Origin of the sequence: Anaerotaenia torta, assembly GCF_050433395.1 — a bacterium.
Lineage (GTDB): Bacteria > Bacillota > Clostridia > Lachnospirales > Lachnospiraceae > Mobilitalea > Mobilitalea torta.
On sequence record NZ_JBNPXH010000005.1, the window covers coordinates 10950 to 126292 of the forward strand.

Annotated in this window: 84 protein-coding genes, 1 tRNA gene, 1 other RNA gene, 1 pseudogene and 1 riboswitch (1 of these 88 only partly in view); of the genes and pseudogenes, 22 read left to right on the top strand and 65 right to left on the bottom strand. The window is 48.3% G+C overall.

The window, feature by feature from the left end; all coding sequences use genetic code 11:
- From HNQ56_RS09595 to HNQ56_RS09625, 7 genes are all read left to right on the top strand, one after another.
- Positions 1–997 (top strand): hypothetical protein (locus tag HNQ56_RS09595; RefSeq protein WP_429145023.1); only part of this gene is annotated, 997 nt, incomplete at its 5' end.
- A gap of 95 nt (positions 998–1092) precedes the next feature.
- Positions 1093–2190, top strand: a complete 1098-nt coding sequence (locus HNQ56_RS09600; protein WP_429145025.1) for a pyridoxal phosphate-dependent aminotransferase — start codon at positions 1093–1095, stop codon at positions 2188–2190.
- 79 nt (positions 2191–2269) lie between these two features.
- Positions 2270–2395, top strand: a complete 126-nt coding sequence (locus HNQ56_RS09605; protein WP_429145026.1) for a hypothetical protein — start codon at positions 2270–2272, stop codon at positions 2393–2395.
- Positions 2396–2510: 115 nt separating this feature from the next.
- On the top strand, positions 2511–2936 hold the full coding sequence (locus tag HNQ56_RS09610; protein ID WP_429145028.1) for a MarR family winged helix-turn-helix transcriptional regulator: 426 nt from the start codon (positions 2511–2513) through the stop codon (positions 2934–2936).
- A 36-nt stretch (positions 2937–2972) separates the two neighbouring features.
- Positions 2973–5216, top strand: a complete 2244-nt coding sequence (locus tag HNQ56_RS09615) for an ABC transporter ATP-binding protein (protein ID WP_429145030.1) — start codon at positions 2973–2975, stop codon at positions 5214–5216.
- Positions 5209–7086, top strand: a complete 1878-nt coding sequence (locus tag HNQ56_RS09620; RefSeq protein ID WP_429145032.1) for an ABC transporter ATP-binding protein — start codon at positions 5209–5211, stop codon at positions 7084–7086. The genes HNQ56_RS09615 and HNQ56_RS09620 overlap by 8 nt, the downstream gene beginning before the upstream one ends.
- 17 nt (positions 7087–7103) lie before the next feature.
- The gene (locus HNQ56_RS09625; RefSeq protein WP_429145034.1) at positions 7104–7367 is read left to right on the top strand and encodes a DUF2164 domain-containing protein; all 264 of its coding nucleotides are present in this window, start codon (positions 7104–7106) and stop codon (positions 7365–7367) included.
- Positions 7368–7438: 71 nt separating this feature from the next.
- On the opposite strand, the gene HNQ56_RS09630 is transcribed toward HNQ56_RS09625, so the two are convergent.
- The gene (locus HNQ56_RS09630; RefSeq protein WP_429145036.1) at positions 7439–8593 is read right to left on the bottom strand and encodes a glycoside hydrolase family protein; all 1155 of its coding nucleotides are present in this window, start codon (positions 8591–8593) and stop codon (positions 7439–7441) included.
- Positions 8594–8779: 186 nt separating this feature from the next.
- Between HNQ56_RS09630 and HNQ56_RS09635 the strand changes: the two genes are divergently transcribed.
- Complete coding sequence (locus HNQ56_RS09635; protein ID WP_429145038.1) at positions 8780–9580, top strand: helix-turn-helix transcriptional regulator; 801 nt, start codon at positions 8780–8782, stop codon at positions 9578–9580.
- A 190-nt stretch (positions 9581–9770) separates the two neighbouring features.
- Here the strand turns inward: HNQ56_RS09635 and HNQ56_RS09640 are convergent, their stop codons facing one another.
- From HNQ56_RS09640 to HNQ56_RS09715, 16 genes are all read right to left on the bottom strand, one after another.
- Positions 9771–11603, bottom strand: coding sequence for an ABC-F family ATP-binding cassette domain-containing protein (locus HNQ56_RS09640; RefSeq protein WP_429145040.1), 1833 nt, complete (start codon positions 11601–11603; stop codon positions 9771–9773).
- 149 nt (positions 11604–11752) lie between these two features.
- On the bottom strand, positions 11753–13051 hold the full coding sequence (locus tag HNQ56_RS09645; protein WP_429145041.1) for an adenylosuccinate synthase: 1299 nt from the start codon (positions 13049–13051) through the stop codon (positions 11753–11755).
- Positions 13052–13181: 130 nt separating this feature from the next.
- Positions 13182–13880, bottom strand: coding sequence for a zinc dependent phospholipase C family protein (locus HNQ56_RS09650; RefSeq protein ID WP_429145043.1), 699 nt, complete (start codon positions 13878–13880; stop codon positions 13182–13184).
- Between the two features lie 12 nt (positions 13881–13892).
- Entirely contained in the window at positions 13893–14327 is a 435-nt protein-coding gene (locus HNQ56_RS09655; RefSeq protein ID WP_429145045.1) for a dUTP diphosphatase, read from the bottom strand.
- Positions 14321–15226 (bottom strand): LysR family transcriptional regulator, encoded by a 906-nt coding sequence (locus HNQ56_RS09660; protein WP_429145047.1) that lies wholly within the window; start codon positions 15224–15226, stop codon positions 14321–14323. Before HNQ56_RS09660 ends, HNQ56_RS09655 begins: the two co-directional genes overlap by 7 nt.
- A gap of 151 nt (positions 15227–15377) precedes the next feature.
- Positions 15378–16508 (bottom strand): aldo/keto reductase, encoded by a 1131-nt coding sequence (locus tag HNQ56_RS09665; RefSeq protein WP_429145049.1) that lies wholly within the window; start codon positions 16506–16508, stop codon positions 15378–15380.
- Positions 16509–16592: 84 nt separating this feature from the next.
- Complete coding sequence (locus HNQ56_RS09670; RefSeq protein ID WP_429145636.1) at positions 16593–17057, bottom strand: pyridoxamine 5'-phosphate oxidase family protein; 465 nt, start codon at positions 17055–17057, stop codon at positions 16593–16595.
- Positions 17058–17298: 241 nt separating this feature from the next.
- A complete protein-coding gene (locus tag HNQ56_RS09675; protein WP_429145050.1) occupies positions 17299–18894 on the bottom strand; it encodes an ABC transporter substrate-binding protein in 1596 nt (531 codons plus the stop codon).
- A gap of 28 nt (positions 18895–18922) precedes the next feature.
- Positions 18923–19822 carry a carbohydrate ABC transporter permease gene (locus HNQ56_RS09680; RefSeq protein ID WP_429145051.1) on the bottom strand — a complete coding sequence of 300 codons (900 nt, stop codon included), beginning with the start codon at positions 19820–19822 and terminating at the stop codon, positions 18923–18925.
- 18 nt (positions 19823–19840) lie between these two features.
- Positions 19841–20770, bottom strand: coding sequence for an ABC transporter permease (locus tag HNQ56_RS09685; protein WP_429145052.1), 930 nt, complete (start codon positions 20768–20770; stop codon positions 19841–19843).
- Between the two features lie 176 nt (positions 20771–20946).
- Positions 20947–22785 (bottom strand): cache domain-containing sensor histidine kinase, encoded by a 1839-nt coding sequence (locus HNQ56_RS09690; RefSeq protein ID WP_429145054.1) that lies wholly within the window; start codon positions 22783–22785, stop codon positions 20947–20949.
- 59 nt (positions 22786–22844) lie between these two features.
- On the bottom strand, positions 22845–23666 hold the full coding sequence (locus HNQ56_RS09695; RefSeq protein WP_429145056.1) for a response regulator transcription factor: 822 nt from the start codon (positions 23664–23666) through the stop codon (positions 22845–22847).
- 306 nt (positions 23667–23972) lie between these two features.
- Positions 23973–25409, bottom strand: a complete 1437-nt coding sequence (gene purB / locus HNQ56_RS09700) for an adenylosuccinate lyase (protein WP_429145638.1) — start codon at positions 25407–25409, stop codon at positions 23973–23975.
- A gap of 36 nt (positions 25410–25445) precedes the next feature.
- Complete coding sequence (gene purF / locus HNQ56_RS09705; RefSeq protein ID WP_429145058.1) at positions 25446–26885, bottom strand: amidophosphoribosyltransferase; 1440 nt, start codon at positions 26883–26885, stop codon at positions 25446–25448.
- A gap of 171 nt (positions 26886–27056) precedes the next feature.
- Entirely contained in the window at positions 27057–27764 is a 708-nt protein-coding gene (gene purC, locus HNQ56_RS09710) for a phosphoribosylaminoimidazolesuccinocarboxamide synthase (protein ID WP_429145060.1), read from the bottom strand.
- A 172-nt stretch (positions 27765–27936) separates the two neighbouring features.
- On the bottom strand, positions 27937–30330 hold the full coding sequence (locus tag HNQ56_RS09715; RefSeq protein ID WP_429145062.1) for a bifunctional glycosyltransferase/CDP-glycerol:glycerophosphate glycerophosphotransferase: 2394 nt from the start codon (positions 30328–30330) through the stop codon (positions 27937–27939).
- 220 nt (positions 30331–30550) lie between these two features.
- On the opposite strand from HNQ56_RS09715, the gene HNQ56_RS09720 reads away from it, so the two are divergent.
- A complete protein-coding gene (locus HNQ56_RS09720; protein WP_429145064.1) occupies positions 30551–31741 on the top strand; it encodes an SLC13 family permease in 1191 nt (396 codons plus the stop codon).
- Positions 31742–31768: 27 nt separating this feature from the next.
- On the opposite strand, the gene HNQ56_RS09725 is transcribed toward HNQ56_RS09720, so the two are convergent.
- Together HNQ56_RS09725 and HNQ56_RS09730 are read right to left on the bottom strand one after the other, a co-directional pair.
- Positions 31769–32593, bottom strand: a complete 825-nt coding sequence (locus HNQ56_RS09725; protein WP_429145065.1) for a hypothetical protein — start codon at positions 32591–32593, stop codon at positions 31769–31771.
- A 147-nt stretch (positions 32594–32740) separates the two neighbouring features.
- Entirely contained in the window at positions 32741–33970 is a 1230-nt protein-coding gene (locus HNQ56_RS09730; protein WP_429145067.1) for an LCP family protein, read from the bottom strand.
- 290 nt (positions 33971–34260) lie between these two features.
- Between HNQ56_RS09730 and HNQ56_RS09735 the strand changes: the two genes are divergently transcribed.
- Positions 34261–35406: a trans-sulfuration enzyme family protein gene (locus tag HNQ56_RS09735; RefSeq protein ID WP_429145069.1), complete on the top strand. Its 1146-nt coding sequence runs from the start codon at positions 34261–34263 to the stop codon at positions 35404–35406.
- A gap of 86 nt (positions 35407–35492) precedes the next feature.
- The gene (locus tag HNQ56_RS09740; protein ID WP_429145071.1) at positions 35493–36659 is read left to right on the top strand and encodes a MalY/PatB family protein; all 1167 of its coding nucleotides are present in this window, start codon (positions 35493–35495) and stop codon (positions 36657–36659) included.
- Positions 36660–36787: 128 nt separating this feature from the next.
- On the opposite strand, the gene HNQ56_RS09745 is transcribed toward HNQ56_RS09740, so the two are convergent.
- From HNQ56_RS09745 to HNQ56_RS09770, 6 genes are all read right to left on the bottom strand, one after another.
- On the bottom strand, positions 36788–39181 hold the full coding sequence (locus HNQ56_RS09745; RefSeq protein WP_429145073.1) for a glycoside hydrolase family 94 protein: 2394 nt from the start codon (positions 39179–39181) through the stop codon (positions 36788–36790).
- 204 nt (positions 39182–39385) lie between these two features.
- The gene (hslO, locus tag HNQ56_RS09750; protein WP_429145075.1) at positions 39386–40279 is read right to left on the bottom strand and encodes an Hsp33 family molecular chaperone HslO; all 894 of its coding nucleotides are present in this window, start codon (positions 40277–40279) and stop codon (positions 39386–39388) included.
- 105 nt (positions 40280–40384) lie between these two features.
- Positions 40385–41158 carry a class I SAM-dependent DNA methyltransferase gene (locus tag HNQ56_RS09755; protein ID WP_429145077.1) on the bottom strand — a complete coding sequence of 258 codons (774 nt, stop codon included), beginning with the start codon at positions 41156–41158 and terminating at the stop codon, positions 40385–40387.
- Between the two features lie 104 nt (positions 41159–41262).
- Entirely contained in the window at positions 41263–42981 is a 1719-nt protein-coding gene (gene ilvD / locus HNQ56_RS09760; protein ID WP_429145078.1) for a dihydroxy-acid dehydratase, read from the bottom strand.
- 107 nt (positions 42982–43088) lie between these two features.
- Positions 43089–44576, bottom strand: a complete 1488-nt coding sequence (gene xylB, locus HNQ56_RS09765) for a xylulokinase (protein WP_429145080.1) — start codon at positions 44574–44576, stop codon at positions 43089–43091.
- A gap of 125 nt (positions 44577–44701) precedes the next feature.
- Positions 44702–45601, bottom strand: a complete 900-nt coding sequence (locus tag HNQ56_RS09770; protein WP_429145082.1) for a LysR family transcriptional regulator — start codon at positions 45599–45601, stop codon at positions 44702–44704.
- 103 nt (positions 45602–45704) lie between these two features.
- On the opposite strand from HNQ56_RS09770, the gene HNQ56_RS09775 reads away from it, so the two are divergent.
- The 3 genes from HNQ56_RS09775 (at position 45705) to HNQ56_RS09785 (ending at position 48138) form a co-directional block, all read left to right on the top strand.
- Positions 45705–46247 (top strand): chromate transporter, encoded by a 543-nt coding sequence (locus HNQ56_RS09775; RefSeq protein WP_429145084.1) that lies wholly within the window; start codon positions 45705–45707, stop codon positions 46245–46247.
- Positions 46244–46798 (top strand): chromate transporter, encoded by a 555-nt coding sequence (locus HNQ56_RS09780; protein WP_429145086.1) that lies wholly within the window; start codon positions 46244–46246, stop codon positions 46796–46798. The genes HNQ56_RS09775 and HNQ56_RS09780 overlap by 4 nt, the downstream gene beginning before the upstream one ends.
- 179 nt (positions 46799–46977) lie before the next feature.
- The gene (locus HNQ56_RS09785) at positions 46978–48138 is read left to right on the top strand and encodes an ROK family protein (protein WP_429145088.1); all 1161 of its coding nucleotides are present in this window, start codon (positions 46978–46980) and stop codon (positions 48136–48138) included.
- Between the two features lie 112 nt (positions 48139–48250).
- Here HNQ56_RS09785 and HNQ56_RS09790 read toward each other — a convergent pair whose 3' ends face one another.
- From HNQ56_RS09790 to HNQ56_RS09810, 5 genes are all read right to left on the bottom strand, one after another.
- Positions 48251–48979: an HAD family hydrolase gene (locus tag HNQ56_RS09790; RefSeq protein ID WP_429145090.1), complete on the bottom strand. Its 729-nt coding sequence runs from the start codon at positions 48977–48979 to the stop codon at positions 48251–48253.
- 68 nt (positions 48980–49047) lie between these two features.
- Positions 49048–49257, bottom strand: a complete 210-nt coding sequence (locus HNQ56_RS09795; protein WP_429145091.1) for an alpha/beta-type small acid-soluble spore protein — start codon at positions 49255–49257, stop codon at positions 49048–49050.
- A gap of 75 nt (positions 49258–49332) precedes the next feature.
- Positions 49333–53268 (bottom strand): helicase-exonuclease AddAB subunit AddA, encoded by a 3936-nt coding sequence (addA, locus tag HNQ56_RS09800; RefSeq protein WP_429145093.1) that lies wholly within the window; start codon positions 53266–53268, stop codon positions 49333–49335.
- Between the two features lie 120 nt (positions 53269–53388).
- Entirely contained in the window at positions 53389–55173 is a 1785-nt protein-coding gene (locus HNQ56_RS09805; RefSeq protein WP_429145095.1) for a hypothetical protein, read from the bottom strand.
- Positions 55154–58708 (bottom strand): PD-(D/E)XK nuclease family protein, encoded by a 3555-nt coding sequence (locus tag HNQ56_RS09810; RefSeq protein WP_429145097.1) that lies wholly within the window; start codon positions 58706–58708, stop codon positions 55154–55156. The genes HNQ56_RS09805 and HNQ56_RS09810 overlap by 20 nt, the downstream gene beginning before the upstream one ends.
- Before the next feature lie 135 nt (positions 58709–58843).
- Here HNQ56_RS09810 and HNQ56_RS09815 point away from each other — a divergent pair, with 135 nt between their 5' ends.
- Positions 58844–59281, top strand: coding sequence for a hypothetical protein (locus HNQ56_RS09815; RefSeq protein ID WP_429145099.1), 438 nt, complete (start codon positions 58844–58846; stop codon positions 59279–59281).
- 88 nt (positions 59282–59369) lie between these two features.
- Here HNQ56_RS09815 and HNQ56_RS09820 read toward each other — a convergent pair whose 3' ends face one another.
- The 5 genes from HNQ56_RS09820 to HNQ56_RS09840 all read right to left on the bottom strand — a co-directional run bounded on the left by HNQ56_RS09820 (position 59370) and on the right by HNQ56_RS09840 (position 65021).
- Positions 59370–60257: a DegV family protein gene (locus HNQ56_RS09820; RefSeq protein ID WP_429145101.1), complete on the bottom strand. Its 888-nt coding sequence runs from the start codon at positions 60255–60257 to the stop codon at positions 59370–59372.
- 185 nt (positions 60258–60442) lie between these two features.
- Entirely contained in the window at positions 60443–62428 is a 1986-nt protein-coding gene (locus tag HNQ56_RS09825; protein ID WP_429145103.1) for an NAD(+) synthase, read from the bottom strand.
- Positions 62429–62575: 147 nt separating this feature from the next.
- A non-coding RNA gene (gene ssrS / locus HNQ56_RS09830) (6S RNA) lies at positions 62576–62754 on the bottom strand.
- A gap of 77 nt (positions 62755–62831) precedes the next feature.
- A complete protein-coding gene (locus HNQ56_RS09835; RefSeq protein ID WP_429145105.1) occupies positions 62832–64313 on the bottom strand; it encodes a sensor histidine kinase in 1482 nt (493 codons plus the stop codon).
- A 12-nt stretch (positions 64314–64325) separates the two neighbouring features.
- Positions 64326–65021 (bottom strand): response regulator transcription factor, encoded by a 696-nt coding sequence (locus HNQ56_RS09840; protein WP_429145107.1) that lies wholly within the window; start codon positions 65019–65021, stop codon positions 64326–64328.
- A 380-nt stretch (positions 65022–65401) separates the two neighbouring features.
- On the opposite strand from HNQ56_RS09840, the gene HNQ56_RS09845 reads away from it, so the two are divergent.
- A complete protein-coding gene (locus HNQ56_RS09845) occupies positions 65402–66322 on the top strand; it encodes an Ig-like domain-containing protein (RefSeq protein ID WP_429145109.1) in 921 nt (306 codons plus the stop codon).
- A gap of 126 nt (positions 66323–66448) precedes the next feature.
- Positions 66449–66817: a VOC family protein gene (locus tag HNQ56_RS09850; protein ID WP_429145112.1), complete on the top strand. Its 369-nt coding sequence runs from the start codon at positions 66449–66451 to the stop codon at positions 66815–66817.
- Positions 66818–66835: 18 nt separating this feature from the next.
- Here HNQ56_RS09850 and HNQ56_RS09855 read toward each other — a convergent pair whose 3' ends face one another.
- A complete protein-coding gene (locus tag HNQ56_RS09855) occupies positions 66836–67324 on the bottom strand; it encodes an NUDIX domain-containing protein (RefSeq protein ID WP_429145114.1) in 489 nt (162 codons plus the stop codon).
- A 203-nt stretch (positions 67325–67527) separates the two neighbouring features.
- Between HNQ56_RS09855 and HNQ56_RS09860 the strand changes: the two genes are divergently transcribed.
- Positions 67528–68751 carry a peptidoglycan-binding protein gene (locus HNQ56_RS09860; RefSeq protein ID WP_429145641.1) on the top strand — a complete coding sequence of 408 codons (1224 nt, stop codon included), beginning with the start codon at positions 67528–67530 and terminating at the stop codon, positions 68749–68751.
- Between the two features lie 28 nt (positions 68752–68779).
- Positions 68780–70072 carry a peptidoglycan-binding domain-containing protein gene (locus HNQ56_RS09865; RefSeq protein ID WP_429145117.1) on the top strand — a complete coding sequence of 431 codons (1293 nt, stop codon included), beginning with the start codon at positions 68780–68782 and terminating at the stop codon, positions 70070–70072.
- A gap of 156 nt (positions 70073–70228) precedes the next feature.
- On the opposite strand, the gene thiT is transcribed toward HNQ56_RS09865, so the two are convergent.
- Positions 70229–70900, bottom strand: coding sequence for an energy-coupled thiamine transporter ThiT (gene thiT / locus HNQ56_RS09870; protein ID WP_429145120.1), 672 nt, complete (start codon positions 70898–70900; stop codon positions 70229–70231).
- Positions 70901–70931: 31 nt separating this feature from the next.
- Positions 70932–71036, bottom strand: a riboswitch (TPP riboswitch).
- 168 nt (positions 71037–71204) lie between these two features.
- Between thiT and HNQ56_RS09875 the strand changes: the two genes are divergently transcribed.
- Positions 71205–72134: an N-acetylmuramoyl-L-alanine amidase family protein gene (locus tag HNQ56_RS09875; protein WP_429145123.1), complete on the top strand. Its 930-nt coding sequence runs from the start codon at positions 71205–71207 to the stop codon at positions 72132–72134.
- A 12-nt stretch (positions 72135–72146) separates the two neighbouring features.
- On the opposite strand, the gene HNQ56_RS09880 is transcribed toward HNQ56_RS09875, so the two are convergent.
- The 3 genes from HNQ56_RS09880 to HNQ56_RS09890 all read right to left on the bottom strand — a co-directional run bounded on the left by HNQ56_RS09880 (position 72147) and on the right by HNQ56_RS09890 (position 87245).
- Entirely contained in the window at positions 72147–73631 is a 1485-nt protein-coding gene (locus HNQ56_RS09880; RefSeq protein ID WP_429145126.1) for a glutamate synthase subunit beta, read from the bottom strand.
- 20 nt (positions 73632–73651) lie between these two features.
- Positions 73652–78214, bottom strand: coding sequence for a glutamate synthase large subunit (gene gltB / locus HNQ56_RS09885; protein WP_429145128.1), 4563 nt, complete (start codon positions 78212–78214; stop codon positions 73652–73654).
- Between the two features lie 193 nt (positions 78215–78407).
- Positions 78408–87245: an S-layer homology domain-containing protein gene (locus HNQ56_RS09890; RefSeq protein ID WP_429145131.1), complete on the bottom strand. Its 8838-nt coding sequence runs from the start codon at positions 87243–87245 to the stop codon at positions 78408–78410.
- 155 nt (positions 87246–87400) lie between these two features.
- Here HNQ56_RS09890 and HNQ56_RS09895 point away from each other — a divergent pair, with 155 nt between their 5' ends.
- A complete protein-coding gene (locus HNQ56_RS09895) occupies positions 87401–88030 on the top strand; it encodes a TetR/AcrR family transcriptional regulator (protein ID WP_429145133.1) in 630 nt (209 codons plus the stop codon).
- Between the two features lie 178 nt (positions 88031–88208).
- On the opposite strand, the gene rsiV is transcribed toward HNQ56_RS09895, so the two are convergent.
- The 8 genes and pseudogenes from rsiV to HNQ56_RS09935 form a co-directional block, all read right to left on the bottom strand.
- Complete coding sequence (rsiV, locus tag HNQ56_RS09900; protein WP_429145136.1) at positions 88209–89123, bottom strand: anti-sigma-V factor RsiV; 915 nt, start codon at positions 89121–89123, stop codon at positions 88209–88211.
- Position 89124: 1 nt separating this feature from the next.
- Complete coding sequence (gene sigV, locus HNQ56_RS09905) at positions 89125–89622, bottom strand: RNA polymerase sigma factor SigV (protein ID WP_429145139.1); 498 nt, start codon at positions 89620–89622, stop codon at positions 89125–89127.
- Positions 89623–89819: 197 nt separating this feature from the next.
- The gene (locus HNQ56_RS09910; protein WP_429145142.1) at positions 89820–91250 is read right to left on the bottom strand and encodes a DEAD/DEAH box helicase; all 1431 of its coding nucleotides are present in this window, start codon (positions 91248–91250) and stop codon (positions 89820–89822) included.
- 19 nt (positions 91251–91269) lie between these two features.
- Complete coding sequence (locus HNQ56_RS09915) at positions 91270–91797, bottom strand: YehS family protein (protein ID WP_429145145.1); 528 nt, start codon at positions 91795–91797, stop codon at positions 91270–91272.
- Positions 91798–92139: 342 nt separating this feature from the next.
- Positions 92140–92763, bottom strand: a complete 624-nt coding sequence (locus HNQ56_RS09920; RefSeq protein ID WP_429145147.1) for a CPBP family intramembrane glutamic endopeptidase — start codon at positions 92761–92763, stop codon at positions 92140–92142.
- A gap of 66 nt (positions 92764–92829) precedes the next feature.
- The gene (locus HNQ56_RS09925) at positions 92830–93024 is read right to left on the bottom strand and encodes a DUF1016 N-terminal domain-containing protein (RefSeq protein ID WP_429145150.1); all 195 of its coding nucleotides are present in this window, start codon (positions 93022–93024) and stop codon (positions 92830–92832) included.
- 83 nt (positions 93025–93107) lie between these two features.
- Positions 93108–93398: pseudogene (locus tag HNQ56_RS09930) on the bottom strand (aminoglycoside 6-adenylyltransferase); the annotation flags it as partial.
- Positions 93399–93536: 138 nt separating this feature from the next.
- Entirely contained in the window at positions 93537–94235 is a 699-nt protein-coding gene (locus HNQ56_RS09935; RefSeq protein WP_429145153.1) for a lantibiotic protection ABC transporter ATP-binding protein, read from the bottom strand.
- A gap of 790 nt (positions 94236–95025) precedes the next feature.
- Here HNQ56_RS09935 and HNQ56_RS09940 point away from each other — a divergent pair.
- Positions 95026–97524: a leucine-rich repeat protein gene (locus HNQ56_RS09940; protein ID WP_429145156.1), complete on the top strand. Its 2499-nt coding sequence runs from the start codon at positions 95026–95028 to the stop codon at positions 97522–97524.
- Positions 97525–97585: 61 nt separating this feature from the next.
- Here HNQ56_RS09940 and HNQ56_RS09945 read toward each other — a convergent pair.
- From HNQ56_RS09945 to HNQ56_RS10025, 17 genes are all read right to left on the bottom strand, one after another.
- Positions 97586–97658: transfer RNA gene (locus HNQ56_RS09945), tRNA-Trp, on the bottom strand.
- Between the two features lie 114 nt (positions 97659–97772).
- Positions 97773–98558, bottom strand: coding sequence for a sugar phosphate isomerase/epimerase family protein (locus HNQ56_RS09950; RefSeq protein ID WP_429145159.1), 786 nt, complete (start codon positions 98556–98558; stop codon positions 97773–97775).
- 21 nt (positions 98559–98579) lie between these two features.
- On the bottom strand, positions 98580–98960 hold the full coding sequence (locus HNQ56_RS09955; protein ID WP_429145162.1) for an MmcQ/YjbR family DNA-binding protein: 381 nt from the start codon (positions 98958–98960) through the stop codon (positions 98580–98582).
- Between the two features lie 100 nt (positions 98961–99060).
- Positions 99061–99528: a hypothetical protein gene (locus HNQ56_RS09960; protein WP_429145165.1), complete on the bottom strand. Its 468-nt coding sequence runs from the start codon at positions 99526–99528 to the stop codon at positions 99061–99063.
- A 40-nt stretch (positions 99529–99568) separates the two neighbouring features.
- Complete coding sequence (gene radA / locus HNQ56_RS09965) at positions 99569–100930, bottom strand: DNA repair protein RadA (protein WP_429145167.1); 1362 nt, start codon at positions 100928–100930, stop codon at positions 99569–99571.
- A gap of 1 nt (position 100931) precedes the next feature.
- Positions 100932–101345, bottom strand: coding sequence for an endosialidase (locus tag HNQ56_RS09970; RefSeq protein ID WP_429145170.1), 414 nt, complete (start codon positions 101343–101345; stop codon positions 100932–100934).
- A 120-nt stretch (positions 101346–101465) separates the two neighbouring features.
- Positions 101466–103916: an ATP-dependent Clp protease ATP-binding subunit gene (locus HNQ56_RS09975; protein ID WP_429145173.1), complete on the bottom strand. Its 2451-nt coding sequence runs from the start codon at positions 103914–103916 to the stop codon at positions 101466–101468.
- Between the two features lie 75 nt (positions 103917–103991).
- Positions 103992–105029, bottom strand: coding sequence for a protein arginine kinase (locus tag HNQ56_RS09980; RefSeq protein WP_429145175.1), 1038 nt, complete (start codon positions 105027–105029; stop codon positions 103992–103994).
- On the bottom strand, positions 105022–105573 hold the full coding sequence (locus HNQ56_RS09985) for a UvrB/UvrC motif-containing protein (protein WP_429145178.1): 552 nt from the start codon (positions 105571–105573) through the stop codon (positions 105022–105024). Before HNQ56_RS09985 ends, HNQ56_RS09980 begins: the two co-directional genes overlap by 8 nt.
- Before the next feature lie 81 nt (positions 105574–105654).
- On the bottom strand, positions 105655–106029 hold the full coding sequence (locus tag HNQ56_RS09990; RefSeq protein ID WP_429145180.1) for a GntR family transcriptional regulator: 375 nt from the start codon (positions 106027–106029) through the stop codon (positions 105655–105657).
- Positions 106030–106162: 133 nt separating this feature from the next.
- A complete protein-coding gene (locus HNQ56_RS09995) occupies positions 106163–107392 on the bottom strand; it encodes a cadherin-like beta sandwich domain-containing protein (protein ID WP_429145183.1) in 1230 nt (409 codons plus the stop codon).
- A gap of 134 nt (positions 107393–107526) precedes the next feature.
- Positions 107527–110232 (bottom strand): SH3 domain-containing protein, encoded by a 2706-nt coding sequence (locus HNQ56_RS10000; RefSeq protein WP_429145186.1) that lies wholly within the window; start codon positions 110230–110232, stop codon positions 107527–107529.
- A 118-nt stretch (positions 110233–110350) separates the two neighbouring features.
- Entirely contained in the window at positions 110351–111649 is a 1299-nt protein-coding gene (gene purD, locus HNQ56_RS10005) for a phosphoribosylamine--glycine ligase (protein ID WP_429145188.1), read from the bottom strand.
- A 72-nt stretch (positions 111650–111721) separates the two neighbouring features.
- On the bottom strand, positions 111722–112351 hold the full coding sequence (gene purN / locus HNQ56_RS10010) for a phosphoribosylglycinamide formyltransferase (protein WP_429145190.1): 630 nt from the start codon (positions 112349–112351) through the stop codon (positions 111722–111724).
- Positions 112345–113370, bottom strand: a complete 1026-nt coding sequence (gene purM / locus HNQ56_RS10015) for a phosphoribosylformylglycinamidine cyclo-ligase (protein WP_429145193.1) — start codon at positions 113368–113370, stop codon at positions 112345–112347. The genes purN and purM overlap by 7 nt, the downstream gene beginning before the upstream one ends.
- A gap of 148 nt (positions 113371–113518) precedes the next feature.
- The gene (locus tag HNQ56_RS10020; protein ID WP_429145196.1) at positions 113519–115093 is read right to left on the bottom strand and encodes a putative ABC transporter permease subunit; all 1575 of its coding nucleotides are present in this window, start codon (positions 115091–115093) and stop codon (positions 113519–113521) included.
- A gap of 123 nt (positions 115094–115216) precedes the next feature.
- Positions 115217–115343: the final stretch of an ABC transporter ATP-binding protein gene (locus HNQ56_RS10025; protein ID WP_429145643.1), read on the bottom strand. Its footprint extends 587 nt past the window's final position; the window shows 127 of its 714 coding nt (coding positions 588–714); its start codon lies off the right edge, out of view; the stop codon is at positions 115217–115219.

Here is a 115343-nt window from a genome sequence, read left to right on the forward strand (position 1 = left end):
GAGGAAAACTGAGACAACTCTCATTAATGAGATGGACAAACGCATCGATGCCAGAGCCGAGAAAACTGAGACAACTCTCATTAATGAGATGGACAAACGCATCGATGCCAGAGCCGAGAAAACTGAGACAACTCTCATTAATGAGATGGACAAACGTATCGATGCCAGAGCGGAGAAAACTGAGGCTACTCTCATTAATGAGATGGACAAACGCATTGATGCCAGAGCGGAGAAAACTGAGACAACTCTCATTAATGAGATGGACAAACGCATCGATGCCAGAGCGGAGAAAACTGAGGCTACTCTCATTAATGAGATGGACAAACGCATCGATACCAGTGCCAAAGAAACCAGAACAATTCTCATTAATGAGATGGACAAACGCATTGATGCCAGAGCGGAGAAAACTGAGGCTACTCTCATTAATGAGATGGACAAACGCATTGATACCAGTGCCAAAGAAACCAGAACAATTCTCATTAATGAGATGGACAAACGCATTGATACCAGTGCCAAAGAAACCAGAACAATTCTCATTAATGAGATGGACAAACGCATTGATACCAGTGCCAAAGAAACCAGAACAATTCTCATTAATGAGATGGACAAACGCATTGATGCCAGAGCGGAGAAAACTGAGGCTACTCTCATTAACGAGATGGACAAACGTATCGATACCAGTGCCAAAGAAACCAGAACAATTCTCATTAATGAGATGGACAAACGCATTGATGCCAGCGCAAAGAAAATCGAGTCAACTTTCACTACGAAGATGAACAAACGATTTGCACAATCAGAAAATCTGATACTTGATGAGCTGGACAGAACCAGAAATATAATAGAGGGTAAGATTGTGAACATCCAGAAGAATGTGGATGATCTGACTCAGTATTACCGGATTACCAAACTGGAGAATGATTCCTCTCTCTTCACACTCCATATGATCGATGAACTCAGAAAAGATTTTGAAGAGTTCAAGCAAAAAATCGCCCAATAGAGAACCGGAGCAATAACTATCTAGTCAAAAGTCAATCAAAGAGTAAAACAAAAAGCTCAGATGCATTGCAAAACGAGGACAAAGGAGATTTCATCATGATTAAGCATACGGATCATTTCCATGGCAGTGACCTGGAAACCATAGAAAAAATATATGGCATAAAGAAGGAGGAGATTATCAGCTTCTCCGCCAACGTAAACCCATTGGGCATTTCCCCCAAGCTCAAAGCCTCCCTGTCCCAGAAGATCGATGCCATCATGAGCTATCCTGACCGGGAATATGCTTCCCTGCGCCGAAGGATTGCGGAATACGTCCGCACAGATATGGAAAATATCATCGTGGGCAATGGCTCTACCGAGCTGATCTCTCTCTTCATCCAGATCAAACGCCCCAGAAAGGCCCTAATTATCGGCCCTACCTATTCCGAATATGAGCGTGAAATAGCCCTGGGCGGCGGAAGCACCCGCTATTACCGTTTGGAAGAGGATCGGGATTTTATTCTGGATATCTCCTCCCTGGAGCAGGAGCTGACCGAGGACATTGAGCTTCTGGTTATCTGTAACCCTAATAATCCCACCTCGTCTGCGATTACCAGGAATGATATGCGGAAGATCCTGGATATCTGCAAGCAAAAAGGCATCTTTGTCATGGTTGACGAGACCTATGTGGAGTTTGCCGAGGATGTTCATAAGATTACCTCCTCCCCTCTCACGGGATATTACAATAATATCATCATCCTGCGCGGCATTTCCAAATTCTTTGCCGCACCCGGATTGCGCTTGGGCTATGCGGTCTGCGGCAATGCCGATTTGTTAAAGGAGATGAACCAGAGAAAGAATCCCTGGACCATCAACAGTCTGGCCGCCATTGCCGGTGAGATCATGTTCACCGATGAGGGCTATATTAAGGACACCCGGCAGCTGATTGCCGGTGAGAGAATCCGGATCAGCAGAATTTTATCCTCCTGTCCAGCAATAAAACACTACCCTCCTACCGCTAATTTTGTGCTTGTTAAAATATTAAAAAATGAGATTACCTCCATGGATCTTTTTGAAGCGGCCATAGAAAAAGGCCTGATGATTCGTGACTGCTCCACCTTCCCTTTCCTTGACAACAAATTTATCCGTTTTTGTTTCATGAAGCCTGAGGACAACGACAAGCTGCTGGATATATTGCTGGATCGTCTGAACTAACCATGAGAGCCGCTCGTATCAAAGCTTCTGTAAACGTCATCTGCCATACACACAGCCTGCGGATCATACCGTCCTGTGTATGGCAGTTTTTCTTTTCCCGGTAACTCTGGTATTCTCTGTTGGCGTAGGAGAAAAATTAAATATATATAAATTAAGCGGCCTGCCGGTTATTAAAAACTTTACAAATGGAAATATTGACATATAGTCCTACCGTGCTATAATACATATTAATTAGGCTCCTAAGTAATTCTTGCTCTGCACAGAAAACATACGGCCTGATAGATATTGACACAATTTCTAAGGAGGAGATAGGAAAACTTATGAAACCCGAAATAAAGCAGCTGCTTCACAGCTTCACGGAGATTTTCAAATTATTTCGTCAGCATTCCTACCAGCGGATGAGCGAAACCAATCTCTATCCGGGTCAGCCTGAATTGCTGCTGTTAATTCGGGAGAAGGAGGGTCTTACCCAGAAGGAGCTTGCCAAAAAGCATTTTGTAAAGCCCTCATCCATCACCGGTATGCTGAACAAACTGGAAGCAAACCAATATGTATACCGTGTCCCGGATGATACCGACAAAAGAATAATGAGGGTATATCTTACCCCTGAGGGCAGGAATCTGGCTAAAAAAGGGGAGCTGTTCATGCGGAATGCGACAGAACGGCTGTTTGACGGCTTCAGCGATGAAGAGCTGCACACCCTTTTGCATCTTACGGATAAGATTAAGGCTAATCTAAACAGATAATTTTTAAAATCGATACGATCCAAGAAAGGAACTCCTATGCTAAAGCTTTTTAAATTTTTGAACAAATCAATTACCGCAATTTTGTTTGTTGTAATTTTGCTGGTAATCCAGGCTTTCAGTGACCTTTCCCTGCCCACCTACACTTCGGATATCATTAATGTAGGTATCGCTAAAGGCGGTGTGGAAGATACCGTGCCTGATGCCATTCGTGCTTCAGAGCTGGATAAACTGGTTCTGTTCCTGGATGAACCCGGCAAAGCTCTGGTACTCAGCCATTTTACCCTCCTTCAGCAGGAGGATTACAGCACTAAGGAATGGTCCGATTATGGGAAGAAGTACCCTGTCCTGAGCTCCGAGGCCGTTTACCTGTGGGATGGACAAGAGGAAGAGGCTCTCACAGACGCTTTGTCCATTCCCATGATGATGACACTCTCCCTCGAAGGAGACAGCGAAGCCTCCCAGGAGATGAAGCAGCAGTTTCTGGCAGGTTTCCCTGCCGAAATGACCCAGGGTAATCCGGATCTGTTCCAGCTGCTGGCCACGCTTCCTGCCGAAGCGAAAGCCGCCATACTGGCATCTGCCTCCGAGAAGCTGAAGGAGATGCCGGAGATGCTGCTTACTGCCGGCGCTAGTGCCTATGTCAAGGCCGAGTATCAGGCACTTGGGAGAAACACGGACCGGATGCAGATCAATTACATTCTGCTGGTCGGCCTGAAGATGATTGGTCTGGCACTGGTAGCGATGCTGGCTTCCATTCTTGTCACCTTTCTTTCCTCAAGAATTGCAGCCAGATTGGGCCGTGATCTGAGAAACGGGGTATTTAAGAAGGTTCTCTCCTTCTCCAGCCAGGAAATGGACCAGTTCTCCACCGCTTCCCTGATTACCCGCAGCACCAATGATATCCAGCAGGTGCAGTCCTTGATTGTGTTCCTGATCCGGATTGTAATCTACGCCCCCATCATGGCAGTCGGCGGCATTATCAAGGTAATGAATACCAATACCTCCATGTCCTGGATCTTAATCGTGGGCGTGGGAGCCATCTTTATCCTGATCGGCATATTGATGGTGGTCGCAATGCCCAAATTCAAGATAATGCAAAAACTAGTGGACCGGATCAACCTGGTTACCCGTGAGATCATCACCGGACTTCCCGTTATCCGCGCCTTTAGCACCGTTGATTATGAGGAAAAGCGTTTTGACCGTGCCAATCTGGATGTAACGAAGAACTCTCTTTTTGTCAACCGGGTTATGACCTTCATGATGCCGGTGCTGATGATGATTATGAATCTTATCTCCCTTCTGATCCTGTGGGTCAGCGCTAACCGGATTGACGCCGGAACCATGCAGGTGGGTGATATGATCGCCTTCATTCAGTACACCATGCAGATCATTATGTCCTTCCTGATGCTTACCATGGTCTCCATTATGCTTCCCAGAGCTGCCGTAGCGGCAAAGCGCATCGATGAGATCCTGCAGACAGATACTTCCATCAAAGACTCCGGACAGGATGAGCCGGCCAAGGCGGGCATGAAGGGACTCCTGGAATTTCGCGATGTATCCTTCCGTTATCCGGGCGCCGAGGAGGATGTTCTCTCCGGCATCAGCTTTACCGCCAGACCGGGGAAAACTACGGCGATCATCGGAAGCACCGGAAGCGGCAAGTCAACCCTGATCAACCTGATACCCCGATTCTACGATGTCACCGGAGGCTCCATCCTGCTGGACGGAACGGAGATCACAAGGATGAAACAGCATTCCCTGCGTGAGAAGCTGGGCTTCGTGCCCCAGAAGGGCGTACTGTTCACTGGAACCGTAGAATCCAATATTACTTTCGGCGCTCCCCATTCAACTGAAGAAGAGGTAAAGCGGGCTGCCCGAATTGCTCAGGCCACAGAATTTATTGAAGCAAAGCCGGAAGGCTATCAATCCCCCATCGCCCAGGGCGGAACGAATGTGTCCGGCGGACAGAAGCAGCGTCTGTCCATCGCCCGTGCCATTGCCAGGAATCCGGAGATCTATATCTTTGACGACAGCTTTTCCGCACTGGATTATAAAACGGATTCTGTTTTAAGAAAGACCCTGAAGGAAGAGCTTACGGACAGCACCGTTCTTATTGTGGCCCAGAGAATCAGCACCATTATGAATGCGGAACAGATTCTGGTTTTGGACGACGGACGTATTGTCGGCAAAGGAACCCACAGAGAACTGCTTAAGAATTGTGAAGTATATCAGCAGATAGCTTCTTCCCAATTATCAGAGGAGGAATTAAGTTATGAGTAGAGAAGAGAATAAGCAAGAGGCACCCCTTAACCAGGCGCCGACCGGCAGAAGACCCAGAGGCGGCCATATGGGGCCCCCCGGAATGATGCCCGGTGAAAAAGCCAAAGATTTTAAAGGTACCATGAAAAAGCTCTCCGCCAGCTTATCCAAATTCCGTTTCGGCCTCATCATGATGCTGATCTTTGCCGTGGGAAGTACTATCTTTTCCATCGTAGGCCCCACCATCATGGGTGATGCAACCACTGTCATCTACAATGGGCTGATTGATAAAATCAACGGAAAAGGCGGGATCGATCTCACCGCTCTGTCCAGAATTCTGATGATCCTGATCCTGCTCTATGGAGTGAGTGCTCTGCTGAACTTTGTCCAGGGCTGGATTATGACAGGAATCAGCCAGAAGGTATCCTACAAATTCCGCCGGGATATCTCGGAGAAGATTCACCGTATGCCCATGAATTACTTTGATACCACCTCCCATGGCGAGATTCTCTCCAGAGTGACTAACGATGTGGATACCCTCAGCAACAGCCTGAACCAGAGCCTGCAGCAGCTCATCACCTCTGCCGTTACCATCGTAGGTGTACTGATCATGATGCTGCGCATCAGTGTAACCATGACTCTCCTGGCTCTGCTGATTCTTCCTGTTTCAGTTATATTGGTAAGCCGGGTAGTGAAGAAATCCCAGAAATACTTTGCCCAGCAGCAGGAATATCTGGGTCATGTTAACGGCCAGGTGGAAGAGGTCTATGGCGGCCATAATATTATCAAGGTGTTTAATAAGGAGGAGGATTCCATCCGGGAATTCGACGAGAAGAATGAGAAGCTCTATGAGTCCGCCTGGAAATCCCAGTTCCTGTCCGGACTGATGATGCCGGTAATGCAGTTTGTAGGCAACGTAGGCTATGTGGGTGTTGCCATCCTGGGCGGTTACCTGGCAATTCACGGCAAGATCGAGGTCGGACAGATCCAGTCCTTCTTCCAGTATATTCGTCAGTTCACCCAGCCTATTAACCAGCTGATGCAGGTTGCCAATATGTTCCAGTCCACAGCTGCCGCCGCAGAGAGGGTGTTTGAATTCCTGGCTGTGGAAGAAGAGGTTCAGACTGTGGAAAATCCGGTTTCCATCGAGGGGCTGAAGGGCAATGTGGAATTTAAACAAGTGCGGTTTGGCTATCATCCGGATAAGATTATTATTAATAATTTCAGCACAAAGGTTGCCAATGGACAGAAGATTGCCATCGTTGGACCCACAGGCGCCGGAAAAACTACTATGGTCAAGCTGCTGATGCGGTTCTATGACATTAACAGCGGAGAGATTCTCATTGACGGCCATAACATCAAGGATTTTAACCGCAGTGATCTGCGCAGGATGTTCGGCATGGTGCTTCAGGACACCTGGCTGTTTACCGGAACCATCATGGACAATCTCCGTTACAGCAGGCTGGATGCCACTGATGAGGAGGTAATCCGGGCGGCAAAGGCGGCACATGTGCATCACTTCATCTCTACCCTGCCCGATGGATATCAGATGGTGCTCAATGAAGAAGCCACCAATGTGTCCCAGGGACAGAAGCAGCTGCTGACCATAGCCCGGGCAATTCTGGCAGATCCCAGAATACTCATCCTCGACGAGGCCACCAGCTCCGTGGATACCAGAACTGAGATTTTAATTCAGAAGGCCATGGACAATCTGATGAAGGGAAGAACCAGCTTCATCATTGCACACCGGCTGTCTACCATACGGGATGCCGATCTTATTCTTGTCATGAATGAAGGGGATATTGTGGAGCAGGGTACTCATACGGAGCTTCTGGCCAAGGGCGGATTTTATGCAAACCTGTATAACTCGCAATTTGAGAGAACAGCATAAAAAGGAGGGTATTCCCCATGAATAAGAAAACAAATCCCCTGGGCATCAATTTGCCGCTGGAATTGAAGAAAAAGTTTTTGGATGAAATTATATACTATTTTGAGACAGAGAGGGACGAGAAGCTGGGAGTCCTGGCTTCCGAGGGTATTCTGGATTTCTTCCTGGAGAATCTGGGTCCCTATCTTTATAATAAAGCCCTGGAAGATGCGAAGTTCTGGTATGGTAAAAGAATGGAAGATGTAGAGGCTGACTTCTATACCCTCTACAAACAGGAACGGTAATTCCCAAAATACGATAAAAGGCCAAAAGGCAACGGACCGTTTGAATATGCTGTCCGTTGCCTTTGCCTCTATTACCAGAGAAGAATATCATTCCCTTTTAATTTAAAGATAGCTTCCATGAAGAAATAATCTCCATAGATAATATTAATGTGCTTGGTTCCATGGTACGCCTCAGAGCATTTCTCCAGAATGCAGTCATTCTCCCTGCTCCAGTTGCATCGGTTCTCATCCAGGGCCTTTAACAGCTTCAAAGCTGCATTCAGATACAGATCCTTCTCCCCGTCTCCTACGGCCCGTGCAATTTCGATGAAACCGCAGGCGGCAATTGCCGCTGCCGTGGAATCCTCCCAGAGGTCTTCCCTGGGCTGTCTGAAATCGATGGGTATCAGGCCGCTCTCCGGTATGTTGGCGATAAAATAATGAGCTATCCGTTTTGCTGTGTTCAGGTATTCTATCTTGCCGGTGCGAATATAGCTCAGGATAAAGCCATAGATTCCCCAGGCCTGCCCCCTGGTCCAGGAGGAACCATTCTCATAGCCCTGTCCGCCGTGGGTTCTCACCACCCCGCCCTGCTCCGGGTCAAATTCCACAATATGCTCCGAGGAACCGTCCGGTCTGATGAAATGGTTCATCGCCGTATCCGCATGGATGACAGCGATCTGCTTAAACCTGGGATCTCCCGTCATCTCCGTAGCCCAATGCAGCAGCGGAACATTCATCATACAGTCAATAATTGCCCAGCCCGTGTTATCACTATAAGGGTTGCTGTTCCAGGCACGGATAAAGCGTCCGGCAGGATTAAAGCGCCCGGCCAGAAGATTGGCCGCATGCATTCCTCTTCTCTTCCCATCCTCCGCTTTGGTCAGGCGGTAATCGGCAACCGCAGTTAAAAGCCACATAAAACCTACATCATGGTGAAGCCCGTAATAATCCTCCAGACACTGGTCCAGCTTCTCCTCCGAGAACCTGGCTATCTCAGCATACCTCTCTTCTCCGGTCTCATGATACATCAGCCACATCATTCCGCCCCAGAAACCATTGGTCCACCAGTTCAGTCCGTCCGACTTTTGCATATCACGGTCACTTTCGCTGCAATTATCATGAGTGCCGTTCATGGTCGTATAGGGAATCTTATTCTTCGACTTCTCGCTGACCCATGCCATCTTCTCCCTTATCTTACCTGCTGCAGCTTCCACCCACTGCCTGTCCAATTCCTTCAACATCATTCCTGCTACCTCCAATTCTTATAATACCAAACCTGCTATTGTTACCATGCTGACCGGCTGAATAGTTACTTCCGTTAGACAATATAATAATACTTTTCAATACGGGCAGCAATGTATTATAATGTTATTAATAGATCTTTCCTGCTTTTTTATCAACTCAGCTTTTTACCGAAAGGAGGCCGCCCTATGATTACCGTAATGAATTGCGGGCACGATTCCAGGCATAAGACAAAATTCCACATGCTCCGCAAAACCGGGGTCCCCAACTATATCCTGCTGCTGGTAAAAACCGAGGCTTTCTTTGAGCTGAATGGTTCCATAGAAACCACCGCTCCCAATATGGCTATTTTATTTGACCGCAACAGCTATATGCATTATGGCAGCAAGCACAGCTTTTATAATGATGATTGGATTCATTTTGACATGATCGGCGAGCCCGGCTTGCTGGAGCAATTGCACATTCCCTTCCGGCAGCCCGTCTACCTTCCTCAGATCAGCCAGCTGTCCAATTATGTCCGTATGCTGGTTCAGGAAAGCCATGCCGACACCCCTCACCGGCAGGAGCTTCAGGATGCCCTGATGCGGCTTCTGTTATACAGTCTGGACTCCCAGATTACGGCCCTTCCGGCAATGGCAAACGCGCATAAGCATTACCAGAGAATTCATCAGCTCCGCATCAATATCCACAATACTCCTCATAAGAAATGGACGGTGGATGCCATGGCGGAGTATGTCCACATGAGTCCTTATTATTTTCAGCATTTGTATAAGAAGCTGTATCATATCTCCTGCATACAGGAGGTAATTCTGGCACGGATAGAACGGGCGAAGTTCTATCTTACCACAACGGATATGTCTGTTCGGGAATTAGCGGATTCCTGTGGGTATGAGAATGAAATGCATTTCATACGGCAATTCAAAAAAAAGGAGGGGCTTACCCCCACCCAATTCCGCCGGTTATATCATGAGCATCAACCCAGCCCATAATGATGTCCATGCCTCACACCGCACAAATCACCATGAAAATACCGCCTGGATCCGGTTTTCCTCCCGCTTCTTTCAACCTTATTACTTCAATTAAAAAATCGTCCTATACAATAGCAGAAAGGAAGACTTCAGCAATCCTATACAGAAAGACTGTTGAAGCCATCCCTTCTCCAAGCTTTGCGGCATTCTATTAATTGTTCCTGGAAGCTTCAATCTGCTCCGCCAGATCGTTCAGATACACCCAGCGCTCCATCTTCTCCTCCAGTTCCTTCTCCAGTGCTTCCTTCTGCTTTATCAGCTCATTTAATCTGGAATAGTCCGCAGCGGCCTCCGCTATCGCTTTGTCCGTTTCCTCTAAGCTTGCCTCCAATGCGGCAATGACTTCATCAATGGTGTCATATTCCTTTTGCTCCTGGTAAGTGAACTTCGGCTTGCTGCTCCTCTGCTTCCAGGCGGCACTGCTGTCCGGCTTGGATTCCCCGGCAGCCTTGGAGGCGTTCCCTGCTCCCGGCTTTCCGGGAACCGCACTGCCGGCCTCACGCAGCCTCCTGCTTTCTTTATAATCTGTAAAATTCCCCTCATACTGCCGGATGCTCCCACCCTCAAAGGAGAATATTCTCTCTGCCATCTTATCCAGAAAATAACGGTCATGGGATACAGAAACAACGATACCCGGGTAGGTCTCCAGATAATCCTCCAGAATCGTCAGAGTCTGGATGTCCAGATCATTGGTAGGCTCGTCCAGCACCAGAATATTGGGTGCCTCCATCAGCACCTTCAATAGATACAGCCTCCGCTTTTCGCCGCCGGAAAGCCGGGCGATCTGAGTATATTGCATGGAGCCGGGAAACAGAAAACGCTCGCACATCTGGGAGGCCGTCGCCGTGCCCTCCGAGGTCTGGATGTATTCCGCCGTATCTCTGATATAGTCAATCACACGGAGACTTTCATCCATATATTCATTCTCCTGGGAGAAATATCCCAGCTTAATGGTACTTCCGGTCTCTACGCTTCCCTCATCAGGAGGGAGCATTCCCGTTATGATATTTAACAGGGTGGATTTACCGCAGCCATTAGGCCCTATGATGCCGATCCGGTCACCGGGCAGAAGGATGTAGGAGAAATCACGGAATAAGCTTCGTTCGCCGAAGCCCTTGCTTATCCCTGCCACTTCTATGGTCTTCCTGCCTATTCTGGCCGACAGGGCATTGATCTCCACCTTCCCGTCTGTTTCAATGGTCTTACGGTCCCGTAATTCTTCAAAACGCTGGATATGGGCCTTCTGTTTCGTGGAACGGGCTCTCGCTCCCCGCTGCATCCATTCCAGCTCAATACGGAAGAGGCTTCGGGCCTTCCGCTCTGTAGCCATAAGCATATCCTCTCTCTCCGCCTTAAGCTCCAGAAACCGGGAGTAATTCACCTGGTAGGAATAGATACTGCCCTTGTCCAGCTCCAGTATCTTATTCGTTACCTTATCCAGAAAATAGCGGTCATGGGTTACCATAAGAAAGGCTCCCCGGTATTTGATCAGATACTCTTCCAGCCACTCCGCCATCTCACTGTCCAGATGGTTGGTCGGCTCGTCCAGCACCAGTATCTCTGCCGGAGTCAGAAGCGTGCGCACCAGCGCCACCCTCTTTCTCTGTCCGCCGGACAAGATTTCGGGAGATACCTCCGGGTCGGAGATGCCGAGCCTTTGCAGCATGGCCCTCGCCTCTCCCTCCAGATTGCGGTACTCCTCCTCCGCTTTCTGGTTCAGAAGGACATTCTGAAGGACGGATAGCTGATGGTCAAAGACGGGATTCTGGGACAGGTATCCGATACGGACCTTCTTTCCCCTGATCACCGAACCGCTGTCCGGCTCCTCCAGCCCCGCAATTATTTTAAGAAGGGTGGATTTCCCCGTGCCGTTGATTCCGATCAGCCCGATTTTCTCACCCTCATTGATTCCAAACGTCACATTGTCAAACAGCATCCGCTCCGTATAGCTTTTGCTCATATTTTCAACTGTTAATAAATTCATAGACTAACCTTTCTGTGCTTTATTTCAAAATGCGCACACCCTTCGGTCGGCGCAGTCAAGCATGTTCATCGTATCACAGGATGGCTGCAAAGTCCAGGTAAAAAAACACCTCCGAATTCCAAATCAATGAGAATCAGAGGTGTGTCTTCCTACTTTCCGCTGAGCGGTTTGCTGTTGGTAAAGATGATATCCTCCCTTCCCGGTCCGTTGGAAATCATGGTCACGGGAACCTCCAGCTCTTTTTCAATGAATTCGATATATCTTCTGCAGTTTTCCGGAAGCTCTTCATAGGTTCTGATTCCCCGGATATCGGTCTTCCAACCCGGAAGGTATTGATATACCGGCTTTGCCTTGGCCAGCGTAACCGTTGCAGGAAAATCCTTTGTTACCTTCCCGTCCATTTCATATCCTACGCAGACCGGAAGGGTATCCAGATACCCCAGAACATCCAGTACGGTCAGAACAGCCTCGGTTGCTCCCTGCATTCTGCAGCCGTAGCGGGACGCCACCGCATCAAACCAGCCCATTCGTCTCGGCCTTCCGGTTGTTGCTCCGTATTCGCCGCCGTCGCCGCCGCGCCTTCTTAATTCCTCCGCCTCATCCCCGAAGATTTCACTGACGAATTCACCGGCTCCTACCGCCGACGAATAGGCTTTTACTACTGTGATGATCTCCCTGATAGCATAGGGGGGAATTCCTGCACCGATGGCTCCGTAAGCAGCTAAGGTGGAGGAGGAAGTGACCATGGGATAGATGCCGAAGTCGGGATCCTTTAATGCTCCCAGCTGTCCTTCCAGAAGGATATTCTTCCCTGCCTTGATTGCATCATGCAGAAAGGCAGATACATCACATGCATAGGGTTTCACCAGGTCTGCGTATTCCAGCAGAGTCCGGTATAATTCCTCCGGATCAAGGGCCGGCTTGTGATACATATGCTCCAAAAGAACATTTTTCATTTCACAGATACGGAACACCTTTTCCCTTAAAACTTCTTCATCAAATAACTCAGATACCTGAAAACCGATTTTTGCATATTTATCCGAATAAAAGGGGGCAATCCCGGATTTTGTAGAGCCGAAGGATCTCCCTCCCAATCTTTCTTCCTCATACTGGTCAAACAGGATATGGTACGGCATCATTACCTGTGCCCGGTCTGACACCAGAATTCTGGGAGCCGGTACGCCCCGGTCCACTAAGGATTGAATTTCCTTCACCAGATAGGGGATGTTCAATGCTACGCCGTTTCCTATCACATTCGCGGTGTGATGATAAAATACTCCGGAGGGAAGCAGGTGAAGTGCAAATTTACCATGCTCATTGATAATCGTATGGCCGGCATTGCTGCCGCCCTGATATCTTACAACGATATCCGCTTCCTGTGCCAGCATGTCCGTGATCTTGCCTTTTCCTTCATCGCCCCAATTAGCGCCTACAATTGCTTTCACCATATAAAATCCTCCTTGGCTGATATACCCGGTCATAAATACCTATGACAGTTACTTTCTGAGTATAAACCAAGGAGGCTGTATAAGTAAAATCAATCCTCATTATGTTTGTTATAACAATTCCTTATGCCATTCAAGATATCCGGAAGGGACTTTCCTTCCCGGCAAGCTTCTCTGCAATCGCCCGCGCCGCCTCCTGTATAAATTCCATGGTTCTGGCATAGCTGATATAAACCGGCTCCAGGAATTCATGCTCCTCTTCAAAATGATACCTCAGCAGCCATTCCTTTGAGTCCTTCATCTCCTGAACGCTCAATAGTTCGCCAACGGAACAGACCGGTGTCTGCTCAATACAACGACGGATTCCTTCCATCTCTTCATAGTTCTTCACCAACAGAAGGTCATTTCGGTTCATATCCCTGAGAATAAATTCGAAGAACCTCCGGTCCTCCTGAAGAATCCCCATATTCTCCATGATCCGGCAGAATTCCCTGCGGACCGTGAGCAGGAACAGTTCGTCCGTTAAGATATGCGCCACATAGCCTCTGTACAAATCCTCCAGACCGTCCCCGCGTTCCCGGTTTTCGGCGGCAAATTTCTCCAGACGTCTGCGATAAACCGCCTGATGCTCCTTTTGCGCAAATTCCTGATCCGGTATATCATCCCGAAAATGTGTGTGCTTTTTATATGCCCTGATATATCCTTCCCTCGCATGGATCGCATCCGGCGCCAGGTTGCCCAGATAAAACAGCCCTTCCCGGCGGATACCTGCCTCCGGGAATTGCTTTATTATCTCCCTCGCAATTACCATGTGGGTCATCAGCCCTGCCATAACACCCCTCCACTATTGCTTTCCCGTACTCCCATGTCCGCCGCGGTTCTGGTTCCCCAGCTCTTCCACCTCGGTAAATTCAATTCCCGGCTGGTGCTCCATAATACGGAACTGGCAGATACGGTCATTCGGCTCAATCACGGTATCCCTCATGGCTAATGCAGGAAAGAACCACTGATCATTATCCCCGCAGTAGCTTTCATCCACTATCCCCATGGAATTCACCTGAATAATCCCGAAGTTCTTATAGGTGCTGCTTCTGGGCACCACATGGGCCTCATATCCCTTGGGCAGCTCGATTGCAACCCCCAGGGGAATTAATTGAAACTCTCCCGCCTTCAGCTCCACCCTGGCGGCGGCACGCAGGTCGATCCAATCCGATTTGTTCTCGATATACTGCAGCTTCTCAAGCTGCTCATTAAAATATTTGATTTTTATATTCAGCATAGTAACTCCTTTATCTGCGGGTCAATGGTTTCCAATAATTCCTTCGCTGCCGTAGATACCGGATTCGTACGGCTTGTTACAATACAGAAATGCCTCTTGGGCATCTCCTTCTCAAATCTCAGCCGGAATAGCTCCCCCTTTTCCAGCGCCTCCTTTGCAAAATCCTCCACAACACATCCGATTCCCAGGTTACGGACTGCGAATTTTACAATCATGTCGCTGGTGGCCAATTCAAACTCCGGTTTCATCTCAACTCCGTTCTCCCGCAGGAATCCGTCAATATACCGCCTGGTGCTGGTATTGTGCTCCAGGCAAATTCCCGGCAGCTCCTCCAGTTCCCTCCAGGGAAGTGTAACGCCCTTGAGCTTCATAAAACGGCTGCCTGCCACAAAGATATCCTGTATGGTCCTGACCCGGGCAGCCTCTATTCCCGGCCTGGTTTCAAAGGGTTCACTGACAACGCCGAAATCAATCCTGCCGCTGTGCAGGTATTCCAGGGTCTCCGGTGTGGGTGCGTTGGTTACCGTTACCTTGATGCCCGGATACCTCCCATGGAACTCTTCCAGATATGGGAGCAGATAGAATTGAAGCGTCATATCACTGGCTCCGATCCGAATCTCACCATTCTCCAGGTCAAGCATCTTCCGGAACTTCTCTTCTCCCAGCAGGATGTACTCATAGCCCTGTTTTACATAGCTGTACAGCATCTCTCCCTCCGGTGTCAGCTTTACCCCTTTGGCTAACCGCGCGAAGAGTCTGCTTCCCAGGCTTGTCTCCAGCAGCTTGATCGCCTGACTCACCGCCGGCTGGGAGATGCACAGCTCCTCCCCTGCCTGGGTAAAGCTGCCCGCCCTTGCCACATAATAGAAGATACGGTAATATTCCAGATCAATATTCATAGTGATTCTCCTTCTGGATCTATAGTTCCTTATCGATGGGATTTCTCCTGGCAGTAAGACCTCTCCTGGCAACGAGACCGGGAATCCGGATTACCCCATGATTCCCGGCCTCATTGCCGCTTAGCTGCTTATCTGACAAACCGGCCGGCTCTTACACCGCACAGGCCGCGTCCAGTTCTTCCTGCAATACCTTTAAATCCTCCCGGATATTCAGCTTCTGGGGGCAAGCCTCCTCACACTGACCGCATTCCACGCAGTTATGTGCCTTCGCCTCATCCGGAATGTTCTTCCACTGCCATTTCAGCGTCCCGCCGTTCTGATAGATGCCGTAATGGTTCCAAATGGAGAAGTTCCTGGGAATATCAACACCGGCAGGACAAGGCATACAATAAGCACAGCCCGTACAACCGTTCTTGACTCTCCTCTTCAAGGTATCGGCCGCCTCTTCCACTGCCCGCTTCTCCGCATCATTCAGAGCAACAAACTTGCGGAAGGTCTCGATATTATCCTCCACCTGATGCTCATCGGACATGCCGCTGAGAATCAGCTTTACATTGGGCAGAGAGCCCACCCAGCGGAGCGCCCAGGAGGCCATTGACTTATCCGGTGCAATTGCCTTCAGCGGCTTCGCGGCATCCTCCGGCAGTTCGGCCAGAGAGCCTCCCTTGACCGGCTCCATAACAATCACCGGAATACCAAGCTTCTCTGCCAGCTCATATCCCTTCATGCCGGCCTGCTCCTCTGTATCCATATAGTTCAGCTGTATCTGGCAGAAATCCCAGTCACGGTAAGTAAGGATATGTTCAAAAGCTTCATAATCATCATGGAAGGAAAAGCCCAGATATCGGATCCTTCCCTCAGCCTTCAGCCGATCCACGATCTCCAGCACTCCCAAGCTTACCATTTTATCAAAACCCTCCCTGCCCAGGGAATGAAGCAGATAAAAATCAATATAATCCTTGTTCAGCTTGGTCAGCTGCTCCTCAAAAAGCGCCATTACATCCTCTGTCTTCTTCACCTTCCAGCAGGGAAGCTTTGTCGCCAGATAGTAAGACTCTCTGTCGTATTTCTCCAGAGCCTTTCCGGTGAATATCTCACTATTCCCCTCATGATATGCATAAGCCGTATCAAAATAATTAACCCCGTTCCGATACGCATAATCCATCATCTTCTCCGACCTGGCCTCATCAATGCTGCCGTCCTCATTTTTCGGAAATCGCATACAACCAAAGCCAAGTAAGGATGTCTCTACTCCCAGTTTGTCCATCTTCCTGAATTCCATAGGTAACCTCCTTCTTCCTATCTCACTGTAATAATCAAATGATCCTATGTCTCCTGTATATTATTACATGTATTCTTTTATAGTTCAATGTATTTCCTTATCCTTCTGATAAAATTTATCCTCTTCCTTCGGAGGAATACGGAAGGTCTCGGACTTAAAGCTGCTGTAATACCTGCCTTCCCTGGCAGTAAATTTAAGTACGCAGTAATCCGGGTCCGCGGCCCCCAGAGGATAGTACATGGTATCTCCGGGAAGCCAGATCCTCTCTTTGCTCTCTGCATCCTCAAGAACCTCCATGGTTCCCTTCAGCATAACACCGCGGTAAAAACGCCTGTCACTGAAATAGATGCAGGCCATCGGATTGCTCCTGTATTGCTCCACCCGCAGGGAGGAGGTGTTGGTTGAGAAATAAAACTCTCTGATGCCCTCCCTCTTCCTTGGCGCATACATCGCCTTCGTGTTCGGATAGCCCTCTTCATCAACTGAACTGATATAAGCAATTGTCTGCTTGTCGATCAGATTACCAATGGTCTTCTCGGAATCCCTCATCATAGATACTCCATTTCCGCCCTCTGCCGGCCTCTCTTCCCTCCTCTGTGCATATCTCTCCAGTCCGGGACATACACAGAACATTTGTACTTATTTAGCATAATACATGCCCCTTCAAAAAGCAATACGGAAACTGGCGGAAAATCAATATGCTTCCCGCCGCAGAGTGTTACTCACTCCTTCCCGGCAGGAAGCATATTCGTTCTCATAAGCCAAACAGCTTACAGCAATCTGTTAATTCTTACTTTACACTTTCCAGGTAAGCAGCAACCTGAACCTTGACTTCATCCATAATCTTCTGTAAACCGGCTGCTTCTGCCTGCTTGTTGAACTCAGCCAGGGTCTTTTCCACATCCTCTACCAGACCCAGATCCAGCAGGGGTGCATACTGGGTGTATACGCTCTGCAGGCTGGCCAGCTCATTCTTCACATTGGCATCATTAAAGGAGAAGGCTGCTGTCGGTCCCTCGACTGCTTTTAATTTCCATTGGTCAGCTATATTCACCTGATCGGCAAAGGTATCTTCCCTGTTCATCTCATAGATATTGTTCTTGAGTCCCCAGGAGAAGCCGTTACCAAAGGGGTTCTTGCTCATATCATCTCCAGGTGCCCATATACCGTCCGATACCACCTTATAGTGCACGCCTTCGATACCGTGACGTACCAGATAGTACAGGTCCTTATCAAATTTCAGCAGATCCAGTGCCATGAACGCACGCGCCTGATTCTGGGAGTTGGCAAGCACTGCCACACCGTCTCCTGTATATGCGGCGAAGAAACGGTTTGCCTCCGGATTCAAATCATAAATCTCCGGCTTCCACTCAGGATGGTTCTTCTCAACCTCGGATGCCACTGCTCCGACAGTTCCCAGGTTCTGGGAGAAGGAGGCACTGGTTCCGTTGAGGTATGCTTCTTTTACATCCGTAGCATTGGCAATTGCGCTCCTGGACCAGAAGCCTTCGTCAGCCCATTTCTTCATAAGCTTTGCATAGTTGAGATATTCCTCTGTTCCATAGATCCAGAACAGATCCTCGGCACTTACCTGATCCGAATATTTGTAGGAAATATAGTTTACTAAGGTTCCTTCAATTCTTACCCAGTCATTTTCCGCATACAGCTCAATATTTTTAGAGGTGTCATTATTCTGGGATGCGTTATAGGCAAAGGATACGCCGGAATCCGGATCTGCTGCCACTGCCGCATAATATGCTTCCAGATCAGCCAGGCTTTTCAGGGGCTCCAGGCCGTATTTCTCCCTCAGATCACCGCGGATCAGAATGGCATTGGCGCTGACATTGGCCATATTACAGGGAACAAAATATATCTTATCCCCAATCTTGGCCTGTCCCCAGGATGCCTCGGACTGACCTGCCTTGTGCTGGGGCATATAATCTGCCAGCACCTGGTCTGTGATCTCCGCAAAGGCTCCCTTGCTGGCCTCCGACTGGTAGAACGCCCAGGTGGAGGTATAGATCAGATCTATATTCTCACCGCCGGCGATGGTCAAAGCATACTTGGTGGAATAATCACTGAGGGACATATTCTTCAGTACCAGAGTGGCATTGATCTTATCCTTTAATATCTTATTCACTTCTGCCAGTACCAGATCCTCGTCCTCTGTCTTGTCCCCGATATAGTACATTACCAGCTCCACAGGCTCGGATACATCCTGTCCGTTATAGGTCAGTGCCGGTTCATTGGCTTCTGTGCCGGTGGGGGCCGGTGTGTTTTCTCCAGCCTCTTTGCCAGGCTTTGGTTTCCCGGCACATCCGGCCAGGAGCGACAAGGATAATATCCCTGTCAGAAGCAGTGCAATCAACTTCTTTGTTTTTTTCATAACTTAAACCCTCCTATATTTCATTCTATTAACCTTTCACAGCTCCCAGCGTCAGTCCTTTTATGAAATATCTCTGCACAAAAGGATATAATAAGACGATGGGCCCTGTTACTACTACTGTCAGTGCCATTTTCATGGACTCAATGGGCACGGTGTCGATTACCATTCCCGACTCCGCCGCAATCTTGCGGAGCTCCTTGGCATCATTGATCAGCTTATATAGCTGATACTGCAAGCTGTAAAGATGATTATTGTTGATAAACAGCATGGAATTATACCAGTCATTCCAGAAGGTCAGTGCCGTAAACAATCCGATGGTGGCTACAACCGGCTTGGACAGGGGCCAGATCAGTCTGAGAAAGATAGAAAAATCCCCTGCTCCGTCTATTTTTGCCGCTTCCGTCATTTCAAAGGGTATTCCTGCCATAAAGCCTTTCACCAGCAGGATGTTCCATACCGATACAATGCCCGGCAGGATCATGGCCCAGATGCTGTCCTTCAGATGCAGGTATCTTACGCAGAGAATGTACCAGGGCATCAATCCCCCGCTGAACAGGGTGGTGAAGAAATAGAAGAAGGACAGCTTATTCCTCCATTCAAAATCCCTTCTCTGCAGTACATAGCCCGCCATGGTATTTAAGAATACACTCAGGATTGTCCCTACCACCGTAACAAAGGTAGTAACCCCATAAGCCCGGATGATTGCCATCGGACTTTGAAAAATCGTCTTATAGCTTTCAAAGGACCAATCCTTGGGCCAGATACTGTAACCATTGCGTATGATATACGACTCCGAGGTGAGGGAAGACCCGATTACAATCAAAAACGGGATCAGACACAGCGCCGCAAAGAGGAACAACAAGGGATAGCCGGCAGCCTTAAAGCACAGCACATCCTTTGGCATCTTCGATTTGTTTTTTCTGTTCATCCTTGTTCCTCCCTTTCATTAAAACAGTGAATAATTGGCATCCTTTTTCTTCACAACCCAGTTGGCAATCAGAATGGTAATAAAGCATAATACCGACTGATAGAAGCCAATGGCTACCGTCTGCCCCACATCCGTAGCCGCTATGGTCATTCGGAACACATAGGTATCGATGACATCCGTCTTCCCAAACAGCGCGCCGTTCTGTCCCACCAGCTGATAGAACAGATCCAGATTGCCCCTAAAGACCTTGCCCAATGCCAGCAGGATCAGGGTGATCGCCGTGGGAAGGATGCTGGGAAGGGTGATAAAGCGTATTCTTTGAAAGATATTGGCTCCATCAATGGCTGCCGCTTCATGGAGGGAACCGTCCACTCCCAGGATTGCCGCCAGATAGACCACCACGCCATAGCCCACGCCCTTCCAGGCGGAAAAGGCAATGATAATAAACGGCCACCAGCCGGCCTCCCCATAGAAATTCGCCGGATCTGCACCAAGCTTCTGCAGAAGCGAATTCAGGGTGCCTGTCTCATAGGACAGCAGGCTGTAGGCAATGGAGCCCACGATTACCCAGGATATAAAATACGGCAGAAAAATAATGGACTGAGTAAGCTTCTTCAGCCATTTTCCGGCCATTTCACTTAAGATAACAGCCAAAGCGACCTCCAGCGCGGTGTTGATAACGATAAATGACAGATTATAAAGGGCCGTGTTTCTGGTAACGCTCAGGGCTTTGCCCGAGGCGAAGAAAAACCGGAAGTTATCCAGCCCCACCCAGGGACTTCCGAAAATTCCATCGGAATAATTGAAGCGTTTGAACGCCATAACCAGCCCGCCGATGGGCAGATACGAGAATATCAGCACCAGCGCCGCAGAGGGCAGCAGCATGAGAAGCATTGTCTTATAACGAAAGAGTTTCCCTAAAAAACCCTGTTTTTTATTTTTCTTCATGGATTCTGCGAATCTCCTTCCTGTTTTCGGGTATTTAATTTAAATGCCCCTATCTTCTTCCTGTAACTATTTTAACAGGGATAGGGGCTGGTGAAAATCTGAAGGTATTCATATCTCACGGTAAAATATGAATATACTGCTTCTTCTTTGAGTAAATTGCACAAAAGTGAGGGTTCTTATTGCTTCGGCAGGCGCCGTCCCCGGGGAAACCGGACGGTGACACAGGTTCCTTCCCCCACCCTGCTCTCGCATTCCAGGCCATAGGCCTCGCCAAATATCAGCTGCAGCCGGGCATGGACATTTTTCATTCCATAGCCGGAACCGGAGAGAGAGTTGTCCATGACCCTGGCCAGGGTCTGGGCATCCATGCCCGCTCCGTCGTCCATGACCTTAATGCAGACGGTTCCTTCCTCTTCCTCATAGCCCAGAATCCGGATATTCCCCTGCTTGCTCTTCTTCTCCCAGATCCCGTGCAGTATGGCATTCTCCACCAGGGGCTGAAGAATAATCTTCGGCACAAGGCTGTCCTTGAGGTCCTCCTCCACCTCCTCCGTATAAGAGATCTTTCCCGGAAACCGGATATCCTGGATCTTGATATAATAACCGACATGCTGCAGCTCTTCGCCCAGCGTCAGGCTATCCTTTCCCTTGTTTAGAATCAGACGGTAGTATTTAGACAAGGATATCACCGCGGTATGAATGTCCTCGGTCCTCCCCGCATAGGCCAGCCAATTAAGCATTTCTAACGTATTATAGAGGAAATGCGGATTGATTTGTGATTGCAGTGCCTTTAGCTCCGCGCTTTTCAGATGAATGCCCATGCGGTATTTTTCATCCATCAGCTCACTGGTGCGGGTAATCATTTCATTGTAATTATCATAGAGCATACCGATCTCATCCTTGGTGTCATTCTCCAGATGGGCCTCCATATCCCCGGATTTCACCTGGTTAAAGATGTCATTCATCCGGGATAACCTTCGGACAATCCAGGAGATAATAAAGGCACCTCCTGCAATGGTCAGCATGCCGAATAAGAGCATCAGCCCAGCCACCATGTACTGGAGCCTGGCAATTCCTGACACCATGTCGGCCTTGGGAATGACCGTCACCATCTCCCAGTCCGTGTTACGTATCTTATTGCGCATACAGTATACTGTCTTCTGGTTCAGCTCCGTCTCTGCCGGTTCGCTCTGCTGTGCATACCGGGAGTACTTAAACTCCTCTGTCAGCTCTTCTGATAAGCCTATAGCCTCCAGCTTCTCCTGGCTGGAGGCTGCCACAATCAGATCTTCCTTGTTCACCAGATAGGAAACGGCATTTTCCGTAGGTGTTGCATTCTGCAGAATCTTCTCCAACTCCTCAATACCGATATCCATACGCAGGACACAATTGCGCAGACGGTAATTGCTCTCCTCCGCAATATCCCTTACCAGGGCCACATACCGTTCCTGCTTTCCCTCCTCCAGATAGATTCCGGGTGCAAAATACACCTTCCGGTTCCCCTTTTTCTGATACCACAGGGCATTGTCCGCCTCCGAAAGAGGATGGATGTAATCACCGTCTGCCAGAAGATCATCTCCCCCGGCAATATAAATATGAATCCGGATGCTGCGGGTGCTGCTTTCCACACTCTGAAGATAGCTGCGGATCGCCTCTCTGGAGGCCAGCTGCTGGTGCTGATCGGTTATGGCAGTACTGCTTTTCCTTATCTCCGCTTTCAAGGTGGGGCTGGTAACCACCACATCCGTGCGCTGTATCATCTGAAGTATCTTGTATTCCAGATAGGATTCTGCCTGCTCATAGCTCTGCATAGCGGAATAGCGGATCTTCTCCAGCATGCTGCCGGACACCTCCGCGTAGATAATAATACTGATCATAAACAGGGGCAGCACAAATAACACGCTGTAAAACACCAGAAGCTTCTTTTTCAAGCTCAGGTCCTTAAAGCGCTGTTTATATACTTTCTGTCTGGTTTTTCCTCTTTTCTCTTTCCTCTTTCCCTGCTCTCCTTCCATGAAGCTCCTCATATTGTAACCTTTCCGCAAAACCTTGTGCGGTTCCGCTTCAAAGCATTTTATTTTCTTTCCGAATTGTTATGGATGCATTCCTTCAAATAATCTGCCGGTGTTATGGCCTCGTACTTTTTATATATTTTTATAAAATAGCTGCTATCTGCAAAGCCTGCCTTTTCCGCTACATTTTTTATCTTTACCTGGGGATTCCGGCGCATGTATTCCTTGGCCCATTTCAGCCGGGTGCGGATAATGCACTGATTGATGGTCTCGTTCTTCTCCTTTTTAAACAGCCAGCACATATACTGCTTGGTCAGCTTAAAATGATCCGCCAGCTGGGTCAGGGAGAGATTCATATCAGAGAAATTGTCCTGGATATAGCGCTCGATCTTATCTGCTAGATGCATGGAGGACTGCCAGGATGCCGGAATCAGATCCTCCTCCGGGATCTCCTCCAGATATTCTTGAAAATGCGCCTTATATTCTTCTTCTATAGCCTCCCTGCGCTTTTCCTCCTCCGTCTGGAGAATAGACTTTTTTAAATTATCCACCAGCTCCGAAGGTTCGATGGGCTTCTCGATATAATTTACTGCTGACAGCTGAATGGCCGATTTCAGATACTCCTTATCACAATAAGCGCTGATGAAGATAAAACGGCAGTTCTTTAACTGTTTGCGTATCTCAAATGCCATGGTGATTCCATCCATCCTCGGCATTCTTACATCCGCCATAATAATATCCGGCTTCAGCTCCAGGGCTTTTTGCAGTCCCTCTTCTCCGTCCTCTGCCGTAACAACTTCCCTAATCCCAAGCCTTTCCCAGGGAACACTCATGAGTATTCCTTGCCTGGTCAGCTCCTCATCCTCTACCAATAATACCTTCACCCCGACTCCTCCTTTCTGATACTGGTTTGTTTTTCTACTAATTGCATATATTTTGCCCGGTTTTTTTCTATTTATATATACATAATAACAAAACTTTATAAAAGTAAAAATGGTATTCTATTCTGATGTCATGGTAATTTATGAATATAATGTATTAAATGCCATGGAAGGACTATAAGCAGCCGCTGCAGAATAAAAAAGGAGGGTGTATCTCCCCCCTTTTTGCTTTGCATATGACTATCTTATAACCTTCCTGCCAGAATACGAATCCGCTTCCTTTGATGCAAGTATCTGTATGAGCCCCCGTCACACCTTGATATCCGCCGTCATTCCGAGATATTCCCCGTTCTCCTCCAGAATCGGGCGGATTACTTCGTTCACAAACTCCTCGGTCTGCTCCCCGGCTCTTCCGATATACAGGGCCGGATCCATGGCGGCTTTCAGCTCCTCCAGACTCATACGGAATGCAGGATCTGCCGCAATCAGCTCCAGCAGGTTATTATCCAGCCCCTTCTCCTTCACGTTCCGGCCTGCTTCCATGGACAGGGTCCGGATTCTCTCGTGAAGTTCCTGCCGGTCTCCTCCGGCCTTTACTGCCGCCATCATGATGTTCTCCGTCGCCATGAAGGGAAGCTCTGCCATCAGACGCTTCTCTATTACCTTTGGATATACCACAAGACCGTCCGCCACATTCAGGTACAGCTCCAGGATGCCGTCTATTGCAAGAAATGCTTCCGGAATGCTGATTCTCTTATTGGCGGAGTCATCCAAAGTTCGCTCAAACCACTGGGTCGCCGCGGTAATGGCTGGATTCACCGCATCCGCCATCACATAATTAGCCAGGGACGCAATGCGCTCGCTTCGCATGGGATTTCTCTTATATGCCATGGCAGAGGAGCCGATCTGATGCTTCTCAAAGGGCTCCTCAATCTCCTTTAAATGCTGGAGCAGGCGGATATCATTGGAGAATTTGTGGGCACTCACCGCAATGCCCGACAGCACATTGAGCACACGAAGGTCAATTTTTCTGGAATAGGTCTGGCCTGCTACGGGATAGCAGCCGGAAAAGCCCATTTTCTCCGCTATCTTCTGATCCAGCTGCTTGATCTTCTCATGGTCCCCGTCGAATAGTTCCATAAAGCTTGCCTGGGTGCCGGTGGTTCCCTTGGAACCCAACAGCTGCATCGTATCGGTCACATAACACAGATCATCATAATCCAGCTTCAGTTCCATCAGCCACAGAGAGGCTCTTTTACCCACTGTCGTAGGCTGGGCCGGCTGGAAATGGGTGAAGGCAAGGGTGGGAAGACTGCGGTATTCCATGGCAAAGGCCGACAGCCTGTCCATGACATTGACCAGCTTCTTCTTCACCAGCTTCAGTGCCTCGGTCATAATGATCAGGTCGGTATTATCTCCTACATAGCAGGAGGTAGCCCCCAGATGAATAATTCCCTTCGCCTTGGGGCATTGCTCGCCGTAAGCATATACATGGCTCATCACGTCATGGCGTACCAGGGCTTCCCGCGCCTTCGCCGTCTCATAATTGATATCGTTCTGAAAAGCCTTCAGCTCATCGATCTGTTCCTGGGTTATGTTTAATCCCAGCTCTTTCTCCGTCTCCGCAAGCGCCACCCAGAGTCTTCTCCAGGTTCTAAACTTCATATCCGGGGAAAAAAGATACTGCATCTCCTTCCCGGCATAACGCTCCGATAAAGGTGACATATACTCGTCATTATCCATTATTTCTGTCCCTTTCTATTTCCATTGAATTCTGCCAATCTACACTTCATAATCTCCGCGGATATCCTCTTTCGGCGGTTCCACCGGATAATTCCCGGTAAAGCAGGCATCGCAGTAGCCGGTATCTCCGCCGATCATATCGCTTAGCCTCACCATATCCAGATACCCCAGGGAGTCCGCTCCGATCATTTCACAGATCTGCTCCACCGTATTATTATGGGCAATCAACTGATCCCCGGTGGGTACATCGGTCCCAAAATAGCAGGGATAGAGGAAGGGAGGGGAGCTGATTCGCACATGAACCTCTGTTGCTCCGGCCTTCTTCAGCATCTTCACGATCTTGGCACTGGTGGTCCCTCTTACGATGGAGTCGTCAATCATTACCACCCGCTTCCCGCGCACCACCTCCGGCAGCACATTCAGCTTAATTCGCACACTGGAGACACGCATGGACTGCTTCGGCTTAATGAAGGTCCTGCCCACATAGCTGTTTTTCACAAATGCCATTCCAAAGGGGATTCTGGATTCCATGGCATAGCCCATGGCAGCGGCATTACCGGAGTCCGGCACTCCCACTACCACATCCGCTTCCACCGGATTGGCCTGGGCCAGAATTCTTCCCGCCATAATTCTGGAATTATAGACGCTGACACCGTCAAAGGAAGTGTCCGGTCTTGCAAAATAAATATATTCAAAGATGCATTTGGCAATCTTCTGTCCGCACTGGGAGGTATCGGAATGGATTCCGTCCTCATTAATCATAACCACCTCGCCCGGCAATACATCCCGGACAAATTCCGCATCCGCGGCATAGAGAGCCGCCGTTTCCGAAGAAAGGATGTAGGCATTCCCCTTCCTGCCGATGCAAAGAGGATGGAAGCCAAAGGGATCCCTGGCTCCGATGAGCTTTCTAGGACTCATGATGACCAGGGAATAAGCACCGCTCATCTTCTTCATAGCCCGTGCCACCGCCTCTTCTGCCGTAGCGCTGTTCAGACGCTCTCTTGCAATATGATAGGCAATGACCTCCGTGTCAATGGTGGTCTGGAAGATGGCGCCGGTGCGTTCCAGCTCCCGTCTCAGCTCTGGCGTGTTCACCAGATTGCCGTTATGGGCAAGTCCAAGAGTTCCCTTGATATAATTCAGAACCAGGGGCTGAGTATTGTTAATGCTGCTTTCCCCCGCGGTGGAATAACGGACATGTCCGATGCCGATATTGCCGCCCACCAGGCCCTCCAGATTCTCCGGGGTAAACACCTCGCTTACCAGTCCCATTCCCTTCCAGGCCCGCACCTTGCCCTTGGGTCCCCTGGTATCGCTGACCGCCATTCCGCAGCTCTCCTGCCCTCTGTGCTGAAGAGCGAAGAGACCGTAATAAATCGAGGTGACCACATCGCCGCCATCCAAATCATAGACGCCGAACACCCCGCATTCCTCATGTAATTCTTCCGGATGATACTGATCGAATTCTATATTCATGAACTTATTCCTTTCCCTGCCACAGGCTGATCTGTTACTTGCAAACCGCTCCGGTCTTTCATTGAGGAGAGGCTGCCTGCGGCAAACAATCAAGTATCGCAATGATATCGTTACCGCCCATACCACTCCTTATACGATTGCATGCCCCTCAGAACAGCCTCATCGATTATTCTATTGAATTCCCAGACGCTTGAATACTTCCTGGTAGGCATCCTCAACCTTGCCGAGATCCCTGCGGAAACGATCCTTATCCAGTTTTTCATGGGTATTGATATCCCATAATCTGCAGGTATCGGGAGAGATCTCATCCGCAAGGATGATCTTGCCCTTATATCTGCCAAACTCTATTTTATAATCAATCAGCTCAATGCCGATGCTCTCAAAATACCTGCGCAGAACCTCGTTCACCTTAAATGCATATCCGGTAATCTCTTCGATCTCTTCCCTTGTGGCGATGCCGATGGCAATGGCATAATAATCATTGATCATGGGATCACCCAGGGCATCATCCTTGTAGGAGAATTCCAGCGTAGGGCTGATGAGACGGATTCCTTCTTCCATCCCCAGCTTCTTGGCAAAGCTTCCGGCGGATACATTTCTTACGATTACCTCCAGCGGAACAATCTCCACCTTCTTCACCGCGGTCTCCCGGTCACTTAATTCCTCCACATAATGAGTCGGAACTCCTTCCTTCTCCAGCAGGCGGAATACATGGTTGGACATTCTGTTGTTGATTGCCCCTTTTCCTACAATGGTCCCTTTCTTAATTCCGTTGAATGCCGTAGCATCATCCTTGTAGTCTACGATTAAAACATCTTCCACATCCGTTAAATAAACCTTCTTTGCTTTTCCTTCATAGAGCATGTCTAATTTTTTCATCGTAATTACCACCTATCCTTTGCCTTCTTCTCTCCTGTTTTGTCCTGGCCTCCACATACCGGGCACAGCCTGCCACATCTTTCATTATAAAGGAACGGGATAAGAACACAATCGTTTTTTCCTTCATTTATTCATTAGAAAATATAATAAATGACGTATTTTGATAGGGGAATCAATTCAAATTAAACACACGTTTTGCAATGTTCTCCGCGGCATGGCCGTCCTCCAGGGAACAGAAGCGCTCATAGAAGTCCTCGTACTTTTCCCTGTACTGCTCTGTGATATCTTCGATGTCCCTGATTGCATCCACCACCTCTTCATTAGTGAACAGCAGCGGACCGGGAACCTCGGTTTCAATATCCATATAGAAGCCCCGGAGCATGTCCCGGTATTTATCCAGATCATAGGTATAGAATAAAATCGGGCGTTTCAGGTTCGCATAGTCGAAGAATACGGAGGAATAATCTGTAATCAGCAGATCTGAAATCAGATACAGCTCCGAGATATCATCATATTGGGACACATTATAGGCAAAATCCTCCAAACCTGTAACATCCAGGGAATCCGCTATAAAATAATGCGTTCGCAGCAGCACCACATAATCCTTTCCCAGCTCCTTCTTCAGCAGATGAAGATCCAGCTTCAGGGCAAATTTATATTCGCCGCGCCCGTAATACTCATCGTCACGCCAGGTAGGAGCATACAGAATGGTCTTCTTATTCTCCGGTATCTTCAGCTTTCTCCTGATCTTTGACGCAATCTCATCCCGGTGGGGACTATGTAAAATATCATTCCTGGGATAACCGAACTCCAGCATTTCCTTATCAAAGAGGAAGGCGCTGCGGAAGGCTTCACTGGAGAACTTGTTGGCGGCCACCAGGTAATCCCATACTCTTGACTGCTTATAGAATTGTGCCTTATATAAAGGAGATGCTCCCATTACCTCCTCCTGGTCGAACACCAGCTTCTTCAGCGGGGTGCCGTGCCAGGTCTCCAGGAATACATTGCCCTCCCTCTTCCGCATCCACTCCGGCTGGCGTACGTTAAAGACATTGTACTTGCAGCGGGCCAGATAGTAGCAATAGCGTATGCTGAATCGCTTTACCCTGGTATGGCGGTACGGAATCTCCGTCCTGTGGTTGACCACCCAGATAAAGCGGTATTTTCCGGGATAGTTTTTGCACAAATATTCATAGATATACTTGGGACTGTCAGAATAGCTCTTGCCAAAAAAGCTCTCACAGATAACCCAATTCTCTTTTACGGCCATCTTCGTAAAGAATTTATGATACAGATAATAGGCAAATACCCTTTTGTTTTTCTTAATCTTTCGGAATTTCTTCTTTCCCAGATGCGCGCTTACAATTACTGTTGCCTTCCGCACATTATTTTTAAGCAGAGCTTTTACAATTCTCTTCTTATAGCCCCTCAGTCCCTTAATCTTATCGGGATCCACCTCTTCCATAGCGCTCCTCATCACCTGGAAGCGCTCCGTACGCCAGACATCCTTCTCACTGCGGCGAAGCCTCGGTGCATAAGTACCGGAATAATAGGCAATCAGCTTACTCTCCAGATACCCCCTCAGGACAGAATTCTCTCCGGTGCAGCTTCGTGCCTGCCGGTATGCCTGGATATACTCCTCGAATTTATCCTCTGTCTTGGATTGGCATATGGCGGGAAAATGAATTGGATCATTATGCTTTCTCTTTATGTAAACCGCTTCCGGAAGATGGGAACATCTCTTCACCGACTGCAGGGCCTGTATCACAAAGGTGGAATCAGAAAAAAAGATATAATCTTCGTTAAAACGAATCCCCCTGTCCTGCAGAAAGCTCCTGCGAAAGAGGATTCCCAATACCGAGACATTATGAAGCCCCTTTCTTGTAACAAGAAGGGAATGATACGCCTCCGCAATCTTGGCAAGAGCTTCCTCATCTACCTCCTCCTGTGCTGCAGCTGCCAGCTTCGCCTGTACCTTCAGGATCTTCCTCTGCCGGCGGGTCAGTTTGGGGGCGTCTTCCTCCTGGAAGGTATCCATGATATCCAACTCGTCCTGTTCTCCATGGTCATCCCCATTCTCTGCCTGCTCCTGATCCTGCTCCTCCTGTTCCTTTTCCGCAAGGGAGGAAAGGTAGACGATTCTCCGGAACCAGGTGCTCTTCTTCCTGCCATAGGTAAAGTCGGCATCCTGCTCTTCGGCTTCCTGAAGCAGCAGCTCCAGGGTTCCGTTCATAATATAATCATCACTGTCCAGGAAATATACGTACTTACCGGCAGCCGCGTCCAATCCTGCGTTCCTGGCAGCCGCCACCCCGCTGTAGCCCTTAAACTGCTCCTCCGCCTTCGCTTTTCCGTATCTGCGGTCTTTTAACCGGGCTTCATTCAGCGTGATAGGCTTCAGATTTAAATCCTTATATTCGCTGACCAGTCCTGAAATATCCTCTTTCACATGATCCAGTACCAGTATGGTTTCAAAATCACTCAACCCCTGATCCCGGATACTCTCCAAACAATCCTCCAAAAAATGTATTCCTTTATGAAAAGGAACAATAATACTTAACCTCACAGTTGCACCTTGCCTTTCTTCGTTGGAGTATTGGCAGCATTATGCTTTCCAGATCGATTTTAACAAAGTTTACCTTGGTATGCAATATCTTTTATTTTATACATTTTTTTCAATCTTTTAAGGCAATAATTTGTTGCATTTTCCCGTTAGGCGCGATAAAATACCTATCGTATGACGGGCAGCAACAAAAACGTCCGTTCTGCCAGGGAGGATCCCATTGTTGAAGAACTATTATAATACCGTAAAGCATTTTTTCCTGAAGGAAGCCGTATTATGCATCTCTGCCCTGGCTGCCGTCATTACTATGTTTTTTGTACCCCCAGGCATGAATTATCTTGCCTATATTGATTTCCGGGTGCTCACTCTCCTCTTCTGCCTTATGGCGGTCGTGGCGGGCTATAACAAAACCGGAGTCTTTCTTCTGCTTTCGGAGAAAATACTCCTGCGAACCGCCAATGTCAGATCTCTTGGTCTGGTATTGATCCTGATGTGCTTCTTCTCCTCCATGTGGATTACCAATGATGTTGCCCTGATTACCTTCGTTCCCTTTGCCATCCAGATTCTCGCCATGACCGGACAGGCACGGCATATGATTCCAATCGTGGTTCTGCAGACCATTGCAGCCAATTTAGGAAGCATGCTTACCCCCATCGGCAATCCGCAGAATCTGTACCTCTTTTCCCAATATAATCTGGGCATTGCGGATTTCTTTCTCCTGACCCTGCCCTATGCTCTGCTCTCCCTCCTGCTATTGTGGGCTGCGGCAGGCTGCCTGCCCAAAGAGCCTATCCGCTTCGCTCTGTCAGCCGTACAAAAAACAGACAAGCATAACCTCCGTACGATTGCAATGTACAGCGGTTTATTTCTTGTCTGTCTGGCATGTGTATTACATCTGGCGGATTACCGTTTTACCCTGTTGACGGTTCTTCTGGTTATCCTTCTGTTTGACCGTGAGAAAACCTTCCGCGAGCCATTCTTGTTTTTAATGAAAAAGGTAGATTATTCCCTGCTCCTTACCTTCGTCTGCTTCTTCCTCTTTGTGGGCAATATCGGGAATATTCCGGTGATCCGGGACGGGCTTGCCGCTTTGCTGACCGGCCGGGAGCTTCCGGTATCCGTTCTAGCAAGCCAGATCATCAGCAATGTCCCGGCCGCCGTCCTGTTATCGTCCTTCACTCCGAATTACAAAGCTATGATTCTGGGAACCAACCTGGGCGGCCTTGGCACCCTGGTAGCCTCCCTGGCCAGTCTGATCTCTTACCGGTTCTATGCCCGCACAGAGCAGGCGCAGCCAGGTAAGTATCTGAGGTTATTCACCCTCTATAACCTTGGTTTTCTGCTCCTGCTCTGTCTCTTTTACTATGTCATGAACATAGACCATGTTCATGATCTTATTGCTCCATTCGCATGATTCAAGCAAGCTTGATCACGCTGTTTCTTAACTGATCCATTCTCCTTCCCTGGTGATCTCCCAGATCCCGTTTTTCAGCCTGGCAGTTACCTCATTTGCGCCGATGGCTCCTTTCCCGCTCCTCCATTTGCTGATGCCGCAGGTAATTGTTTCCTTTTTATCATCATATTTCACTCCGGTTAGCTGAATGAGTATCCCTTTCGGGAAATACAGCTTTTCCTTATTGATTATGCCCTGTTCAGCCAGTTCGTCAAAGGTTCCCTCGATCACTTCAAAACCATAAGCCTCTTTGACCCGGGCAAAAATCATTTCCTTGTCCTTATCCGTTACCCCGGTCCACTCCGCGGTATCCAGAGCAATGGTATCAATATCGCCGTTCAGCCCGGTATCCTCCTGATAAATATCATCAATCAGAGCAAGATAACCCTCCGGCAATGGATTATGCCCCACCCTCTCCACTTTGGAGGCAGTGATCTGCGCAGGATAGGATTCCAAAATAACACCATTGTAAGTAATTACAAGAATATCCCATGGCTTCAGCTGATCAAGGGTAATAGCTTCCCCCTTTTCATTCACAAGCTCTGCTCCGGCAGTATTTACTGTTATTTTATCTGAGGATTTTCTTTCGCCGCTGTCCTCGCTGGGCGCAATCAGCAGGCTATCTCCAGCCTCTATCACCTCCGCACGGAAGGAATACTGTTCCTCCTCACCGCCCTGCGGGTTAATATCTGCCGCACCGGTATCCCCTTCTATTCCCGGGCTTTCTTTTCCCTTACGATCTCCGGCGGCACAACCTCCCAGCAGCAACACCAGCATTAAAATTATGGATAGATATCTTATCCGTCGTCTCATAGCAATCTCCCCTTTCCTGAATCTCTTACTATATAATAGACGCTCCCCGGGAGGAAACCGTTCCATAATCTTTTCATCCTGTGAAGCCCTCCTGTGAAAAGCACCCTGCGCCCCAGAATACATCCGTGCCCCCGAATCAGAAGCGCCCTAGTCCGTACTCCCATAGATAAATTCCTTAATCATCGCTCTTGTATCCGGCCAGCTATTGGGTACCAACACGTCCTGTTTATATTTTCCGATTACTACTCTCTGGCTGTGATAGCTCCCGTCCTTGGGAACACGAAAGGTCTGAATTGCATTCTTCTCCAGATTTATTCCCTGTTGAAGATAATTATTGTATTCTGTTTTTGTAATATCTGTCTTAATATCGATATTGGACAGAATTGTATTCATGGTTATTCCAAGCTGGATTACATTTTTCTTGCGCAGTTTCTCAAATATTTTCTCCAGCACAATTCTCTGCCGTTGTGTCCGCCCGAAATCACTGCCTTCCGTGGCGGTAGGCACCTTGCGGATCCGGCAGTAGCCCAGCACCTGGTTGCCGTTCATATGCTGGGTTCCTTCCACCACGTTCCGATATTGGGGATTGGAGATATAATTGGTTGTCCGGAGATATTTGGCTTCCGCGGCCGTCAGCTTGATATCTATTCCTCCGATATAATCCACAATTTCTTCGAAATCATTGAAATTCACCAACATATATCCATCCATCACCAGACCGAAATTCGTCTCAATGGTATCATATAAGAGACTGATTCCGCCATTGGCATACGGTGAATTCAATTTGTTATTTTTGTGCCCCGGTATTTCCACATACAAATCACGCATCAGGGAGGTAAGCTTGATTACATTGCTCTTTGAATCCAGGGATGCAACAATCATGGTATCCGTATTCAAGGCCCCTTCAAAGGTCTCCACGCCGATCAGAAGAATATTGGAGACGTACTTTGTCTCCTCCTCCTTACCTCCGGATGGGGGCTTCTGCTCCTCCTTCTCCCCCTCCTGTTCCCCCTTCTCATCCGGAGTCTTACCGTCCTCCTCTGCTGCCTCATACTGCAATTTTTTATAGCTGTAGTTTCCGATTATTCTGATCAGCATACTCTTCCCGGCATCCGTGCTGATCAGAATTCCGGCTAATACTAAAAGAATAACAAGAGGAAGAACCACATACTTCAGAAGCCTGCTGACACGCTTTTTCTCCGGCCCCTTCCCGGAAGCTTGTCCCGTCTCACCTCCCGGCTCCATCTTCCCGTTCTCATCCTCCCGAAGCGTCTCCCTCACCTGATCCCTCAAAGATTTTTTTAAATCCTCGTGAATCTCATCATTCTTATACTCGTTTCCTTCTCCAAAGTGATCCTTATCCGAATTATTCTTCATGCCGCCCACCGTTTCCTTTATCCATTCTCATACATTACCAGGAATATCTTTCTGTCTATAAGATAATTTTTATTATATGTAGATTGCTTGTTTATTAATCTGGAAGCACTATACAGCTATGATTGACTGCCTGTAACGGTTCATGCTGCGGCAGGCAGAAGAACATGGCGCTCCCGCTCACATTCATCAAAGAAATACTTGCGTTCGCGAAGCAATTATATTATAATGCTATAAATCATACTAAGACTATATGAATGGTATTGTTAATTAATATATGGAGGATTTCACCTATGGACTATCATAGAAATACCAAATGCATTCACGGCAATCGTCAGAAAAATCCCGTAGATAACACCGGTGCGGTCAGCTTTCCCATCTATCAGACAGCCACCTTTGCCCATCCCGATGTAGGAAGCAGCACCGGCTATGATTATTCCCGCCTGCAGAATCCCACACGGGAGCAATTGGAGCGCGTCGTTGCTTCCCTGGAAAACGGCCACGATGCCGTTGCCTTCAGCTCCGGTATGGCGGCCATGAGTACCCTGATGGAGCTCTTCGCTCCAGGAGACCATATCCTGGCATCCGATGATCTCTATGGCGGAACGATTCGTATTTTTAACCATATTAATACCAAGAACGGAATTGAGGTAAGCTTTATTGACACCTCCGATTTGGCACTGGTAGAGGCAGGTATTCGTTCCAACACCAAAGCCATCTTTATTGAGACCCCCACCAATCCCATGATGAATGTGACGGATCTTAAGGCCGTCTCGCAGATCGCTAAAGCGCACCGGCTGCTCCTCCTGGTGGATAACACCTTCCTGTCACCTTATTTCCAAAATCCCATTGACCTGGGTGCAGATGCGGTTCTTCACAGCGGCACCAAATTCCTGGGCGGACATAACGATACCCTGGCCGGCTTTCTGGTAACGGCAAACGAGGAACTCTCAGAGCGCATCCGATTTATATTAAAAACCACCGGCGCCGGACTTGCTCCCTTCGACAGCTGGCTGCTGCTCCGCGGAATCAAGACGCTTGCTCTTCGGATGGAATGCCAGCAAAAAAATGCCCTGGCCATTGCGGAATGGCTGGGCAAGCAGAAAAAGGTTCCCAAAGTCTATTATGTCGGGCTTCCCAGCCATCCCGGATATGCCGTCAACCAGAAACAGTCCCGGGGCTCCGGCAGTATGATATCCTTCCACGTTGATACTTCTGAGACTGCCGTCCGGATTCTTCGCAAGGTACAGCTGATCCAGTATGCGGAAAGTCTGGGAGGAGTGGAAAGTCTCATTACCTATCCCATGCTGCAGACCCATGCCGATGTTCCGGAAGAGGAGCGGGAAGCAAAGGGAATCAACAGTCGGCTTCTTCGGCTCTCCGTAGGCATCGAGGATCTGGACGATCTGATCCGGGACCTGGCGCAGGCTATGGAGTAGACGGCAAGACTGCGGCTCTCCTTATCGTATGGAATATCGTAATAGCATGGAATATCGCATGGAAGAAAAAATGGAGGATTCATTTCATGAATTATAATTTTGATCAGATTGTTGACCGGAGAAACACCCACTCCTTAAAATATGACTTTGCCCTGGAGCGTAAAAAGCCTCTGGATATTCTCCCCCTCTGGGTTGCCGATATGGATTTTCCGGCTCCGCCCCAGGTTCTGGAGGCAATTCAGACAGCCGCGGCCCATGGCATCTTTGGCTACAGTGAAGTAAAACGGGATTATTTCGACGCGGTTCATGCCTGGTTTCTGCGCCGTTACGGGTGGGATACCCGGGAGGAGTGGCTGGTAAAAACCCCCGGTGTCGTCTTCGCCCTCGCCACAGCCATCCGCGCATTGACCGAGGAAGGAGACAGCGTCCTAATCCAGCAGCCCGTTTACTATCCCTTCTCCGAGGTTATCCGGACCAACCGCCGCAAGCTGGTGGTGAACTCCCTGCTTTATACGGATCACCGATATTCCATAGACTTCGAGGATTTCGAAAATAAGATCGTCGCGGAAAAGGTAAAGCTCTTCCTCCTCTGCAATCCCCACAACCCTGTAGGCCGGGTCTGGTCCCCGGAGGAATTGACCCGCCTGGGCGATATCTGCATCAAACATGGAGTTACCGTCATCTCCGATGAAATCCACTGTGATTTTACCTATCCCAGCTTCTCCCATACGGTATTTGCAAATAGTAAGGAATCGTTCGCGCAGAACTCCATTATCTGTACCGCCCCCAGCAAGACCTTTAATCTGGCGGGCCTGCAAGTCTCCAATCTCTTCATAAAGAATGAGCAGCTTCGCCGCAGGATAAAGACCGAGCTGGCCGCCACCGGCTACAGCCAGTGCAATACTCTGGGCCTGATCGCCTGCAAGGCCGCCTATCAATACGGTGAGCCCTGGCTGAAGGAGCTTCTGGCCTATCTGTCCGGGAATCTCCAATTCATCCGGGAATATCTGGCACAGCACCTCCCGCAGATTACACTGGTGGAGCCTCAGGGAACCTATCTGGTCTGGCTGGATTTCAGTGCACTGGGCCTGTCCGAAGCGGAGCTGGAGCATCGGATCGTCCACAGGGCAAAGCTATGGCTGGATGCCGGAACCATGTTCGGCCCCGAAGGAAAGGGCTTTGAGAGAATCAATATCGCCTGCCCGCGCCAGATTCTGGCACAGGCTATGGAGCAGTTGAAGAACGCCTTTTAACGGCGTTCTTAGAAAAATAACTCTATGCGAATGACATTGAATTTACAGACATCATGAAAAATATCAGCAAAATACTTGACTAACGAGCGGCTGACACCGTTGCAGACGGTATCAGCCGCTTATTGCCATTACATGATCAGCACAATCTCATTTTCTTCCTTCATCATTTCCTCTGGCAGATAATTCTTCTCCAGCCTCACGCCATTGACATAGAATTCCCGGTATCCGCTTTCCGCTCCGTTGGGGTTCTGGATCCGGATGCTCAGCTTCCGGCCTCGGAAGCTCTTTTCTATGGAAAGCTCCTTCCATTCACTGGGGATGCTGGGAGCGATCAGCAGGCCGCCCAGATCGGGCCGCATTCCCAGGATGCCTTCCACGCTTCCTACCATTACCGTGGAAGCCGTACCGGTCAGCCAATGGGTATGGGAACGTCCGAAGAAAGGGCTTTCCGTGGCTTCGGTGAACTGGCCGTGAGCATAAGGTTCAATAACACGTACCTCCGCATGGTCATTCCGGGTTGCCGGGCAGGATTCTGTGAAATATTCGTAAGCACGGTTGCCATGTCCCATCAGAGCCTCGGCAAGAATGATCCATCCCTGAGGCTGGGAGAAGATACCTCCGTTCTCCTTGGTGGAGGGATTAAAGAGGATGGCAAGAGCGCCGTCAAAGGCATGATCCGCATAGGAGGGAGCCATGGTTCTGACACCGTACTCCGTATTCAGTTCCCGATGTACACTTTCCAGAGCCAGCTCTGCCTGCTCCCTGGTGGCAAGTCCGCTGATGACTGCCCAGGATTGAGGATTCACCCACATGCTGGCTTCCGGATCCTTTTTGGAGCCGATTACCTGCCCATCCTCCTTAAAACCGCGGATAAAGCGGTCATCCTCCCAGCAATTCTTATTCAGAGTATCCCTCAATTCTCCCTGAACCCGGTCAAGATAAGCCAGGTACTCTGCATCCTTCCGGTCTTCGGCTATGTTTCGTATTACATTCATGGCATAATATAATTGGAAGGCAACAAAAGTGGATTCACCCCGTTTGCCAAGCCTTAAGCAATCATTCCAGTCCGCATGGAGTCCCGCGGGCATATTATGTACACTCAGGCGCTCCATGGAGAACTGAATCGCCCGCTTCAAGTGATCATACACATCTCCCTCATCCCGGTTGGCATAGGGGATTACTTCGTCCAAAAATTTCTTATCCCCGGTCTCCGCCATATATTTATAGACGGTGGGAAACAGCCACAACGCATCGTCCGCACGGTAAGCAGGGTGCCCTGTTGCCTGGACATAGGAAGGATCATCAGGAGTGTCTTCCTGCCCCGCCTTGTGATCAAACTTGACCAGGGGCAGACCTCCCCCGTTGTCCACCTGGGCGGACAGCATAAAGCGGATCTTCTCCTTCGCCATGACAGGATCCAGATGAATGATACCCTGGATATCCTGAACCGTATCCCGGTAGCCATAACCGTTCCGCAGCCCCGCATAGATAAAGGAGGCCGCTCTGGACCAGATAAAGGTAATAAAGCACTGATAGGCGTTCCAGGTATTTAACATTGCATTAAAATTCTCATCCGGGGTCTTCACCTGAAAATTCTCCAGCTTCCGGTGCCAGTAATTCTTAAGCTCCGCCAGTTCTCTGTCTGCTTCGCCCGGCTTCTCGTAGGCCTTCATGATTTCCGCCGACTGCACATCATTCTTCTGGCCCAGCAGGAATATAAATTCCTTGCTTTCTCCGGGCTGCAGGGTCATCTTTGTATGAAGTGCGCCGCAGGCGTTGGAATTATAATTGAGCACATTATCGCAAATCCCCCGCTCCACTGCGGCAGGATTATGGAAGCTGCGGTAGTTTCCGATGAAATGGGCTTTGTCGCCGTTATAAGAGGCAATCTCCGCTCCGGCCAGACCGAAGAAGCGCTCTTTATAATTCGTGCCTTCCGCATTCTTATAGTGATTTTCGTTCATTGTCTGAAGAATTTTATTCCCCTTAAAATAGGTTTTGGTAATGAACAAAGTATACTGGAGGTTCACCTGGTCATTCTCATAATTTCCCTCATTGGTGAATTCCACAAAACCAAAGGCAGAGAGATTCCTGGGCCGGTCACCGGCATTCTTTAAAGTAACTCTCCATACCTCATGGGTTTTGTTTAACGGCACATAATATAATACCTCTGATTCAATTCCTGTGTACTGTGCTTTCATCACCGTATAGGCAGTGCCATGATGGCATTGGCTGGAATACTCGGTCAGCGGCTTGCCCACCGGCTGCCAGGATGCAGACCAATAGTCCGCCGTATCGTCATCACGCAGATAAACATATCTCCCCGGTTTATCCTCCTGATTAAAGATATAACGGATAATTCTTCCGTTGGCTCCGCTTTTGACAAAGCTGTAGCCTCCCGCATTGTTGGAGATAATTGCGCCATACTCCGGCGATCCCAGATAATTGGCCCAGGGTGCCGGTGTATCGGGTCTGGTGATTACATACTCCCGATTTTTCTCATCAAAATAACCATAATTCATATATACTCCCTTCTGCCGCTGAAAGCGGCCTCACCATTTTTTCCGGCAGGAATACCTTCCCTTTTAAGAGAACCCCTTCTCTCAAAAGCATCTGTGCCGCACCATGGGCTCCCTCATGGTGCAGGGCTAATCCCTGTCAGGATAATTCTATTTTATAATGGACCTAACCCAATGGCAAGAGTATTCTTCCGCATAGAAATGGTGTCAGGCACCATTCGGTGCCTGACACCTAACCAGAATATCCTTTAACTCGTCCACTGAAAAATGATAATGGGTATTGCAAAAATGACAGTTTACCTCAATCGGCTTGTCCTCTTCAATCATTTCGGTAATTTCCTTCCGGCCGATGGAGACAATGGCCTTCTCCACCCTTTCCTTGGTACAGTTACATTCAAATTCAGCCGGAAGCCTGTCCAAAATCTCCAGCCCAAACTCTCCGAGAATATGCTCCAGAATCATCTCCGGTGACATCTCCTGATCCAGCAAAGAGGTGATGCTGGTTATCTCCTTTACCTTCTGTTCCAGACGGTCGATCACGCTCTCCTCGGCAAAGGGCATCAGCTGAATTATGAAGCCTCCTGCCTGGCGGACTGTATTCCCCTTATTCATCAGCACACCCAGGGCCACCACGGAAGGAACCTGTTCGCTGGTGGCATAGTAATAAGCCAGATCCTCGGCAATCTCCCCGGATACCAGATGAGTCTGCCCGGTGTAGGGCTCCTTCAGTCCCATATCCTTAATGACACAAAGAATTCCTGCCCCCAGCGCTCCGCCTACATCCAGCTTTCCCTTCCCGTTGGCAGGCAGAAGCACCTCCGGGTGGTACGCATAGCCCTTAACGCTTCCTCTGGAATTAGCCGTTACTGTCAGCCCTCCGATGGGACCGCTTCCCTTGATCTGCAAGGTGAGGATATCTTCCTCTCCCTTCATCATGCTTCCCATCATCACCCCGGCTGTAAGCAGCCTTCCCAGCGCCGCCGTTGCTACGGGACTGGTATTATGAAGCGTTCTTGCCCGCTCCGCCAGCTCCTTTGTTGTTGCCGCAAATGCCCGGATCTGATTGTCCGCAGCACTTGCTCTTATAATATAATCCGACATAGTAGCTCCTATTCTGCTGCCATTCTGTATCCATTCCGCAGCACGTATTGACGAAAGGATTTCCCTTCTTAATCCACATTCTCACCATTTTAAAACATCATATTCCTATAAATACAGTTTATCTTTCTGCCGTTTCTCCCGGGCAATGAAGTAAGCCCGTTCACAGTCCTTCTTCGGCTTCCTCTCCGTCAGCATGTCATATACGGCAACCAGCTCCATGCCTGCTTCCCCGATCAGCTCTGCTACCCTTTCCAGGGAAAAAGCCTTGCGGTAGTGGGTCTCTTCGTATTTCCGGTATCGCCGGTCTTCCTCCGGAATGAACAGGGTGAGAGTAACCTCATTTAACTGCTCCTCTTCATAATAGGTATTCTCCCAGATAAAGCTTCCTTCCTCCCGGTTCTCCGCAATGGTCTGATCCCCGATCAGCTCCTCGTAGGCATACCTGGTATCATAATCAAAGAGAAAGATCCCGCCCGGATCCAGGTAATTGTTCACCAGACGGAACACCTGGAGCAGCTCCTCCTCGGACAGAATATAATTCATGCTGTCGCACACGCTGACAACCGCCGCCACCGTGCCGTATAATTCAAATTCCCTCATATCCTGGCACAGGTATAATATACCTTCCATATCCTCTTTCTGGGCTTTCTCCCTGGCAATCTGGAGCATTTCCTCCGAGTTATCGATGCCGATCATATCATAGCCCCGCCTGGAAAGGCAACGGGTCATGCTTCCGGTGCCGCATCCCAGCTCCAGAACCAGCCCTTCCTCAATCTGATGCTTATTTAATAGCTTTTGTACATAATCCGTCCATTCTTCATATGGAACATTGTCCATAAAAAGATCATAGACCGCTGCAAATCCTGAATATGGCTGCATTGCTTGCAGCTCCTTTCCTCATTCTATTTTTTCCGCGAGATCATTCTATCATACTCAAAAGTGCATATCAATTTGAAAAATGGATCAATCAAAATATTCCTGCCTCAATCCATGTATCCTCCCTCCATTGGGGAAACACAGGTTTTCGCAAAAATCTTCAGCACACCCTCCTGATATTTAGGCTCCTTCGGCTTCCAGTCCGCCTTCCTCCGCGCAAGAATATGTTCCATCTCTTCCCTTGTCTTCCTCTGATTCTTAACTCCTATAATATCCAATGTCTTATTATGAATATCCAGTTGAATTAAATCCCCTTCTTCAACCAGCGCAATCGGCCCTCCCACTGCTGCCTCAGGAGAAACATGCCCGATAGCCGGCCCTCTTGTCGCCCCGGAGAATCTGCCGTCCGTAATCAAAGCAATTGTTTTCGCCAGCTCCGGGTCGGAGGAAATAGCCTCCGTAGTATAAAACATCTCCGGCATTCCGCTTCCCTTCGGCCCTTCATACCGGATAAATACCGCTTCCCCCGGATGAATCTCTCTTTTCAATACCGCGGACAGGGCCTCTTCTTCACAATCAAAGGGTCTCGCTGTCAGCACTGCTTCAAACATTTCTTTCGGCACTGCCGAATGCTTCACAACCGCACCTTCCGGAGCCAGATTTCCTTTTAAGATACTAATGGCTCCGTTCTTTGACAGCGGCCGGTCATAATCCCGGATAACGTCCGTTTTCCTAAGACCCAGGGCATGCAATTGCTCCTGCCTCTTTTCATAATATCCTTCCCGCTTCAGACGTTCCAAATTCTCTCCCAGAGTTTCACCCGTTACCGTCATCACATCCAGATGTAAATGCGGTTTGATCTCCTCCATAATTGCCGGTACACCGCCGGCATAGCTGAAATATTGTGCCGGCCACCTTCCGGCAGGACGCAGATCCAGCAGATAATGCGCGTTCTGATGTATTTTATCAAAGGTATCCGCCGTAATATCAATCTGAAACTCCCGGGCAATGGCAGACATATGGATCAGCGCATTAGTTGACCCGGATATTGCGGCATGTACCATAATGGCATTTTCAAAGCTCTTCCTCGTAACAATATCTCTGGCTCTTAATCCGCGCTCCAATAATACTTTTGTTTGGAGTGCGCTCTGATATGCAGCCTCCTCCAGCTCCTTGCCGGTTGCCGGCAGCACAGAAGTTCCCGGAAGCATTAGCCCCAAGGCTTCCGCCATAATCTGCATGGTTGTTGCCGTACCGATAAAACTGCAGGCACCGCAGGAGGGGCAGGCATTATGGCGATAATACTCCATCTCTTCCTTTGTGATTTCTCCCCGCTCATACCTTGCACTATAGGTTCCGATCTGCTCCAAAGTCAGCAGATCAGGACCGGCATCCATCACGCCTCCCGCAACCACAATACTTGGCATGTTAATTCTGCCGATTGCCATCAAATGAGCCGGCATCCCTTTATCGCAGCTTGCTATAAAGATTCCCGCATCAAAGGTGGTTGCCTTGGCATGAATTTCTATCATCCCGCTCAGATAGTCCCTGCTGGCCAGAGAATAATTGATCCCGTCATGCCCCTGTGCCATTCCGTCACAGATATCCGTAGCAAAATATCTCGCCGGTTTGGCGCCCGTCTCATAGACTGCCTTCCTTGCCAGCTCAACCAATTGAAAGAGATGCGCGCTTCCAGGATGGCTGTCGCCAAAGGTACTCTCTATTAATATCTGCGGCTTCTCCAGTTCTTCCCTGGTCCATCCCATTCCCATACGCAGTGAATCCATCTCCGGCGAAAGACTTCTTACCTTCTGGCTCTCCAACATCGCAGTTCCTCCTTTATTCCAATTCATCTGATTCTAAATAACGGCGCACCATTATAAAAATGATACGCCGTTGTTCTTATGTTGTGCTATGCATGGCGCATAAGGCTTTAATCCATCTTACCATGCATTGACATCAATGTATAGACATTCTTCAGTGCCGGATACAGTTCCTTGAACACCTCATATTTTTTATTATACCGCTCCACTTCCTCCGGGTCCTGCTCCGTTGTGCTGATTACCTTAATCAGCTTCTCCGTCGCTTCCTCCACATTGGCATACCTGCCGCAGCCCACCGCCGCAAGAATGGCGGCTCCAAAGGCAGGCCCTTCGGCAGAATTGATCTTATCCACCTTGACATTGAGAACATCCGCAATAATCTTACACCACAGCGGGCTCTTCGCTCCGCCGCCGTTAATCCGGATACGGTCAATTGCCACTCCCAGGGATTTGACGATTTCAAAGGAATCCCGGAGCGCAAATGCAACGCCCTCCAGCACGGCCTGGGTCATATCGGCCCGAGTGGTGTCCATGGTCATTCCGATGAAGGTTCCCCTGGCATCGGGATTATTGTGAGGGGTTCTCTCCCCCATGAGATAGGGAAGGAAATATACATTATTCTCACCCAGCTTCGTGATCCCCTGCTGCTCCCCTGTGTAATCCTTTGTTCCGATGATCTCATCCATCCACCACTTATTGGAGGCGGCAGCCGAGAGCATAACTCCCATGAAATGATATCTTCCGTCCGCATGAGCAAAAGCATGGAGGGAGTTGTTCTCATCTACGGCAAATTCCTTGGTGGAGATAAATACCACGCCCGAGGTTCCCAGGGATACATTGCATCTGCCTTCTCCCACGGTTCCGGTTCCCACCGCTGCCACGGCCTGGTCGCCGCCGCCGGCAATTACCTTTACACTGGCTGGCAGGCCCAGCTCCTGCGCCGCCTGCTGGGTCAGTGTGCCGACCACCTGGTAGGATTCGAAGATTTTAGCCATCTGCTTCTCCTCCAGCCCGCAGATCTCCAGCATCTCCCTGGACCAGCGCTTATTCTTCACATCCAGCAGCAGCATGCCCGAAGCATCGGACACATCGGTGCAATGAACACCGGAAAGCCGATAGGCTACATAATCCTTAGGCAGCATCACCTTCTTGATCTTAGCAAAATTGTCCGGCTCATGCTTTCTGACCCACAGAAGCTTCGGTGCGGTGAAACCGGTGAGAGCCATGTTGGCGGTATAGGCAGATATCTTCTCCCTGCCGATCTCATGGTTCAGATAGTCGCACTCCGCCTGGGTGCGTCCGTCATTCCACAGAATGGCGGGACGGATGACCTGATCCTTCTCATCCAGAATAACCATGCCGTGCATCTGGCCGCTGAAGCTGATTCCCTCAATCTGATTCCTGTCACAGTCTTTGACCAGTTCCCTGACTCCATCCACCAGCGCGGAGTACCAATCCTCGGGATTTTGCTCGGACCAGCCCGGCTTCGGGAAATACAAAGGATATTCCCTGGTAACAATATTCTTGATATCTCCGTTTTCCTCCATCAACAGAAGCTTGATGGAGGAGGTCCCCAAATCTACACCTACATATAACATGATATTGTCCCCTTCTTTATAAATGTATTCTGTTTTTTATTCCGTTTTACAGCAATTGATTTGATGAATAAACTAATGCATGAAATAACTATAGCAACTTGTATCTGCAATGTCAAGCGGCATATTCACCGGGTCATATCAGCATATTGCAGCTCCGCTTTTTTAAAGCACTCGATGATGTCATGATGTCTTTTGTTCTTCGCTTTTCCTTTCAGTGTTACAGCATAGTTGACGGTGGACATTTTGCAGTTTTCAATATGGAGAGATTTAAAAACCTTTTCCTTCAAATAACCGATTGCCAGGGGTTCGGGCAGTACGGTTATTCCCATTCCTGCCCTGGCGGCTCTGATCAGGACCTCCGTGCTGACACTTTCCAGCATAGGGGCGATATCAATATTAAGCCGATGTGTTAGTTCGTCAAAACGGTCTCTCAAGGTGCTCCCCTTTTCTCTGAGCAGAAATGGAAGCTTAAGCAAATCCTCCCGGTCAATTTTTTCGTTGTCCACAAAGTCATTCCGGGCGGAACACACTAAGAAAAGCTCATATTCCGAGAGTATCTCTGCGTTAAAGCCCTGATTTGTTTCAAACCCTTCTGTAAAGGCAATATCTATTTCTCCGTTTAGAAGTCTTCTCTGAACCTGCTGCGCATTTTCCGAATAAATTTTCAAAGGAACCCTGGGGTACCTGGTTTTAAACTGCTTTACCGCATAGGGTAAGGAATTCATTGCTATGGTCAGGCTCGTTCCGATCCTCAGAGGGACTTCCATACCGCTGCTCCGATTAAAGCTTTCCAACGCTTCGAAGTCTTTTATCAGCTGCTCTGCTTTCATCCGGAATTCCTTTCCTTCTTCGTTCAGGTACAGCTTGCCGTTAATTCTATCAAAAAATAAAACACCAATATCTGTTTCCAGTTCTTTAATCGTTTTTGAAATTGCGGGTTGGGATAAGAATAGCTGCCTCGCCGCTTCCGTTATCGACATGGTTTCACATACTGCTAAAAAAATCTCCAGCTGACGTATATTCATGTTACCTCCCATAACCTTTTAGTTATATCTATATTACCACATATATATTTTCAATCAAGCAAAAAAATTGCTATAATATTAGCAAGTGACTTAGGAGGTTTTTATGAAGAAAAATTTAATACTACTCAAGGTTTATTTATTGGCCGGCACTTTCACATTCTCAGGCGGTATGGCCATGCTGCCTGTTATCGAAAGGGAGCTGTGCAAAAAGTATGGCTTAATTGACAAGAAGAGCTTATACGACTATGCTACCCTGGCACAAACATTTCCAGGCGTGATTGCTCTTACCAATGCCTGTTTTGTCGGAAAGAAAATAAACGGCAGAAGCGGGATGTTCTTTGCCGGAATGGGTGCCATTTTACCGGCTTATGTTTTAATGTCAGCTGCCACATTACTCTACCAGATGCTTCCGCAGCAGGGGCCGGCATTAAGTGCGTTAGCTGCGGTCCGGGCTACTTCAGCTTCTTTTTTATTTGCGGCAGCCTATACGATTGCGAAGCATAACTTAAAATCTAAAATTAATATTGCCATCGCACTTTTTTGTTTTGTCTGTACCGCGCTGCATCTTATTGGCGTTCCCCTTTTGATTATTCTCTCCGCATTGGTTGGAATACTGATGGTTTTCATAAGAAAGGATAAAAAATGATTTCACAAATATTTATTACATTTCTGAAAATAGGCTTCTTAGGATTTGGCGGCGGGTATGCGATGCTGTCCCTGATTTTAGATGAAGCCTCTAAATTCGGTATGACGGTGCAGCAATTTGCTGATTTGAACGCTTTAGATATATTGATTCCGGGACCAATTGCTATTAACTCCGCAACCTATGTAGGACAGATATACGGCGGTTTTTTGGGAGCCTTGGTCGCAACCCTTGCGGTCTGTATTCCATCCCTGATCTTTGTTCCCGTTTTTATGCGATATGAAGACCGAATTAACAATAACCGATATTTGAATTCCGTTTTAACAAATATCAAAATCGCATCTGTCGGGCTTATTTTTGCAGTAGGCCTATCCATTATGCTGTCAACTGTATTTAATGTCACCGATCTTTTTTATTGGGAAAATGCTAATTTTGATATCCTTTCTTTAATCATAATGGTTGCCACCTTTGTGCTGCATGTTCGTTATGAAATTAATCCTATTGTTTTTACCCTGCTTGCCGGAATCATTGGCTGGGTCTTCTATTATATCTAATCACAGACAGTCTGCTGTTCGGCCTTCTGATTGCAGTTCAAAGCCGGCTGTGTGAAAAACACGGTGCTCCCGTAATGCACCATAACTGCCCCATGATTTTTTTCTCTTTCCAAAGAAAACAATATGTGATAACATGGGTACATAGATCGACCATGTAGAATAGATGAAGGGTGACTGTGATGATAACAGGCAGCAAAGAACTGATACGGGATATTAACACCAAACTGGTCTTAGAGACAATTATAAACAGCATCGCCATTTCCAGAGCCGCAATTGCCAAGCATCTGGGCCTGACAAAGGCTACCATCTCTGCCATTGTCCAGGAGCTTATTAATAAAAACCTGGTGATAGAAATCGGAAGCGACGATACGAATCTGGGACGCAAGCCGATTTTATTAAGCCTGAACAAAAAGGCCGGCTATGTGATCTGCATCGATATCGGCGTTGATACCATCTCCGCGCTGGTATCGGATCTGATGGGGGAAGACTGCAGCTTGAAGCAGATCAAAACCCCAAAAAGCTCCGGCAATATAATCCAGGTTCTGATTGATCTCATTGAATCCATGAAGCTTCCCAGGAATACTCCCTATCACCTGGTCGGCATCACTCTGGGAATTCATGGTGTGATTGCGGACAATCAGGTCTCCTTCGCCCCTTACTATAATTTGTCCGGAATTAATATTGCCGGAGGCCTGGAGGAGCATTTTAATATTCCTGTCTATCTGGAGAATGAAGCCAATCTCTCCGTCATCGGCGAGAAGACCTTCCAATACGATTATGCCAATATCGCCAATATCAGCGTCCATTCCGGTATCGGCCTCGGTATTATCATCAATCACCAGCTCTATACCGGATACAACGGCAGGGCCGGCGAATTCGGCCATACGATTATTGAGATTGACGGCAGGCAGTGTCCCTGCGGAAACAAGGGCTGCTTTGAGCAATATGCTTCCGAACGGAATCTTCTGAAGGAATTTGCCGGGATGAAGGAGGAAGAAGAGATGAGCTTTGAACAGTTCAGCGCCGCCTATGAAGCCGGTGATGCCGATGCTGCTAAGATTATGGATGCTTTTATCAAATATATGTCCATCGGGGTAAATAATATCCTGAATGCCTACAACCCGGACATCGTAATTATTAACAGCTCCTTTACCATCTTCTTTCCCCAGATTACGGAGAAAATCGAAGCCGCTCTGAACAGCAGGATGAACAGCTATATCCGTATCGTTCCATCCGTGCTCCAGGATACCTCCATCCTCCTTGGCGGTATCTGTGTGGCAATCAAGGGGTTCCTCGGAGTAGAGAATCTAAAGCTCAGCCATATCAGCCTCAGAGGGTAGGTTAGCGTACTGCCTCACTCATAATCATTGAAAGACGGAATGCCACATCAGATTCATAAATTATAGAAGTGCCGCACCACATGCAGTGAATTCGCATGGGTGCGGCACTCTTTTATAAGGTACGAGCAAATTCCATCAATTCCGTCCAGTCATTGATAATGAGACAATCCATTTCCGGCAGCAGCTTATTGTGATCCTCTAGCGCACCCCTGTACCATACCGGGTACATTCCGGCCCGGCTGGCACCCTCTACATCACAATAGGCGTTATCCCCGCAGTACCAGACCTCCTGAGGCCTTAGGCCTGCTTTTCGCAGCGCCAGCTCGAAGATACGGCCATGGGGCTTGCGGAATACATATTCACTGGTTGCCAGTAGGAATTCAAATTCATTCTCCGGAAGCAAGCTATGTATTCTGTTCTCCAGCGCCTTGCCGCTGTAAGAAATATTGCTGATTACCGCCGTTCTGATCTGCTGTTCCTTTAAATATTCCAGGAACGCCTGAATATGTTTGGTTGGCTTCCCTTCCGCGGCATGATCCCAGAATACCCGCTCCACCTCCTCTTTGGTCAGATCCAGCTCAATCCCGTAATACTCATACAGATAATTCTGAAATATATGGTTATGGATCTCAAGGCAGGTTGACTTCCTCGGATCCGGATCATACCTTCCAATATCCCGGTTCAGGGTCTTGGCAAATTCCTGAAGCTCTTTTGCAGATATCTGGCTGGGGTTCTTTTTCGCATACTTGAGAACCGCCCTGGTTCCGGCCTCTCCGTCAAATCTGCTCTCTGCAATTAACGTCTGCCCGTAATCAAACATAATCATTTTGGGTTTATCCATTGTGTCCTCCATTTCCGGCACTTTGTACATTCAAAGCCCTCCGTCTTATCCAAAGCAGTTTTTAACAATCAACCTTCCTCCCTTGGTTTTTCTGCCTTCCTTTCTCTTCTCCGTTTTGTCATTAATCCGCCGATCCTGCCGGATTCCTTTGCCGTAAGAGACTTCCAGCCCGTCGCCATAACCTTATCCAGATAGCCCAGCTCCTCTGCTATCTCATACTTTAATTTTTCCTCCGGCTTTATGTTCTCCAAATCAATCTCTTCCTGCTTTTTGCTCATGATGATCACCCTCCTGTCAAGTAGCATAGCTATCTGTTTTATTATATTTATCCTTGACTGGAGTGTAACCATTTTTCACTCATCTATTCGGATTTCTTTTCCCAGGTGCAGGGAATAAATAATCATCTCCCTCACCCTCTTGCCCAGCATCTGCTCCAGCGCCCGCTTGTAATAAAGAAGCTGTACTTTATAGCGCTGTACCAGCTGCTGTTCTCTCTGTACCAGATCCGATTTGTAGTCAACCAGCACCAGCTCGTCTCCCTCTTCAAAGAAGGCATCAATAATACCCTGAATCAGAATCAGCTCCTCGCTGTCGGTCTCCTTTAATACCTCCGATGCTTTCACACCGATTACAAACTGCTTTTCCTTATAAAGCTTATTTTCCAACTGGGCTTTACACATCCGCTTCGCGATATCACTGGACACAAATCCCATCAGGTCCTTCCGCTTAAGCCCCTTAATCTCCTCGGCCTTCAGCCGGTTTCTGCGAACCATCCGCTCCATCTGCTGCTGCAATTTCTGCTGCCTTTGTATGTATGGTTCCGCTTGAACCGCAGCCTCCAATCCCTCCTGCGGCGCTTCCTCCAGGATCTCCGCCAGATTAATCAGCTCCAGCACCTTATGATAGATACTTCCCCTGTCCGTACCGGAGATTTCAGCCCCATCCTGGCGAATGAATGCCGGTTCCGTAATTTCTTTCATAACTCCTTTATCCGCAGCAGCTTCCGTAGGATGCTTTGCCGGGGCTCCATGATATAGGTTGAGGCTTTGTCCTTCGTCCTGAAACTGACCCAGCTTCTTCAGTTCCGATACGGTCATTTTTACCTTCAGAGCCGCTTCTTTCTGATGAGGATATTCATAATTAAATCTTGCGTTAATTTCTTCTCTCAGCTCCGCATCATAGACGATATCGCCGTCCGCCTTGCCCGGCTCTTCCGGCATGATCATCTCTTCCAGCTCCCCAAGATCCCTCCGCAGGAATATCTGCTTCGTCATCTCCTCCCGCAGAATCTCATTCCGGGTCAGTACTGTGATTGCCATGGAATTCTGCTTCCAGGAGAAGGAGCCTTCCTTCTCTTCGGGGATTCCTCCCATGCAATTTACCATTGCCGGCAGCACCCAGTCCAGATAGCTCTTCGCCGACAGCTTTTCAAAGAAGGAGAATTCCTTATTCTTAATCTCCTCCCTGGATTTTAAATACCCCGTAAGGATTAATTTCTCCCGGGCTCTGGTCATTGCTACATAGAGTACCCGCAATTCCTCTCCGAGATTCTCGATCTGAACCTTCCTCTGTATTACTTTCTTAAGCAGAGTGGGAACCTTGGTCCTCAATTTGCTGTTGATATAATCCGGGCCCACCCCAAGCTCACTGTGAAGCACAATGCTGCTTCGGACATCCTGGGTGTTAAATTGCTTGCTCATGCCCGCTGCAATTACCACCGGAAACTCCAGCCCCTTGCTCTTATGGATGCTCATAATCCGTACCGTATCATCCTGCTCCCCGGTGGTGGCCGCCTCTCCGAAATCAACCTCATACTTATGCAGCTTTTCGATGTATCTGATAAAATGGAACAATCCGCTGTAGCTGCCTTTTTCAAAGCGTACTGCCTGGGCAATCAGCATATCCATATTGGCCTGCCTCTGCTCTCCGCCAGGCATGGCACTGGCATAATAGTAATAACCGGTTCTGTCTAACACCGCCTGGATCAATTGGTGAATCGGCGTATGATTTACCAGGGAACGAAATTCCTCCAATTGTTTTAAGAAGCCGGCAACCTTCGCTCTTAAGGGGTTTTCATGCCGTTCTGTTCCATGGCCCTCTCCGGTCCCAGCCTCTTCTGGCACTGCTTCTCCGGGCTCTTCCCCCGCATAGTGAAGCAGGGCGGAATACATGCTGACATTGCGGTGAGAGGCTCTGATGAACGCCAGCTCCGTAGTCGTCAGACCAACCATGGGAGAATACAGCACCCCCGCCAGGGGAATGTCCTGCCTCGGATTATCGATAACCCTCAGCATATTCAGGATGGAGGTTATCTCAAGGGTCTGGAAATATCCCGTACCGGTATCCGCATATGCCGGGATTCCCTCCTGCATCAGCGTATTGACAAAAACATCCGACCATCCTGTCATACTCCGAAGCAGTATTACAATATCCCTTCGTCTCGCCGGACGGTGACGCTTGTTCTTCTGGTCAAAGACCATCAATCCCGTCTCCGGATCAGTGATCTCCCTGATCTTTCTTGCAATCGCCCGGGCTTCCAGCTCTCTCTTCGTATAAACAGCCTCCTCGTCCGTCTCTTCCCTCCCGGTCTCTTCTCTGATCTCCTCTCCGGCTTCCTCTGCATTCTCTTCGTCAGACAAGGCTTCCTCTGTGATCAGCACCAGCTCCGTATCCCTGGCAATTCTGCAGAAATCCTCCTCCGACGGCATTTCTTCCGGGGTCAGACTCTCCTCATAGAGCTCTCCGTATTTTAAGGAAGCGGCCTCATCATAGACGATTCCCCCTATATTTCGCTGCATAATCTGCTGAAAGATCCGGTTAACATACTGCAATACCGTATCCCGGCTCCGGAAGTTCTTATCCAGATCGATTCTCTGGTAATAATTAACCTCCCCTTCGCCGCTCTGTTCCTCACAGGAATAGCTCCCGTACTTCTCCATGAATATCTCCGGCATAGCCAGCCGGAATTTATAGATGCTCTGCTTCACATCCCCTACCATAAATCGATTGGGCCTTCCCATATCCTCTTTGGAAATGCTTCGCAGAATCGTCTCCTGCACCATATTGCTGTCCTGATACTCATCGATTAGAATTTCCGCAAACTGTTCGCTCAGTTCAATGGCCGCATCGGTGGGTCCGGCTCCGGCGCTTCCCTCCCCATCCGGCGCGGACTCTTCCACAAGTATCTTGAGGGCAAAATGCTCCAGATCATTGAAATCAATCAGATTCTTCTCTTCCTTCTTCCGGGCAAATTCATCCATGAACTCCAGGGTAAGATCAAAGAGCACCTGCATAATCCTGCCGACTGCCTGCAGATCCTTCAGCATCTCCTCCGGGGGCTGGAAGAAATATTGATTGGTCAGATCCTTCAGTCCCTTCTTGACCTCCTCCCGCAGCTCCTTAACCCTTTCCTTCTTCCAGGGATTAACGCCTTCCTCCCTTTTACCGGACAGACGGGCATAGGATACTCCGGGGAACAGCTTCGCATATTCCTCATAGCTCTCCGCTTTATTCAACGCCTCCAGAAGACCCCTGTCTGACAGCAGAGCCGCCTCATAGGCCATGGGCCCGTCCAATTCCCGGCATAGCTCCATGGCCTGAGCATTCTTCCGGCCCAGATCCTCCAGCACAAGCTTCACATAATCCAGCAGCTCTTCCATCCAGGATGTCCGATTCATTTCTTCCGGGGAATTGACCTCAAAGCGCTTCCTCATCCGTAAAATCCATGCCTTGGGCCAGGGATCGCTCATGGCAAAGCCATATAGCTGCAATATCAGCTCTTCAATAGGCAAATCCGATTTGGAGTAGGAATAGCTTTCAACAAAATCATGGAATGCTTCCGTCCCCTCCTCGTACCACCTCTCCAGGATATCGGAGACCACATCGGATTTCATCAGGGTGATTTCCGCATCCTCCGCAATCTTGAAGGAGGGATCGAGATCAATTCTATGAAAATAATTACGGATCACATGGAGGCAGAAGCTGTGGATTGTGGTGATCTGAGCGCTTTGCAGCAGGGAAACCTGTCTCTGAAGATGAAGATTATCCGGCTTCTCCTGAAGCTTCTTATCAATCGCCTTGCCAATCCTGTCCTTCATCTCTGCCGCCGCCGCATTGGTGAAGGTCACCACTAAGAGATGGTCAATATCAAGGGGTGTCTCACCTTCACAAATCATAGAAATAATCCGCTCCACCAGCACCGCGGTCTTCCCGGAGCCGGCTGCCGCGGATACCAGAAGGTTCTTATTCCTCGTATCGATTACTTTCTGTTGTGCTTCTGTCCAAGCCATCATTTCCTCCTCCAGGCATCCTTTTCAAAACCATTCCCTAAATTATGATCTGTCTTCGTTTCCGCCAGCTATCAAGACTTCTGTTTTAACCTCAGTCAACACTCTTATCAAATAGCCTCGTCAAATTTTAATGCTCCAAACCTTCAATCTGCCCTCCATAACAGCCGCCCATGAGACAACACCATCATGATAAACCGGACGCTCATGGGAATTTAGCGGAAGTCTGCCAAGAGAGGACGCAGGAGTAAGAACCTGCCCATCTGCGGATAAAACCATATAAAAGGTATCTGTCTCTGTCGACCACAGGATTACAAGCCGGTCATCCGCCTCAACGACCTGCGGAGCGACCGCATGCTTATCCGTGTAATCCGTGAGCCAATGTACGCCATAGTCTGTTACCGGTGTAAGCGGAGAATTGCTATTGTCATTGATATCTGTTGAGGTGGCACCGCTGCGGGTCTCTCCGCCCAGGAACATGGACGGGGATACTTCCCTGGCTGTAGGGTCAAATATTTGTACAAACAGATTTTGCTTCTCCTCCTCTGCCTTCTCACCGATTGACTTTACGGATGCCCCAACCAGTACTACTCCCTTGCTCGTCTCCGCAAGATTCCCCAATTGCGCAAAGGTCCGGTTGACGATATACATATTGTAATTCGCGTTTGATTGAAGGTAGAACCGGAACAATAGCTTTTCACTTTCGTTGGAGGTGATCACAAAGCCTCTGTCATAAGCATCTCCATGATCCGCATATACAAACCCACCCGTTTTATTACTCCAGATCACGCTCTGGTTAAAGGAATGTGAGGTATACGGAATATTCCAGACGGAACCCCATTCTACCGGTGACATATCGGAAATCCTTACACCAATCACATTATTTGACTGATGGCCATTGTACATTTTACGTGCATAATTCACCATGAGATAATCGCCGCCAATTGCCGAGGCACAATTACCGTAAGCGAAGGGGATCATTGTATTTCCATCCTGGCCCATTATGCTTTCCCCCCGGAAGCCTGCGGTTTTAATGTGTTCGCCCTTCGGTGAATATTGGGAGATGAACACCGTCTGATCCGTATATGCGGAGCCCTCCCTTCCCCAGATAACATAGAAATTCCCATCCTTGTCGGAGATCACATCCCCCAGCCTCGGATATTTTACATCCAGGCTCAGTTCTCCGGCAGGCATTTTGATTTTAAGGTTTTTTCCCTCTATGTATGCATAAGCCAACCCTTCTCCCTTATAATCAAACTGCTGGACGGGAGAAACATCCGCCCAATTAGCCACATAGGTTTCCAGCGTATCTCGCAAATCAGGAACTTCAGATCCTAATCTGTCATATGGGATGCGTTTAACTACAACCTTGAATTTAACTTTGGCACCATACTTCTTACCAAGATTGGGATTGCGTTTTTTGCCGCTGATATATAACCTTTCATCGGACAGCTGGAGCGTGACCGTCTCTTTCACAGATTTCACATTCTCCTCCATGAAATGATAATTTTCTATCGCGAGATAGCCTTTCTCATTATCCGTTACGCTGATGCCCTTCCAATCACTTGTCTGTATCACGGTTAAATTTTTCGTCGATTTGATACCCAGCTCTATCTTGGAACCTTCATACATCGTTAAGGTATAGATGCCGTTTTTATCCTTCTTTAAGGTTGGTTCAAGCCCCATTTCCTTGGGATACCTGCTGCCAGGCGATTCTATTATCTTCATTTCACCGGTAAATTCTAAATTGTACTTTACAGCAGCCCCTGCTGTCTGCGCCGGAACAAATCCTATCATGAAAGATGCTATTAATATAATCCATAAGCTTTTCATCATTTTCGTCATAAAGTGTACCTCCTGAGTGGTAATACCCTGATCCATATCCTTGTCATTCCCCAAATATCTCATCCTTTATCTCCTGCGCCGGCTTCTTCGCCAGATTACGGAAGGTATGCCCCGGCAGCCTGCTGTCAAAGCCGCAGGCAGAACGGTATTCGCAGTAATCACAGGCTGTTTGCTTATCGCTGCGATAGGGATTCAACCTGGTATCACCGCCGAGAATCTGTTCACTGTCCCCGGCCAGCTTCCCATTTACATAGTCAACCAGCGCTTCCATCTGCTTCCTGCTTGCCGCAGAGGAGCGTTTTGCCAGTTCTCCCTCTTTGTTGGTCTCCGCAGGGATAATCTCTGATTTTACACCGGCCCGAAGGGTATCGTCCGGGCCGGCCAGCTTCTGATCCATCAAAGCAAGCACATGCCTGTCGGAATTCACCAGACCGTTCATTCTGAGGCTCTTATAGATTTCCTCCTCTACTTGATCCGACTTTGCGACAATGGGGTCATCGATATGGTAGTAGAAAATACCCGATGGGATAATCTCCTTCCCCTGATACCGTTTGGCCAGATAATCCAGGGCCGCACTCAAATACACGGATAATTGCTGCTGGAGTCCGTAATAAATGCGCCCGATGTCGAAGAAGGTGTTCCCCGATTTGTAATCAACTACCCGTACATAGACCCTATCCTCCTCCTCGTATAAATCAAGGCGGTCAATTCTGCCCGTCAGAGTCAGCGCCGAGGAAGGAATATGGTAAAAGGGCATCTCATAGCCCGCCGGCTCAAAGGCTCCCTGACGAATCTGGTTGCACAGGGCCCAGAGGGTCCTGACGGTAATGCGTTCCATACGGGTAACAAGATACTCATTCCGTTTCGAGCTGCGCAGGAAGGAATTCTCATATTCCTCCACGGCCTTTCGCACACTTTCCACCGCCCATTCCTCCCGCACCTCCTCCGGGATGGTATGCCAGGAATATTCGGATCCGTCCAGCCTTTTAGAAAAATCGTCAATGGCATTATGAAAGATATTGCCGATATCCGGGATCGCCAGCTTGTATTCCCGGCGCTCCTCCAGCTCCAATCCATAGCTCATAAAATGGGCAAAGGCACAGCCCGCATAGCGCTCCAGCCTGGTCACGCTGCCCCGCAGCTCCCTGCCGTACAAAAGTCTTGCCGCCTCCCTGGAAATGCCCCTTTCTTCATTAATGTAGAAAGCACCCCGGATTAACTGGCTGAGAATCGGCTTCTTCTCCTCCCGGGAGCAGTAATAATGGTACAGCTCCTTCCACAGCACCGAGGGTTCTTTCTGATGAAATTCCCGAAGTCCCTGCATCAGGCAGGCAAGTCCTTCATCCCGCAGGCTGTGCTCCAGATCCTGACTCTCCTCCTCTTCGTCCCTTATGCGCAGACGCGGGAAGAGCTGCATCAATTTGCCCACCAAAAAGGATGGATTCACAGACTTACCCTCATCATTCACCTTGTGATAGGTAAGATACAGCTTGTCCCTTGGCTTGGTCATATTCAGATAGACATAGAACTGTTCCGTAAATGCCTGCTGGCGTTTTGTGGGGGCCATTTCAAAGTTATTACTTATCAACAGCTCCCGCTCCAAATCTGAGAAAATTCCACCGGTTGAAATCGGCTTGGGGATAACCCCTTCATTTACCCCCACAAAGAACAGCACCTTGATATCCTTCAGTCTGGTCCGCTCCGTATCACCCACGACCACCTCGTCCACTCCGGGGGGAATTAATCCCACCTTCACCTCTACAAAGCCGGTATCCAGTATCTCCCCAAACTCCTTCAAGGTCACGTGCTCCGTTCCGAGAAGCAGCACCATCTGGTCATATAAATCCATAATAATCTTGTAAACCTGCTGAAATTCTTTTGCAATCAGCGGCTGGTTATGCTTCTCAAAGAAGCTGACGTATTTCTCCAGCTTTTGCTCCACCTCAAGACGGACCCCCAGCTCATAGAGTGCCTGGGTATAATCCCTCAAGGTCTTCTCCTTATCCTTAAGCACCTCATGAACCGGCTGGAGCAGTTCGACGATTCTGCTGCGGATTCCATTCATCCGTTCCAGGTCAATTGCCTCCCTGCTGCGGTAGCTTCTGGCAAAGGGCTCCGACCAGCGTTTATTACCCCGAATCCCCGTGGCCAGAAGATAATTCTCCAGCAGATCAATATCACCGGTATCAATATCCGTAAGGCCTGTCCTAAGGAAACGCAGTATTCCTTCATAGCTGTAATCCTCACTCATAATTGCCACCACAGAGCGAAGCAGCTCGACGAAGGGATTCGTCAGAATATCCTTCTTATAATCAATAAAGCATGGGATTCCAGCCAGGGCGAAGCTCCTTCCCGCAATTCTTCCGTATTCCGGGACATTTCCGCAGACCACGGCGATATCCTGGTAACGGTACCCTTTCTCCCTTACCAGCCGTTTGATTTCTCTTGTGACAAAATCAATCTCTTTGCCGGCATCCTTCGCCGCATGAATCGAGATTTCCTCCTGCTCCTTCTCATACGGCTCCCAGGGAAAACGGAACAAATTATGCTCCAGAGAGGCCAGGGCCGGGGAGTTCAGAAACCGGTAGGGCACCCTTCGCTTTCCCTTCCTCGAATATACCAGGGGCTTTAATTCTATGAAAGCCGTCTCGGCAGCAGTCTTCTCCTGGTATGCCAAGACCCCTGTATCAGCTTCTCCCCCATGCATCAAGGCTGCTGCCCCTGTGCCGGCCCCTCCGGCGCTCCCCGGGACTTCTTCCTCTATGACGGCTTCCTCCGCATACACAGGGGGATCAATCTCCACCTTCTCTTCCTCTGCCAGACTGTACAGCTTTTGTATTGTCTTTCTGCTAAGCCCAAAGAGCTGATGTTCCTTCACCTCTTCCTGAATATTCTCCTTCGGATCAATGGTTACGGTCACCATCACCTTCTTGGCACAGCGCAGCAGCTTGCGCAGAATCTGATACTGGCAGGGCGTGAAGCCGGTAAATCCGTCCAGACAGATTACGGTTCCCTTCACCCACTGGGAATAATCAATGGCATCATTTAATACCGCCAGCAATTCCTCGGCAGTAATATAACGTTCCTTCATAAAGGTACGGAAACCCTCATAGATCGTCAGCAGATCCTTCAGCTTCGCCTGCAGCACCGGCTTCCTCCGGGAGACCTCCTGCATCCGCTCAAAATCCTCCGGCCCGATATTATACTGGTAAAGCTCGGACAATACGGATTTCAGCTCTCCGATGAACCCCGGCTTCCTGACATTGGAGCCAAAGAGGATTAACTCCTTTTTCTTCTCAGCCGCCACCTTCCGCAGCACCATGCTCTTTCCCGTATCCTCCAGCACCGGGGCGTCATATCCCCCCACTTCATCAAAAATCCGGTAAGCAAAGCGTAAAAAGCTAAGGATATCCACATTCATAACACCGTGTTCCGGGTGCATGGCAACGATATCCTTCTGAGTCTGCAAAGTGAACTGTTCCGGCACAATCACCAGATAATTGATATCCGGATGCTTCCTGGATACCCGGATCACTTCGCGGTATAATTGATAGGATTTGCCGGAACCGGCACTTCCCAGAAATAATTGTAAGGACATAAACCCTCCATTCTGCCATCCCCTGGTTTGAAGAACTTATCTATAGAAATAAAATAACTCTGCATAAAATAGAAACAGGTTTAATAATATATAGTAAGATTAAGACATGAAGCAAATCATGCCCGGAGGTTAGAGATGGCAAAGACGAAAATAGTCGTAATCCAATTAAAAGAAATCATATATACGGTAATTTTTGCGGCGCTCGGTATTCTTCTGATTCTACTTCTCATATTTATGTTCAAGCCCGACAAAGATAAGGAAGCTTCCTCTGCAGAGACCGGTCTGTATACCGCAGGCGTTTACACCTCCTCCATAGCCTTAAATGACACCACGCTGAACCTGGAGGTGGTAGTGGATAAAGACCACATAAACTTTGTAGGCATCAAAAATATTGATGAAGCAATCACTACTATGTATCCTCTGGTAGAGCCTTCCCTGGACGCAATCGCGACACAGCTTTACAATGACATTCCCATTGACCGGGTCGAGATTATGGAGGACAAAAAATTCACTCAGCAGCTTTTAATCGATGCCATTAAGCTTGCCCTGGAAAAGGCGGAACGAAAAGAATAGTATAAATCATACAGGATGCTGTAAAGCTCAGTACTTCCGTGCTGCCACAGGGCAGCACCATCAGCTTGACGGCATCCTTTTTATACATTTACTGCTCACGTAAATATCTTTTATACGGGGAAACCTCATTCTGGAATATGATCCCGATGATCCCGGGACCGGTGTGCGCCCCTATGGCACAGCCCACATAATTGTCAATCATATTCCGGCAGCCGTAGGTTTTAGACAGCTGCTCCTTCACCGCTTCCATCGTCGCCGCATCGTCTCCATGCAAAATCCCTATGGTCTGGGTCTCCAGATCCGCTCCCCGTTCGCCCACGATGGCAATCAGGCGTTTTAGGGACTTCTGTCTGCCTCTCACCTTCTCGATGGATTCCAATGCTCCATTGTCATTGACATGAATAATCGGCTTGATGTCCAGCAGTCCTCCGGCAATCGCCGAGGTTTTGCTGAGTCTTCCTCCCTTTAGAAGATATTCCAGAGTACTGACGGTAAATACCTGTTCACAATGCTGGCAATGCCACTGTATTCCATCAATAATCTCCTCCTTGGAGGCACCGTTCTTCTGCATCAGCAGGGCGTAATAGGCGGATATGCCAAAGCCCAGGGAGGCACATTTGGAATCAATAATTGTAATATCGAAATCCGGATACTTTTCCAGCAGCTCTCGTTTGGCCAGGTTGGCAGCATTAAAGGTTCCCGCAATTCCGGTGGAAAAGCAGATATAAATCACCTCATCCCCAGCCGCAGCATAGGGTTCAAAGTGATCGCAGAACATCTGGGCGTTGATATGATAGGTCTTCACATCCTTGCCGCTTCTCAGGATATCGTAGAACTCCTCCGGCTGTATCGTCTCACCGTCAAAATAATCCTTCTCATCGATCACCACCGGAGTTGGAATTACATGAAGATGAAACCGTTCCTTAATCTGCCGTGTTATATCAGAAGCCGAATCTGTAATAATTTTCAGTGCCACTTCTTCTCCTCCTCTTAGTTGCGGATATCCGCAGTTGATATGATCCCCTTACTGCCCATCTCCTTTTACTCTGCCCGGCAGCCCATCGTTTCAGGCCAAAACCGGGGAGCCGATATTAAGCGTTTTTATAATGATATCATTTTTTTATCCGGTTGAATACCATTTTTTCTTTCTATTTTATCTTCTTATTCAATTGCATCCAGCTCTTTCAGCCACATTTCCGCTGATGCATCACTGGGCATTCTCCAATCACCTCTTGGAGACAGCGAAACCGAACCCACTTTAATGCCGTCGGGCATACAGGAGCGTTTAAACTGCTGCGCAAAGAAGCGTTTATAAAAGGTTCTCATATCTTTTAATATGTTCTGCCTGTCAATAGCTTCCGGACTTTCTCCTTTTCTAACCGCGTTCCGTTCCGATGAATTGACATATAAGTCAAATATTTTCTTCGGTCCGAACCCATATCTCAGCATGTAATATAAAACAAAATCATGCACCTCGTAAGAACCAATGGCCTCCTCTGTTTTCTGCGCAATTGTTCCGTCCGGGTTAGGAGGCAGCAGCTCAGGACTGATGGGAGTATCACAGATATCATAAAGGGTCTCTTTGATATCATCCCTCTGTTTTTTTGCATAGGATTTCACTATACTTCTTACCAGCGTCTTTGGAACAGATGCGTTTACCCCGTACATGCTCATCTGGTCCCCATTATAGGTGCACCACCCCAGTGCCAGCTCGGATAAATCACCTGTCCCGACCACGATTCCGTTGTATTGGTTCGCTACGTCCATGAGAATCTGGGTTCTTTCCCTTGCCTGTACATTCTCGTAAGTAATATCATGAACCCCTATATCATGCCGTATATCCTTAAAATGTTGGATACAGGCATCTCTGATGGGTATCTCTAAAAAGGTGATCCCCAGAGCCTTCATTAATTTCTTGGAATTTTCCAGGGTTCTGTCCGTTGTGCCAAAACCGGGCATAGTAATACCTACCACACCTTTTCTGTCATAATTATTTCGTTTGAAGGCTTCTACCGTTACCAGCAAGGCCAGGGTGGAATCCAATCCGCCCGATATACCAACGACCGCCTTACTACAGGACATTTTCTTCAGACGCTGAGCCAATCCGGTTACCTGTATATTCATAATCTCCTCAGAACGGCTGTCGATATTCTGCGGAACAAATGGCAGAAGCGGCAATTCCCTGGCGGAAATAAATTTATGGGATACTCTTTCAAAGGTTTTGGTGCAAACATGCTTGTATTCTTGTTTTTCCCTGATGATCATATAAGAACTGTTCATTGCTCTGTCGTTGATGCATTTTTCAATGTCGATTTCTCCATAGGTGATTCCGGTATTATGGAAGAACTGTGTTTCTGCTGTTACGTGCCCGTTCTCGGCTATAATGCAATGTCCGGAAAAGGCATTATCCGTGGTTGATTCATCGGAGGTTGCGGATGCATAGATATAACCGCACATACACTTTGCGGAATGCATCTTCACTAAATCTCTCCGGTAATCTGATTTACCGATGGTTTCATTGCTTGCGGACAGATTAACTATAATATTCGCGCCATGCAGGCAGTGGTAGGAGGAAGGGGGAATCGGAACCCACAAATCCTCACAGATATCCGCCGCAATTACCGCACCGGATCCTGCATCCTCAATCAGTAAATTGGTGGTAAAGGGATACTTGACACCCTCAATGGTTATTTCATCATCAATCCGGTCATAAGCAGGCTTAAAATATCTTAATTCGTAAAATACGCCATGGTTCGGAATATATGTCTTAGGTATAATACCAAGAATCTTCCCCTTATGGATGGCAACCGCACAATTAAATAACTGATTATCCTTGCGCAGCGGCATTCCCACAAACATAACAGGATTAAATTCATGATTGGATTGCTGCACAAACCGGAGCAATTCCTTCATGGCATTGTCGATCAATGCGGAATGGTTAAATAAATCCCCGCAGGTATAACCGGTAATGCAAAGCTCCGGAAATACCGCAATTCTTGTGTGTCTTTCCCCATTACTGTTCTTAATATGAACCTCATTGATCAGTTCTAACATTCTATCTACATTATAGCCGGGATTTCCAATCTGTATTGACTCCGGTGTCAATGCCGCCGCTTCTATCATCCCGTTATTTATAAAACTACTCATGCTCTTTTCTCTCCTTGTCCCAGTCAGATACAAATTATGTTCATCCTCGATCAGCATTCTTATTCATGCTTTATTATAAGATATCTTGTCCTGAAATGACAAGTACAAAACGAAAAAAAGCGGCCCACAGCCGCTTTCATCATTAGTATTACACCCAAAATGCCGTTTCCTGTATTTTGACTCCTAGCAAAGCTAGGTGGGTAACCGCACATAAGCTTCTGCCTTCCGCTGCAAACGGCGGCCTGACATCCACTCACGAATAATAGGAATCCCTTTTTAATCATGTAGGTTCAAAATAACAGGAGTGTCGAACATCTCAGGAATTTCTATATTTGTATTATACTCTATTATAATCTATTTTTCAAGATTTTTATCAGTTTTTATCAGAGTAACTTTTTTCCTTCTACGCTAATTCCTCATCAAAGGGAGGAAACAGAAAGGTAAATTCCGATCCCACCCCCGGAGTGGAGGTCACCTGTATCTCTCCTTCGTGCTTGAATGCAATCTGCCTTGCGATTGCCAGGCCGAGACCGGTTCCGCTGGCATTATGGCGAAGATTGGACTTGTAGAATTTTTCAAAAATATTATTTAAGTCTGATTCTTCAATTCCGATTCCCTCATCACGAATGGATACCTTTATTTTATCCTCCCTGCTGATTTTTATGTATACCGTCTTATTTTCCTCAGAAAATTTGACAGCATTATCCAGAATAACCAGGAACATTTGTCTTAAGCGGTCATAATCGCCCAGGATCATATGCATGGGAGAATCCTTCACGATATTAATGGTGATTTGCTTCTTTTCCGCAATGGCTCCGGCACTGCGCAGGATATCTTCAAATACCTGGTTCAGATTGACCGGTTCCCTTTCAATGGCAAAATCCGGATTCTGCATTTTGGACAGCAGCAGAAGGTCTCCTACCAGACGTTCCATGGATTTGCACTCGGAAAGCATGCGGTTGTGATACTGCTGCACCTTCTCTTCGTCCTGCACCACTCCGTCGGCAAGGGTCTCCGTATAGGCCCGGATTACGGTGATGGGGGTTCTCAGCTCGTGGGACACATTGGCAAAAAAATCAAACCTCATCTGATCCAGCCTCTTGCGCTCAATATCATTCTCCAGCAGCTTCTCGGAAAGAATATCCACGGTCTTCGCCAGGTCGCCCAGCTCATCATCCCTTTTAATTCCGGTCTTCGCTTTGAAGTTCCCGGCTGCCAGCTCCAGCGCCGTAACACGCATTCTTGCGATAGGCAGGGACAATTCCGTGGCAAAGATAATAATAATGATAAACGATATCCCCAGGGCAACCACGCTGCTCATAATGATCATGCTCAGGCTGCTTTCCACCAGATCCGTCTGGTCCTGGTTGAAGCCGACGATGAGAATTGCTCCCACAACCTCCCGTCCTGCTCCGTAAATGGGCGCGGACACCGTTATGATATTCTGCTCATAGAGCTCATCATAGCGCTGATCATCATTTACTCTGTCCTGAAACGCTTCGTTAATGCTTTCCACATAGGGGGCATACCCCTCAAGAGCTGTGAATTCCTCATAGGAATCGCCTGTCTCCAGGGAAGAGCTCATGGGATTCACTGCCTTTGGATTGGACACAGTCCAGATATCCCAGTCATTGACACTCTTTATTATACTAATGTCCTCCAGATACCCTTCTTTCCCGCTGATAATATAATTCGTGGCCATGGTGCTTATGGTATCCGCCTGACGCTTCATTTCTTTAATCTTCCTGTCCATGGTCATGTCACCATAGAGCCTCATGAAGATAAGGCAGATCAGCACCGCCGTCACCAGCAGCATTACCGCATAGTTCAGATAGAGCTTGAAGAACAGCCGGTTATGGATATGTACTTTTGTATCCTTTGACATAGGAATCTCCATTTATTTCTCTTCAATCTCAAATTTATAACCAACTCCCCAGATGGTCTTAATGGTCCAGCTGGGATGCTCCACCACATCCAGCTTGGATCGCAGACGCTTAATGTGGGAATCTACCGTTCTGCTGTCACCAAAATAATCAAAGCCCCACAGGCTGTCCAGGAGGTTATCCCTGGTGAAAACCTTGTTGGGATTGGAAGCCAGCGTCCACATGGTCTCAATCTCTTTCTTTGTAAGGGCAATTTTGGTGCCTGAGATATGTAGGGTATATTCGTCCAGGTTAATCTCCAAATTGCCAATAACCAGGACATTTTCCGGAGAAGCCTCCTTGGCATTCTTAGCCATCCGTCTCATCACGGCCCTTACCCGGGCCATTACCTCCCTGGGGCTGAAAGGCTTTACAATATAATCATCCGCCCCGATATCAAGACCCATAATCTTGTCAAAATCCTCTCCCCGTGCCGTAATCAGAATGACCGGGACATTGGACTTGCTTCGGATCTTCCTGCAGACCTCGTATCCGTCCTCCTTGGGCATCATCACATCCAACAGGACTACATCAGGGTTGTATTGGGTGAAAAGACGGATTGCTTCCTCGCCGTCCCCCGCTACAACAGGTTCAAAGCCTTCCATTCTGGAGTAAGTAGATAAAATATCCGTTATATCGTGATTGTCGTCAGCGATTAATATATGCTGCATTATCAAATTCTCCCTTCCTCGTTCTTTTCCCTTTTCTCTTCTGCATCCTTCGTTATTCTGAGTGTGTTCTCCCACGCCTTATTATATAGTATTGGGAGGCTTGAAACAAGTAGAAAAACTTATCAAAAATTCCTGCTTGCCAAAACTCTGTGTTTTCCGTAAAATTCCTGCCGCAAATTCACCATAGCCCCGCCATGGCCGCAGGCTTTCTAAAATTAGACGAGCCTGGGGCCGAAAAATATCCCTGGAAATATATTAAATTTTTATTATACATATTTTTTTTACATTATGACACTTTTCTGACAAAAACAAATGTTATCCTGTAAACAGAATTGATAGGATGTGACAAAAGGGATTTCCAAAAACTCGGAGGAATAGCCATGAAAAAGAATTTCTTTTGTAAATGCTTTATTACTCTTGGCTTATTTCTTTTTCTCACCTTGCTCTTGCCTTTTACTTCTTTTAATACGTTAACAGCACAGGCAACCGTTGTTGAGAAAGAGAAACCAGAAAGCTGCAGATTAAATTTAAAAAGCGTTACATTGGTTAAAGGCAAGTCCTTTCCATTAAAGGTTTATAACTTGGGTGAAAATTCAAAGGTAAGCTTTAAATCCGACGATGCGGAAGTTGCTTCTGTTAGTGATGACGGTATGATTACAGCCAACAAGGTGGGTTCTACTGTTATAACGGTTACCATTAAGGATGGCATTGATAGACCCCCATTCACATGTGATGTCACTGTGGGTCCTGCCGCAATTAGTGTTAAGTGGACGAAGGAAAGAGTGTTTGTCGCTCTGAATAATGACGATGTGCTTAAGGTCATTCTGAAGCCGGATAATACCACGGAGGTCGCAAGATTCTCCAGCCGCGATTCTTCTATCGCAACGGTCAGCTCCGGCGGACGCATTTCCGCCAAGAAAATAGGTATGACCTATCTGTTTGCGGAAATTGATGCAACAGATCAGAGCGGTGCCCGTAAATATGCATCATGTACCGTATTCATAACCAGTTCCAGGGATATTTCATTATTGGAAGGATATTTCAATAATCATAGCGAACTGAACCGGATCTCCGGTTCCGAGCTGAATCAGGCGCTGGATGAATTCTTTAACGGTGGTAAAGCCGAAGCTGCTGTCACCCCTGATGGTGCGGCTGATTCCGTTTTAATCACGGAGCTTGACAAATTCCTGGAGGAAAAGTTCAAGTTATCCGAGATCCGAGCCAAGATACAGGCAGAGATGGATGCAGCTCTTTCCAAAACAGCCAATACGGAGACAAATTCCGTTTCACCAGTAAAATAACTTGATGATAGGACAAAAGTGTTAACTGCACAAAGAGCCATGCCCCAGGGTATGGCTCTTTTCATTTCCAGCGCTTTGTATTATAATAGAATCTGAGCGATCAATATAAGAAGGAGGAAAATGCTTATGAACTTTAAATTTGCCCATAACAATATAAATGTTCTGGATCTGGAGAAGTCCCTGAAATTTTATGGGGAGGCTTTGGGCCTGCAGGAAACCAGACGTAATGAACATCCTTCCGGGGACTTCACCATCGTATTTCTCGGTGACGGGCAGACAAACCATCTCTTGGAGCTGACCTGGCTCAGAGACTGGGACAGGCCTTATAACCTGGGGGATAATGAGTTTCATCTTGCCTTTACGGTGGATGATTATCCGGCGGCTCATGAGAAGCATAAGGAGATGGGATGCATCTGCTATGAGAATCCGGGGATGGGGATTTATTTTATCAGTGATCCGGACGGCTACTGGCTTGAAGTTATTCCGGCCCGATAGGGGCACTGCGGATGGATATCAGAATTCCTGAAGCTCATGGAAGATGACTCCGTTCTTTTGAGCCGCTCCTGCATAGAGCTTACGGTCATGCCTTCCCAGGGACAGGTAATGCTCCAGCACACCCCTGGCCGTATACGGCATTTCTTTATTCATTACCTGATTCATTCCGACCCACATCAATGTTCCTTCCTCACAAGAAGGCAGATGAGGTTTATCCGCTTTTAATTCAGCAAAGAAATAATAATTTTGCCGGATCTCACCTTTGGTATAACGCAGAGTAATATATTTTAAGGTGAGATCCTGCAGTTCTTCTTCCGTTATCCCTGTCTCCTCATATAATTCCCGAAGAATACATGCTCTGGGATCGTTCAGCTCCCCTTCTTCAAAATGTCCTCCGATGCCGCACCAGGAGGGCTGCACCACCCTGGAACCAATTCTATACAGCATAAGAAGTTGATCTCCTTTTATAATATAAACCGCTGTCATATTCCTTAATTTATTTTTCATCCCACTTTTCCCCTTTCTCCGGGTGCCTGACACCCTTATCTATTTTATTTACCCGGAATCTTTTCACATCTTGAATTCATCTGACATAATCTATTAATAAAACGAAAGGAATACTTTGATCCATGAAACAGATCAGTATCCCCGCCAACAATAGGCCGCCCCTGTCCCCGCGTTTTCCCTCCGGCATAGTTTACCCCGCACAAATGGAAACCCAGGCTCTGGGACAGCTGCGAATCCGCTGTACTACAGACGGTGTGGCGCCGGTTCCGGGCGCTACCGTGTCCATCACCGCACCCAACAATCCCACCCAGGTTATCGAACAGCTCACCACCGACGAATCCGGCTTGACTCCGGACGTGCCGCTTCCGGCTCCTCCCATCGATCTCAGCCTGGAGCCCTCGGAAATCCAGCCTTATTCCGAATATGATCTGCGTATTACCGCCCCCAATCTGGAGAGCGCCTTTTTCTCAGGCGTACAGATTCTGGCCGACCAGAGGGCGGAACAGAATGTGGAGATGCTTTCTCCCGCAACGGACAGCTCCCATTCTACCTATGTTATCCTCCCCCACACACTTTATTACGAATATCCGCCGAAAATACCGGAGGCCGAGGTCAAGCCCACGGATGAAAGCGGAGAAATCGTTTTGAGCCGGGTGGTCGTACCGGAATTTGTTGTGGTACATGACGGCCCCCCGGCCTCCCAGGCCACCAATCATTATGTACGTTTCCGGGATTATATTAAGAATGTGGCATCCAGCGAGATCTATGCCACCTGGCCGGAGCAGACGATTTACGCCAATGTTCTCGCCATCCTTTCCTTTACCATGAACCGGGTTTATACGGAGTGGTACCGCAACCAGGGATATAATTTCACCATTACCTCTTCTACCGCCTATGATCACAAATGGATTAACGGCCGTAATATTTTTAATAATATCGGGCTGGTTGTGGACTCCATCTTCACCAACTATCTTTCCAGGCCCGGCATCACCCAGCCCATCCTGACCCAGTACTGCGACGGCAACCGCGTCAGCTGTCCCGGATGGATGACGCAGTGGGGTTCCAAGAGTCTGGGGGATCAGAATTACTCGGCAATAGAGATATTAAGGCATTTCTACGGTGATTCGATGTATATCAATACCGCGGTAGAGGTCTCCGGTGTGCCCGTCTCCTGGCCCGGCAGCGATCTTACCCTGGGAGCCGACGGTGATGCTGTCAGAACCATTCAGAACCAGCTGAACCGTATCAGTGATGTCTATACCGCTATTCCCAAGGTAGCCGTGGACGGAAACTTCGGGCCCCAGACAGCGGAAGCCGTCAGAACCTTCCAGGGTATCTTTGACCTGCCGGTTACCGGTGTCGTAGACCAACGTACCTGGTACCGAATCTCCAACATCTATGTGGGAGTCACCCGGATTGGTCAGTAATTGTAAAACAATGCAGGAGGTATACCATATGAATTACCGGAAGGTGAAGTCATCTATATCGGAAGGGCAGCACAGCTCCCGTATCTATCCGGCAGCGCCGGAAACCCAGAATCTGGGGCACTTGAAGGTCCGCACTGTCACCCCCGGCCTGTCACCCGTCTCCGGAGTAAGGGTTACCATTTCCCCGGCGGCCTCTCCTGATACCATTTTGGAAGAAGTAATTACCGATGCTTCGGGATTGACACCTGAAGTCAGCTTACCTGCCCCTTCCCCGGATTACAGCCAGGAGCCCTCTGCCATGCAGCCCTATTCTGAGTACACAATCCGGATCTCCTCTCCCGGCTGTCCTGGGGTAATGGTACAGAATACAGAGGTTTTTCCGGACACCCTTGCCCTTTTGCCGACGGTCATAACCCCGGAGTCAGGAGAGAAGGACATCCTCTATCACGTACCCTCCCATGTACTTTCTGGTGATTATCCTCCCAAAATAGCCGAAAGTGAGGTAAAGACCACGGAGGAAGGAAAAGAAATCATAACCGGCAGCATTGTCATTCCTGAATTCATTATTGTCCACGACGGTTTTCCCACGGATCAAACCGCGGTAAATCATTATGTCCGCTTTCGGGATTACATCAAGAATATCGCTTCCGGTGAAAGCTACCCCACCTGGTCCGAGGAAACCCTGACCGCTGTCGTCCTTGCCATTCTCTCCTTCACCCTGAACCGGGTTTGTACGGAGTGGTACCGCGACCAGGGCTTTCCTTTTACGGTGACCTCCTCCTCAGCCTTTGACCACAAATGGGTTCCCGGACGCAATATCTATGAAAATATCAGCCGGATCGTCGACCGCATGTTTACGAATTACCTTTCAAGGCCCGGCATACAGCAGCCGATTCTGATCCAATACTGTGACGGCAGGAATATCCCCTGCCCCAGCTGGATGCCGCTGTGGGAGGCAAAAAAGCTGGGAGACCAGGGCAGAACCGCTATGGAGATTTTAAGAAATTACTATGGAAATTCCATCTATATCAATGTTGCCGCGGAGGTTTCAGGGGCTCCTTATCTCTGGCCGGGTTCGGACTTGTGTCTTAATGCGTCAGGGGCATATGTCAGAATTCTTCAGGAACAATTAAACCGCATCTCCGATGCCTACGGCATAATTCCAAAAATCACGGCAGACGGCCGGTACAACAGCAGAACAATGGATGCCGTGCAAGTGTTCCAGCAGCTCTTCGATCTTGCGCCAACCGGAAACACGGATATGGCAACCTGGTATAAACTCTCCGGAATCTATACTGCCATTGTCAGAGCAGCAAAATAGAAATAAAGAGTCCGGCATGTGCATCCTGCGGAGCATTTTGTCGTATAGGACGAACTGACAAGAAAGCCTTGCCGGTCCCATCCTGCAGGACATGGATCTAAGAGCCGGACGCTCTTTCTCCTCCTCAAGACGGAAGCCGTTCAAGGCTTTTGTCCGCTATGCCGCCTGGCGCTTTATCTGGTTCAAAGATGCCTGAACCGGAGGAATGAATAAAAGTATCAGCGTGACAGCCGCCTCCGGAACAATATAGGACGCATTATAGCCAAAGGAATAGATCCAGGGATTTTTATTTCCTGCGTAGATGGAGAAGAAAATAACGCCGGTGAGTACGTGGCACAGATATCTCCCTGCCACTCCCAGAATATATCCCTTGGCCATTCCCAACTTGGATTTTGCAAAGACACCGGATAATCCGAGACACCCGAAGGCAACGGGATAATCCAGAAGCAGCTGCACCGGATGGACCACATAGGGCTTCAGAATCAAATCCAGCAAGCCGCAGGCAATTCCGGTTAATACACCTGTTCTGGCACCATAGAGATAGCCGATGTAGCAGATAAAGAACATACGGAACAGCGTAATAGAGCCTCCAAAGGGAAAGTTAACCACCGTAAATATGGAGGTGATTACCGATAAGGCCACCGCTACCGCCGCGAAGGCCAGCTGCTTTGCATCCAGCTTCTTCTTGCTGCTTCCGCCGAAGATAAACATGGCAAGGAATAACAGCGCTATAACCAGAAATAACGCCACATTTCCCGCTGTGGTCGGAGAGTAGCTTCCGGACTCTGCATCCGTTACTACCAGAAAGTCAAATACCTTTTGTAACATAAAAAAATCCTCCTTTTCATTGCGCATAGGAGGGGCCACTTGATTGCTTCCTTCCGCCGGCATTATCCGGATCAAGTAGTAAGGGTCAGCGTATTATCAATACGCCTCTCAGCCCTGGGCTCCCCTAGCATTAAATATATAAAATATAAATTGTACCGTTTAATCATATCCAATAATGGGGGGCCTGTCAATAGAATTCTGTCATTTTTCATAATGACTTGCTTCCCCCTCTTCTTTCCCTTATAATTAAGAAAAAGATCCTTGTACAAGAACCGGGAAGGATGATATAAGGAGGACATCCCCTATGATGAGACGAAATTATAAACTACTGACAGCTTTCGGCGCTGTGCTGCTTCTGCTCCTCTCCCTGTCCCTGTCCGCCTGCCTTAAGAAGCAGGAACCGGCGGAGATGACGGCGCTGATGGCAAAGGCGGCTACCACACCAACACCCACCGCTTCTCCCACGAAGAAACAACAGGATAGCTCTTCTTATGAAAAGAAAGACTCCAGCTCCCGGCCGGATAACGCTTCACCCAAAAAATCCGATAAAAAACAGAAGGAGGAGCCGGCTTCAGAGGAAGAGAAGGAGCCCAAGAAGCGGATGATCGCCATCGATGCCGGGCATCAGGGCAAGGGAAACAGCAAAAAGGAGCCCGTCGGCCCGGGTGCTAAAACAAAAAAAGCCAAGGTGACCTCAGGAACCCAGGGGGTTGCCACAAAGGTTCCCGAATACAAGCTTACCCTGGTAATTGCTCTCAAGGTCAAGGAAGAGCTGATCAACCGCGGATACGATGTCTTTATGATCCGGGAAACCCATGATGTAGACATAAGCAATAAGGAGCGTGCCGACATGGCCAATGAAAGCGGCGCCGATCTCTTTATCCGTATTCACGCGGACGGCTCCGAGAACTCCAGCGTCAGCGGAACCAGCACCCTCTATCCCTCCAAGGATAATCCCTATGTGTCCCATCTGAGCGAGGATAGCTATGCCCTGTCCAAGGCAATCGTCGATTCTATGTGTAAGCTCACAAAAGCCAAGAACCGGGGAGCCATCGCCAGGGACGACTTAAGCGGCATTAATTGGTGCACTATCCCCGTCAGTGTGATCGAAATGGGCTATATGAGCAATAAGAAGGAAGATACTCTGATGCAGGAGGAGGAATATCAGGACAAGCTGGTTCAAGGAATCTGCAATGGAATTGACGCTTATTATGAAGGAAAGAACAGGGACTGACCTGGGTTGGCCCTACAGGTTACTGTAGCCCATTAAGTGTTCATCCACTGCCTTTGCCGCTTCCCTGCCTTCTCTGATCGCCCATACCACTAAGGACTGGCCCCGGTGCATATCACCGGTCACAAAGATTTCTCCGTTGCTGGTCCGGTAGGAGCCTTCCTGGGTTGCCACATTGCTTCTTGCATTTAATTCCACATCAAAAGCCTTTGCCACATATTCTTCCGTTCCCAGGAAGCCTGCCGCTATGAAGACATAGTCCGCTTCCACCACATATTCGCTTCCCGGAATTTCCTCCATGACGGAGCGTCCCGCCTGTGCATCGTATTTACTGCAGAGCTTAACAAGCTTAATCCTGGTAAGGCTGCCTTCCTTATCCGCAATAAATTCCTTGACGGTGGTTTCATACACTCTGGGATCCTGACCGAATACAGCAATGGCTTCCTCCTGACCGTAGTCTGTCTTTAGGATCTTGGGCCACTCCGGCCAGGGATTGTCTTCCGTTCTGCTTTCCGGGGGCTTTGGCAGCATTTCTACCTGAAGAACGGACTTTGCCCCCTGTCTGATGCTGGTGCCGACACAATCATTTCCCGTATCCCCTCCGCCGATGACCACCACATTCTTATCCTTCGTATTAACACAGGCATGATCCTCAAAGCCGGAATCAAGAAAGCTCTTGGTAACACCCTTTAAGAAATCCACAGCAAAATAGATTCCCCCGGCCTCCCTTCCTGGGGCCTTGATGTCTCTCGGCCTGGAAGCTCCGCAGGCAAGAATAATGCTGTCAAATTCCTTTCGGATATCAGAAGCCTTATAATTCTTACCGACATCCGCTCCTGTTATAAAGATCACGCCTTCTTCTTTCATAATGGAGATTCTGCGTTCAATGATGTGCTTCTCCAGCTTCATGTTGGGAATGCCGTACATCAGCAGCCCTCCGATGCGGTCGGAACGCTCAAATACCGTCACCAGGTGCCCTCTTTTGTTTAACTGGTCCGCCGCCGCAAGGCCGGAAGGGCCGGAGCCTATGACCGCAACCTTTTTCCCGGTTCTTATCTTAGGAGGCTGGGGAGATACAAAGCCTGATTTATAACCATGTTCGATAATACTTAACTCATTTTCCTTAATAGCCACCGGATCGGTCACCACATTGCAGGTGCAGGCCGGCTCACAGGGAGCCGGGCATACCCTTCCCGTAAATTCCGGGAAATTATTGGTCTTAAACAGGCGCTTGAAGGCCTGCTCCAGGTTTCCGTTATACAGCAGGTCATTCCATTCCGGTACCAGATTATTTAAAGGACAGCCTGAGGTCATGCCATTTAAGATAACGCCTGACTGGCAGAAGGGGACACCGCAATCCATACATCTTGCCCCCTGGATTTTCTGCTCTTCTTCGGAAAGGGGAATGTGAAATTCGTTAAAATTCGTGATACGTTCAAGAGGAGCAAGCCCCTTCCTTCGTTTTCTCTCATATTCCATAAATCCCGTTGGTTTTCCCATCGCTTCTTACCTCCTTCTCTTCATACGGTTCTGGTGTTGGCGAAAAACGCCTCTATCTGTGCCTGCTCTTTGCTCAATCCCTTCTCTTCCATCCGGACGATGGTCATAAGCATACGGCTGTAGTCATAAGGAATGATTTTCTTAAATTTCGGCAGATACTCCATAAAGTGTTCCAGAATATCCTTGCCTTTCGCCGAGCCGGTGGCTTCCACATGCTCCGTTATCATATTCTTCAGCTCCAGAACATCATATTTTTCCGTAACGGCTTCCACGGATACCATCTCTTTATTCAGCTTCTTATACAGGCTGCTGCCTTCATCCAATACATAAGCAATGCCGCCGCTCATCCCCGCCGCAAAATTCTTTCCGGTAGTGCCAAGAACAACCACTCTTCCGCCCGTCATGTATTCACAGCCGTGATCACCCACGCCTTCCACAACGGCACTGGCACCGGAGTTACGTACGCAGAAGCGCTCTCCCGCCACACCGTTGATGAATACCTTCCCGCTGGTGGCACCATACAGGGCCACATTTCCGATGATGATGTTCTGATCCGCCTCAAATCTCGTTCCCTTCGGGGGATATACCACCAGCTTGCCGCCGGAAAGGCCTTTTCCGAAATAGTCATTGCTGTCGCCGGAAAGGATCAGGGTAAGCCCCTTAGGGATGAACGCTCCGAAGCTCTGTCCGCCGCTTCCCTTGCATTGGATCACATAGGTATCCTCCTCCAGAGAGGTGCCATGGGCTCTGGTTATCTCCGAACCCAGAATGGTTCCAAAGGTGCGGTCGGTGTTGGATACCTCCGCTTCCATCCGTTTGGATTGACCGGACGCAAGAGCAGTTTTCAGCTTCTTTAACAAGACCTTTTCATCAAGGGTATTCTCCAGGCCGAAATCATATCTCCTTCCAGGATTAAAATGAGCCTCTTTCGTATCTCCGGCAAAGGAATTGTCAAGGATCCGGGAAAGATCAATTCTTGCCGCTCTTCCAATCCTGACGGTGTCCTTTGCTTTCAGCAGACTGCTTCTTCCGACCAATTCCTCCAGCCTTCTGACACCCAGTCTCGCCATATATTCTCTTACTTCTTCCGCAATAAAGCGCATAAAATTCACCACATATTCCGGCTTTCCTTTAAAATTCTTTCTCAGCTCCGGATTCTGGGTGGCAACACCCACAGGACAGGTATCCAGGTTGCATACACGCATCATCACACAGCCCAGAGTTACCAGGGGTGCTGTTGCAAAACCGAATTCCTCCGCCCCGAGGAGCGCCGCAATTACAACATCCCTTCCGGTCATCAGCTTACCGTCGGTCTCCACCATTACTCTGGAACGCAGGCCGTTCATAAGCAGGGTCTGATGGGTCTCCGCAAGCCCCAGCTCCCAGGGAAGTCCGGCATTGTGAATGGAATTCCCCGGTGCCGCTCCGGTACCTCCGTCAAAGCCGGAGATGAGAATTACCTGGGCCCCTGCCTTTGCCACACCGGCGGCAACGGTTCCGACTCCCGCTTCTGAAACCAGCTTCACAGAGATTCTGGCGTTCTTATTGGAATTCTTAAGGTCATAGATCAGCTGTGCCAGATCCTCAATGGAATAGATATCATGGTGGGGAGGCGGGGAGATGAGTCCCACGCCGGGGGTGGAATGCCTGGTTTTGGCTATCCAGGGATAGACCTTTTCCGCGGGAAGCTGACCGCCCTCACCGGGCTTTGCCCCCTGTGCCATCTTGATCTGTATTTCCTTTGCGCTGACAAGATACTGGCTGGTAACACCAAAACGCCCGGATGCCACCTGCTTAATGGCCGAACATTTATTAAAACCGTCCCTTCCCACGGTAAGGCGTTCCAGACTTTCACCGCCCTCCCCGCTGTTGGACTTGCCGCCTAACATATTCATGGCGATGGCCAGGGTCTCATGGGCCTCCTGGGAGATGGAACCATAGGACATGGCTCCGGTCTTAAAGCGCTTTATAATGGAGTCCGCACTTTCTACTTCCTCGATGGGAATGCCTGTCTCTGGAAAGTTAAAGTCCAGAAGACCTCTTAAATTAACGCCTTCCTCTTCCTTCTCAATCAGCTTTGTATATTCCTTAAAAAGCCCGTAATCCCCTGTTCTGGTGGCTTTCTGCAGATGGTGGATGGTCTGGGGGTTGTAGAGATGCTCCTCCTTCCCGCTTCTTAGCTTATGATTGCCGCTGTTTTCCAGGGTCAGGTCCGTATTTAAGCCCAGAGGATCAAAGGCTCCGGAATGAAGCTCCTCTACCTGCTTTTCTATATCCTTTATGGTAATACCTCCGATTCTGCTTACCGTATGAGTAAAGTATTTATCGATGACCTGATCGCTGATGCCGATGGCTTCAAATATCTTGGAGCCCTGGTAGGACTGGATCGTTGAAATTCCCATCTTGGAAGCAATCTTAACGATCCCTTTTAAAATGGCCTTATTATAGTCATTTACCGCCGCATAATAATCTTTGTCCAGCATATTATTGGTGATGAGCTGCTTAATGGTCTCCTGGGCCAGGTAGGGATTCACGGCACAGGCACCGTAGCCCAGCAGAGTGGCAAAATGATGCACCTCTCTTGGCTCCCCGCTCTCTAAAATCATCGCCACAGCCGTCCTCTTTCTGGTTCTGACCAGATGCTGCTGCATGGCGGATACGGCAAGAAGGGAAGGAATCGCCACATGGTTCTCATCCACACCTCTGTCGGAAAGGATCAGGACATTGGCGCCCTCCTTGTAGGCACGGTCCGCTTCCACAAAGATATGATCGAGTGCTCTCTCCAGGGAGGTATTTTTATAATATATGATGGGAATGGTCTCCACCTTGAAGCCCGGTATTTTCATGGATTTGATCTTTAACAGGTCCGTGCTGGTGAGGATGGGGTTGTGGATCTTAAGCACCTTGCAGTTTTTCGCCGCTTCCTCCAGGAGATTGCCGTCTTCACCGATATAAACATCCGTAGCGGTGACGATTTCTTCCCGGATGGCATCAATGGGCGGATTGGTCACCTGGGCGAACATCTGGCGGAAATAGCTGAACAACGGAGGGTTGCTCCCTGACAGGATGGGAAGGGGGCTGTCGGCGCCCATTGCCGCCACCGGCTCCCCTCCGGTTCTTGCCATGGGAAGGATGGCGGTTCTGTAATCCTCATAGGTATAGCCGAAGGCTTTTTGAAGCCTTGCTCTTTCCTCGTCCTCATACTCCCATACCTTCTGGTTGGGGATGGGAAGATTCTTTAATTTCACCAGATTGCTGTCCAGCCATTCGCCGTAGGGGCTGCGGCCGGCATAGCTGTTCTTTAAATCCTCGTCGTCAATGACACAGCCCTTTACCGTATCCACTAAGAGCATCTTGCCGGGACGCAGCCGCTCCTTCTTCACAATCTTCTCCGGGGCAATCTCCAGCACTCCCACCTCGGAGGAAAGAATCACATGGTCATCGTCTGTGATATAATAACGGGAGGGTCTTAAGCCGTTGCGGTCAAGGACTGCGCCCATGATATCCCCGTCGCTGAAAAGAATGGAGGCCGGGCCGTCCCAGGGCTCCATCATGGTGGCATAATACTGGTAGAAATCCTTCTTCTCCCGGCTCATATTCTGGTCATTGGTCCAGGGCTCCGGTATGGTTATCATGACGGCGAGAGGCAGCTCCATGCCGCTCATGACCAGGAATTCCAGGGCATTGTCCAGCATGGCGGAGTCGGAGCCTTCCGTGTTGATTACGGGAAGAATCTTATGAAGCTCCTTATTCAGATACCTTGACTGCATGGTCTCTTCCCTGGCCAGCATCTTATCCACATTGCCCCGGATGGTATTGATTTCACCGTTGTGCACGATCAGCCGGTTGGGATGGGCCCTGTGCCAGCTTGGATTGGTGTTGGTGCTGAAACGGGAATGAACGATGGCAATGGCGGATTCATAGTCCTCCTGCTGCAAATCCGCAAAGAACCTGCGAAGCTGTTTTACAAGGAACATCCCCTTATATACGATGGTGCGGCTGGACAGGGATACCACATAGGTATTGTCGTTGCTCTGCTCAAACACCCTTCTGGCAATATAGAGCTTCCGGTCAAATTCCAGCCCTTTCTTCACGCCCTGGGGTCTCTTTACAAAGCCCTGCTGGATACAGGGCATACATTCCACCGCCCTTTGCCCCAGGATATCCGGCGCAATGGGAACCTCCCGCCATCCCAAGAACTCCATTCCTTCCTTTTCCACGATGATTTCGAACATCTTCTTCGCCTGGTTTCTGGACAGCTCCTCCTGGGGAAAGAAGAACATGCCGATGCCGTAATCCCGCTCTTTGCCGAGGTCGATGTGAAGCTGCTGCGCTTCCTTTGCAAAGAATTTATGGGAGATCTGAAGCAGGATTCCGACACCGTCCCCGGTCTTTCCTTCCGCATCCTTTCCGGCACGGTGTTCCAGATTCTCAACAATCTTTAACGCATCGGCCACGGTTTCATGGGTTTTTACGCCCTTGATATTAACGACTGCACCGATTCCGCAGTTATCATGTTCAAATCGGGGATCATACAGCCCTACCCTCGTACGCTTTGTCTCTTCTACGCCATATCTGTCCATTCACACGCCTCTTTTCTTCTAAATTTACCTGGGGTTGTATCTATACAAAAAGGCGTTCCTGAAAGCTTTACCTTTCAAGAACGCCTTTGTTCTGAGACTGATTATAATCGATGATACAGAAAAATGCAATCTTTTTTTGAAAATTTATTTACTTTATAAGTTTTTTATACATGTATACATTATTTTATTAAGTTTACTTCCCTTTCCTCACACCGTTCTTATCGACTTTATATCCGTCCACCGTCGTGTTTTTTGCAAGCGAACCGTCGGCATAAAAATAGTACCATTTCGTTTCAAGCTTCAGCCACTTCCCCGCAGCCATGATGCCGGCCCCAGTGAAGTAATACCGCTTGCTGTCGATGTCCTGCCAGCCGGTCAGCGCCCTGCCGTCTTTGTAGTACAGATATTGCCCGGCATCGTTGGACGCCCAGCCCTGGGCTGTGGCAGGATCGATGGTGAGCTTAATGTAACGATGAAGCAGCGCGCTGACTTCCCCGCGGGTAGCATAAGCTCCCGGGTTAAACTTATTTCCTTTGCCGCTCATCATGATGCCGGCCTGCTGCATGGCTGTTACCGCTGTTTTGTATGCCTTGCCGATACTGCGGCTGTCTGCATAGTCCGTTGCCTCGCGTACCGCGGGCAGCCAAAAGCCGGTTGCTTTGGCATAGTTCAGAATAATCGCCGCGATTTCCTCGCGGGTCAGCGCTCCGTCCGGCTTAAACCGGTCATTGCCGACCCCCTGCATGATATTATTCTGATATGCCCACTCAATATACGGGCGGAATTCGCTGTCCTTTTTTACATCGGCAAAGCTGTTTTGCAGATATGCTTTCTCATCCACTCCCGCCAGTTTGCCGAGAGCTGCTGCCAGCACTTCTCTTGTCATGACCTTGTCAGGAGCAAACTTACTTTTCGATATGCCGGACAACAGCCCCCGGCCCGCCGCATAGTCAATGGAAGCCATCGCCCAATGCCCGCCGGTATCGGTAAAGAGTGCAGGGGAAGAGGTATAACCCACGCCATAGAAAGAGAAATGGCCGGTGGTGAAAATAATGCTCCTGCTGTTAGAATCATAGGCGGAATTCTCGAGACGGACGGCATTGCCCCCGGCATCCAGATAAACCGCATACAGATAACCCTGCGCTTCCTTCCCGTCCGGCGTGTAGGGGAGGCGGATACGGACCCTGCCTTCTCCAAAATCCGTCACCTGCTTCTTTCCTTTTTGGTAACTGATCCCAAAGTCATAGACCGGCCGGCTGCCGATGATCTTCTTCGCCTTCTTGCCCAGCTTCGGAGCGTTCTTTCTTGCCGCGGTAAGCTGTATCTCTCCACCGGCCTGCCGATTGATCTGAGTGATAGCCGCAAGATCCAGGGAAAATACAATGCCCGGCTGGTCCGTCACAAATTCAATAACAGAGATTTTATTGCGGATGATCCTCTGCAAGGCTTCCTTTGACAAATTCACCTTAATGGAGGAGGCATCTTCCCCGCCGGTGGAAACGAGAATGGAAAGCCTGACGGCATCAGCGCCCTCACCCCCAGCTTCCGCCCCGGCGTTTTCAATGGCATCTAAAATATCCTGCTCCGTGATGCTGACGCTTGCATTGCCCCTGCCGTCAACCGCAGCTTTCTTTTTAACCGTACCGGTAACCGGCGCGGTTGGGCCCGCAGCCGGAGTTACCTGCGGAGTCGGAGTTATCTGGGAGGAATTGCTGTCCTGCCCCCCGTCCCCTGTGCCGGAATTCCGATAAACTGTGACCTGCACCGTGCTGCCCACGCAGTCCTCAGGCGAGAGATAATCCAATATATCTGCGCTCTGGCTGTACCCGTCAACAGTCAGTATATGAAGGCTGATATCCGGTACCGCATAGGCCGATATAGCAGCGCTGCCCGGTTTCCTTGCGGTGACAATGCCTCTCTCGTCCACCGAAGCCACCGACGGATCAGAGGAACGGTAGACCATACAAAATTCCCCGGCGATCCCGGCGGGAAGAACGGATGCGGCAACGGACCGCTGGCTTCCTGCTGTCAGGCCAAAGGCGGCAAAGGGAAGCTTAACCCCCTCGGCAGCATTGATTTTCTCACCAAACAACGCCGTGATATCCTTTACCACCGTTCCGGTATAGCGAGCGAGAGGGGCACCGTTTTTCTCAATGCGAACCTCAATGGAGGCGCTGCCGCCCATGACCCCGTCTAGTGGCTCCAGATCGGTATTGGCTAATTCAAAAGCCTCCCTGAAAACAAGCAGACCGTCGGAGCCGGCTTTCTCTTCCAGAGGTACGCGCTTGACCTCACGGATGATATGATCCATGGAATCCACCAGATTGATTACCAGTTCCGCACCCAAAACCGGCTGGTTGCCTGTATTGACTACCTCGGCAAGAACTTGATAGGAGCTGCGTGCGATATGGTCCAGCCTGACCAGGTTATATTCCAGACTGGCTGCGTAAGGGAAGGCGGCCTGGAATTCGCCGTATGTTTCGCCGGAAGCTCTGCCGTCGCTTTCCCCCGTCAGAACTGCATGGATCTCTAAATTACGAAGTTCGTCCGGTACGGTCCACGTGATGCTCGCAGTACCTGTTTCTCCGGCATACAGTGCGCGTCCGGGCTGCGAGGAACCGATCCGCTGTCTGCTGCCATCCCGGACCCAGTAGAATTCAACGGTGGGCCGGATCAGCGGCAGCAGCCCCTGATTGGAAAAGGCGGCGGTAATATTCACCGTCTCTCCCGGCTTTGGAGCGGCAGGGCTGAAGGTGAGCGCATCCGTATCCGCTGTGACCCGGACGCCGGGCACCAGGGTCATGGTGACAAGACGCGCCGAGTCAGGTGCACTGAGAAGCATCTGATCTTCTTCGGAATACACCAGGTCGCTTTTTGAAGCAGCCAGAAGAATACGTCCGTCCGCCATCACATCCGCGCCGGCATCCTTGTAGCTGCCCGGACCGAAGCTGAGCTGTATCTTTTTGCTCCAGCGCCCGTATTCGATATCCGGATTGCTGAGGTTTTCGTAATCAGTCCGTGTATCCGCGCTTTCGTGTTCATCGGTAAAGTTTGCATCATAATCTTCATAATAAATAGAGGCGAAAATCTGATCCTCATGATATCTATTACCTGGGTCCAGCGCCTCCTGTGAGCCGGGCAGGACCCCGTCGGCATACCGGAGCGCTGATTCCGTCCAGAGCAGATAGAGCTTGCCGTCATCCCCGGCCAGAACCCTATAATCCTCGGCGGGGCTGTGCTGCTCCTCCGATTCCAGAGCGATATGCGGATGCATGGGCAGGGCTTCCTTGGTAATCAGGTCCGTAGCCCCGGTGCCGGCCTCACCCAGGCCCGAAGTGTCAAGCAGCAGTCCCGGGTCCAGCAGTACATCGGCCTTGACATAGTGAATCTCACTGTCCGCCGCATAAAAGAGGTATACCGAATTTTCATAGGGTACCAGCTGCGGCCTGCCGTCGGCACGGAGCGGCTCGCCGGGATAGAGATCGGATGCCTTGATGGGTTTCGTAAAACTGTTATCCGCAAAGCGGTAGGTTGTCAGATAAATGTCCCGATCCTCCAGGGTGGAGAGGTCATTGTCCATATCCACCGTGTATGCAAGGTAAGCCGTTCCGTCCTTGAACGCGGTGGTCAGGTCATAAACCAGCGGATCGGTGATTCTTCCTCCGGGTAGGCTGGGATCAATTATTTCGGTATCCAGGAATTTCTGTCCGTACCAGAGGGCTTCCCACCTTGCTTTTTCCTCGGCATTACCGGTATCCACACCATCAGGATAGCCGGTCTCTTCATAAGTCAGGAATCTGCCGGCAGTTGTGTCGTAGATCAGGTAAGCCACGGTGGAGTAGGATTTCTGCGTGTCAAACAGATCGTTGGCGCTGAAGGTCCTGCCAGTATCCGAGGTGTAGTCGGACTTGGTATAGACGAGCAGCAGCTTTTTGGTAACAGGGTCATATACAGCATTGCCGTGTTCATCGGAGGTATAGTCGCCCGCAATGAATTTTCCCGGGTTTTTTGGGTCGGGAATATCGGTGTATTTGGTGATCCTGATTGCCTCTCCCTCAAATGCTCCTGAAGCCTTGTCGAAAAACCGCATATCCAGCTCGTTGGCTTCCAGCATTTCTTCCATGGTGATAGGATTGCTGCTGTCGATCTCCTGATTCAACGAGGAGTACAGGCAGAGGATTTTATCTCCCAGATCAGCCAGTCTTGGATTGGAGTCCAGCGTGCCGTCCTCGGAAAGAATGACCGGTTCGGACCAGGTATACCCGTTGTCATGGGAGACGGAGTAGGACAGAGCGGCGCTATTGTAGTCCGAGCGGCCCGGATCGTCATCGGTAAATACCATGAGGATGCTGTCTGCATCAATCCGCATCAGCTGAATATCAGGGTCAGGGTAGATTCCGCTTTGCAGTGTATTGGATGACAGCAGTGGTCCGGCATCCTCCAACAGAGGTTCCGAGCCGAGCCATCCGCTCCGCTTATCCAGATAGGTTCTGGAAGCCGGCGCAAAGGTGAGTTGCTCGGAATCCTCATCCTCTGCCGTAAGCATCATCCTTCTGTCCGAGCTGCCGAAGAGGTTGATGGTTCCCTGGCCAAGGGACTTCTCATATACAGGGATACCCAGCACCTTGACTGTAATTTTGCCGGAAAGCTTCAGCGTTCCGGAATTGTCTCTGTCGGTAGCGAAAATCAGTGTGAACTCTGCTTTTCCGTTGACGGCAACCTCTCCGATGCTGTAGTCCCCTGAGATAGTCAGGCTGATGTAGGGCTTCATAATGAGCCCGCCGTTCACGTTGAATTTATAATTGTAGCTTTTAAACAGATCGGAATCATAATAAGGATAGTTGCCGAACTCATCTGCATAAACCCGGAGGGGCTCTGTCGCTCCGATGGGCGTGATGGGTGTGATGGCGATATATCCTGTAACCGAACCTCCTACTTCCAGGGTGGTCGTGACGGTGAGCCCGATAGGAAGGGAGACGGAAATATTGGTCTTGAGACTGTCGGTCAGCGTAACCATCAGCAGCAGCCGGTTGAAATAGTAGGGTGAGCCTGAGCCTGCCGGACGGGTGGCGTCATACTTGATTTTCATCTCAAGACTGACGTTCACCGAAAGGTTATTGCTGAGGGTGGATTTCGTTTTGACATTGGTGTCTTTTTTCTTTGCGGAGTCCTTATTGTTGATTTTATCGATTCCATTCTTTTGATTTTCAATATCTTCAACTGTAATCCTTATCTTATCGTCGTCCTTCTTTTTATCCTTTCCGGTTTCCTTGAGAATTTTGTTATACTCGTCAAAGGCATGCTCATAGCCCATGGTGATGGTGATGTCGTCCTTATCCATGGAGACATCCTCAAAGTGGGCGAGACCCAGATCGAGAGCGCCCATGACAGTTCCAAAGATGGGAACGGACTTCTGCGCATCCGCCGCAAAGGACGGAAGCACGGAGGAAGCGGGAAGCGGAGGGCGCAGCTCGAAGCCGGTGTCATATTCAATGCTTCTTCCCCCGGTCTGGTCGATGAGCTGTACTACGAGCCGGTCATTTTGTGAAAAGGTTTCCTGGAGATCGCCGACGGTATACTTGATACGGTTTAAGTCCGCCGCCACAACCTGGCTGGATTTCAGCGTGCCATTGAGACTATATACCCGGAAGTCGGCTCCCGCCACCCGAAGGTTGTTCTCAAGAGAAGCTGTCAGCAGTTCAAAGGTCACTTTCTTCCCCTTTTTGACCATAATAACACTGCCTGCCACCGTGCCGTCCTTTTCGCTTTGGGGATAGGCATTGATTCTTACCGGCTTCATGCTGGTAAAGGTGGGCAGGACGTATGGAAGGCCGGAGGCGGAGGGATTGATTTTATCCACAAAGAAGGAGGAACCGCCCTGGCTTATGCCGAGGATATAAAAGGCATTCTTGATGACACCCGATACGTCGAAGGAGAATTTGCCGGTATCTTCTGTTGAGGCTTCATAGCCGATCTGGGCATCCGGATTGGTAGGATCATAGCTTCCGCCCATTTTAACGGTTGCCCCGGCAACCGGCATCAGCTTATATCCGTTTTTGTCCATGGTAAAGCCGTTGCGGATGTCGTACTTCCTTGTAAGTACATAACCGGTTACCTTTCCGCTGAAGGTAAGCTGCCCCGAAAGCGGGACAAAATTGTAGTAAAACAGGGGCTGGGGCTGATTCACCTTGTAGCTTAAGAAATCGCCGAAGAGGGGGAGATTGTATTCCGCATCCATAAGGTCGTCCTGATTGTAATCATACATCCGGTACAGCTTGCCGTTGGCATCACGCACTTCACGGTCATCCAATACGCCGTTGCCGTTGGTATCACCGGTCCGGTTGGCCCATTGCGTCGTGTAACCCTTCGGAGGAATCACAATAATCTCGATGGGCTTGCCGGATTCAATCCCGGTCAGGCGTCCCTCCTCTTCAAAGGTAATATAGTCGGGCCTCTCCTTATGGAGGTTATAGTTGATGGCCAGATTGCCGCGAAGCCCGGGGCTTGCGTCAGGGTCCGGCTTGACAGAGAAAGCCCGCTCCCCGAAGATGGGTGTGACGGTGACCGCTTCGGACAGAGTAAGGGTAACAATTCCCGCGTCGTGTGCGTCGGTGGCCTCCGTCACAGTCCTGCCGCCTGCATCGCTGCCATTGCCAAGGGTGACATAATAGCCGGTGACTGCCTGGCTGCCATTGCCCACGCCGGTCAGGATAACCTTATCGCCAACATGAAGCGTGATCTCATCCGTATTGTTTTTTGTGAAGGTTTTGCTTGCCGATCCGTCGTCAAAGGCGACGCCAAGTACCTGGCCTTTGCCGGTATCGGTATCCTCCAGGCGGACTGTCAGCGACGCCTCATCTCGGACGAACACCGGCTGGACCAGGAGAGTTTCGCCCATACTGTAACCGTTGTATTCGATCAGAAAATCGTTGTCGATGACAAGCTGACCCCCGTTTTTACTCATGGGGTAGGTTTTATAGTTTGCATTTTTGAAATCGGTGTTATTCCAAAAACGGAGCTCCTTCAGGTAAAAGCCGGGTTTTACGTTTTTGGTCGTCACATTGAATAGGAAGTGATCCTCCGAGGTATAGAAGTCCTTGACCTTCCGGCCCTGATCGTCGGTAATTTCAATCTCACCCACAGGCCCGGTTTCCTTTTCGCACTCATCCTTGCTGAAATCAAAGGTATAGATTGAGTCACTGTATGGGTATATTTGAAAATTAAAATGGCGGAAATTCAGGGTGATACCGTAAAGCCGCATCGCTGCGTAATCTCTGTCGCCGTTGCGGATATTAAGAGAAAGGCGGAAGGGATCGGCGCCGATATTGGCCATGGTCATAATCATGCCAGGATCTGCGGAATTACGGGCCATCACCGGCAGGTTTGTTTTTTTGTCATCATATCCGTTTCGTCCGTATAGCAGATTTCTGGAGACATAGAAGGTTGGAGCTAATATTGTTTTATTATAGAAGGGAACTTTTTTTTCTTCTTTGATTTCACTTATGAAGTACGCATCGATCCATACATCGAAGTTATTCTCCTTTTTGAGTTTATACAGAGTGATATCGGTGGTGATTGAGTTCAGCATGCTTTTGTACAGGGTTCTGTTCAGATCCACGCCGGCGTAGATGCTGTCGTGCTGGATGTTGACCTCGTACCAGCCGCCGGAGTTGACAAAGAACTTGCCCTTATTACTGCCGACATTCGTGTAGTTGGCAGCCTCCTTGCCATATTTGATCTGGGACTTGCCCAGGGTTATGCCCGGATCATCCGCCAGAAGGGAGGGTGCGGCAGGGAGGGAGGATGCGGATGCCCTCAGGGCTGCAATTTCTTCCTGTAAGGGCTGTACCGCTTTCGGGATCAGCACCTGTACGGAGTTATCTCCGGATAACTGGCAGGATTCGTTGGGCTCGACACACACGAAGAAGGTCTTTACAAGATCACTTTCATTATTCCTGACGGGGACCGAGACCTCCAGCTGCTCCTGCCCTGGCAGGAAAAGGAAGCTCTGGTTCAGCGGGGTGTAATCGATGCCGGAGGCCGCACTGCCGTCAAGGGTGGAAATCTGTCCTCCGGCATAGTAGTTGAGACCGGAGGTGCGGGTCAGCGTGATCGTTGCAGCTTCACTTCCGGCAGTGCAGTTATATGACGAAAAGCTGATTACGGGCTTCTCATAGGGTTCGTCGTCGAGAATATTGATGGTGCTGTCCTTTTGTGAGCCGATGACTCCGCCTCCCGTGACATTGGTGATGACCAGAATGATCTGTTCGTCGGCTTCGGGGATGGTATCGTTCAAAATATCTATGTAAATGCTCCTGGTACGTTCGCCGTCGCCAAAGGAAAGGGTGAATTCCGTTCCGGGCAGCTGTGCGTAATAATCCATCGCGGCCTGCCGTGCCGTATTGACCAGCTCGGATTTCTCCCGGTCGGTATAGGCGAACTTGCTCCTGTCTGATTCAACGCCCGTGGCCTGCTGCCGGGCGGCCCGCAAACCGGTGATCGCGGTGCCGGTTACTGCTGTTTCAGAGACTGCCCCAGAGGAGGCTGTGGCAAGGGATTCGGATGTTGCAGGTGTTCCGGATGCAGACTGGCTGCCCGCATCCTGCACGGTGGAAGGAGAGATGCCGTAGCTCCAGGCTGCACCGCTTACACTGGAGGTTTCATCCAGCAGCGTCAACCCCTCCTGGCCGGAGATCTCCCGTATGTATAATGATTCGGGAATACTCAGGCTATAGTCCTGGCCGATTTTGGCCGAAATATCGATTGCCTTCAAGGTAACCTCAACACGCCCCGCCGTACCGCCCTGGCGTATCACCTCAGTAACGGTCCGGCCGCTGTTTTCATTAGCTTCAATTGCGATTGAGGCCAGACTGAAGGAACCGTTGGGATTGGCCGATTCAAATTCGTCCGAAATCCGCAGCAATTCTTCTGCCGCATCGGATGCGTCTGCCGCCAATGCCGTGACAGGCGGCATTGTGGACAGCATAACCACTGTAAGTATGACTGATAAAACTCTTTTCATAGATTTCATATACACCTCTCTCCTTGCTATAATGCCCTCGGCATATTATAATTGATGCATGGTACATTATCATGACAGATACATTTTAATGACATAGTTCAGTGAACAGTGTCATTATATCATATCCTTCTATTTTTTTCAAGAAAAGGAAAGAGGTAAAGTTGATGAAAAAGGAAAAATCTACCCGCCGGAAAGAACAGGGTGACGCAACTAAGAAAAGGATATATGAAGCTGCGCAGAAGCTTTTTACCGAACACGGTATCGACAGTGTCAGCGTAGACGATATCGTGCAGGAAGTGGGCGTGGCCAGAGGAACCTTCTATGTACACTTCGAATCAAAGGATATGCTGATTTCATCGCTGATTTCCGATTATGTGAGCAGAGTGGATCTGGATTATGAGAACTATGTAAAAACCCTGTCTCCCGACACACCAACCCAGGAGGTCTTGATTTTGGCCATCAGCAAAATCTGCGATGTCATCGAGCACACCTTCGGTTGTGAAATCTTCCGGACCCTCTACCGAGTGCAGCTTACCGGGGCACATGTGCAGGAGACCGCAGGCTATAACCGGACTCTGTATCAATTGCTCGCTTCCATACTTCAGAGGGGAATCGACCGGGGTGAATTTCAAGGATTTCTTCCGGCAGAAACCCTTTCCCGCCACCTGGTCCTGGCAATGCGGGGTCTCGTCTATGAATGGTGCATCCGCTATCCCGATTTCAATTTTAAAGAGCAGATTCTGGAGCATTTTACGATACTTCTGGAAGGCATAAAGCAAAATACTCTCTCCTGAGGCATTCGAAAATCAGCGAAAGACTTGGAAAAGGAAAGCAATAAAATATAGGCAAAGCGAAAGAGCTCCAGATTCATGACGGCGTTAAAACAGCCGTCCGGCTCTCAATAGGAGAGACAGGACGGCTGCTATGGGTCAGTAATCTGCTTTTTGTCCGGATCGGCGGCTCCGATCCTGCTTATTTGATATATTCGTTCCCTACTAACAGACCGGAAAGAATGTCCGTCGGGATTTCAAACTCCAGAACACCCATATATCCCGGTGCTGCCTCATATTTATCAAAGGCAATTACCAATTTGCCCTCCGAAGTAATATAGAAGCTCTGATTCTCAGAAATCTTATCAAAATGTTCCATATTGCCAGCCGGCTCAATTCCTTCTATCCAATAGATCTTGTTTTCATCGGCTTTATACTGCTCCAGCATCTGCTCCTTAATATTCTCACTGATCACATCAATATAACTGCTGTCCTTAAAGAGGCTGGGCAGGGTGATGAGGATTTCATTCGCTTTATCAATGGTATCATACTTCATAACAGTTGACGAGGAGGCAACGGTATTGACAACGTATCTGGCCACAGACAGAAGCTGATCCGTATCTGTTTTGACAATATAGCCGCTTTCAACGCCCAGGTGCCCATCTATGCCGCTTTCCTTCATATCGTCTATCTCAGCCATGAACTCATCATATAAGTCTTTATTTTCAGCCAAATATTTTTCATTCAGGCTGTTTTCCAATGCCTGATTTTCCAGCCCCTGGATGGAGGGCACTTTAATGTCCGCATTGTAACCGTCTTCCTCCACCCTGTATTCTTTTATCGTCAGCACCCTGACCACACTTCCCAGGACGGGTACTTGGGATAGTGTCATGGCAAAGGAAGGGATTGTGTTAAGGCTGATGGTAAAGGCGACTACAGAGGCTGCCGTTACGGCAGCTGCCGTGCTGATTTTTCTAAACAAATTCTTTTTATTCATTTTTGATGTCCTCCTGATGCTGCGTTCTCTTAATGATTTCTGCACTAAAAATTCTAATTCTTCCGGAATTGGTGTCTCCATGTATTCCTTCTTAAGGTGCTGCAGATGCTTATGCTCCATATTAAACCTCCTCTTGGTCATCTAACTTGATACGTAATTTCTTAAGAGCTGTATATAAACGCGTTTTTATGGTGTTCGGATTCTCATTGAGCGTCTCCGCAATCTCATCTATCTTTAAATCTTCAAAATATCGCAAAATAATTACGGTGCGGTATTTGGGCGGCAGTTCTTCCAACGCTTTTCTCAAATCAAAATCCTGGTACTGATCAGTTTTTCCGGCATCCATGCTTTCAAAGGTTTCCTGGTCGACAATCTTCCACTTTTTGTTTTTTCGCAGAACATCCAGTGAGGTGTTCACGACAATTCTGTAAAACCATGTTTTAATATGGTCAGGATCTTTTAAAGAAGTCTTTGATGAAATTGCCTTATAGATAGATTCCTGTACAATGTCTAAAGCATCCTCTTTATTTCGGACATAGCTGTAGGCCAATCTGTAATAATTGTTTTTGTATTTATCTGCATGTACCGCTATTTGTTCGTCTAAACGATCCATTTTCATGTGTGCCGATGTCTCCCTGTTTATAGTACTGATACGTATCTTATTTTCTTTCTATTAAATAGACGATGGGTGATTTAAAAAAGTTTTATTGATTTTATTTCGAATCTTATCTGTCTTATTTTATCTGAATTTTTAAAAGGGCAAGAAGCTCTTCGCTCTCCTGCCCTTTTGTTCTTAAACTATCTTATATTATCCCATTAACCTTTATAACTTTTCTTTTTTGAAGAGTTCGTCTCATTTTTATTCCTGTTGGGGAATTTTAAAAAGCCTCTTTTTTCTTTCATGGTGCCGTCTGCTGCCATGTAGTATTTTTTCTTTTCAGCGGCAGTTGATGATTTCACTCCTGTTTGCTGGGATATTTTTTGCGCTGAAGCTTTCTTATGTGGTGCGGTTGATTTTACCGCGGCAGTTTTCTCAGATGGCTGTGCCGCTGCTGCTCCTGATGCATTTCTTCGCGGCTGCGTGGTCTTGACCGCAGGAAAATTGTTCATCAATGGATAGGGATGATCATCCATTACCTTTAATTGTTTCCCAATTAGATTTTCTATATCCGCCAGCTGTTCCTTTTCATCAAAATCGCAGAAGGAGATTGCTACCCCTCCGAGACCGGCCCGGCCTGTCCGCCCTATGCGATGAACATAGGTTTCGGGAACATTGGGAAGATCATAATTGATAACATGGGATAATTCATCAATGTCAATTCCTCTTGCAGCAATATCCGTTGCTACTAATATACGTAATTTTTTATTTTTAAAATTATTCAAAGCAGTTTGCCGCGCTCCCTGGGATTTATCCCCATGGATTGCCTGCGCTGTTACCTTTTCCTTTGCCAATTGCCGGACGATACGGTCTGCTCCATGCTTCGTACGGGTAAATACCAGAGCCGATACGATGGATTTATCCTCGAGAACGTGCAGCAGCAGGTTCTTCTTATTGATTTTATCAACAAAGTACAGGTACTGTTCTATCATATCCACCGTTGAGGATACCGGGGTTATTTGTATTTTCACCGGGTTATTCAATAATTTATCCGACAATGCGGCAATGTCCGGCGGCATGGTGGCTGAAAACAGTAAGGTTTGCTTGTTCGCCGGTGTTTTCGATAAGATCTGTTTCACATCATGAATAAATCCCATGTCCAGCATGCGGTCCGCTTCATCTAATATACAGATTCTGATATCTTTTAAATCAACCAGTTTTTGATTAATAAAGTCATTTAATCTGCCCGGTGTCGCTACAAGAATGTCCACTCCTTCCTGTACCTTCTCCTCCTGCTGTTTCTGGGATATTCCGCCGTAGATTACACAGTATTTTAAATCCGTGTATTTGCCGTAAGTGCAGAAGCTTTCATATATCTGCAATGCCAGCTCTCTGGTGGGTGTTATAATGAGGGCCCTTATTTTCCGGCCTGCGCCGCGTGATATTCTTTCCTCACTGAGCAGCTGCAGGGTCGGTATGGCAAAGGCCGCTGTTTTTCCTGTCCCGGTCTGTGCGCAGCCAAGTAAGTCTCTTCCGCCTAATATCACAGGGATCGCCTCTTCCTGTATGGGTGTGGGAACTTCATAATTTTCCCTTTCTAAGGCCTTTCGGATATTAGGTATTATATCTAATTCTTTAAATTGCATCATTAACTCCTTGCTTCCTATGCTATTGGTTTCGGTACTTCATCGCTAAGCCTTTTAAGAAATTCCTTACATACTTGTCACCGCATTCTTTATAATTGCGCTGACCTTTTCTCCGCAGTACGGAGCTTAGCTCACTGTTGGACAGGTTGATCCCGGCTGTTTTCAGAATGTCAAGCATATCCTCGCTTGTAAGAGAAAGAGCGATTTTTAATTTCTTCAGCAGGATGTTATTTACATCCTTATTATCGGTGATCATAAATAGCTGTTTTTCCGGCTTGTCCGGTTCTGATTCCTGCTTTCCCCGCTTGAGAAGGATAAAGCCATTTAAAAAGGACTCCAGCATGTGGTTATTACATTTCTTCATATCATCATTCGCGATGAATTCATCTTCTTCGGAATCTATGTTACCGCCCTTTTTGGGGTTCAGCAGCATTCGCTGTAATTCTTCCCTTGTTAATACCGTGCCGCCCAGCTTGAATATTGCCAGCATGTCCGTATCTTTAATATCCAGAGCGTATCTTAATCTGATTAATATGTCGTTATTATTCATCTTTATCCCTTCTAGCTTCTTTTATGCATATATTATCATTGGCTCTAGTATATTCTATCTATTTATGTTAAGCAACCAGATATTTTCTTTTGGGGTTACTTAAAGATATTACAGATGCATCATAAAGTCAAGCAATTATGTAATTAAAATCCAATCATACAAAACGATTCTTATAGATATTATTGGAGCTGCCGATATCAATGTGTCATACCTGGGGTATCAGTATTATCAGCCGGGAGCTGCCGGCAGGGGAAAGAGAAAGAACAGATGATACAATCGATAAACTTTGCAGAACTTATGCAACCCGAAAAAGAACACTTGCATAATCCAGTATAGCGTGAATTAGAATCGGCACAAATAGTGTCCCGTTTTTTTATATAATGCAGCAAACATCGCGCTTCCTATGATACCTTGTCCAAGTAAATTGCTTGCAATGGTTATAATAAAGGTTTTCGTATCATAGTTGTTGACTATAGCTGGCATGAACGCGTGAGCAGCTCCAAATAACACCCCGCTTATAACTACTGCTTTCCAGAATCCAAATTCTTTATCTATCCTCGTGAAAAGATAACCTCTGAATAAAAATTCTTCTGAAAACGCAACAATCACTAAATAGAAAAAGGCTGCATAGAAGCCTTTGATTGTAAAATCACCGTTTATGAAAAACATCACAAGATATATTGCAAATAAAGCGCCAATCAATATAGGGGAATGCAGGGTGATTCCTACCTTCTTTAATGGCGTTTTTTGGATAGCAATAACCAAAAGCACGATAAGAACAGGCAATAACCCACTAAAAAAATCACATAAAAGCTTTGTACCAATATTGACTGAAGATACATCCTGTAAGCGAATCAAGAAGCCATTTTTCCACTTATAGTCTATAAAAGCATATAGGAATACCAAATATACCATTATCAGGATGAGTGGAAACAAAATACTTCTTAGATTTTTTGAGGTTATCATGCTGCTCCTCCCAAAAGGATATAAATCTTGTCATTCATCGCATTCACAACCGATAATGAGACCAACTCAATTTGACACACAGTGTGTTCCGTTTTGGAATTGACAAATATTACGCAGATTTTGCTCAATAAACCCTTTTCCAAACTCTTTCGTCAATTCATCTGCCAGATGTTTTATTAATCCTTTGCCATACTCAGCACTGTCATTTTCTCCACAAGCAAGGTATATCTGCTCCCCAATTTCCCAATAAGCCTGTACCATAGCAGAATTCACAGCAGCCTTCGCCTTAGTCTGAGCTGAGATCAAGGTGCAAGTATTATCCTTTACGAGATGTGACGTTTTTCCAATAATGTTAAATCTATTTTATTATAGTCATCAAATAGCATGAGATAACTATAGCCCTCAATTTCAGCAGGAAATAGCTCCATATCTTCCGGTTTCTGCATCATAATGATGTTCCCAAAATATGAAAGCCATTCATCACTTTTAGTAAACTCACTAATATCATTTACAAAGTATGTAATATCAAAATCCTGAAATTCATCCTTTAGAATATTTACATTGGTCCGTGAGCCTTCCATTCCCACAATGCGAACCCGTTCATCACTATTTGCAAAATTTATGATTAATTTCATTATTTCTTCCGATGTCCTCGGCAGGCATAAACAATCTCTGCGGCACGGCTTGCAACACAAAAAACAATGGGGCGAGGATAATCAGCTTTCTTGTGAATGTCCTTTTGTATTTAATCAGTTCGGATTGCAGACCGTTCATCATTTCTCACCGCCTTTTATCACATTCATAAACAGCTTTTCAAGGTTTTCGCCCCGGTCTACCTTTCCTTGAAAAAGAAGCTTGCCGCCATTGATAATTCCAATGGTATCTACTACTTGAGCAACCTCCGTTAAAATATGACTTGAGAGAATGACCGTCATGCCTCTTTTAGGGAAAGAGGCAATCAAGTCGCGCAATTCCTGAATCCCCACAGGGTCAAGTCCATTGGTGGGTTCATCTAAAATCAGCAATTCGGGATTACCCAATAGTGCGATTGCGATCCCTAATCGTTGTTTCATACCCATTGAAAACTGCGACGCCCGCTTTTTACCAGTATCCATCAAATCCACGGCTTCAAGCACCTCTTGGATTTTTTCTTTCGGTATGTCCATAAGTTTTGTATAAACCATAAGATTTTCAACTGCCGTAAGATTACCATACAATGCAGGCGCTTCAATCAAGGAACCGATTTTTGCAAGGTGCTTGCGCTGCCAAGGCTCACCGTCAAAAATGATGCTGCCGCTTGTAGGGCGCAGAAGTCCGATAATCATTTTAAGCGTCGTTGTTTTCCCTGCGCCATTCGGCCCGAGAAGTCCATACACGCTATTTCGCTTGATTTGCAGCGAAACCTCGTTTACTGCGAGTTGTTTACCAAATCGCTTTGATAAATTCGTTGTTTCAAGATTTAAATCATTCATTTTTATTCTTCCTTTCACTTGAGTTGTTAATCCGGTTCACATGTAATCTAACAGAAAAAAATAAAGATTTTATAATATTTTCAAAGGCAGCCAGTCAATCCGTGCTGATTTCGTCCGTGAACGACCCTTTCTTGTCGAGGATGTTTGCACTGTCCGATATGTGGCACCATTATCCGCGCCACGCGAGAGGTCAATGTAGTATGTGGAGATTGTGAGGCTGCCTTCGAAAGAGAAAAGGCCGAAAAAAGCGCCGAATGCCCGAAAAGTCCTTGTTTCAAGGGTTTTCCCGGTTTAGGGCATAATAAAAACCGCCCATTACAGACGGTTTCTATTATATAAAAGTTTGTCCTTTGATTTGACAGGGGAAGTAGGATTTGAACCACAAATTTCTTAACTGATTGCCGTATGTTTGACACCTTTCTTGGAACTATTGTAACGTGTTAAACTTTTCATGTCCACAGTTATATACTAACATCACTGGTTCTAACAATACTATAGTCGAATTATCCTTTATAAATCAACATCAATGTAAATTAATTAAAAAAGGAGTGATTCACTTTGTTAAATGACTATGGTGAACCCTTTGTAATTATGCTACTCTAAACATAAGAATCAGCTCCCTGTTTAAGGGAAATTGACATTTGTTTGACATGACTGCAGCCTAAAATCTCTATCATAATTAATATTTCTACCATTTTAATACAAATATTTAAGCAAAATATTTTAACCTTACATGAAAGGAGTATGACATGTTATGGAAAGGCAGAATAAAACCGGTTCATTTAAGAACGTGAAAGTTATTTTGTTTTTTATCATCTTAGGCTTTACTGCACTGCTGTCGGCAAAGACAGGTGCAGCCGAGGAGAATACCGTATATAAGGATGGCATCTATTGCTATAAAGTCCTGAATGAGGAGCAGAAAGAAGCGGCGCTGATTGGTCTGGATAGCACAAAGGTTATAAAAGAGTTATTCATTCCGGGCTCTGTAATAATTAACGGATCAGAATACAGGATTTCGGCTATGAGTATTGACTGGCTCTATTCCCATAAGCCATATGATGCATTTTATCAAGGTGTCACAAAACTTAGCTTTGCAGAAAATTTTTCAGGAACACTGACTATATATCAGGGGCAATTTAAGAATCTGAGTACCATAGAGTTCCGGGGCAAATCGGTACCGGAAGAAATTAATGTAAGCTTAACTAACCTTTCCTTCCGCTCTGATTTTTTCTTTATCGTTCCGAAAGGCATGGAAACAGCATATTCCAAGGTAATTCACGAATATATGAACTATGGTGTCTGGAGTGACCTTTATGAGAAGACGATTGATTTGACGCCCACAATTGCAGATGCCGAAACGTCGAATATAGAATATGGATGCTTTTCTATGGATGGTTTGATTTATCAGGTTATCTCTTCGGCAAAAGGAAAAACCGGAGCAGTACAGCTTATCGGAGTTACGGGCAGGCTTGATTACTCCTATCTTACACTTCCGGAAAAAGTCACCAATAACGGCTATACCTATAAGCTGACAAAGCTATGTAGGTTTGGTTTAATTGCCTGCGGAGCTACCGCTGTTAAAGTTCCGGATAGTGTGACAGAGATGGAATCGGGGGTATTTGACTATAAGGTGGAGCTTCTTTATTTATCAAAAAATTGCAGGATCATACCTTCTTTTTTGACTACCGATGAGAATCATGCCAGTAATCTCCGGTTCGTTTCTATTCCCGAAGGAGTGACCACCATTTCAGCCCGGGCATTTTACGGTAGTTCGGAAAATGAAAACAGCATTATTTTACCGGCAACAATTAAAACCTTAGGTGAAGGCTCACTGAAAGGCTTTGATCTTGTAACCTTCCTGAATAAAAAACCAATCAATAATATTTCTTCGGCCATCAAAAGCGGCGCCACGGTTAAAGTAAATAAAGCTTCCGTTTCCACCTACAAAGCATTGCTTGGAAGTAAAGCCAAGGTGATTGAAGCTAAAAACGTCGTTAAGGCTGCAAAGCTTTCCGTAAGTAAGAACAGCATGCAGTTGGATACCTATAAAACCTATAGGCTGACCGGTACACTGACGAAGGGCTCCAATGAAACAGTATTCTGGCTTTCCTCTGATCCGGATATTTTCGAGTTGTCAAGTAACGGCACCATTAATCCGAAGCAGGCAGGCACCGCATATGCGATAGCTTATACAAGAACCTCGGGCCTTCTTAAGGCAGTCAAGGTTACGGTGGCAAATAAGCTCATTACGAAAGATATCTATACTTACCGTATCAACAATGCAAAGCTTAAGACAGTTTCTTTGTATTCCGTAAAACCTAAGGAAACGACGAAAGAACTGAGCATTCCGGAAACGGTTTCCTTTGGTAATGCAAGCTATAAGGTAACCGGCGCATGCGCAGATCCGGACCATCCGGAGCTTCCGATTATCAGTGATAAATATGCAGAAAATAAAATTACGAAGATTACCTTCCCGAAGACAATTACGGGAGAAGTCGGTTACCTCGGTATATTGAAAAACATGAAAAACATTGTGTTTTTGGGCACGAAACCGCCTGAATGGATTAAAAGCTGGAATGGAGACGGCGGTCTGCTATCCTTCCAGGCAGTGATCTATGTCCCCAAAAACTGTGTAAATGCATATAATAAAGTAATTCTATACAGCTATGGAATTTCGGAAGAGCCTTATTCCGCTTCTAATTACAGCTATTTATATGCGGATTTTCAGATACTGGAAAATGGAAGCACCCAGTTTGACAGGTTTATCGAGGATGGGATATTATATCGGGTTACCAAAAAAGCAGGATTAAAAAATGGCACAGTGGCTGTGGCAGGCGCAGATGTAAAATTGAAAGAAATAAAAATAAAATCTACAGTAAAACACGGTAGTTATAGCTATGACGTAACACAGATCAACTTCGGTGCATTCCGTGAATGCAGTGCTGAAGCGATTATTCTGAATGATTCTGTCACCAAGGTCGAATTAGCAGTATTTGGCGAAAAAGTCAAACATATCGTATGGTCCAAGAATTGTAAGACAATTGATTCAGGAATCTTCTCACTGTCAAACGACTTTTACCATCTGAATGATAATGAACAGCAAGAACTTTTGGCAAAAAATAATTATTATGCGCTTGAAACCTTTATCATTCCTTTCGGGGTTACCAAGATTGAACCGATGGTATTTGACTCCGGCTTTGGAAATGTAAAATCCATTACGGTTCCTGCTTCGGTAACAAAAATAGGACAGGATGCATTTAGGAGCATTACAGAAGTGCTTTATGAATAGAAAAAGGCCCTGAAACCATTGGTTTTAGGGCTTTTTAATGTGTCCTTCAGGACACTATCTACAGGGGCAGTAGGATTTGAACCCACGACCTGCGGTTTTGGAGACCGTTATTCTACCAGCTGAACTATACCCCTAATTTCTATTGCCTTATCATAGTACTATGAATTGTTGTAATTGTCAACATAATTTTAATGTTTTCCTTAAAATTCTTAAAATTCTCCTATCTCATCCACAACCGTCTTTTACTATCACATACCCAGCTTTCTTCTTTTTATCCACTCCGCAGATTCCTTTAATCCTGCCACATTCTTCGTCTCAAGCACCACACGGCAATTCTGTTTATCCGCAAGCTCAACATACCCCGGCAAATCCAACTCTCCTGTACCAAGAGGCAGATGATTTCTCATACCCTTCGCATCGTGCATATGACAGAGCCTGTCTTTATTCTCCATAATAATTTCTTCGTCACCGCCGCCGATTGCCGCGTTATGTCCAATATCAAAGGTCAGTGCAAACACCTTGCTTTCCAGTAAAAGAGCAAGACTGCTTTTCGCAAATTCCTCACGGTAGCCGTCCGAATTTTCAACGCATATCCTGATATCCGCTTCTCCGATTGCCTTTTCACACTGGTCTCTGAAAGCCGTGAGTTTTGCAAGGTAGGTTTCTCTATATTCATTAAACAGATAAACCCTCTCCTCCGGCAGCGTGAAGTATACCCCCATTGATAAATGCATATTCAGGACCGGAACATGGAGCCGTTTTGCCGCCTCTATCGTATGTATAACCGTATCTGTATAGGCTTGTGCTATCCTCTCATTGAAATCGCAGGGGCTCAGTTTTTCATCCAGATGGATGGTGTAATAAATCCCATACCGTTGGGCGATTTCCATAAATATATCTGCTTCCATCCTATCTGCCTGATACTCCGGCAAATTCATATTCAGCTCTATAAACTGCAGGCCCAGCTCTTTGCAAAGCTTTGCACAGGCTTCAAGGCTTTTCAGCTCGATTAATGTCGGCATACCGAATTCCATATTGTATTACCCTCACTACCGCTAACGGATTTCTTTCTGAATGTATTTGGGAAGCTTGGCGACTACGACTTCATATGCATGATTCATCATTTCTAAAAGCTCCTCATCCGGCACAGTTCCATCGAGGTTCACCGTATTAAAATAAGGCTGCTGGATGGGAGGACAATGCCAGCCCCGCACTACAGCTCCGGGATAAACACTGCGATAAAATTCAGCGGTTTCCGGCGAACAGTTCAGTGTAACCTTTGGCTCACCGTGCAGCATAAAAGGCTGGGCAAAGATCCTGCCTTTTTCCTGGGACGGAGCCTTCACCTTAATAACCGGATACATCGGGTCAAAGGGGTAATCCAGATATGCGCCAGGTTTGCTCAGACAATATTCTATAATTTCCTGATGCGTCATTATTATCCTCCGCGGCAGGCCCCATTATATCATCAATTCCGCGGCCCGCTGTTTCCTCATAGTCATATAAGCTGCCATGCATTTCGTTCCTACATATGTATTATAAATCTGCCAGAATAAACTCATCACAAGCAACAACCGAGTCGATCTGTTCCATTGTACAGCATACCATTCCCTGCACATCCACAACCAGCTCCACCTGCTCTGCTACCTCTTCCTCCAGAAGGTGTACAGTTTCATTGATATCTTGGGAATGCTTACCTATCTGACTGAGAGTACTCAAAAGCTCCTGAATCATCTCTGCTGCCGGCTTCCTCTCTCCCGCTTCCTCCAAAATCATCTCTTCTTCCAAAAGAGCGGTCGAATAACATCCCTGCAGCTGTCCGATCAGCTTAATCCCCGCCTCGCACAGACCCAGTATCTTATCCGAGAGATTAATGGTCTCATAGGCGTTTTTCTCCAGTTCCGACTGGGAAGACTCCCATTGATCCATCCTGTCCGTCATATAGAACAGGCTCTCCTGTGCCTTCGCCAGATACTTCAACCTTTCACTTTCCAGCTCCTTCATTTGTAACCCCCACATTCTTCGTAGAGTAAAATCCCCTATCTCAAACGTTGCTGAGTATTCCCATTACTTCACTGATATTCCGGACTCCAATCAATTTTATGCCGTTATTCTTAATGTGTTCCTTGTTTGCCTGGGGCAGGATGCACCGTTCAAAGCCCATCTTGGCAGCTTCCGCGGCCCGCTGCTCCGCCATGTTCACCGCTCTGATCTCACCGGTCAGGCCAACCTCCCCGAATACGACGGTTTTATTATCCAGCGCGGCATTCTTATAGCTGGAGAGGAGCGCCGTTACCACCGCCAGATCCAGGGCCGGCTCCGTGATTCTCATTCCTCCCGCCACATTGACATAAGCGTCGCAATCGGATAATTGTACCCCTGCCCGTTTTTCCAGCACTGCCATCAACAGATTGACCCGGTTATAATCCGTACCGGCGGCAGTTCTTCTGGGCATGTTAAAATTCGTCCTGCAAACCAGAGCCTGCACCTCGACCAGAATCGGCCTGGTGCCCTCCATGGAGGCCGCCACTACCGAACCGGCCTCTCCCTCCGGTCTTCCTTTTAGCATGAATTCTGAAGGATTCTTCACCTCTGCAAGCCCCGAGCCTCGCATCTCAAAGACTCCTATCTCGTTGGTGGAGCCGAAGCGGTTCTTGACCGCTCTCAATACCCGGTAGGAAGCATAATTATCCCCTTCAAAATACAGTACGGTGTCCACCATATGTTCCAGTACTCTGGGACCGGCTACCACACCCTCTTTTGTCACATGTCCTATGATAAAAATAGTAATTCCGGAACCCTTCGCAATCCTCATCAAAGCAGCCGTCGCTTCTCTTACCTGGCTGACGCTTCCCGGTGCGGCGGCTACCTCTTCTTTGAATACAGTCTGAATGGAATCAATGACCACAATGTCCGGGGTGTGCTTCTGAATCACCTCGTCTATCATATCCAGGTCCGTCTCACATAAAAGGAGAAGCTCGCCGCCAAACACGCCGAGCCTCTCTGCCCTCATTTTAATTTGGCTTAGGGATTCCTCCCCTGAGATATATAAAATCTTCTTATTCTGAATTGCAACTTCGCGGCACATCTGAAGCAGCAGGGTGGACTTTCCGATACCCGGATCACCACCCACTAAAACCAAACTGCCCCGGACAATCCCTCCGCCCAGAACCCGATCCAGCTCTTCGATTCCGGAGCACAGCCTCAGCTGCTCCTCCGCTTTCACTTGAGAGATCGGTACCGGCTCCTGATAGTTCCGGATGCCGCCGGCTGCTCTTCCTGGCTTCTTGATCACCGGTTCGTCCACAAAGGTATCCCAGCCCTTGCAGGCCGGACACTGCCCTGACCATTTTGCCGATTCAAAGCCGCACTCTTTACAGAAAAACACGGTTTTCGTCTTAGCCATTCTACAGTTTAACCACCTTTACGAAGTCCTTCTCGTCTTCGTTCAACTCCAGGCTTAATACCAGCTTTCCGCCCAGATTCGTCTTCATCTTGCCAAGATTGGTATCATTCCTGTAAATCTCATATTCCTTCTCTGCTTCCAGCTCCAGCGTGATCTGGGCCGTGTCCTTACCGGATACTTCAAAGCTGATCTGGTCTTCTTTTGCATCAAGGTGAAATACGGCAGTACCGGGTACGGATTCGTAGACAAACATCCCATTCTTCTCGAGCTTGGTTATCTCATAGAAAGTTTTTACCTTGTAGATATCCCCCTGGTGCTCGAAATCGGAAGCCTTTGATTTGACACTCAATGTGTAATTACCAAAGCTGATTGTCCCATCGCTTTCCTTGCGTATTAACTCTTCAACAACTGCCATTACATGACCCTCCTAATTGTATTGAAAACTTGTATTAAAACCTGTTAATAAATTGTTACTCCATTATATATGATATTTCGTCTGAATTCTACCTCAGAATTATTAAATTTTTAAATAAACTCACTTCGCCTGCAACACTATTTCATTGTCCAGGAAATCCACATGAACCGTGTCCCCTTCTTTGATGGATCCCGCCAGAATTCCTTCCGCCAGCTTATCTTCAATATTGGTCTGAATCGCGCGTCTCAGCGGTCTGGCCCCATACTTGGGATCAAAACCAACCTCGGCCAGATGCCCAATTGCCGTTTCGCCGGTTTCCAGGGTGATGCTCATCTGAGCCTTGCTGCGCTTTGCAATGGTAGCAATCATGATGCCCACGATCTGCTTAATGTTTTCCTTGGTCAGAGAATGGAATACAATGATTTCATCGATACGGTTGATGAATTCCGGCTTGAAGATTCTCTTCACCTCTTCCATTACCCCATCCTTCATCCGCTTGTAGTCCTCTTTCTCATCCACTACCGCGGCAAAGCCCAGACGCTTCGGCTCTACAATATTCTGGGCACCTGCATTGGAGGTCATAATAATAATGGTATTCTTAAAGCTTACCCTTCTGCCCTGGGAGTCGGTGATATGCCCGTCATCCAATACCTGAAGCAGGATATTGAATACATCGGGATGAGCCTTCTCCACCTCGTCAAATAATATGACGGAGTAGGGATTCTGTCTTACCTTCTCGCTCAGCTGTCCGCCTTCGTCGTAGCCCACATATCCCGGAGGAGATCCGATGAGCTTGCTGATACTGTGCTTCTCCATATATTCGGACATATCAACACGGATAATGGAATTCTCACTGCCGAACATCGCCTCCGCCAGAGCCTTGGACAGCTCTGTCTTACCCACACCTGTGGGCCCAAGGAACAGGAATGATCCGGTCGGGCGGTTGGGATCCTTCAAGCCTACCCGCCCGCGGCGGATGGCCTTTGCCACTGCTGTCACTGCTTCTTCCTGTCCTACCACCCTGTTGTGAAGAATGCTTTCCAGATTCTGAAGACGCTCCGTCTCCTCCTCCGCCAGCTTCTTCACCGGTATCTTCGTCCAGCTTGCCACAATTTCAGCAATCTCATTATCTCCCACTACCAGCTGCTTCTCCTGCCGCTGCTTATCGTCCAGAACCTTCTGCTTCTCCAGCTGTTCTAAAACGCTTTCCTGCTGCTTCTTAATCTCTCCGGCCTTCTCATAGGCTTCTTCCTTGATGGCTTTCTCTTTCTCGCTTTCCAGGCGCTTGATCTCCTGCTCCAGATCCTTCAATGCCGGGGAAGAGGTATAGGTGCTGAGGCGAACCTTGGAAGCGGCCTCATCCATCAGGTCAATTGCCTTATCCGGCAGATACCTGTCATTGATGTAACGGCTGGAAAGCTTTACTGCCGCTTCCAGAGCCGCATCTGTAATGCGTACCTGATGATGGGCTTCGTATTTATCACGCAGACCGAATAGGATCTGAATCGCTTCCTCTTCCGAGGGCTCCTCCACCACTACCGGTTGGAATCTGCGTTCCAGAGCGGCATCCTTTTCGATATATTTGCGATATTCTTCTCTGGTGGTTGCTCCGATGATCTGAAGCTCACCCCTGGCCAGGGAAGGCTTCAGGATATTGGAGGCATCAATGGCTCCTTCCGCTCCTCCAGCCCCGATGATGGTATGAATCTCATCAATGAACAGCAGTACATTGCCGTCATTGATCACCTCACTGATTACCTTCTTGATTCTTTCCTCGAATTCACCCCGGTACTTGGAGCCGGCCACCATGCCGGACAGATCCAGCGTGACCACCCGCTTTTCCTTAATGGTATCCGGGATATTGCCTTCTACAATTTTTAACGCAAGTCCTTCCGCGATTGCTGTCTTACCCACCCCCGGCTCTCCTACGAGACAGGGATTGTTCTTCGTCCGGCGGCTGAGAATCTGAACCACTCTCTGAATCTCATTCTCCCGTCCGATGACCGGGTCCAGCTTGCCCTCTCTTGCATATTCTGTCAGATCCCTGCTGTACTGGTCCAGAGTAGGCGTCGCACTTGCCCTGCCCTTGGTCTTGGCACCCTTCCCAGCCGAATATTCATTCTTAGCTATGCTGATATCCACTCCTGACGCGGTAAGAATGTCAATGTATACCTTCTGTACATTCACCCCAAGGGTGTTCAGCAGACGTACTGCGATGCAGTCCGATTCCTTGATCAGCGCAATGAGAATATGCTCGGTTCCCACCAAGGAAGCCTTGAATTTTGCTGCTTCTTTATAGCTTTGATCCAGGATGCGCTTGGATCTGGGAGTAAAAGTGCCCCCATCCATCATTTCCACACCGTTATTGGGTGCGATCAGCTGGTTTACCAGCTCCAAAATCTTATCGACGGAGACGCCGTTTTCCTCCAGCACTCTTGACGCGATGCTTGGCACCTCCATGAGGCCGATGAGCAGATGCTCTGTCCCGATATAGTTATGGGACAGCCGGTAGGCAACCTCACGGGCCATATTTATTGCACTTTTTGCATTTTCAGTAAATTTGTCATACATATTTTGTATCCTCCATTCTTCCTTCCAGGGTACTCTTTTACGGGAACAAGAAGCATACTCCCGTCACTCCCTCCTCTAAGACACTACGGAGGGCAGCTCTCTCTTAATATACTCGGCTCTGGCCTGGTCTCTTGTCAGGCTTCCCACATTCTTGCCCAGGGTCCACTGAAGACTTCCCGGCTGCACACCCATCATCAGCTTATGCACATTAAAGGCCCTGTCAAATTTGATCAGGCCGCAGTCCGCGCCAAACTTGATCTGGGACAGCAGGGCCATGGCATCATCCGAAGACATCTGCCTTGCATACTTCAGCACACCGTAGGAGCGAAACACCTGATCCTCAATCTCATCCGTATTCACGGAAAGCATGTATTCCCTGCGCTTTCTCTCCTGCTTCACCACCTGCTGCACAATCCGCTTCAGGTTTTCAATAATCTCACTTTCCGAAACGCCCATAGTCTTCTGGTTAGAGATCTGGTAAATGCTCCCCAGACTCTTGGTGCCCTCTCCGTAAATCCCCCGGATGGTCACACCATACTTCCCCAGCTCTTCCATCAGCTTTTGTATCATTCTCGCCGCCGTGAGGGCCGGAAGAAATACCATACAGGAGGCTCTCATCCCGGTTCCCGCATTGGTGGGGCAGACAGTGAGATAACCGTATTTCTCATCATAGGCAAAATGTAATTTCTCATAGGCAATATCGTCAATCCGATCTGCCTCTTCGTATGCCTGCTCTATATCGATTCCGCCGACGATAGCCTGAATCCGGACATGATCCTCTTCGTTAATCATAATGCTGACCGTCTCATCATCCGACAAAATCAATCCGGTTGTCTGCTGTTTCTCTGCCAGCAGGGGGCTCACAATATGACGCTCCACCATGGCAATCTTATCAATCTCACTTAAGGAACTGATATTACAGGAATAATATCTTCGGTTATCCGCCTCGGAAAGGGAGCCTGCAATCTGCTTCACTTCATTTACCAGGGCTGAGGCCTGTTCTTCATTGATCTTCGGGGAAAAGGGATAGGTCCTGAGATTTCTTGCAAGTCTTACACGGCTGGAAATAACCACATCACTATCCAGAGGAATCTGTTCATACCATTTAAGCATTGCTTTCTTCCTCCTCCCGCTTCATCTGCTTGATCAAATCCCTGAGTCTCGCAGCCTCCTCAAATTCCTCCTTCTCGATTGCTTCCTGAAGTCTCAGGGAAAGCATCTCCGCCTCGGAGATATCCGCAGCGGTCCGTTCAGAGACTGCCGTGGCAAAGCCCTTGGGCCTCTTGCCGGTATGAAGCTCCGCCCCCTGAACACTTTTGAAGGTCTTCCCCAGCTGGCTCTGGAAGCTTCCATAACACTGGGCGCAGCCAAAACGTCCCTTCTGAATAAATTCCTCATAGGTAGTGCCGCAGGTATTGCAGGTCAGTGCCGGCGCTGATGTTCCGCTTTTTTTCTTGTCGGCGGCGGTATAATTATCAAGCAGGGTGGATAACATATCCCCCAGGGTAAGTTCGCTGTTCATTAGAGGTTTTTCCATTTGAAAGGATGTGTAGTCTGTTGCACATTCCTCGCAAAGATGCTGTTCCTTCTTCACGCCGTTGATAATCTCGGTATACAGTATCTTGGCATCTCTTTTCTGGCATCTGTCACATATCATCTTTTAATCCCTCCATTCTGCCGTTATTTTATGAACTTGCGGTGTGAAACTTAGAAGTTCTTTGCCTGCGTATTTGGCAGATTAACTTCTTTCAAATTCGTTGAAAATATCGTTCACAATTTCATGCGCTTCCTCACAGCTGATATTCCTGCAGAAGGCCTTCGCCAGAATTACCCGCAGTTCCTCACGCATCTCTGCCATCGCTTTCAGTTTGTTGCAGTCAATTGCAATCACGGCGCCTCTTCTGCGGTCCAGCTTCAGATACCCTTCCTGTTTTAACATAGTATATGCTTTATTAACGGTATGCATATTGATTCCGATATGTTCCGCCAATTCTCTTACGGAGGGAAGATTCTCGCCTTCCTGCAGCTGCGAGGTCGCTATGCCGTATATAATCTGGTTTCTCAATTGGATATAAAATGCTTCTTCACTGTTAAAATCAATTTCCACATACATTCGGATACACCTCGCCATGTCACCTGTATTTTACAAGATATTGCACTTGTTATATATATAGTATAACAAGCGTATTGATTTTGTCAAGGGCAATTATAAGGCGCCCTCCATTACCACTCGTAACTGTTCCGCTTTATTTCTTTCGGGACTTCAGAGAGAGCCGGATACATACCGCCAGAAGAAATGCACAGAGTGCGCCCAGCAATCCGACAACAATCGCTGCCTGTGTCAGATTTGTCCGGTATTTCTCATAAGCGGCCCGATCCTCGTTCCCGGTCTGTGTATTTTCCCCAATCACTACTGTTTTTTCACCGGAAAATCTCTGCATGGTACGTTCCATCCGGTCATAACGGTAAAAGCCAGCCTCTCCCATATTGTTTTCCGCATAAATCAGAAGAAATTCACTCTCCATGTCACCCTGGGGATAAAAGGCAGTCACCGATACATCCGAAATAATCATCTTTGTCTTAACGTATCCTTGAGGTATCACCGTTCCTGCGTCCGGCTCCAATAATTTATATTGTCCGCTGTAAACAGCATATTTATCACCATTTAATCTTACAATTTCAAATTTTGCCGTATCTGCCTCCGGCACCGGCGTAATTTCCTCTTCCGGTGTCCCTGTTATTTCAGAAACAGGAGCTTTCATTGCCTTGATAGTATATTCTATGATATTTCCCGATTCCGCAAGCACAGATATCGTAATATTATTTTCACCTTCCGCCAGTGACTCATTTCCGGTTACGGTCATAGTGGCCTTATTATCCTCCGGTAAAGCCGCAATAACCAGCTGCTCTGTGTAGGCACTCACTTCCATGGTGTAATCATAAATTTCCGGATCAAATTCCGGCTCTAATCCGGCAGGGCTGACCTTCAGAGACTTTAAACGTGCATTGTCGGAGGCGGTCTCCGGTGCCGTCACATTAATTGTCAGTATGTTGTTGGATACGGACATCTCTCCTCCCTCAAGCTCATAGACGACGGCCCTGTCATGCAGCTCGATCCTGCAGATTCCTACCTTAACGGCTTCAAACTTCATCGTATACTTTCTGTTTGTGTCTCCCCTGACATTATCCAGGTCAGATATGCTCAGGTACCCGCTGCTGCCTTTCACCTGGGAGGAGCCTCCCTCATATTCCAGAATGTCGTCATCATAGGTGAGACTGCCCTCAAAATCCCCAAACTCCTCCTGGGAGGAGATATTGAGATATACAAAAAACTCCCCTCCCAGCATTACCTGCTCCGAGTCCGCCGACAGCTCCACCTGTGCACTGGCTGCCAGTGCAGTCCTTGAAGTCATTGTAATTCCTAATAAAAGTGCCAGGAATAATATCCCGGTATAACCTTTCTTTCTGCTATTCATAATAACCTCCATTCTGCCGTCAGGCCGCCCAAAACAGGGTAGAAAACACATCCGGCCGCCAGGTTCTTCACCTGCGGCCGGACGGATACTTCATGTCAGATACCAGCCCTGCTGCTTTTATCTCTTTGCAAAGCTTACTCTTCTCTTACAATATTAACTGTATAAGTGGCAATATTGCCATCCTCTGCTTTCACCGCTATCACAACCGTGTTGACACCGACGTTCAGGGCAATGGTTCCGCCTCCGCTGATAACCGCCTTTTTGCTTACGGCCGTTGTCTTGATCTGCACCGTATCCACCTCGTTTTCAACAATCAGTGAGTAATTGTATACTGTCTGGTTAAAGGTCGGCGTAATGGCGAGTTCTTCACCGTTGGCATCCAGGATCTTCAAGCTCTTCATCCGATTGTTCGGGTTGAACATGGTCATCGGCACCGGACAGACCTCCTCCGGCATATTCAGATACACCGGAATGGAGAATACGATGGAACTATCCAGCATTCCGTTATACGCGGCCAGAATCTTCTTTGCCTCCGCATAAGGAGCCTCAATATTGGTCATGTACTGGTGAAAATAAGTTGAGGTCGGAGTAACATTGAATTTCTGCAGGTATATGGTATCCTGCCCCCTGTTGATATAGCTTCCTCCGATAAAATAGGAACCTCCTACAATGGAACGGAAGGGACTTGTCCAGGGAATCATGTAAAGGGCATTGGTGGTCGGATTGCTGCTGCCATTCTTGGCATACCTCAGTCCGTTGGCAATGGCACCGCCCCCCGGGCTGTCATTGGCACCAATATTATAAAAGTTATACAGCCCCTCATATCCGCCGTAGTTGCCGGATACGCTGTTGCTTAAGGTAGTTGGCCCGGTCACCACCTCCTGCTTCACGCGGGAGGCCAGATGATAGGGGCTGACTCCCGAATACTCCGCCGCTTTGATAAAGGTCTCCGCATAAGAGATGCTTTGAGTCATGCCGTTTTCATCCGTATAACTGTACTTGGTATTATACATTGCCGTTCCCTTGAGAACATTCTCCACGCCCGCCAGATTCTGGTACTCCTCCTGATATTTCAACAGCTCGAACTGGAAGATACCGCTGGTCGTCAGGAAATTCCGGGGATCCATATAGTATTCAATGGCGGCCCTGGAGGCGTTGACCCAGGTCGTGCCGTCAAAGGGAATAAAGGTATCCGTCTCCCATTTATAGGCTCCCTTTTCAAGGGACTTCCACTCCACACTTTTGGTATTGGTGATCAGGCTCTTGGCAAGGGTACTCTCCTCCGCGATGACGGTATTCCAGTCCAGTCCGGTATGATAAGCCCGGAACTCCCAGTTGGGGTACTGGAGATGCAATGCCCGCAAGGCTGCTTTGTAGCTTTCCGGAAATCCCTGAAGCGCAAGCTTGGTCTCAAAGTCCATATTGTCTGTAATCACCGGCGGCGTCGGGGTAGGGCTTGGAGCCCCCTCCGTCGGAAGTATATCTGCTATGTACACATATTCCGCTTTTACATAACCATAGATACCGTTATCCATCGATACCAGGTACCAGGTATCCGCATTCAGCACCTCAACCCCGGTTACCAATACCTGCTGCCCGTTGGACATAAACAGGATATTGCCGTATTGGTCATAATAAAATTCACCGGTTGCAATATTCTTAACCAGATAGAGGATGACAGTATTGCATACATACCCATTCACAGGCTGGCTGATCTGTGAGTATTTCGGATTATTATCAATCTGCAGGAACTCCTGGTTCAAATCCGGTGTCGGCATCGGTGTTGCCGTGGGAGTCGGAGTCGCCGTAGGTGTGGGTGTTGCCTCCGGAGTGGCGGTCGGAACAGGGTCCGGGGTTGCCGCAGGCTCCGGAGTGGGAGTCACAGACGGCGTCGGAACAGGCTTCTCTGTGGGCTTGGGCGTCGCTGTAGGCTTGGCCTCAGTCACCTTAAAGCTGATCTGAGAAGCCTCGGCATAGCCGGTATACTTCTTCCCGCTGACCGTAACGGACAGCTTAAGCCACTTTACTCCCGACAGAGTTGACTCTCCCTGTACGGTAACTGCTTTATCTTTCTTCAAAGAAAGGATATTGCCGCTGCTATTTTTTAGATAGGCCGCCTTGCTGCCGGTTGCGGAACGGAGCTTCAGCGTCTTTGCAGCCACGGTTCCCTTAATCGTACTGCTATAAGAGATCTGGATATAAGAGCTAAGTACATAACCCGTCTTGGTTCCTCCGTCCGATTGAAAGGAAATTCCATACCATTCCTCGCCGTCAATCACATCCTCGCAGACCACGGTCACGGAGTTCCCCTTTGCCAGTCCTCCTACCTTGTAGTAGCCTGTCCCCGGCCCGCTTCTCACATTTAATGTGGAGGCGGTTACTGAGCCTTTCAGCTTAAGCTCCTTCCTTACCGGAACCGAATCCTTGGGACCTGGCTTGGGAGTAGGAGTTGCCGTAGGCTTCGGAGTCGCCGTCGCCTTAGGTTTTGGTGTGGCCTTGGGCGTCGGAGTCGGGTCTGCCTTACCGGTAACGCTGACATAATCCTTATGGATATAGCCCTTCTCCGTTTTTCCGTTGAATTTGAGGGATACATAATAAAAATCCCCCTTCGTGCTTATAATATCAACCTTCTCACCCTTCACCAGATATACATCGGTAACACCCGATTTCAACTTGGGCGCCGTAGTCGAGGGCTCTGTTCTTACATTCAGTGAATTCGCAGTCACGGTTCCCTTCTGCGCCGCTAAGACCTCGCGCGGGCTGCCGGCAAACCCATGCGGGATGGTAAGAGCAAGAATCAGAAGAGTAACCAGCCAATTGTTATAATACCGTCTTTTCATTTGATACCCCTTTCGCAAATAACGACTTCGAGTCCGTTTGAGAAGTCATCCGGCGGCTTCCGATTTATTGCTTCATTCTACAGGTGAAGTATGGCACTTCTGTGGCATTTTATGTATTTTATACCAGGATATTGTCTGATAGATGGAAGGATTCGTCAATTGCTTTTCCAATATCATTTCTCATATACTTATTATCAAACCGAACCCAGCCGGCGGCCTCATACGCCCTCCTTCTGGCCTCCTTTAGATCACTTCCGACAGCGGTTACTCCCAGAACTCTTCCCCCGTTGGTTACAACCGCTCCATCCCTGACAGCAGTTCCCGCATGAAATACATGATAGCCCTCCTTACCCTCAAAGCTCTCCAGTCCTCGGATCAGACGCCCCTTCTCATAGCGTTCCGGATAGCCCTGGGAGGCCAGTATCACGCATACCGCCGCGTTGTCCTCAAATTCCAGCCGTATCTCATCCAACCTGCCGTCAATACAGGCCTCCATCACTTCAAGGAGATCATTCTTCATTCTGGGCAGCACCACCTGAGCCTCCGGATCACCAAAGCGCGCATTGTATTCCAATACCTTGGGTCCCTCCTTCGTCAGCATTAACCCGACAAAAAGAATACCGGTAAACGCCCTTCCCTCCGCCTTCATGGCATCCATGGTGGGCTGGTAGATATATTTTTTGCAATAATCGTCCACTTCCTGGGTATAAAAGGGACTGGGGGAGAATGTTCCCATTCCTCCGGTATTCAGCCCCTGATCCCCATCCTTGGCCCGCTTATGATCCTGGGCGCTGGTCATGGGCAGGATATGGGTACCATCACAAAAAGCCAGGACAGATACCTCCCTGCCTGTCATAAACTCCTCTACCACCAGTTTATTTCCGGCATCGCCGAACTGCCGGTCCTCCATAATCTGCTTTACTCCCTGCAGAGCCTCCTCATAGCTGGCGCAGATCAGGACTCCCTTCCCCAGGGCCAGACCATCCGCCTTCAATACCAGGGGATAGCTCCTGTCTTTCAGATATTCTGCCGCATCGCCGGGCCGGTCAAACACCTCATAGGCTGCGGAGGGAATCCGGTATTTCTTCATCAAATCCTTGGAAAAGGCCTTGGAGCCTTCAATAATCGCCGCATTCTTCGCGGGTCCGAAGACACGGAGCCCCCTGGCCTCAAAGACATCTACAATACCGCCCACCAGCGGATCATCAGGGCCTACCACCGTCAGATCAATTCCCTCCCCCAAGGCAAAATCAGCCAGTCCCTCAAAATCACTGACGCTGATATCAACACACTCCGCCAACCGGCCAATCCCCGCATTGCCGGGCGCACAGTACAGCTTTGTTACCCTCCGGCTCTGTGCCAGCTTCCAGATAATCACATGCTCTCTTCCGCCGCTTCCAATCACTAAAACCTTCATTCTTAACCTCCATCTGTCCCTTATTTAACAGAAAGCAGGGTTAGTCATCCTAACACTGCCATCTGCTTTTTCTCACTGCTCTATTCTCTTCACCACATTATTCTCAATCATCAGCTTATTTTCCGCAATCAGGCGCACCGCCTCCGGAAGCAGCTCCCACTCCGCCTCCTCCATCACTCTTCTTTGAAGGCTCTCGGGAGTATCCCCCTCTTCCACCGCTACGGCCCTCTGCAGAATAATCGGTCCGGTATCCGTGCCCTCATCCACAAAATGAACGGTAGCTCCGGTCACCTTCACCCCTCGGGCCAGCACCGCTTCGTGCACCTTCAGACCATAATATCCATCCCCGCAGAAGGAGGGAATCAGGGCCGGATGTATATTGATAATCCGATTCCGATAGCTCCTTACCACGTTCTCCGGCAGAATCAGAAGACAGCCTGCCAATACCACCAGATCTGTCTGGTACCGGTTCAGCAGCTCCAGCAGAGCCTCGTTGAATCTGTCCTTTTCCGCGAAATCCTTCCTCACCAGAGCCTCCGCGGCAATCCCATGCTTTCTGGCCCTTTCCAGGGCATAGGCCTCCCGCTTGTTGCTGATCACAACCTCGATCCGCACCCCGGGCAGCTTGCCCTCCTCAATCCGGTCAATCAGCGCCTGAAGATTGGTCCCTCCGCCGGACACCAGAACAGCCAGCTTTAGCATAGGGTTACTCCCTTCTCTCCATTGACGGTCTCTCCAACAATAAACGCTCTCTCACCGGCTGCTTCAAGAAGGCTGACCGCCCGGTCCGCCTGCGAGCTGTCCACGGCAATCAACATACCGATTCCCATATTATAGGTGTTATACATCATTTTCTCTTCAATATCCCCATCCCTGGACAGCATTCCAAAGATCGGCGGAATATCATAGCTGTTCTTCCTTACCATGGCATGAATCCCCTGGGGAAGCATTCTGGGAATATTCTCATAGAAGCCCCCTCCGGTAATATGGCTGCAGGCCTTCACCGTAACTCCGCCCCGCTTCAGGCCCTGCAATGCCTTCACATATATCCTGGTAGGCGTAAGCAGGGTCTCTCCAAGGGTCTCTCCCAGCGCCTCATAATAAATGTCCAGTGTCTCTCTCTGCATACGGAATACTTTACGGACCAGGGAATATCCATTGCTGTGGATACCCGAGGATGCGATTCCCACCAGAACATCTCCCGGCCTCAAACCAACCCCGGTAATCAGCTGCTTCTGGTCCACAATCCCCACCGCAAAGCCCGCCAGATCATATTCATCCACCGGATAGAAGCCCGGCATCTCCGCCGTCTCGCCGCCGATCAGGGCAGCGCCCGCCTGTTTGCATCCCTCGGACACACCCTTTACGATCTCTGCGATCTTCTCCGGCTCATTCCTGCCGCAGGCAATATAATCCAGAAAGAACAGCGGCTCCGCACCGGCACAGGCAATATCATTGACGCACATGGCAACGCAGTCAATTCCGATGGTATCATGCTTGTCCAGCAAAAAAGCCAGCTTAAGCTTCGTACCGACGCCGTCGGTGCCTGACACCAGGGTGGGCTGCTCCATGTTCTTAAAGCCCTCCAGGGAAAATGCGCCTGAGAAGCCGCCGATATTAGACAGAACCTCCTTACGCATCGTACCCTGAATATGCTCCTTCATCAGGTCTACCGCCTTATATCCGGCCTCAATATCCACTCCCGCCTTCTTATAATCCATTTTCTTACCTCCTCAACTGCCAAACCCGTGCCTTTTCCTCAGCTTGACTCTGTACCGTATTTTACGCTCACATTTTAGCATATTCCTGCGGATTTGTCCTTTCTTTTCGGCGGATAATTTCTTATGTCATTCATTAGCGATTCTTATATTAGAGCAGGGAAGCAAATCTCTTCTTCCCATAGCTCATTAAAATCCAATACAAAACCCCGCATCCCGTCAGCAGAAGCAGAATACAGGTCAGATATGCCGCAACTGAATTCCCGATCAGAAAGAAAACGGCGGAAAGGACACAGGTGATCCCCATTCCCCCAAATACTACAATCAACGACGGAGCACTCTGCTTTACCACAACCGTTTCTATGCTCCACTGAAAATTCGGCAGCAGCAGATTCACCAGCAGGCCAAACACGGCCACAAACAAGCCGCATGCCACACCAAACACCATCAGACAGACTGTAGCGGCAGCATCCAGCCCAAGGCCAATTCCCAACAGCAGCGCGTCCACCGGCACCGGTGCCAGTATGGTGAGATTCACCAGAAGCTTTGAGTCATAGATCGTCTTCGGTTCCACAGGAAGGGACTTCAGAATCCATAAATTCTTCCCCTCCAGGGAGATGGACGCCATGGTGGTGCTGCTGAGCATAATGCAGAAGGACAGCAGCATCGGAGCGATGATCCCCATGAAGCTCTCGGGAATTTCATTTCCAAAGACCGTCTCCCGATCCAGAAAAAGCAGGGCTACGGAGGCTGCCGTGAGCATCACTATTCCTATTCCGCTGTTTAACACATAGGGCACGGAAGAAAAGTACCTCTTTAATTCCTTACGGTACAGGGCCTTCAACGGCGAAGCAGTCTTAAGAATTCCCAGCTTGAATTTGGCACCGCCCCTTCCCGTCATGAACACTGTGTTCAGGCTTTTAAATATCCTCTGCACCACCCAGACATAGAGAAAAAAGGCCAGGGCAGAGATACCGGCAAAGAGGAGAAAATCCAACGCCCTCTGCTCCACCAGTGCTCCCGTGTACAGCTTTGCCAGGGGATAGAGTGAATAAACCTGCTTCGTCAGATCCACGCCGATATTCAGCATCTCTTCCCCGCTCTCTCCCAAAGAAAAGGAGGATGCCAGGATAAAGAGCACCAATCCCATAGAGAAAATAATATTCATCAGATTACGATGCCGGAATTTCGACGCCATATAAGCAATCAGGGTTCCCAGGAAGGAGGCAATCACAATGGGTACCAGGGGCACAAACATCATGGAAACCAGGCCCGTGAGATAGAAAAGCAGGGATTGCCCTGTCAAAATTCCATATGCCGCTATCATAGGAAGGATGATAATCGCCACAAAAAACAAATTAATGATATACAAAATGATCAGCCGGCTGGCTACAACCCCTCCGGTGCCGACAGGCAGGGACATTACCAGATCATAATCCCGGAAGCCGAATACCGTCCCTCTCACCTTCCATACCGTGGTGATTACCAGGATGATACAGGTAAGGGCCATCATCAATGGCGGCAGCAAATCAATTCTCTGAACAGACATCAGCGCAAATCCCAATATAAAATTATAAAAAGCAGACAGGATTCCCATCCCCCCTGCAAATAACCCCAGCCCCAGATAAATCATCCGGGGCTTTTTCGTCTTATGCTGCCCCATGGACAGCGTATCGGCAAGAACCGCCCAGAGCTGTACCCTGATCAGGCGTATTATCTTCTTCATTCTGATCTCCCCTTTCCGGCCCCGCAGGCCGGCCAGTCTCTGCATTAATCCATTTCACTGCAGCCATCCTGCTGAACCCATCCGCTCTGCCGCAGCCATTCATTCCGCTGCAGCCATCCGCTCTCAGGCTTCCTCAATCAGCTCCAGGAATACATCCTCCAGGCTGCTGTTGCCTTTAACCTCCTGGGTTGTGCCGCAGGAGACCAGCCTTCCGCCTTTAATAATAGCAATTTTATTGCACAGCTTTTCC

What these genes read in the sequence shown, in the direction of transcription:
- HNQ56_RS09745 (WP_429145073.1), bottom strand. Translation starts at nt 39,181, where the DNA reads ATGAATTATGGTTATTTTGATGAGAAAAATCGGGAGTATGTAATCACC.
- HNQ56_RS09680 (WP_429145051.1), bottom strand. Translation starts at nt 19,822, where the DNA reads ATGAACAGAAAAAACAAATCGAAGATGCCAAAGGATGTGCTGTGCTTT.
- HNQ56_RS09795 (WP_429145091.1), bottom strand. Translation starts at nt 49,257, where the DNA reads ATGAGCAAAAAGCAGGAAGAGATTGATTTGGAGAACATAAAGCCGGAG.
- HNQ56_RS09860 (WP_429145641.1), top strand. Translation starts at nt 67,528, where the DNA reads ATGGAAACCCAGGCTCTGGGACAGCTGCGAATCCGCTGTACTACAGAC.
- purC (WP_429145060.1), bottom strand. Translation starts at nt 27,764, where the DNA reads ATGAAAAAATTAGACATGCTCTATGAAGGAAAAGCAAAGAAGGTTTAT.
- HNQ56_RS09755 (WP_429145077.1), bottom strand. Translation starts at nt 41,158, where the DNA reads ATGCAGCCATATTCAGGATTTGCAGCGGTCTATGATCTTTTTATGGAC.
- HNQ56_RS09740 (WP_429145071.1), top strand. Translation starts at nt 35,493, where the DNA reads ATGAATTATAATTTTGATCAGATTGTTGACCGGAGAAACACCCACTCC.
- HNQ56_RS09615 (WP_429145030.1), top strand. Translation starts at nt 2,973, where the DNA reads ATGCTAAAGCTTTTTAAATTTTTGAACAAATCAATTACCGCAATTTTG.
- HNQ56_RS09840 (WP_429145107.1), bottom strand. Translation starts at nt 65,021, where the DNA reads ATGCAGCATATATTAATCGCTGACGACAATCACGATATAACGGATATT.
- gltB (WP_429145128.1), bottom strand. Translation starts at nt 78,214, where the DNA reads ATGGACAGATATGGCGTAGAAGAGACAAAGCGTACGAGGGTAGGGCTG.
- HNQ56_RS09730 (WP_429145067.1), bottom strand. Translation starts at nt 33,970, where the DNA reads ATGAAGAATAATTCGGATAAGGATCACTTTGGAGAAGGAAACGAGTAT.
- HNQ56_RS09805 (WP_429145095.1), bottom strand. Translation starts at nt 55,173, where the DNA reads ATGAGATATTTGGGGAATGACAAGGATATGGATCAGGGTATTACCACT.
- hslO (WP_429145075.1), bottom strand. Translation starts at nt 40,279, where the DNA reads ATGTCGGATTATATTATAAGAGCAAGTGCTGCGGACAATCAGATCCGG.
- HNQ56_RS09625 (WP_429145034.1), top strand. Translation starts at nt 7,104, where the DNA reads ATGAATAAGAAAACAAATCCCCTGGGCATCAATTTGCCGCTGGAATTG.
- purN (WP_429145190.1), bottom strand. Translation starts at nt 112,351, where the DNA reads ATGCTAAAGCTGGCTGTTCTGGTGTCCGGCGGAGGGACCAATCTTCAG.
- HNQ56_RS09650 (WP_429145043.1), bottom strand. Translation starts at nt 13,880, where the DNA reads ATGGCAGGGCTGATGACCCACATGGTAATTGCGAGGGAGATAATAAAG.
- purM (WP_429145193.1), bottom strand. Translation starts at nt 113,370, where the DNA reads ATGGATTATAAGAAGGCGGGAGTGGATATTGAGGCCGGATATAAGGCG.
- HNQ56_RS09980 (WP_429145175.1), bottom strand. Translation starts at nt 105,029, where the DNA reads ATGCTTAAATGGTATGAACAGATTCCTCTGGATAGTGATGTGGTTATT.
- HNQ56_RS10020 (WP_429145196.1), bottom strand. Translation starts at nt 115,093, where the DNA reads ATGAAGAAGATAATACGCCTGATCAGGGTACAGCTCTGGGCGGTTCTT.
- addA (WP_429145093.1), bottom strand. Translation starts at nt 53,268, where the DNA reads ATGGCTTGGACAGAAGCACAACAGAAAGTAATCGATACGAGGAATAAG.
- HNQ56_RS09775 (WP_429145084.1), top strand. Translation starts at nt 45,705, where the DNA reads ATGAAGAAAAATTTAATACTACTCAAGGTTTATTTATTGGCCGGCACT.
- HNQ56_RS09825 (WP_429145103.1), bottom strand. Translation starts at nt 62,428, where the DNA reads ATGAGTAGTTTTATAAATAACGGGATGATAGAAGCGGCGGCATTGACA.
- HNQ56_RS09995 (WP_429145183.1), bottom strand. Translation starts at nt 107,392, where the DNA reads ATGAATAGCAGAAAGAAAGGTTATACCGGGATATTATTCCTGGCACTT.
- HNQ56_RS09925 (WP_429145150.1), bottom strand. Translation starts at nt 93,024, where the DNA reads ATGGTACAGGCTTATTGGGAAATTGGGGAGCAGATATACCTTGCTTGT.
- HNQ56_RS09660 (WP_429145047.1), bottom strand. Translation starts at nt 15,226, where the DNA reads ATGAATATTGATCTGGAATATTACCGTATCTTCTATTATGTGGCAAGG.
- HNQ56_RS09865 (WP_429145117.1), top strand. Translation starts at nt 68,780, where the DNA reads ATGAATTACCGGAAGGTGAAGTCATCTATATCGGAAGGGCAGCACAGC.
- HNQ56_RS09620 (WP_429145032.1), top strand. Translation starts at nt 5,209, where the DNA reads ATGAGTAGAGAAGAGAATAAGCAAGAGGCACCCCTTAACCAGGCGCCG.
- HNQ56_RS09780 (WP_429145086.1), top strand. Translation starts at nt 46,244, where the DNA reads ATGATTTCACAAATATTTATTACATTTCTGAAAATAGGCTTCTTAGGA.
- HNQ56_RS09630 (WP_429145036.1), bottom strand. Translation starts at nt 8,593, where the DNA reads ATGATGTTGAAGGAATTGGACAGGCAGTGGGTGGAAGCTGCAGCAGGT.
- thiT (WP_429145120.1), bottom strand. Translation starts at nt 70,900, where the DNA reads ATGTTACAAAAGGTATTTGACTTTCTGGTAGTAACGGATGCAGAGTCC.
- HNQ56_RS09950 (WP_429145159.1), bottom strand. Translation starts at nt 98,558, where the DNA reads ATGGAATTCGGTATGCCGACATTAATCGAGCTGAAAAGCCTTGAAGCC.
- radA (WP_429145167.1), bottom strand. Translation starts at nt 100,930, where the DNA reads ATGGCTAAGACGAAAACCGTGTTTTTCTGTAAAGAGTGCGGCTTTGAA.
- HNQ56_RS09910 (WP_429145142.1), bottom strand. Translation starts at nt 91,250, where the DNA reads ATGATGCAATTTAAAGAATTAGATATAATACCTAATATCCGAAAGGCC.
- HNQ56_RS09655 (WP_429145045.1), bottom strand. Translation starts at nt 14,327, where the DNA reads ATGCTGAATATAAAAATCAAATATTTTAATGAGCAGCTTGAGAAGCTG.
- HNQ56_RS09880 (WP_429145126.1), bottom strand. Translation starts at nt 73,631, where the DNA reads ATGGGAAAACCAACGGGATTTATGGAATATGAGAGAAAACGAAGGAAG.
- HNQ56_RS09785 (WP_429145088.1), top strand. Translation starts at nt 46,978, where the DNA reads ATGATAACAGGCAGCAAAGAACTGATACGGGATATTAACACCAAACTG.
- HNQ56_RS09640 (WP_429145040.1), bottom strand. Translation starts at nt 11,603, where the DNA reads ATGAATTTATTAACAGTTGAAAATATGAGCAAAAGCTATACGGAGCGG.
- HNQ56_RS09810 (WP_429145097.1), bottom strand. Translation starts at nt 58,708, where the DNA reads ATGTCCTTACAATTATTTCTGGGAAGTGCCGGTTCCGGCAAATCCTAT.
- HNQ56_RS09725 (WP_429145065.1), bottom strand. Translation starts at nt 32,593, where the DNA reads ATGAGACGACGGATAAGATATCTATCCATAATTTTAATGCTGGTGTTG.
- HNQ56_RS09960 (WP_429145165.1), bottom strand. Translation starts at nt 99,528, where the DNA reads ATGAAGGAGCTGGAAAGTGAAAGGTTGAAGTATCTGGCGAAGGCACAG.
- HNQ56_RS09990 (WP_429145180.1), bottom strand. Translation starts at nt 106,029, where the DNA reads ATGTATGTGGAAATTGATTTTAACAGTGAAGAAGCATTTTATATCCAA.
- HNQ56_RS09875 (WP_429145123.1), top strand. Translation starts at nt 71,205, where the DNA reads ATGATGAGACGAAATTATAAACTACTGACAGCTTTCGGCGCTGTGCTG.
- HNQ56_RS09850 (WP_429145112.1), top strand. Translation starts at nt 66,449, where the DNA reads ATGAACTTTAAATTTGCCCATAACAATATAAATGTTCTGGATCTGGAG.
- HNQ56_RS09915 (WP_429145145.1), bottom strand. Translation starts at nt 91,797, where the DNA reads ATGAATAATAACGACATATTAATCAGATTAAGATACGCTCTGGATATT.
- HNQ56_RS09920 (WP_429145147.1), bottom strand. Translation starts at nt 92,763, where the DNA reads ATGATAACCTCAAAAAATCTAAGAAGTATTTTGTTTCCACTCATCCTG.
- HNQ56_RS09610 (WP_429145028.1), top strand. Translation starts at nt 2,511, where the DNA reads ATGAAACCCGAAATAAAGCAGCTGCTTCACAGCTTCACGGAGATTTTC.
- HNQ56_RS09770 (WP_429145082.1), bottom strand. Translation starts at nt 45,601, where the DNA reads ATGAATATACGTCAGCTGGAGATTTTTTTAGCAGTATGTGAAACCATG.
- HNQ56_RS09970 (WP_429145170.1), bottom strand. Translation starts at nt 101,345, where the DNA reads ATGGCAGTTGTTGAAGAGTTAATACGCAAGGAAAGCGATGGGACAATC.
- rsiV (WP_429145136.1), bottom strand. Translation starts at nt 89,123, where the DNA reads ATGGAGCATAAGCATCTGCAGCACCTTAAGAAGGAATACATGGAGACA.
- HNQ56_RS09835 (WP_429145105.1), bottom strand. Translation starts at nt 64,313, where the DNA reads ATGTCAAAGGATACAAAAGTACATATCCATAACCGGCTGTTCTTCAAG.
- HNQ56_RS09855 (WP_429145114.1), bottom strand. Translation starts at nt 67,324, where the DNA reads ATGAAAAATAAATTAAGGAATATGACAGCGGTTTATATTATAAAAGGA.
- HNQ56_RS09600 (WP_429145025.1), top strand. Translation starts at nt 1,093, where the DNA reads ATGATTAAGCATACGGATCATTTCCATGGCAGTGACCTGGAAACCATA.
- HNQ56_RS09635 (WP_429145038.1), top strand. Translation starts at nt 8,780, where the DNA reads ATGATTACCGTAATGAATTGCGGGCACGATTCCAGGCATAAGACAAAA.
- HNQ56_RS09690 (WP_429145054.1), bottom strand. Translation starts at nt 22,785, where the DNA reads ATGGAAGGAGAGCAGGGAAAGAGGAAAGAGAAAAGAGGAAAAACCAGA.
- HNQ56_RS09890 (WP_429145131.1), bottom strand. Translation starts at nt 87,245, where the DNA reads ATGAAATCTATGAAAAGAGTTTTATCAGTCATACTTACAGTGGTTATG.
- HNQ56_RS09605 (WP_429145026.1), top strand. Translation starts at nt 2,270, where the DNA reads ATGGCAGTTTTTCTTTTCCCGGTAACTCTGGTATTCTCTGTTGGCGTA.
- HNQ56_RS09675 (WP_429145050.1), bottom strand. Translation starts at nt 18,894, where the DNA reads ATGAAAAAAACAAAGAAGTTGATTGCACTGCTTCTGACAGGGATATTA.
- HNQ56_RS09665 (WP_429145049.1), bottom strand. Translation starts at nt 16,508, where the DNA reads ATGGAATTCAGGAAGATGGACAAACTGGGAGTAGAGACATCCTTACTT.
- HNQ56_RS09670 (WP_429145636.1), bottom strand. Translation starts at nt 17,057, where the DNA reads ATGAGGGATTCCGAGAAGACCATTGGTAATCTGATCGACAAGCAGACA.
- xylB (WP_429145080.1), bottom strand. Translation starts at nt 44,576, where the DNA reads ATGTTATATGTAGGTGTAGATTTGGGGACCTCCTCCATCAAGCTTCTG.
- HNQ56_RS10000 (WP_429145186.1), bottom strand. Translation starts at nt 110,232, where the DNA reads ATGAAAAGACGGTATTATAACAATTGGCTGGTTACTCTTCTGATTCTT.
- HNQ56_RS09815 (WP_429145099.1), top strand. Translation starts at nt 58,844, where the DNA reads ATGGCAAAGACGAAAATAGTCGTAATCCAATTAAAAGAAATCATATAT.
- HNQ56_RS09685 (WP_429145052.1), bottom strand. Translation starts at nt 20,770, where the DNA reads ATGAAGAAAAATAAAAAACAGGGTTTTTTAGGGAAACTCTTTCGTTAT.
- purF (WP_429145058.1), bottom strand. Translation starts at nt 26,885, where the DNA reads ATGAATATAGAATTCGATCAGTATCATCCGGAAGAATTACATGAGGAA.
- HNQ56_RS09645 (WP_429145041.1), bottom strand. Translation starts at nt 13,051, where the DNA reads ATGGTGAAAGCAATTGTAGGCGCTAATTGGGGCGATGAAGGAAAAGGC.
- HNQ56_RS09975 (WP_429145173.1), bottom strand. Translation starts at nt 103,916, where the DNA reads ATGTATGACAAATTTACTGAAAATGCAAAAAGTGCAATAAATATGGCC.
- HNQ56_RS09845 (WP_429145109.1), top strand. Translation starts at nt 65,402, where the DNA reads ATGAAAAAGAATTTCTTTTGTAAATGCTTTATTACTCTTGGCTTATTT.
- HNQ56_RS09895 (WP_429145133.1), top strand. Translation starts at nt 87,401, where the DNA reads ATGAAAAAGGAAAAATCTACCCGCCGGAAAGAACAGGGTGACGCAACT.
- HNQ56_RS09935 (WP_429145153.1), bottom strand. Translation starts at nt 94,235, where the DNA reads ATGAATGATTTAAATCTTGAAACAACGAATTTATCAAAGCGATTTGGT.
- HNQ56_RS09735 (WP_429145069.1), top strand. Translation starts at nt 34,261, where the DNA reads ATGGACTATCATAGAAATACCAAATGCATTCACGGCAATCGTCAGAAA.
- purD (WP_429145188.1), bottom strand. Translation starts at nt 111,649, where the DNA reads ATGAAGGTTTTAGTGATTGGAAGCGGCGGAAGAGAGCATGTGATTATC.
- ilvD (WP_429145078.1), bottom strand. Translation starts at nt 42,981, where the DNA reads ATGTTGGAGAGCCAGAAGGTAAGAAGTCTTTCGCCGGAGATGGATTCA.
- HNQ56_RS09790 (WP_429145090.1), bottom strand. Translation starts at nt 48,979, where the DNA reads ATGGATAAACCCAAAATGATTATGTTTGATTACGGGCAGACGTTAATT.
- HNQ56_RS09955 (WP_429145162.1), bottom strand. Translation starts at nt 98,960, where the DNA reads ATGACGCATCAGGAAATTATAGAATATTGTCTGAGCAAACCTGGCGCA.
- HNQ56_RS09985 (WP_429145178.1), bottom strand. Translation starts at nt 105,573, where the DNA reads ATGATATGTGACAGATGCCAGAAAAGAGATGCCAAGATACTGTATACC.
- sigV (WP_429145139.1), bottom strand. Translation starts at nt 89,622, where the DNA reads ATGAAAATGGATCGTTTAGACGAACAAATAGCGGTACATGCAGATAAA.